The sequence below is a fragment of the Pseudomonas sp. LBUM1664 genome (assembly GCF_059695895.1).
The window spans coordinates 4793924-4907726 of the sequence record NZ_CP166791.1 but is presented as its reverse complement, the minus strand read 5'-3'; the positions used below and the strand labels follow the sequence as shown (position 1 = coordinate 4907726).

At 59.4% G+C, this 113803-nt stretch carries 106 protein-coding genes, 4 tRNA genes, 3 pseudogenes and 1 riboswitch (2 of these 114 cut by a window edge); of the genes and pseudogenes, 63 read left to right on the top strand and 50 right to left on the bottom strand.

The window, feature by feature from the left end:
- From rsxB to metG, 3 genes are all read right to left on the bottom strand, one after another.
- A protein-coding gene (gene rsxB, locus ACA047_RS23025; protein WP_497353261.1) for an electron transport complex subunit RsxB crosses the window boundary here: on the bottom strand, nt 1-873 show its 5' portion. The gene continues 135 nt to the left of window position 1, outside the view; the window shows 873 of its 1008 coding nt (coding positions 1-873); the start codon lies at nt 871-873; its stop codon lies beyond the left edge, outside the window.
- Nucleotides 870-1442 carry an Rnf-Nqr domain containing protein gene (locus tag ACA047_RS23020; protein WP_497353259.1) on the bottom strand — a complete coding sequence of 191 codons (573 nt, stop codon included), beginning with the start codon at nt 1440-1442 and terminating at the stop codon, nt 870-872. The genes rsxB and ACA047_RS23020 overlap by 4 nt, the downstream gene beginning before the upstream one ends.
- Nucleotides 1443-1572: 130 nt before the next feature.
- Entirely contained in the window at nt 1573-3618 is a 2046-nt protein-coding gene (gene metG, locus ACA047_RS23015; protein ID WP_497353257.1) for a methionine--tRNA ligase, read from the bottom strand.
- A gap of 297 nt (nt 3619-3915) precedes the next feature.
- On the opposite strand from metG, the gene apbC reads away from it, so the two are divergent.
- Nucleotides 3916-5010, top strand: coding sequence for an iron-sulfur cluster carrier protein ApbC (apbC, locus tag ACA047_RS23010; protein ID WP_497353255.1), 1095 nt, complete (start codon nt 3916-3918; stop codon nt 5008-5010).
- Nucleotides 5011-5076: 66 nt separating this feature from the next.
- Here apbC and ACA047_RS23005 read toward each other — a convergent pair whose 3' ends face one another.
- Nucleotides 5077-5835, bottom strand: a complete 759-nt coding sequence (locus ACA047_RS23005) for an SDR family oxidoreductase (protein ID WP_497353253.1) — start codon at nt 5833-5835, stop codon at nt 5077-5079.
- A 162-nt stretch (nt 5836-5997) separates the two neighbouring features.
- On the opposite strand from ACA047_RS23005, the gene ACA047_RS23000 reads away from it, so the two are divergent.
- The 4 genes from ACA047_RS23000 (at nt 5998) to groL (ending at nt 9499) form a co-directional block, all read left to right on the top strand.
- On the top strand, nt 5998-6729 hold the full coding sequence (locus ACA047_RS23000; protein ID WP_497353251.1) for a HugZ family pyridoxamine 5'-phosphate oxidase: 732 nt from the start codon (nt 5998-6000) through the stop codon (nt 6727-6729).
- Nucleotides 6730-6795: 66 nt separating this feature from the next.
- Nucleotides 6796-7272 (top strand): FxsA family protein, encoded by a 477-nt coding sequence (locus ACA047_RS22995; RefSeq protein ID WP_497353249.1) that lies wholly within the window; start codon nt 6796-6798, stop codon nt 7270-7272.
- Nucleotides 7273-7514: 242 nt separating this feature from the next.
- Nucleotides 7515-7808: a co-chaperone GroES gene (locus tag ACA047_RS22990; RefSeq protein WP_497353247.1), complete on the top strand. Its 294-nt coding sequence runs from the start codon at nt 7515-7517 to the stop codon at nt 7806-7808.
- 50 nt (nt 7809-7858) lie between these two features.
- Nucleotides 7859-9499: a chaperonin GroEL gene (groL, locus tag ACA047_RS22985; protein WP_497353245.1), complete on the top strand. Its 1641-nt coding sequence runs from the start codon at nt 7859-7861 to the stop codon at nt 9497-9499.
- Between the two features lie 123 nt (nt 9500-9622).
- Here groL and ACA047_RS22980 read toward each other — a convergent pair whose 3' ends face one another.
- On the bottom strand, nt 9623-10366 hold the full coding sequence (locus ACA047_RS22980; RefSeq protein ID WP_497353243.1) for a phosphatase PAP2 family protein: 744 nt from the start codon (nt 10364-10366) through the stop codon (nt 9623-9625).
- A gap of 238 nt (nt 10367-10604) precedes the next feature.
- On the opposite strand from ACA047_RS22980, the gene colR reads away from it, so the two are divergent.
- From colR to ACA047_RS22955, 5 genes are all read left to right on the top strand, one after another.
- Entirely contained in the window at nt 10605-11288 is a 684-nt protein-coding gene (gene colR / locus ACA047_RS22975) for a two-component system response regulator ColR (RefSeq protein WP_497353241.1), read from the top strand.
- Nucleotides 11278-12555 carry a sensor histidine kinase gene (locus ACA047_RS22970; protein WP_497353239.1) on the top strand — a complete coding sequence of 426 codons (1278 nt, stop codon included), beginning with the start codon at nt 11278-11280 and terminating at the stop codon, nt 12553-12555. The genes colR and ACA047_RS22970 overlap by 11 nt, the downstream gene beginning before the upstream one ends.
- Nucleotides 12556-12680: 125 nt before the next feature.
- On the top strand, nt 12681-13349 hold the full coding sequence (locus tag ACA047_RS22965; protein ID WP_497353237.1) for a class I SAM-dependent methyltransferase: 669 nt from the start codon (nt 12681-12683) through the stop codon (nt 13347-13349).
- A 4-nt stretch (nt 13350-13353) separates the two neighbouring features.
- Complete coding sequence (locus ACA047_RS22960) at nt 13354-14064, top strand: lipopolysaccharide kinase InaA family protein (RefSeq protein WP_497353235.1); 711 nt, start codon at nt 13354-13356, stop codon at nt 14062-14064.
- Nucleotides 14065-14066: 2 nt separating this feature from the next.
- Nucleotides 14067-14294 (top strand): hypothetical protein, encoded by a 228-nt coding sequence (locus ACA047_RS22955; protein ID WP_497353233.1) that lies wholly within the window; start codon nt 14067-14069, stop codon nt 14292-14294.
- 109 nt (nt 14295-14403) lie between these two features.
- Here the strand turns inward: ACA047_RS22955 and ACA047_RS22950 are convergent, their stop codons facing one another.
- From ACA047_RS22950 to ACA047_RS22900, 11 genes are all read right to left on the bottom strand, one after another.
- Nucleotides 14404-17430, bottom strand: a complete 3027-nt coding sequence (locus ACA047_RS22950) for a multidrug efflux RND transporter permease subunit (protein WP_497353231.1) — start codon at nt 17428-17430, stop codon at nt 14404-14406.
- 13 nt (nt 17431-17443) lie between these two features.
- Complete coding sequence (locus ACA047_RS22945; RefSeq protein ID WP_497353229.1) at nt 17444-18592, bottom strand: efflux RND transporter periplasmic adaptor subunit; 1149 nt, start codon at nt 18590-18592, stop codon at nt 17444-17446.
- A gap of 129 nt (nt 18593-18721) precedes the next feature.
- Nucleotides 18722-19819: a DUF1513 domain-containing protein gene (locus ACA047_RS22940; protein WP_497353227.1), complete on the bottom strand. Its 1098-nt coding sequence runs from the start codon at nt 19817-19819 to the stop codon at nt 18722-18724.
- A gap of 1 nt (nt 19820) precedes the next feature.
- On the bottom strand, nt 19821-20885 hold the full coding sequence (locus tag ACA047_RS22935) for an imelysin family protein (RefSeq protein ID WP_497353225.1): 1065 nt from the start codon (nt 20883-20885) through the stop codon (nt 19821-19823).
- A gap of 28 nt (nt 20886-20913) precedes the next feature.
- Nucleotides 20914-22341, bottom strand: a complete 1428-nt coding sequence (locus ACA047_RS22930) for a di-heme oxidoreductase family protein (protein ID WP_497353223.1) — start codon at nt 22339-22341, stop codon at nt 20914-20916.
- A 192-nt stretch (nt 22342-22533) separates the two neighbouring features.
- The gene (locus ACA047_RS22925) at nt 22534-23874 is read right to left on the bottom strand and encodes a sensor histidine kinase (protein WP_497353221.1); all 1341 of its coding nucleotides are present in this window, start codon (nt 23872-23874) and stop codon (nt 22534-22536) included.
- Nucleotides 23875-23941: 67 nt separating this feature from the next.
- A complete protein-coding gene (locus ACA047_RS22920) occupies nt 23942-24382 on the bottom strand; it encodes a Spy/CpxP family protein refolding chaperone (protein ID WP_497353219.1) in 441 nt (146 codons plus the stop codon).
- Nucleotides 24383-24634: 252 nt separating this feature from the next.
- Nucleotides 24635-25312, bottom strand: coding sequence for a response regulator transcription factor (locus ACA047_RS22915; RefSeq protein WP_497353217.1), 678 nt, complete (start codon nt 25310-25312; stop codon nt 24635-24637).
- A gap of 7 nt (nt 25313-25319) precedes the next feature.
- Nucleotides 25320-25730 carry an SH3 domain-containing protein gene (locus ACA047_RS22910; RefSeq protein WP_497353215.1) on the bottom strand — a complete coding sequence of 137 codons (411 nt, stop codon included), beginning with the start codon at nt 25728-25730 and terminating at the stop codon, nt 25320-25322.
- A gap of 106 nt (nt 25731-25836) precedes the next feature.
- A complete protein-coding gene (locus ACA047_RS22905; protein ID WP_497353213.1) occupies nt 25837-26136 on the bottom strand; it encodes a YciI family protein in 300 nt (99 codons plus the stop codon).
- A gap of 1 nt (nt 26137) precedes the next feature.
- Nucleotides 26138-26734, bottom strand: a complete 597-nt coding sequence (locus ACA047_RS22900; protein WP_497353211.1) for a septation protein A — start codon at nt 26732-26734, stop codon at nt 26138-26140.
- Nucleotides 26735-26821: 87 nt separating this feature from the next.
- Here ACA047_RS22900 and ACA047_RS22895 point away from each other — a divergent pair, with 87 nt between their 5' ends.
- The 5 genes from ACA047_RS22895 (at nt 26822) to rluB (ending at nt 31628) form a co-directional block, all read left to right on the top strand.
- Nucleotides 26822-27685 carry a PHP domain-containing protein gene (locus ACA047_RS22895; RefSeq protein WP_497353209.1) on the top strand — a complete coding sequence of 288 codons (864 nt, stop codon included), beginning with the start codon at nt 26822-26824 and terminating at the stop codon, nt 27683-27685.
- Nucleotides 27686-27698: 13 nt separating this feature from the next.
- Nucleotides 27699-28328 carry an L-threonylcarbamoyladenylate synthase gene (locus tag ACA047_RS22890; RefSeq protein WP_497353207.1) on the top strand — a complete coding sequence of 210 codons (630 nt, stop codon included), beginning with the start codon at nt 27699-27701 and terminating at the stop codon, nt 28326-28328.
- Nucleotides 28329-29159: a segregation and condensation protein A gene (locus ACA047_RS22885; protein ID WP_497353205.1), complete on the top strand. Its 831-nt coding sequence runs from the start codon at nt 28329-28331 to the stop codon at nt 29157-29159.
- 11 nt (nt 29160-29170) lie between these two features.
- Nucleotides 29171-30130, top strand: coding sequence for an SMC-Scp complex subunit ScpB (gene scpB / locus ACA047_RS22880; protein ID WP_497353203.1), 960 nt, complete (start codon nt 29171-29173; stop codon nt 30128-30130).
- 262 nt (nt 30131-30392) lie between these two features.
- On the top strand, nt 30393-31628 hold the full coding sequence (rluB, locus tag ACA047_RS22875) for a 23S rRNA pseudouridine(2605) synthase RluB (protein WP_210640244.1): 1236 nt from the start codon (nt 30393-30395) through the stop codon (nt 31626-31628).
- A gap of 209 nt (nt 31629-31837) precedes the next feature.
- Here rluB and ACA047_RS22870 read toward each other — a convergent pair whose 3' ends face one another.
- Complete coding sequence (locus ACA047_RS22870) at nt 31838-32803, bottom strand: M29 family metallopeptidase (RefSeq protein ID WP_497353201.1); 966 nt, start codon at nt 32801-32803, stop codon at nt 31838-31840.
- Between the two features lie 91 nt (nt 32804-32894).
- The gene (locus tag ACA047_RS22865) at nt 32895-33032 is read right to left on the bottom strand and encodes a hypothetical protein (RefSeq protein ID WP_003178782.1); all 138 of its coding nucleotides are present in this window, start codon (nt 33030-33032) and stop codon (nt 32895-32897) included.
- A 936-nt stretch (nt 33033-33968) separates the two neighbouring features.
- Here ACA047_RS22865 and ACA047_RS22860 point away from each other — a divergent pair.
- Nucleotides 33969-35384: an amino acid permease gene (locus tag ACA047_RS22860; protein WP_497353198.1), complete on the top strand. Its 1416-nt coding sequence runs from the start codon at nt 33969-33971 to the stop codon at nt 35382-35384.
- Between the two features lie 220 nt (nt 35385-35604).
- Nucleotides 35605-36018, top strand: coding sequence for an alternative ribosome rescue aminoacyl-tRNA hydrolase ArfB (arfB, locus tag ACA047_RS22855; RefSeq protein ID WP_497353196.1), 414 nt, complete (start codon nt 35605-35607; stop codon nt 36016-36018).
- Here the strand turns inward: arfB and ACA047_RS22850 are convergent.
- The 4 genes from ACA047_RS22850 to ACA047_RS22835 all read right to left on the bottom strand — a co-directional run bounded on the left by ACA047_RS22850 (nt 36015) and on the right by ACA047_RS22835 (nt 38894).
- The gene (locus ACA047_RS22850; protein WP_497353194.1) at nt 36015-37214 is read right to left on the bottom strand and encodes an MFS transporter; all 1200 of its coding nucleotides are present in this window, start codon (nt 37212-37214) and stop codon (nt 36015-36017) included. The genes arfB and ACA047_RS22850 overlap by 4 nt on opposite strands.
- A 101-nt stretch (nt 37215-37315) precedes the next feature.
- Complete coding sequence (locus tag ACA047_RS22845; protein WP_497353192.1) at nt 37316-37510, bottom strand: hypothetical protein; 195 nt, start codon at nt 37508-37510, stop codon at nt 37316-37318.
- Between the two features lie 75 nt (nt 37511-37585).
- The gene (locus ACA047_RS22840) at nt 37586-37729 is read right to left on the bottom strand and encodes a hypothetical protein (RefSeq protein ID WP_497353190.1); all 144 of its coding nucleotides are present in this window, start codon (nt 37727-37729) and stop codon (nt 37586-37588) included.
- 142 nt (nt 37730-37871) lie between these two features.
- Complete coding sequence (locus ACA047_RS22835; RefSeq protein ID WP_497353188.1) at nt 37872-38894, bottom strand: transporter; 1023 nt, start codon at nt 38892-38894, stop codon at nt 37872-37874.
- A gap of 374 nt (nt 38895-39268) precedes the next feature.
- Between ACA047_RS22835 and ACA047_RS22830 the strand changes: the two are divergent.
- Both ACA047_RS22830 and ACA047_RS22825 read left to right on the top strand, forming a co-directional pair.
- Nucleotides 39269-39964: pseudogene (locus ACA047_RS22830) on the top strand (methyl-accepting chemotaxis protein); the annotation flags it as partial.
- A gap of 165 nt (nt 39965-40129) precedes the next feature.
- Nucleotides 40130-40897: a methyl-accepting chemotaxis protein gene (locus ACA047_RS22825; protein ID WP_497360502.1), complete on the top strand. Its 768-nt coding sequence runs from the start codon at nt 40130-40132 to the stop codon at nt 40895-40897.
- 75 nt (nt 40898-40972) lie between these two features.
- Here the strand turns inward: ACA047_RS22825 and ACA047_RS22820 are convergent, their stop codons facing one another.
- Nucleotides 40973-41278, bottom strand: coding sequence for a PepSY domain-containing protein (locus ACA047_RS22820; RefSeq protein WP_497353186.1), 306 nt, complete (start codon nt 41276-41278; stop codon nt 40973-40975).
- A gap of 151 nt (nt 41279-41429) precedes the next feature.
- Nucleotides 41430-42557 carry a glycerophosphodiester phosphodiesterase gene (locus ACA047_RS22815; protein ID WP_497353184.1) on the bottom strand — a complete coding sequence of 376 codons (1128 nt, stop codon included), beginning with the start codon at nt 42555-42557 and terminating at the stop codon, nt 41430-41432.
- A gap of 245 nt (nt 42558-42802) precedes the next feature.
- On the opposite strand from ACA047_RS22815, the gene ACA047_RS22810 reads away from it, so the two are divergent.
- Nucleotides 42803-43129: a DUF2025 family protein gene (locus ACA047_RS22810; protein WP_497353182.1), complete on the top strand. Its 327-nt coding sequence runs from the start codon at nt 42803-42805 to the stop codon at nt 43127-43129.
- Nucleotides 43130-43278: 149 nt separating this feature from the next.
- On the opposite strand, the gene ACA047_RS22805 is transcribed toward ACA047_RS22810, so the two are convergent.
- On the bottom strand, nt 43279-43593 hold the full coding sequence (locus ACA047_RS22805) for an antibiotic biosynthesis monooxygenase family protein (RefSeq protein ID WP_497353180.1): 315 nt from the start codon (nt 43591-43593) through the stop codon (nt 43279-43281).
- On the bottom strand, nt 43590-44300 hold the full coding sequence (locus tag ACA047_RS22800) for a CTP synthase C-terminal region-related (seleno)protein (RefSeq protein ID WP_497353178.1): 711 nt from the start codon (nt 44298-44300) through the stop codon (nt 43590-43592). The genes ACA047_RS22805 and ACA047_RS22800 overlap by 4 nt, the downstream gene beginning before the upstream one ends.
- A 14-nt stretch (nt 44301-44314) precedes the next feature.
- On the opposite strand from ACA047_RS22800, the gene ACA047_RS22795 reads away from it, so the two are divergent.
- Both ACA047_RS22795 and ACA047_RS22790 read left to right on the top strand, forming a co-directional pair.
- Complete coding sequence (locus tag ACA047_RS22795) at nt 44315-45262, top strand: LysR family transcriptional regulator (RefSeq protein ID WP_497353176.1); 948 nt, start codon at nt 44315-44317, stop codon at nt 45260-45262.
- A gap of 94 nt (nt 45263-45356) precedes the next feature.
- Complete coding sequence (locus ACA047_RS22790; protein ID WP_497353174.1) at nt 45357-45887, top strand: DUF1003 domain-containing protein; 531 nt, start codon at nt 45357-45359, stop codon at nt 45885-45887.
- Between the two features lie 6 nt (nt 45888-45893).
- Here the strand turns inward: ACA047_RS22790 and ACA047_RS22785 are convergent, their stop codons facing one another.
- Nucleotides 45894-46526, bottom strand: a complete 633-nt coding sequence (locus tag ACA047_RS22785) for a TetR/AcrR family transcriptional regulator (RefSeq protein WP_497353172.1) — start codon at nt 46524-46526, stop codon at nt 45894-45896.
- A 194-nt stretch (nt 46527-46720) separates the two neighbouring features.
- On the opposite strand from ACA047_RS22785, the gene ACA047_RS22780 reads away from it, so the two are divergent.
- Complete coding sequence (locus ACA047_RS22780) at nt 46721-47776, top strand: MBL fold metallo-hydrolase (protein ID WP_497353170.1); 1056 nt, start codon at nt 46721-46723, stop codon at nt 47774-47776.
- 15 nt (nt 47777-47791) lie between these two features.
- Here ACA047_RS22780 and ACA047_RS22775 read toward each other — a convergent pair whose 3' ends face one another.
- A complete protein-coding gene (locus ACA047_RS22775) occupies nt 47792-48109 on the bottom strand; it encodes a helix-turn-helix domain-containing protein (protein ID WP_497353168.1) in 318 nt (105 codons plus the stop codon).
- 84 nt (nt 48110-48193) lie between these two features.
- Nucleotides 48194-48970 (bottom strand): AraC family transcriptional regulator, encoded by a 777-nt coding sequence (locus tag ACA047_RS22770; RefSeq protein ID WP_497353166.1) that lies wholly within the window; start codon nt 48968-48970, stop codon nt 48194-48196.
- Between the two features lie 109 nt (nt 48971-49079).
- Here ACA047_RS22770 and ACA047_RS22765 point away from each other — a divergent pair, with 109 nt between their 5' ends.
- Nucleotides 49080-49892: a sulfite exporter TauE/SafE family protein gene (locus ACA047_RS22765; protein WP_497353164.1), complete on the top strand. Its 813-nt coding sequence runs from the start codon at nt 49080-49082 to the stop codon at nt 49890-49892.
- Nucleotides 49893-49897: 5 nt separating this feature from the next.
- Here the strand turns inward: ACA047_RS22765 and ACA047_RS22760 are convergent, their stop codons facing one another.
- Nucleotides 49898-50884 carry a hypothetical protein gene (locus ACA047_RS22760; RefSeq protein WP_497353162.1) on the bottom strand — a complete coding sequence of 329 codons (987 nt, stop codon included), beginning with the start codon at nt 50882-50884 and terminating at the stop codon, nt 49898-49900.
- Nucleotides 50885-51003: 119 nt separating this feature from the next.
- Between ACA047_RS22760 and ACA047_RS22755 the strand changes: the two genes are divergently transcribed.
- Nucleotides 51004-51201 (top strand): PIN domain-containing protein, encoded by a 198-nt coding sequence (locus tag ACA047_RS22755; RefSeq protein ID WP_497353160.1) that lies wholly within the window; start codon nt 51004-51006, stop codon nt 51199-51201.
- A gap of 52 nt (nt 51202-51253) precedes the next feature.
- Here ACA047_RS22755 and ACA047_RS22750 read toward each other — a convergent pair whose 3' ends face one another.
- The 6 genes and pseudogenes from ACA047_RS22750 to ACA047_RS22725 all read right to left on the bottom strand — a co-directional run bounded on the left by ACA047_RS22750 (nt 51254) and on the right by ACA047_RS22725 (nt 55126).
- On the bottom strand, nt 51254-51445 hold the full coding sequence (locus ACA047_RS22750; protein WP_497353158.1) for a DNA-binding protein: 192 nt from the start codon (nt 51443-51445) through the stop codon (nt 51254-51256).
- A 252-nt stretch (nt 51446-51697) separates the two neighbouring features.
- Nucleotides 51698-51871, bottom strand: a pseudogene (locus ACA047_RS22745) (BRO-N domain-containing protein); the annotation flags it as partial.
- Between the two features lie 163 nt (nt 51872-52034).
- Nucleotides 52035-52202 (bottom strand): hypothetical protein, encoded by a 168-nt coding sequence (locus ACA047_RS22740; protein WP_497360610.1) that lies wholly within the window; start codon nt 52200-52202, stop codon nt 52035-52037.
- A gap of 81 nt (nt 52203-52283) precedes the next feature.
- A complete protein-coding gene (locus tag ACA047_RS22735; RefSeq protein ID WP_497353156.1) occupies nt 52284-53489 on the bottom strand; it encodes a methylaspartate mutase in 1206 nt (401 codons plus the stop codon).
- Between the two features lie 42 nt (nt 53490-53531).
- Nucleotides 53532-53987 carry a cobalamin B12-binding domain-containing protein gene (locus ACA047_RS22730; protein ID WP_497353154.1) on the bottom strand — a complete coding sequence of 152 codons (456 nt, stop codon included), beginning with the start codon at nt 53985-53987 and terminating at the stop codon, nt 53532-53534.
- Between the two features lie 14 nt (nt 53988-54001).
- On the bottom strand, nt 54002-55126 hold the full coding sequence (locus tag ACA047_RS22725; RefSeq protein WP_497353152.1) for a fatty acid desaturase: 1125 nt from the start codon (nt 55124-55126) through the stop codon (nt 54002-54004).
- Between the two features lie 110 nt (nt 55127-55236).
- Between ACA047_RS22725 and ACA047_RS22720 the strand changes: the two genes are divergently transcribed.
- Nucleotides 55237-56118 carry a LysR family transcriptional regulator gene (locus ACA047_RS22720; RefSeq protein ID WP_497353150.1) on the top strand — a complete coding sequence of 294 codons (882 nt, stop codon included), beginning with the start codon at nt 55237-55239 and terminating at the stop codon, nt 56116-56118.
- 19 nt (nt 56119-56137) lie between these two features.
- Here the strand turns inward: ACA047_RS22720 and ACA047_RS22715 are convergent, their stop codons facing one another.
- The 5 genes from ACA047_RS22715 to ACA047_RS22695 form a co-directional block, all read right to left on the bottom strand.
- Entirely contained in the window at nt 56138-57124 is a 987-nt protein-coding gene (locus ACA047_RS22715) for a quinone oxidoreductase family protein (protein WP_497353148.1), read from the bottom strand.
- 10 nt (nt 57125-57134) lie between these two features.
- A complete protein-coding gene (locus ACA047_RS22710) occupies nt 57135-57755 on the bottom strand; it encodes a LysE family translocator (protein ID WP_497353146.1) in 621 nt (206 codons plus the stop codon).
- Between the two features lie 350 nt (nt 57756-58105).
- The gene (locus tag ACA047_RS22705) at nt 58106-59353 is read right to left on the bottom strand and encodes a ribonucleotide-diphosphate reductase subunit beta (protein ID WP_212799319.1); all 1248 of its coding nucleotides are present in this window, start codon (nt 59351-59353) and stop codon (nt 58106-58108) included.
- Nucleotides 59354-59840: 487 nt separating this feature from the next.
- Complete coding sequence (locus ACA047_RS22700; protein WP_497353144.1) at nt 59841-60011, bottom strand: hypothetical protein; 171 nt, start codon at nt 60009-60011, stop codon at nt 59841-59843.
- A gap of 31 nt (nt 60012-60042) precedes the next feature.
- Entirely contained in the window at nt 60043-60306 is a 264-nt protein-coding gene (locus tag ACA047_RS22695; protein WP_497353142.1) for a DUF2790 domain-containing protein, read from the bottom strand.
- Between the two features lie 410 nt (nt 60307-60716).
- On the opposite strand from ACA047_RS22695, the gene acs reads away from it, so the two are divergent.
- From acs to astE, 13 genes are all read left to right on the top strand, one after another.
- On the top strand, nt 60717-62672 hold the full coding sequence (gene acs / locus ACA047_RS22690) for an acetate--CoA ligase (protein ID WP_497353140.1): 1956 nt from the start codon (nt 60717-60719) through the stop codon (nt 62670-62672).
- 622 nt (nt 62673-63294) lie between these two features.
- Nucleotides 63295-64068 carry an ABC transporter substrate-binding protein gene (locus ACA047_RS22685; protein ID WP_497353138.1) on the top strand — a complete coding sequence of 258 codons (774 nt, stop codon included), beginning with the start codon at nt 63295-63297 and terminating at the stop codon, nt 64066-64068.
- Between the two features lie 90 nt (nt 64069-64158).
- The gene (locus ACA047_RS22680) at nt 64159-64848 is read left to right on the top strand and encodes an ABC transporter permease (protein WP_215008046.1); all 690 of its coding nucleotides are present in this window, start codon (nt 64159-64161) and stop codon (nt 64846-64848) included.
- The gene (locus ACA047_RS22675; protein WP_497353135.1) at nt 64845-65543 is read left to right on the top strand and encodes an ABC transporter permease; all 699 of its coding nucleotides are present in this window, start codon (nt 64845-64847) and stop codon (nt 65541-65543) included. The genes ACA047_RS22680 and ACA047_RS22675 overlap by 4 nt, the downstream gene beginning before the upstream one ends.
- Before the next feature lie 56 nt (nt 65544-65599).
- On the top strand, nt 65600-66364 hold the full coding sequence (locus ACA047_RS22670) for an ABC transporter ATP-binding protein (RefSeq protein ID WP_497353133.1): 765 nt from the start codon (nt 65600-65602) through the stop codon (nt 66362-66364).
- A 112-nt stretch (nt 66365-66476) separates the two neighbouring features.
- Complete coding sequence (locus ACA047_RS22665) at nt 66477-67457, top strand: GlxA family transcriptional regulator (RefSeq protein ID WP_497353131.1); 981 nt, start codon at nt 66477-66479, stop codon at nt 67455-67457.
- 333 nt (nt 67458-67790) lie between these two features.
- Nucleotides 67791-69011, top strand: coding sequence for an aspartate aminotransferase family protein (locus ACA047_RS22660; protein WP_497353129.1), 1221 nt, complete (start codon nt 67791-67793; stop codon nt 69009-69011).
- Nucleotides 69012-69127: 116 nt separating this feature from the next.
- Nucleotides 69128-70147 (top strand): arginine/ornithine succinyltransferase subunit alpha, encoded by a 1020-nt coding sequence (aruF, locus tag ACA047_RS22655; protein WP_497353127.1) that lies wholly within the window; start codon nt 69128-69130, stop codon nt 70145-70147.
- A gap of 54 nt (nt 70148-70201) precedes the next feature.
- A complete protein-coding gene (astA, locus tag ACA047_RS22650; protein ID WP_497353125.1) occupies nt 70202-71227 on the top strand; it encodes an arginine N-succinyltransferase in 1026 nt (341 codons plus the stop codon).
- Complete coding sequence (astD, locus tag ACA047_RS22645; RefSeq protein WP_497360500.1) at nt 71224-72693, top strand: succinylglutamate-semialdehyde dehydrogenase; 1470 nt, start codon at nt 71224-71226, stop codon at nt 72691-72693. Before astA ends, astD begins: the two co-directional genes overlap by 4 nt.
- A gap of 133 nt (nt 72694-72826) precedes the next feature.
- Nucleotides 72827-74173, top strand: coding sequence for an N-succinylarginine dihydrolase (gene astB, locus ACA047_RS22640; RefSeq protein ID WP_497353123.1), 1347 nt, complete (start codon nt 72827-72829; stop codon nt 74171-74173).
- Nucleotides 74174-74243: 70 nt separating this feature from the next.
- Nucleotides 74244-74531, top strand: a complete 288-nt coding sequence (locus tag ACA047_RS22635) for a hypothetical protein (protein WP_003178862.1) — start codon at nt 74244-74246, stop codon at nt 74529-74531.
- A gap of 11 nt (nt 74532-74542) precedes the next feature.
- Nucleotides 74543-75550 carry a succinylglutamate desuccinylase gene (gene astE / locus ACA047_RS22630; protein WP_497353121.1) on the top strand — a complete coding sequence of 336 codons (1008 nt, stop codon included), beginning with the start codon at nt 74543-74545 and terminating at the stop codon, nt 75548-75550.
- A 109-nt stretch (nt 75551-75659) separates the two neighbouring features.
- On the opposite strand, the gene ACA047_RS22625 is transcribed toward astE, so the two are convergent.
- Nucleotides 75660-76178 carry a 6,7-dimethyl-8-ribityllumazine synthase gene (locus ACA047_RS22625; protein WP_497353119.1) on the bottom strand — a complete coding sequence of 173 codons (519 nt, stop codon included), beginning with the start codon at nt 76176-76178 and terminating at the stop codon, nt 75660-75662.
- 100 nt (nt 76179-76278) lie between these two features.
- Nucleotides 76279-76446, bottom strand: a riboswitch (FMN riboswitch).
- A gap of 199 nt (nt 76447-76645) precedes the next feature.
- On the opposite strand from ACA047_RS22625, the gene ltaE reads away from it, so the two are divergent.
- The 7 genes from ltaE (at nt 76646) to ACA047_RS22590 (ending at nt 82585) form a co-directional block, all read left to right on the top strand.
- Nucleotides 76646-77650: a low-specificity L-threonine aldolase gene (ltaE, locus tag ACA047_RS22620; protein WP_497353117.1), complete on the top strand. Its 1005-nt coding sequence runs from the start codon at nt 76646-76648 to the stop codon at nt 77648-77650.
- A gap of 146 nt (nt 77651-77796) precedes the next feature.
- Nucleotides 77797-80421, top strand: coding sequence for an alanine--tRNA ligase (gene alaS / locus ACA047_RS22615; RefSeq protein ID WP_497353115.1), 2625 nt, complete (start codon nt 77797-77799; stop codon nt 80419-80421).
- A 62-nt stretch (nt 80422-80483) separates the two neighbouring features.
- Nucleotides 80484-81725, top strand: coding sequence for an aspartate kinase (locus tag ACA047_RS22610; RefSeq protein ID WP_497353113.1), 1242 nt, complete (start codon nt 80484-80486; stop codon nt 81723-81725).
- Nucleotides 81726-81910: 185 nt separating this feature from the next.
- Nucleotides 81911-82099 (top strand): carbon storage regulator CsrA, encoded by a 189-nt coding sequence (csrA, locus tag ACA047_RS22605; RefSeq protein WP_003178872.1) that lies wholly within the window; start codon nt 81911-81913, stop codon nt 82097-82099.
- A 62-nt stretch (nt 82100-82161) separates the two neighbouring features.
- Nucleotides 82162-82252: transfer RNA gene (locus tag ACA047_RS22600), tRNA-Ser, on the top strand.
- 107 nt (nt 82253-82359) lie between these two features.
- Nucleotides 82360-82436: transfer RNA gene (locus ACA047_RS22595), tRNA-Arg, on the top strand.
- A 72-nt stretch (nt 82437-82508) separates the two neighbouring features.
- Nucleotides 82509-82585: transfer RNA gene (locus ACA047_RS22590), tRNA-Arg, on the top strand.
- An 18-nt stretch (nt 82586-82603) separates the two neighbouring features.
- Here ACA047_RS22590 and ACA047_RS22585 read toward each other — a convergent pair.
- Nucleotides 82604-83116 (bottom strand): cell envelope protein SmpA, encoded by a 513-nt coding sequence (locus ACA047_RS22585; RefSeq protein WP_497353111.1) that lies wholly within the window; start codon nt 83114-83116, stop codon nt 82604-82606.
- 318 nt (nt 83117-83434) lie between these two features.
- Between ACA047_RS22585 and mgtE the strand changes: the two genes are divergently transcribed.
- Nucleotides 83435-84877, top strand: a complete 1443-nt coding sequence (mgtE, locus tag ACA047_RS22580) for a magnesium transporter (RefSeq protein WP_497353109.1) — start codon at nt 83435-83437, stop codon at nt 84875-84877.
- Between the two features lie 123 nt (nt 84878-85000).
- On the opposite strand, the gene ACA047_RS22575 is transcribed toward mgtE, so the two are convergent.
- Entirely contained in the window at nt 85001-85327 is a 327-nt protein-coding gene (locus ACA047_RS22575) for an Arc family DNA-binding protein (RefSeq protein WP_003178899.1), read from the bottom strand.
- A gap of 528 nt (nt 85328-85855) precedes the next feature.
- Between ACA047_RS22575 and ACA047_RS22570 the strand changes: the two genes are divergently transcribed.
- From ACA047_RS22570 to ACA047_RS22560, 3 genes are all read left to right on the top strand, one after another.
- Nucleotides 85856-85932 (top strand) — tRNA-Arg (locus ACA047_RS22570).
- 476 nt (nt 85933-86408) lie between these two features.
- Nucleotides 86409-86549: a hypothetical protein gene (locus tag ACA047_RS22565; RefSeq protein ID WP_497353107.1), complete on the top strand. Its 141-nt coding sequence runs from the start codon at nt 86409-86411 to the stop codon at nt 86547-86549.
- A 10-nt stretch (nt 86550-86559) separates the two neighbouring features.
- A complete protein-coding gene (locus tag ACA047_RS22560; protein ID WP_497353105.1) occupies nt 86560-87477 on the top strand; it encodes a DMT family transporter in 918 nt (305 codons plus the stop codon).
- Between the two features lie 170 nt (nt 87478-87647).
- On the opposite strand, the gene ACA047_RS22555 is transcribed toward ACA047_RS22560, so the two are convergent.
- Complete coding sequence (locus ACA047_RS22555; RefSeq protein WP_497353103.1) at nt 87648-88574, bottom strand: LysR family transcriptional regulator; 927 nt, start codon at nt 88572-88574, stop codon at nt 87648-87650.
- A gap of 252 nt (nt 88575-88826) precedes the next feature.
- Nucleotides 88827-90695, bottom strand: coding sequence for an ATP-binding protein (locus ACA047_RS22550; RefSeq protein WP_497353101.1), 1869 nt, complete (start codon nt 90693-90695; stop codon nt 88827-88829).
- Between the two features lie 637 nt (nt 90696-91332).
- Here ACA047_RS22550 and ACA047_RS22545 point away from each other — a divergent pair.
- The 12 genes and pseudogenes from ACA047_RS22545 (at nt 91333) to ACA047_RS22490 (ending at nt 110929) form a co-directional block, all read left to right on the top strand.
- Nucleotides 91333-92994, top strand: a complete 1662-nt coding sequence (locus tag ACA047_RS22545) for a ShlB/FhaC/HecB family hemolysin secretion/activation protein (protein ID WP_497360498.1) — start codon at nt 91333-91335, stop codon at nt 92992-92994.
- A gap of 9 nt (nt 92995-93003) precedes the next feature.
- The gene (locus ACA047_RS22540; RefSeq protein WP_497353099.1) at nt 93004-93522 is read left to right on the top strand and encodes a toxin-activating lysine-acyltransferase; all 519 of its coding nucleotides are present in this window, start codon (nt 93004-93006) and stop codon (nt 93520-93522) included.
- A 44-nt stretch (nt 93523-93566) separates the two neighbouring features.
- Nucleotides 93567-102644 carry a two-partner secretion domain-containing protein gene (locus tag ACA047_RS22535; RefSeq protein WP_497353097.1) on the top strand — a complete coding sequence of 3026 codons (9078 nt, stop codon included), beginning with the start codon at nt 93567-93569 and terminating at the stop codon, nt 102642-102644.
- Complete coding sequence (locus tag ACA047_RS22530; protein ID WP_497353095.1) at nt 102641-103540, top strand: PoNi-like cognate immunity protein; 900 nt, start codon at nt 102641-102643, stop codon at nt 103538-103540. Before ACA047_RS22535 ends, ACA047_RS22530 begins: the two co-directional genes overlap by 4 nt.
- Nucleotides 103541-103823: 283 nt before the next feature.
- Nucleotides 103824-103973: pseudogene (locus ACA047_RS22525) on the top strand (transposase); the annotation flags it as partial.
- A gap of 60 nt (nt 103974-104033) precedes the next feature.
- Complete coding sequence (locus tag ACA047_RS22520; protein ID WP_497360496.1) at nt 104034-104252, top strand: DNA/RNA non-specific endonuclease; 219 nt, start codon at nt 104034-104036, stop codon at nt 104250-104252.
- Nucleotides 104252-104581 (top strand): antitoxin YezG family protein, encoded by a 330-nt coding sequence (locus ACA047_RS22515; RefSeq protein WP_497353093.1) that lies wholly within the window; start codon nt 104252-104254, stop codon nt 104579-104581. The genes ACA047_RS22520 and ACA047_RS22515 overlap by 1 nt, the downstream gene beginning before the upstream one ends.
- Nucleotides 104582-104747: 166 nt before the next feature.
- On the top strand, nt 104748-105449 hold the full coding sequence (locus ACA047_RS22510) for a transposase (RefSeq protein WP_497353091.1): 702 nt from the start codon (nt 104748-104750) through the stop codon (nt 105447-105449).
- 253 nt (nt 105450-105702) lie between these two features.
- Nucleotides 105703-107310 (top strand): response regulator, encoded by a 1608-nt coding sequence (locus ACA047_RS22505; RefSeq protein WP_497353089.1) that lies wholly within the window; start codon nt 105703-105705, stop codon nt 107308-107310.
- A complete protein-coding gene (locus ACA047_RS22500) occupies nt 107303-107995 on the top strand; it encodes a sensor histidine kinase (RefSeq protein WP_497353087.1) in 693 nt (230 codons plus the stop codon). The genes ACA047_RS22505 and ACA047_RS22500 overlap by 8 nt, the downstream gene beginning before the upstream one ends.
- A gap of 255 nt (nt 107996-108250) precedes the next feature.
- A complete protein-coding gene (locus ACA047_RS22495; protein WP_497360494.1) occupies nt 108251-109492 on the top strand; it encodes a glutamine synthetase family protein in 1242 nt (413 codons plus the stop codon).
- Between the two features lie 69 nt (nt 109493-109561).
- Nucleotides 109562-110929 (top strand): MFS transporter, encoded by a 1368-nt coding sequence (locus ACA047_RS22490; RefSeq protein WP_497353085.1) that lies wholly within the window; start codon nt 109562-109564, stop codon nt 110927-110929.
- A 99-nt stretch (nt 110930-111028) separates the two neighbouring features.
- Here ACA047_RS22490 and ACA047_RS22485 read toward each other — a convergent pair whose 3' ends face one another.
- The 4 genes from ACA047_RS22485 to flgA form a co-directional block, all read right to left on the bottom strand.
- A complete protein-coding gene (locus ACA047_RS22485; protein WP_497353083.1) occupies nt 111029-111775 on the bottom strand; it encodes a flagellar brake protein in 747 nt (248 codons plus the stop codon).
- A 92-nt stretch (nt 111776-111867) separates the two neighbouring features.
- Nucleotides 111868-112335, bottom strand: a complete 468-nt coding sequence (locus ACA047_RS22480; protein WP_497353081.1) for a flagella synthesis protein FlgN — start codon at nt 112333-112335, stop codon at nt 111868-111870.
- Nucleotides 112336-112383: 48 nt separating this feature from the next.
- Nucleotides 112384-112701 carry a flagellar biosynthesis anti-sigma factor FlgM gene (flgM, locus tag ACA047_RS22475; RefSeq protein WP_497353079.1) on the bottom strand — a complete coding sequence of 106 codons (318 nt, stop codon included), beginning with the start codon at nt 112699-112701 and terminating at the stop codon, nt 112384-112386.
- Nucleotides 112702-112874: 173 nt separating this feature from the next.
- Nucleotides 112875-113639, bottom strand: a complete 765-nt coding sequence (gene flgA / locus ACA047_RS22470) for a flagellar basal body P-ring formation chaperone FlgA (RefSeq protein WP_497353077.1) — start codon at nt 113637-113639, stop codon at nt 112875-112877.
- Between the two features lie 78 nt (nt 113640-113717).
- On the opposite strand from flgA, the gene ACA047_RS22465 reads away from it, so the two are divergent.
- Nucleotides 113718-113803 carry the beginning of a chemotaxis protein CheV gene (locus tag ACA047_RS22465; RefSeq protein ID WP_497353075.1) on the top strand. Its footprint extends 841 nt past the window's final position, so 86 of the gene's 927 nt are visible here — the first part of the coding sequence; the start codon lies at nt 113718-113720; the stop codon falls past the right edge of the window.

Here is a 113803-nt window from a genome sequence, read left to right as displayed (position 1 = left end):
TGCCCGCTTCAACTCGGCACTTTGAGCCGGTGCAGTGATTGGCGCGGTGGGCGGCGCGACGCTTTCCAACTGCGCCAGGGCGTGCTGCGCCGCTTCGAACTGGCGCTGTAGCACGATCAATTGTGACTGTTGCTCAAAGGTCGGTGGATGACCGAACGCCTTCAGGGACTTGTTCAACTGTGCCCGACTCATGGCCAAGTCCACCTTGGCTTTTTTCAGGGCCGCATCGGCGTTGTCGGCTTTTTGCGCGCGCACTCGCTCCAGGGCAGCTTGCACTGGATCGAGGGTTTGGGTCTGGGCCTGGGCAGCGCGCTGGGTTCGGGCCAGACGCTCGGCCAGACGCTGCTCTTCTTCGCGACGCAGACGCGTATTGCGCTGTTCGAAACGCCGACGGGCATGATTGCGCTTGGCGGTTCGTGCGTGCTGTTCCTCAAGGCTGAAGGCCAGGCCACCGACGATGGGCAGTACGGTCGCCACTGGCAATGGTCGCATTTCGATGCAATCGACCGGACAGGGCGCTACGCAAAGATCGCAGCCCGTGCATTCGTCGACGAGGACGGTGTGCATCAGCTTCGCCGCGCCGACGATCGCGTCCACCGGGCAGGCCTGGATGCACTTGGTACAACCGATGCATTCGGCTTCCCGGATAAAGGCAATTTGCGCCGGGGCGGCGCCGCGGCTGGTGTCCAGTTCCAGCACCGGCACGTTCATCAGGTCAGCCAGGGCCGCAATGGTCTCGCGCCCGCCGGGCGGGCATTTGTTGATCGGCTCGCCTTGGGCGATGCCTTCGGCGTAGGGCTTGCACCCGGGATGGCCGCACTTGCCGCACTGGGTCTGCGGCAGCAGGGCGTCGATACGTTGAATCAGACTCATGTTTTAACCAGCCCGCGCAATCCGAGAAATGCCACCGCCATCAGTCCGGCGCCGATCAACTGAATCGGCAGGCCACGAAAGGGCAGGGGAATATCGTTATTGAAGGTGCGCTGGCGCAAATCGTTGAACAGGCTCAACACCCACCAGAACCCCAACCCGGCGCCCAGACTTGAGGCGATGGCGTGGCCCAGGCCCTGATCATCCCGGCTGTTGAGCAGCGTAATGCCCAGTATGCCGGCATTGCCGAGCAACAGTGGCCACAAACCCTCGAACGGCAGTGTCGGCAGCCAGCGCGGCAGCAGGCGCAGCAATGGCCCGATCAGCAGCACGCTCAAGGGCAGCCACACGAACAGGCGCAGCGATGTCAGGTTTGCCGGGGCCAGCAGCCAATGGTCGATCAGGTAACCCAGGGTGCCGACAATCAGCATCAGGCACGCCGTCGCCAGGCCAAGAGCATGTACTTGCCTTCTACCCTTGGCCGCCAGCAGCGGATCAACGCCCAGCGGCCAGTGCAACACGAGGTTGTTGATCAGGGCAGCGCTGAACAGTGTGAGGACGATTTCGGTCATGGGCGTGTCGGCGACAAAGGGCCTGTTACAAGATTAGGCATTATCCGGCACGCGGGGAGGGTGGGCCAGATATGAAAATCCCACAGTCGCCTGCAAAGCGACTGTGGGATCGGTACAGCGCGCAGTCGCTCTACTTGATCCGCTGACCCGGCTTGGCGCCGCTGTCGGGGCTCAGCAGATAGATTTCCTCGCCGCCGGGGCCAGCCGCCATCACCATGCCTTCGGAAATACCGAAGCGCATTTTGCGTGGCTTGAGGTTGGCGATCATCATCGTCAACCGGCCTTCAAGCTTGGCCGGGTCCGGATAAGCACTCTTGATGCCGGAGAACACGTTGCGTTGCTCATCACCGATGTCCAGGGTCAGGCGCAACAGCTTGTCGGCGCCTTCCACGGCTTGCGCCTTGACGATCAACGCCACGCGCAGATCGATGGCCGCGAAGGCGTCGAAATCGATCTCCGGCGACAGCGGGTCCTTGGCCAGTTCGCCGTTGCCGGCAGGGCCGCCGGTGTCGGTCTGGCTGGCGGCCAGGTCTTCCTTGGACGCGTCGGTCATGGCTTGCACCTTGGCCGCGTCGATGCGAGTCATCAACGGCTTGAACTCGTTCAGTTGATGGTTGCTCAGCAAGCTCTGGTGATCGTTCCAAGTCAGCGGTGCGACGTTCAGGAATGCCTCGGCATCGGCGGCCAGCAGCGGCAGCACCGGCTTGAGGAATATCACCAACTGGCGGAACAGGTTGATGCCCAAGGCGCAGATCGCCTGGACTTCGTCCTGCTTGCCTTCCTGCTTGGCCAGCGACCAGGGCGCCTTGTCGGCGATCCAGGCATTGGCGCGGTCGGCCAGGGCCATGATCTCGCGCATTGCCCGGGCAAAGTCGCGGGCCTCGTAGGCCTCGGCGATGCTCGGGGCCGCAGCCAGGAAGGCGTCGGTCAGTTCCGGTGCGGCGTTGCCGGCCACCAGTACACCGGCGTTGCCTTTGTGGATGAAGCCGGCGCAGCGGCTGGCGATGTTGACGACTTTACCCACCAGGTCGGAGTTGACCTTCTGCACGAAGTCTTCGAGGTTCAGGTCCAGGTCGTCGACGCCACGGCCGAGCTTGGCCGCGTAGTAGTAGCGCAGGTATTCCGGCGACAGGTGGTCCAGGTAGGTCCGGGCCTTGATGAAGGTGCCGCGGGACTTGGACATCTTCTGGCCGTTGACGGTCAGGTAGCCATGGACATTGATGCCGGTCGGTTTACGGAAACCGGCGCCTTCGAGCATGGCGGGCCAGAACAGGGCGTGGAAGTTCACGATGTCCTTGCCGATGAAGTGATACAGCTCGGCAGTGGAGTCCTTGGCCCAGAACGCGTCGAAGTCCAGCTCCGGACGACGGGCGCAGAGGTTCTTGAAGCTGGCCATGTAGCCGATTGGCGCGTCCAGCCACACGTAGAAATACTTGCCGGGCTCGTCGGGGATCTCGAAGCCGAAGTACGGCGCATCACGGGAGATGTCCCACTGTTGCAGGCCGGCGTCGAGCCATTCGGCGATCTTGTTGGCAACGGCGTCCTGCAGGGTGCCACTGCGGGTCCAGGTTTGCAGCATTTGCTGGAAGTCCGGCAGCTTGAAGAAGAAATGCTGGGAATCCTTGAGCACCGGCGTCGCACCGGAAATTGCCGATTTCGGGTCTTTCAGGTCGGTCGGCGCGTAGGTGGCGCCGCATTTTTCGCAGTTGTCGCCGTACTGGTCTTCGGTACCGCATTTGGGGCAGGTGCCCTTGATGAAGCGGTCGGCCAGGAACATTTTCTTTTCCGGGTCGAAATACTGGGTGATCGACCGAGTGGCGATGTGCCCGGCGTCACGCAGCTTCAGGTAGATCTGGCTCGACAGCTCACGGTTTTCTTCGGAGTGAGTGGAGTGGAAGTTGTCGAAGTCCACCAGGAACTCGGCAAAGTCGGCGCTGTGTTCAGCCTGGACGTTGGCGATCAGTTGTTCCGGGGTGATGCCTTCCTTTTCTGCACGCAGCATGATGGCCGAACCGTGGGCGTCGTCGGCGCAGACATAAATACATGGGTTGCCACGATGCTTCTGGAAGCGCACCCACATATCGGTCTGGATGTATTCCAGCATATGGCCGAGGTGAATCGAACCATTGGCATAGGGCAGGGCGCTGGTGACGAGGATCTTGCGTGGCTCGGACATGGGGCTCGGCTACTTGATGAAACGGAGGTCGGCCACTATAAAGCGCCGGCGGCTTTTTTTCACCCTTCAGGCCTGTTTCGGGACACATCGGTTGGGGACGGCGAAAGGTTTGAGTCTGGTTGGACTGTGGGAGCAAAGCTTGCTCGCGAAACAGGCGCCTCGATTTCTGAAAGACCGCATCGCTTCCATCGCGGGCAAGTCTTGCTCCCACCCAGCGGGCGCAAGCTCCCTCGCCACACAAGCATGCGGGGCGTAGGATAGCGGCCTGTTTTTCAAGTCTTGTTATCGGAGTTGCCCATGAGCGCCGTCAATCGCGCAGCGGTGGAAGCCGTCCTTCGCCAGTACACCGACCCCTACCTGAATCAGGATCCGGTCAGCGCCGGCTGCGTTCGCGCCATCGACATCCAAGGCGATCGTGTCAGCGTCCAGCTGGAAATCGGCTACGCCGCCGATCTGTTCAAGAGCGGTTGGGCGCAAATGCTGCAGATGGCGATCGAGTCCCTGGACGGTGTGGCAACCGCCAAAGTCGACGTTACCAGCGTGATCGCCGCCCACAAGGCCCAGGCGCAAGTCCCGGGGTTGGCGAACGTCAAGAACGTGATTGCCGTGGCCTCGGGCAAGGGCGGCGTGGGCAAGTCCACCACCGCGGCCAACCTGGCCCTGGCCCTGGCTCGTGAAGGGGCGAAGGTCGGGATTCTCGACGCGGACATCTACGGTCCGAGCCAAGGCATCATGTTCGGCGTCGCCGAGGGCACCCGGCCGCAGATCAAGGATCAGAAGTGGTTCGTGCCGATCCAGTCCCATGGCGTGGAAGTCATGTCCATGGCCTTCCTGACCGATGACAACACGCCGATGGTCTGGCGCGGACCGATGGTCTCCGGCGCCTTGCTGCAACTGGTGACGCAAACCGCGTGGGGCGACCTGGATTACCTGGTGATCGACATGCCGCCTGGCACGGGGGATATCCAGCTGACCCTGGCCCAGAAAGTCCCGGTGGCCGGCGCGGTGATTGTCACTACCCCCCAGGACCTGGCCCTGCTGGACGCGCGCAAGGGTGTGGAAATGTTCCGCAAGGTGAACATTCCCGTGCTGGGCGTGGTGGAGAACATGGCCGTGCACATTTGTTCGAACTGTGGCCATGCCGAGCATCTGTTCGGCGAAGGCGGCGGGGAGAAACTGGCGACCCAGTACGGCGTCGAACTGCTGGCCTCGCTGCCGCTGTCGATGCTGATTCGCGAACAGGCCGACGGCGGCAAACCAACGGTCATTGCCGAACCGGACAGCCAGATCGCCATGGTCTATCAGGAGCTGGCCCGCCACGTGGGCGCGCGGATCGTGTTGCAGGAAGCCGCCATGCCGGCGATGCCGAACATTACCGTCAGCGACGATTGATAGGTTGAAATGCGATTCAATGTGGGAGCGAGCAGGCTCGCTCCCACATTGAATGTGTGCAGGTTTTTAGATCCGCAACCCGCCATCCATCTCCAGGATCCGCCCGGTGTAATAGTCATTCTCGAAGATATAGGCCGCCGAGTGGGCGATCTCTTCGGGTTTGCCCATGCGCTTGAGCGGTATCCCGGAGGTCATTTTTTCCAAGGCTTCGGGCTTCATGCCCAAGGTCATTTCGGTTTCGATGAAGCCCGGTGCGATACCGGCGACACGAATGCCGTAGCGCGCCAGTTCCTTGGCCCAGGTCACGGTCGCGGCCGCCACACCGGCCTTGGCGGCCGAGTAGTTGGTCTGGCCGACGTTGCCGGCCCGGGAGATCGACGAAATATTGATGATCGCGCCGCTGTTCTTCAGCTCGACCATTTTAGCCGCCACTTCACGGGTGCACAGGAATACACCGGTGAGGTTGACGTCGATCACCGCCTGCCACTGGGCCAGGCTCATCTTGGTCATTTCGCCATCCTTGACCTTGAGCAGCAAACCGTCACGCAGGATCCCGGCGTTGTTGATCAACCCGTGGATCGCGCCGAAATCCTCGGCCACCCGGGCGACCATGTCGCTCACTTGCTCTTCATTGGCGACGTTGCACAGATACGCCCGGGCTTCGACGCCCTTGGCCGCACAGGCGGCGACTGTTTGATCGAGTTTTTCCTGGTTGAGGTCCACCAAGGCAAGCTTCGCGCCTTTACCGGCAAAAAACTCGGCCATGGAGCGGCCCAAACCCTGGCAACCGCCGGTGATAATGATTACTTTGTCAGTGAGTTGCATTCTCATGTCCAGGTGGCAGAGCGGTGGAGGATGTCCTTTTTGAAGGCCTCTCGATCTGCGACGGTGTAGCCGGCTGCACACGAGAACTGCCCGACGGCGCACTGGAACAGAGTCCAGCTGCCTGACCGTTTTTTAGACGGATTTCATCAAAGGAGTCATAAATTGAGCGTTGACGCTGCCAAGCATGCCCGAGAATTGCTGCTCAAGGAATACCGTGGAATGCTCTCCACCCATTCCAAATCCATGCCAGGTTTTCCGTTCGGCTCCGTGGTGCCGTATTGCCTGGACGAGCAGGGCCGGCCACTGATCCTGATCAGCCGCATCGCTCAGCACACCCACAACCTGCAAAAGGACCCCAAGTGCTCGATGCTGGTGGGGGAGCGGGGCGCCGAAGATGTGCAGGCCGTCGGGCGCCTGACTTACCTGGCCGAGGCGCAGAAACTGCAAGACAGCGCCGCCATCGACGCCGCGGCTGAACGTTACTACCGCTATTTCCCCGACTCGCAGAACTACCACAAGGCCCATGATTTCGATTTCTGGGTGCTCAATCCGGTGCGTCACCGTTACATCGGTGGCTTCGGCGCCATTCACTGGATCGATCAGATCACCTTGGCCAACCCCTTCGCCGGCAAGGCCGAGGTCAGCATGGTTGACCACATGAACGCCGACCATGCCAAGGCCATCGCCCATTACGTGGAACTGGCCGGCCTGCCGAAAACCGAGCCGGCGCAACTGGTGGGCCTCGACAGCGAAGGGATGCATCTGCGTATTGGCCAGGGCCTGCACTGGCTGGCATTTCAAGCGCCTTGCAACACGCCGACACAAGTGCGCGAAGCCTTGGTTTATCTGGCTCACGCTGAGCAATGGCCGAAAAATGCAGAGGCTGACGCTTGAATTCACGAAAGGGCGACGTCATTTAAGGTTTCATAGCAAGGCATTCTTGCGTTGAGGAACCATTTGATGCGCCCTTTTTTGTTGCTCTTTCTGCTGTTCCCGGTGTTGGAGCTGTTCTTATTCGTCAAGGTCAGCGGTGCGATCGGGTTTTTCCCGGCCCTGCTGCTGGTCATTCTCGGCTCGATGCTCGGCGTGTTCGTGCTGCGCATCGCCGGCCTCGCCACGGCGTTGCGTGCCCGTGAAAGCCTGAACCGTGGCGAGCTGCCTGCCCAGACCATGCTCGAAGGCCTGATGCTGGCCCTGGGTGGCGGTCTGTTGATCCTGCCGGGCTTCATCAGCGACGTGCTGGGCCTGGTCCTGTTGTTGCCGTTCACCCGTCGGTTGCTGGCCAATAAAATGCGCCAGCGTGCCGAAGAGCAGGCGATCCGGCAGCGGGCCTTTGCCGATGACCTGCAGCCCCGTGGCGGTCCGGCTCCGCGAGAGCCTGTGGGCCGCGAGCCCAATGTGATCGAAGGCGAATTCGAGCACCGCGATCCCAAGTAAAACAGCGTCACGGCACCTTCGGGTGCCGTGTTCGTTTTTGGCTGCGTGAAGCAAAATTTTTTATACCTCCCCCTTGTAATCGGCTTGTACGCCCTTATGTAACGGTCACCGCAAGGTTTCCGGTGGCAATACCGGACAGACTTCCGCGGTTCGTTTGACGAACCGCACCCGGCTCTGCCGGCTTTGTTAAACCCGCCGGGACTACACCGGCCGATGAAAACCAAAATTAGGAGAGATCGACAATGAAGCTTCGTCCTCTGCATGACCGCGTCGTAATCCGTCGCAGCGAAGAAGAGAAAAAAACCGCTGGCGGTATCGTCCTGCCAGGCTCGGCTGCCGAGAAAGCCAACCACGGTGAAGTTCTCGCTGTAGGTACCGGCCGCGTGCTGGACAACGGTGAAGTACGTGCGCTGGCCGTGAAAGTGGGTGACAAGGTTGTGTTCGGCCCTTACTCCGGCAGCAACACAGTGAAAGTCGACGGCGAAGACCTGCTGGTAATGAGCGAGAACGAAATTCTCGCCGTTCTCGAAGGCTGATTCCCCCGCTCATTTTCCCGTTACTACAAAGTATTTAAGGAATATCGATCATGGCTGCTAAAGAAGTTAAATTCGGCGATTCCGCCCGCAAGAAAATGCTCGCCGGTGTCAACGTCCTGGCTGACGCAGTAAAAGCGACCCTGGGCCCGAAAGGCCGTAACGTGATCATCGAGAAGAGCTTCGGCGCTCCGACCATCACCAAGGACGGCGTTTCCGTAGCTAAGGAAATCGAGCTCAAAGATCGTTTCGAAAACATGGGCGCGCAGCTGGTCAAGGACGTTGCCTCCCGTGCCAACGACGACGCCGGTGACGGCACCACCACCGCTACCGTTCTGGCTCAATCGATCGTCAACGAAGGCCTGAAAGCCGTCGCTGCCGGCATGAACCCGATGGACCTCAAGCGCGGCATCGACAAGGCGACCATCGCCATCGTCAAAGAGCTCAAAGCCCTGTCCAAGCCTTGCGCTGACACCAAGGCCATTGCTCAGGTCGGTACCATCTCGGCCAACTCCGACAGCTCCATCGGCGACATCATTGCCGAAGCCATGGAAAAAGTCGGTAAAGAAGGCGTGATCACCGTTGAAGAAGGCTCGGGCCTGGAAAACGAACTGTCGGTTGTAGAAGGCATGCAGTTCGACCGTGGCTACCTGTCCCCGTACTTCGTCAACAAGCCAGAGACCATGACTGCCGAGCTCGACGGTCCGCTGATCCTGCTGGTCGACAAAAAGATCTCCAACATCCGCGAAATGCTGCCAGTGCTGGAAGCCGTTGCCAAAGCCGGCCGCCCACTGCTGATCGTGGCTGAAGACGTTGAAGGCGAAGCCCTGGCGACTCTGGTTGTGAACAACATGCGCGGTATCGTCAAGGTTGCTGCCGTCAAGGCACCAGGCTTCGGCGACCGTCGCAAGGCCATGCTGCAGGACATCGCCGTACTGACCGGCGGTACCGTTATCTCCGAAGAGATCGGCCTGAGCCTGGAAAGCACCACCCTGGAGCACCTGGGTAACGCCAAGCGCGTGATCCTGTCCAAAGAAAACACCACCGTGATCGACGGTGCCGGCGTTGAGGCTGACATCCAGGCTCGCGTTACTCAGATCCGTGCACAAGTAGCCGACACTTCGTCCGACTACGACCGTGAAAAACTGCAAGAGCGTCTGGCCAAACTGTCCGGCGGCGTTGCAGTGATCAAGGTTGGCGCCGGTTCCGAAGTTGAAATGAAAGAGAAGAAAGCCCGCGTTGAAGACGCCCTGCACGCAACCCGCGCAGCCGTCGAAGAAGGCGTGGTACCTGGCGGCGGCGTGGCACTGGTTCGTGCCCTGCAAGCCATCAGCGAGCTCAAAGGCGACAACGATGACCAGAACGTGGGCATCCAGTTGCTGCGTCGCGCTGTAGAAGCTCCTCTGCGCCAGATCGTTGCCAACTCCGGCGACGAGCCAAGCGTTGTGGTCGACAAGGTCAAGCAGGGTTCGGGTAACTACGGTTACAACGCTGCTACCGGCGAATACGGCGACATGATCGAAATGGGTATCCTGGACCCGGCCAAAGTGACTCGTTCGGCTCTGCAAGCGGCTTCGTCGATTGCCAGCCTGATGATCACCACTGAGGCGATGATCGCTGAAATCAAGGAAGACGCTCCAGCTGGCGGCATGCCAGACATGGGCGGCATGGGTGGCATGGGCGGCATGATGTAAGCCAGCCTTACCCCTGTAACGAAAAACCCCGCCTGCGAAAGCAGGCGGGGTTTTTTATTGCCTTGGGTTTATGTCAGGCGTTGAGCTGGGCCCAACTGTCCCACAGGGTTTGTGTGGAGTCTGTCAGGCGTTGACAGGATGCGACTGTGCCGCACGCTCGGCTGTCGAGGCCGGCCGGTACAGGATGTAGTAATAACACCCCAGGCAAATCAGCCAACAGAACACCGCGGTCCACACGTTGTGGGAAAAGAAGTGCGCCCCTTGCATCATCCGGCCCACAGAGAACACCGTGCCCAGGGTGAAGGCAAATATGAAGGCCTGGCGGGCCAGGCGCGGACGGCGGTCGCGCAGTACGAAGAACAGCGCAAACAGCGTGAAGCCTGTGGCCGCATGACCGCCGGGCCAGCAGCGGCCGGGTTTGTCGGTGGCCGGGCGCGGGCTCAGCAATTCACTGTAGGTTTCCTGGCCACCGAATTCCTTCAGGCTCCAGGGGCATTGCACTGCCGTCACTGCTTTCATCGGGGTGACGAAGGACGTCGCCAGCGCCAGGGATAGCACCAGGCAACCCAGTTCACGTTTGAACGGTTTGAGCCGGGTGATGAAAAACGCGCTTATGAAACCGAGGATCGCCAACACGGAAAACGCGATGACCACCTGTTTGGCTCGGTCGTGCAGGATGTCTTCCAGAAAAAAACTGTGCCGGCCGATGAATCCCCCACCGGCCGGGTTGTAAAACAGCTTGGCCAAGTCCATGTCCAGTGCGGTCAGTTCCAGCAGCACCAGAATCACCGCGACAACGGCGGGCAGGCCCAGGGCAATCCGGAAATTCAACGGCCTGGAAGCGGGGCGGATGGCAATGGAGACCATGACAATACCTTTGGTGGGAATTTTCGTGAGCAGCGGGTTGCGCGCAGTGTGCTCTGCGCTGCGTTGGATCGGTGTGAATGCTGGGTGAAAAACTCGTCAATATCTGCAGGACTCTGTGTATGGGAGTGTTCCACCTGCTCGCCACGACACGAGCAGATACAACTCTAGCCGTGAGCCACACTTGGCCGTAAGCTGCGCGGGCCAAGACGGCCGTTAAACGTGTACGCAGGAGGTGCCCATGCGAATTCTATTGGTTGAAGACAACCGCGATATCCTGGCCAATCTGGCCGATTACCTGGGACTCAAAGGCTACACCGTCGATTGTGCCCAGGACGGTTTGTCGGGGTTGCACCTGGCCGCTACGGAACACTACGACCTGATCGTCCTCGACATCATGCTGCCCGGTATTGACGGCTACACCCTGTGCAAGCGTCTGCGCGAAGACGCCCGGCGCGATACGCCGGTGATCATGCTCACCGCTCGGGATCAGTTGGACGATCGTTTGCAGGGCTTCAAGTCCGGCGCCGATGATTACCTGATCAAGCCCTTTGCCCTATCGGAATTGGCGGCGCGGATCGAAGCCGTCATGCGTCGGGCCCAAGGTGGAGGCCGGCGCGCCTTGCAGGTCGGTGACCTGAGTTACGACCTCGACACCCTGGAAGTGACCCGTGAAGGCCGGCTGCTCAAGCTCAACCCGGTAGGCCTGAAGCTGCTGGCAGTACTGATGCAGAAAAGCCCCCACGTGCTGCGTCGGGAAATCCTCGAAGACGCCCTGTGGGGCGATGATTGCCCGGACAGCGACAGTCTGCGCAGCCACGTCCATCAACTGCGTCAGGTGATCGACAAACCGTTCGACAAGCCGCTGTTGCACACTGTGCATGGCGTTGGCTATCGCTTGGCCGAGGGCCGAGATGGAGTTTAAGCAGAGCCTTGCCCAACGGATCATCATCGCTTTTGCACTGATGAGCGCGTTGGTGGCCGGGGCATTCGCCCTGGGCATCGTGGCGACGGTCCACCTGGTGGAAGAAAAGCTGATTTCCGCCGGGCTTGGGGGCGATCTGCAACGCCTGCTGTTGATGGACAGCGTCTCGGACTGGAGCCATCGTCCGGAACCCGATCAGTTGTTTTATTTCAGCGGCGGTCCGGGTGACTTCGAGTTGCCCAAGGATCTGCGTCACCTGGAGCCTGGCTTCCACGAGGTGTTTCGCGAACAACTGTCGTATCACGCCATGGTTGAGATCGTTGATGGCCGGCACTACGTGCTGCTGCAAGACCAGAGCGATTTCGAAGAGCGCGAACGGGTGCTGTTTGCCGTGGTGCTGGTGGGCTTCGTACTCAGCCTGGCGCTGGCAGTATTTCTGGGCTGGGTCCTGGCACGCAGGGTGATGGCGCCGGTGGTGCGTCTGGCCCGGCAAGTGCGCCATCGAGACCAGCTCCTGGGGCTTGCCCCACCGTTGGCTCCGGATTATGCCGCCGATGAGGTAGGGGAGCTGGCCGTTGCGTTCGACGCAACATTGGGGCGCTTACGCCAGGCCTTGACTCGTGAGCGGTTGTTTACCAGTGACGTGAGTCACGAGTTGCGTACACCGTTGATGGTCCTGGCCAGCTCCTGCGAGCTGCTGCTGGAAAACCCGGCCCTGGATCAGCGCGGCCGTACCCAGGTCGAGCGTATTAACCGGGCCAGTGAAGAAATGCGCGAACTGGTGCAGACCTTCTTGATGCTCGCCAGGGCCCAGCGCGAAGACAACGGCATGTCGCCTCGGTTGACCCTTGGGCAGGTAGCTGAAAACCTTCTAGGGGTGTGGCGCGGCCCAATCGAATCCAAAGGTCTGACGCTGATCTTCGAACCGGGGCAAACCGTCGACACACCGTATAACGCCACGTTCCTGACAGCCGTCATGGGCAACCTGTTGCGAAACGCCTTGCACTACACCGATCAGGGGTTCATCCGCCTCTCGCTGACCGCCACTGGATTTGTGGTCGAGGACAGTGGTGTGGGCATCCCCGAGGAGAAGCGCGAGGCGATGTTCGAGCCGTTCGTACGCGGCAACGAAAAGCGCGGCGAGGGGCTGGGACTGGGGTTGTCGCTGGTGCAACGCATTTGCGAAAACCAGGGCTGGATGGTGAGTCTCAGTACGATGGAACCCAGCGGTTGCCATTTTGAGGTGGAGTTGAATCCGAAGGGATGAGTGCTTGGCTTGGAAAAGTCTTGAAAACATTCAGTCGTTTACATGACAAAGTTTTCACAAAGGGATGACCTGACCCTGACATGCCGATTCATAAGGTGGGGCATTCAGTTATGGAGGCTCCATCAATGTCCAACCCCATCAAGCTCGATTTTTCCGAAAAGTATGACGAGCAACATGCTCACGAATACTTGCATAAACATCGGAGTGGCTGGGGCCGGCGCCTTTCCCACCAGCGAGACGAACAACTGGCCCGGCGTGCATTGGCACTTGCGGGTGACCCAGGCTTGGTCTTGGACCTGCCGTGCGGTGCCGGGCGTTTCTGGCCCTTGTTGGCCGAAAAACCGAATCGGGTCATCGTCGGTGCGGACAATTCGGAGGCCATGCTCAAGATCGCATTGAAGGCTCAGCCGGCCGATATCGTAAAACGGGTACAACCCTTGCACATTTCTGCGTTCGACATCGCATTACCGGATAACGCCGTCGACAGCATTTTTTGCATGCGCCTGTTGCACCACATCGGTGAAGCCGCGCATCGACTGGCGATTCTGAGGGAATTCGAGCGTGTCAGCCGTGACAGTGTGATCGTTTCATTGTGGGTTGATGGCAATTTCAAGGCCTGGAAACGCAAGCGTCTGGAGCGCACGCGTGGGCAGAAAGACTACCAGAATCGATTTGTGTTACCGGCCGCTACAGTAGAAGAAGAATTTCGGCAGGCCGGGTTTCGCATTCAGGAACGACTGGATTTTCTACCGCTCTATGCCATGTGGCGAGTTTATGTATTACGCAAGAGGTAACAGCATGGTTGTGCAGGCAGCAGAAACATCAACGTTTTCCCGCAGTAGCTTTGAACATTTCTGGAGCCAGCAGGGTGAGTGGGTGGAAGAGCCCAATGTGCGTCGTGGCGGTGAAAGCGGTGTGCAGCGGATCCACAGCAGGGACGGGGAGGTGCTCTATGCCAAGCGTCAGACCGGGCACATTTACCGTAGCTGGCTGCACCCGTTCGGTCGCCCGACCGTACTGCGCGAGCAAGATGCACTCCTGGCGTTGAACCAACTTGATGTCCGCGTCCCCCAACTCATTTTCTGCGGTGCCCAGCGGGACCCGGTTCACAAGTGGCGTGCGCTGCTGGTGACCCAAGCGCTGGAAGGCTTCGAGGAGATCGAGCACTGGTATGCCGGAGGCGGCCGCGAACGTCATGGCGAAGCGGTGCATGAGCAAATCCTCCTGGCCCTGGCCGAAAACCTGGCTCGCATGCACAAGGGTCGTTGGCAACACGGCTGCCTGTATATCAAGCATGTGTTTGTGCGCGTGACCGGAGAGGGCGAGGGGGCTAAGGCCGAAGTGGCGCTGCTGGATCTGGAGAAGAGCCGCCAGCGCCTGACCGCTCGGCGCGCTGCGTCCCATGACATGAAGCAGCTACGTCGCCATTCGTCGTTCAGCGACGCTGACTGGACAAAACTCGTCTACTTTTACAGTGCGGCGTTTGGCAGCGCTATCAAGGGTTTATAACGATGAAATTAGAAATTGCTAGAGGTTTGTTTTTACTCGGGGCCCTGGCAGTTGCTTCCACGGCGGTGGCTGTATGGGAACAGCCACGCTCGCAGATCCTCAGTGCTTCCAGTACTGGCGCGCATTGCCCTTTACCTCGGGTGGCCAAGGCCAGCGAGGTAATTCGACCGGACGATGATCTGTTGCTGTTCATGTTCGGTCTGTCCCAAGGGATGAGGCCGCAAAGTTGAGAGTCATGAAGCCAAAATAAAGGCCTCGCATGTGCGAGGCCTTTATTTTTTGGACGCGGGAATGCCGACCACAAGTCTTCAGTCACACACTAAACCTGTGGCGAGGGGCTCAGGTTTTATCCGGCTTGGCCAGCAGCGTGTAGACGCAGGGCAATACGAACAGTGTGAACAAGGTGCCAATCGACATGCCGGTGGCGATCACTGTGCCAATGTCGAAGCGGCTCACCGCCCCGGCTCCAGTGGCCAGGATCAGCGGCACCATGCCAAACACCATTGCCGCGGTGGTCATCAGCACCGGTCGCAATCGAATCGACGCGGCTTGCTCCACGGCTTCCCGTGGCGTGAGGCCCTGTTCCTTGCGCAACTGGTTGGCGAACTCGACGATCAGGATCCCGTGCTTGCTGATCAGGCCGATCAGCGTCACCAACCCCACCTGGGTATAGATGTTCATGCTCGACCAGCCAAGGAACAGTGGAATCAACGCTCCGCAAATGGACAGCGGTACCGTCACCAGAATCACCAGCGGGTCGCGGAAGCTTTCGAACTGGGCGGCCAACACCAGGAAAATGATCGCCAGGGCCAGGGTAAAGGTGACCCACAGCGCGCTGCCTTCCTGTACGAACTGACGCGAAGCCCCGGCGTAATCGAAGGCGAACCCTGCCGGTGCTTCTTCCTGGGCGATTTGGCGGACAGTCTCGATGGCCTCGCCCATGCTCACGATGGGAAAGCCCGAAATCGTGACCGCATTGAGCTGCTGGAACTGATTCAATTGTCGTGGTCGCGCCTGGTCGCTGACCTTGATCAGGGTCGACAGCGGTAGTTGTTCACCCTGGGTATTTTTCACGTAGTAATTGTTCAGCCAGCCCGGGTTGTCCCGAAACGGCCGTTCGACCTGGGCAATGACCTTGTAGCTGCGCCCTTCGATGGTGAAGCGGTTGATTTCCGCCTCGCCCAGCAGGGTGGCCAGGGTGCCGCCCAAGTCCTGCATCGAAACCCCCATCTGGGCGGCCTTGGCGCGATCGATGTCGACCACCACCTCGGGTTTGTCAAATGCCAGGTCAATGTCCATGAAGGCGAACTTGCCGGACTCCAATGCGCGTTTTTTAACGCGGTCGGCGATTTGCAGCAGGGTGGCGTAGTCCTTCGGCGAGTTGATGACGAATTCGAACGGCAGGCCTTCGCCGGTGCCCGGCAGCGAGGGCAGGTTGAAGCCGAAAATCTGCAAGCCAGGAATGCTCTCCAGCTTGGCCTGAACCTCTGGCAGGATTTCCATCTGGGTGCGGCTGCGTTCGTTCCAGGGCTTGAGCAGGAAGCCGCCGATGCCGGACTGCACGCCGTTGTAGCCGTTGATCTGGAACGAGGAATAATACTCGGGGAATTCTTTGAAGATCGTGATGAAGTGATCGGTGTAGGCGTTCAGGTAGTCGAGGTTGGTCGTCTTCGGGGCATTGGCCATCATGAAAATGATGCCCTGATCCTCGTCGGGTGCCAGTTCGGACTTGGTGAACATGACCAGCACTGGAATCAGGAGCAGTATGATCCCGGCGAACACCAGCACCACCGGCCGGGCATTGAGCGTACCGTGAAGCAGGCGCTGGTAACGGCTCTTCAAACGTTCGAAGACCATGTCCAGCCGATGGGCCAGCCCCGAGGGATTCTCGTCGTGGCGCAGCAGCAAGGCGCACATCATGGGCGACAGGGTCAGGGCGACGATCCCGGAAATCACCACCGCCCCTGCCAGCGTCAACGCGAATTCCTTGAACAAGGCTCCCGTCAGCCCTTCGAGCAGGCCGATCGGTGCGTACACCGCTGCCAGAGTGATGGTCATCGAAACCACCGGCATGGCGATTTCCCGAGCACCTTCAATCGCGGCGTCGAACGGGCTCTTGCCTTCCTCGATGTGCCGGTGAATGTTCTCCACCACTACGATGGCGTCGTCCACCACCAGACCGATGGCCAGCACCATGGCCAGCAGCGTCAGGAGGTTCAGCGAGTAGCCCATCAATTGCATGAAGAACATCACGCCGATCATCGACAGCGGGATGGTCACCACCGGGATGACCACTGAGCGCAGGGCGCCGAGGAACAAGAAGACTACGACGATAACGATCAGCACCGCCTCGAACAGGGTTTTCACCACCTCGTCGATGGAGGCCTGGATAAACAGCGTCGCGTCGTAGGCGATCTCGGCCTTGAGGTTCGTCGGCAGCTGGGCCTCCAGCTCCGGCATGATCTTGCGCACTTCCTTGATGACATCCAGCGGGTTCGCGCCGGGCGTGGCCTTGATCCCGATGTACACCGAGGGCGTGCCACCAAAGGAACTGATGGTGTCGTAGTTTTCGGCGCCCATTTCCACACGGGCAACGTCGCGTAGCAATACTCGGCTGTCGCCGTCGGTCTTGAGCGGGATCGTGGCGAAGGCCTCGGCGGACTTGAGTTCGGTGTTGGCGTTGATGCTGGTGACAACGTATTCGCCTTTTACCTCACCGGCGGCCGAGAGGAAGTTGTATTGACGCACGGCGTTGGTCACGTCGGCAGCGGTCAAGCCGAAACCCGCAAGCTTGACGGGGTCCAGCCACAGGCGCATGGCGAAGACCTGGTTGCCGAGAATCTCCGCCTCAGCCATGCCCGGCAGTGTCGCCAGTTTGGGTTGGATGACCCGCGACAGGTAGTCGGTGATCTGCGGGTTGTTCAGTTCCTTGCTGAAAAAGCTGATGTACATCAGCGCCGAGGCATCGGCGGCCTCGCGGCTGAGCACCGGGTCTTCAGCGTCCTGGGGCAGCTGGTTCGTGACCTCGTTGGCTTTGGCCAACAGTTCGGTAAAGAGCCGATCACTGTTGGCACCGATGCGGGCATAGACCGATATCACCGAGAAATTCTGACGGCTGACCGAGGTCATGTAGTCGATGCCTTCGGCGCTGGCCAGGCTCTGTTGCATCGGTTGGGTGATGTAGCCCTGAATGGTCTCGGCGTTGGCCCCGGGGTAAGCGGTGGTCACCGTGATCAGGGCGTTCTCCATCTGTGGGTACTGGCGCAGGGGCAACTTGCTCCAGGCCTGGAAGCCCAGCAGGACGATCAACAGGCTGACCACGGTGGCGAGCACCGGACGGCGGATGAACGGATCGGTAAAAGCCATGAGGATTCCTTGATCAGTCCGCGCGCGGCGGGCTGTTCTGTTCGGTCAGGGTCTTGTCGTCGCTGATCGCGATGGGGGTACCGTTATCGAGTTTGATCTGGCCAGCGATCACGACCTGTTCGCCGCTCTGCACGCCCTTGGAAACCAGCACTTTCCCGTCACGGCGCTCACCGGTTTCGACGAAGCGTCGCTCGGCGATCAGGGTCGGCTGGCCCTTGTCGTCTTTCTCGACGCTGCCGTCGGCGGCTTTTTTCTGCGTGACCACGTACATGGAGTTGCCGTAGAGGGTGTAGGTCACGGCGCTTTCCGGCACGACGACTGCGGTAGCCACGTCCGGCAGGATTACCTGCAGGTTGGCGAACATGCCGGGCAACAGTTTGCCGTCGGGATTGGCCAGGGTGGCGCGTACCAGCACGTTGCGAGTGCTGTCCTCGACCTTGGGGTTGATCGCGCTGATGGTGCCGACGAAATGCTGCCCGGGATAGGCCGAGACGCTGACGTTGACCGACTGGGCCACGGCGAGCTTGGGCACCGTTTGCTCGGGGACGTAGAAGTCCACATAAAGGCTGCTGAGGTCTTGCAGGGTGGCGATCACCGTGCCGCTGGCCAGGTAGTCGCCGACATCCACCTGGCGAATGCCGATGGTGCCGCTGAACGGCGCGACGATCTGCTTCTTGGCCAGCGAAGCCTTGAGCTGATTGACCGTGGCCTGGTTCTTTTTCATCTCCGCCGAGAGCCGGTCGTACTCGCCTTTGGAGATCGCCTGGCTGCCTATCAGTTGTCGGCCGCGACCGAAATCCAGTTGTGACAGGCCAAAGTCGGCCTGGGCGGTTTCCAGTTGGGCGCTTTCGACGTCACTGTCCAGTTGCAGGAGCGGCTGGCCGGCCTTGACCTTCTGCCCGGACTGGAACTGCACCTTCTGCACTGTCCCGGCAATTTCCAGGCTCAGGTCGACGCCCTGCAGGGCCTTGAGGCTGCCGACGGTCGGCAGGCGGGACTGCCAGGGCTGCTCGGCGGCTGTGGCCACAGCGACGCTGACCGGTGGTTTGGGTGCAGAAAACATCTGGATCTGCTGGTAAACGGTGAAGGCCTTGTAGCCGGCCAGTAACAGCACCACCAACAGGACAACACCCAACATGATCAGCATGCGGCGTCGCAGCATGTTCCACTTCCTTGGAAAATAGGCCGAGAGAAAAGACAGGCGGGCACATTACTCCGTGTGCGCCGACGATTCCAAATGTTGTTTGTCGGTAATGTGTAAGGACTTTTCTTAGGGCTCGCCGCTCGCTTGTCAGACCAAATGCAGATGGTTGTCCCAGAGCCCTGCTGGCAGATCCAGGGCTTTTGCGACCAGTTGTGTCTGCCGACAATCGTAATAGCGGCAACGCCCCTGACCCGACGTCACGACGAAACCGTCGGCCACCGCACCCACCCCGGCACAGTCGGGCAGAGGTGCATCCAGGCGTACTTCGCCGCTGTCCAGGTCCCAGATGAAAAAGCGATTGCCACGGGGGGCGGTCAAGGCCACCAAACGTAGGTCACTGTGCACGGCGACACTGGCTGTGTAGTGCCCCATGGCCTGCAGTTGCTGCTCGGGTACCGGGAACGCCTTGAACGGCTGGCCCGGACGCTTGATCGCCAACAGCTCTGACGATTCGTGGGCATCGCCCATGAACTGCTGGCCGGAAACGATGGTGCCGTCGCTGACAATGCCCAGGTGGCGCACGCTGTTCATCGACTGGGCGAGGGTTTCCTTGCTCAGCAGTGTGCCATCGCGTTGCATCAGCACCAGGCTCGGCTCCATGGCGTTGAGGTTCATCTCGACCCGGCTCTCGGCCTCGGTGCGAATGCCGCCGTTGGCGACCACCAAGGTCTCGCCGTCGGGCATCCACGACACTTGGTGGGGACCGATACCGTGGGTGGAGATTTCGCTACTGTGCACCAGCCGCTCGCCTTCGAAACGATAAACACCCAGCAGGCCGCGTCCCGGATCGGTGGTGTCGTTCTCGGTGGCATAGAGCCATTCGCCGCTGTTATGGATCACCGCGTGGCCGTAGAAATGCCGGTTGGGCAACGAGGTGATGGTTTGCAGCAGCGCACCGTCGCGCAGGTCGATCAGGTAGCTTTCGGTGCCTGGGCGACGAGCGACGAACAACGCAATCGGCAGTGCCGGATGATTGATAATGTCATGGCAACGCTGGCCGACCTGGGTCGCGAACACCCGGGTGCCGTCCAGTCGATAGCCAACGGCGTAGTGCCTGCCGTCGCCATCGTCCCGTGCCGAAAGCAGTAGCGGACTCTTGTCCTTTTGCTTGAACAGCGTCCAGCCGCCCAGGGTAACGGCGCCGAGCAGCAAGCTGCCTAGTGCCAGAGCCTGACGTCGAAACATATCAGTCACCGTCGTTGGCATTGAAGCCCAGTTGAACGCCCAAAGCCTTGGCCAGTTCGCCTTCGTGCAGGCGATGGACGACGTTGAGGCTGTCGTACAAATCGTTGAGTTGCTGGCGCCCGGCGTCGTCGTTGAGCATCTCGGTCAGCGAGCGTTGGCTGCTGGCGAACAGTTTCAGCGAAGCGTCGTAAGCCGCATCGATCTTGTCGGCCAAGGGTTTCTGGTCGCTCGGCAACAGGCCGCGCAAACCCTTGTTGTCGACACCTGCCCAGACGGTCCTGGCCGCGCTCAGGCTGGCCTCCAGGCCTTGTAGCGACGACTGGCTACGCCAGGCATCGGCCTGGAAAGGTTGTGGCACGCCCTTGCTCTGGCGGCCCATCGGCGTGCCGAGTTTTTTCTTCAAGGTGTCCAGGGCAGTGACCTGGACACGCAGCAGATCGGCGATCGCTTCGTGGGAGTCGGCGTAACGCTGGTTGGGAAACTTGCTCATCTGGGCGAGCATGCCGTCGTTGGTGTTCCAGCGCGACAGGATCTCTTCGGCCAGTTGTTTCTGACGTTCGCCGATGGCGCTCAGCAGCGGGCAGTACTTGGCTTTTTGCGCACTGTCGGCCATGTCGATCTTGGCGTCGAACAGCAGGTACTCATAGGCCGAGAGACCCTGGACCACGACGCTGGACTTGGCCAGGCCGGCGGCGTCGATCTGCGGCTGGCTGTTGACCAGCTGCTCGACCTGACGGCCCACCAGGTTTTTCTTGTCCGGCCAGAACTGTACCTGCCAGGCGCGGTTGCCTTCGGCCAGAGGACCGATCAGCAGCGGTTGCAACTCGGCCCAGGCTTTTTGCGCCTTGAGGAAATCCGCGCGGGCGGTTTCCAGGTTTTCCTTGCCCTGGCAGAACGCCAGGGCGCTGGTCGCCAGTTGCCGGTCGGCATCGACCCAGCGGCTGTAGGTCGGCAGGATCACTTGCTTGGCGATGGCTGCCGAGGTGACCGCTTGCGGGTCCTGAGGCGAGCAGGCGCCGAGGGCGAGGGCGGCGAGGCTGGTGAACAACAGCTTGGGACGGAACATGTCGGGCTCCCGATTCTGGAAAATGCGTTTAAAGGGAATTCAGGAACGCCAGCAACGCAGCGCGCTGCTCGGCATTGAACGATAAAACCTGTCGCTGCGCCGCTTGCGCTTCGCCGCCATGCCACAGCACGGCTTCGAGCAGATTGCGGGCGCGACCGTCATGCAAAAACTGGGTGTGGCCGTTGACGGTTTCGGTCAGGCCGATGCCCCACAACGGTGGGGTTCGCCAGTCACGACCGCTGGCCTTGAATTCGCTACGGTTGTCGGTCAGGCCTTCGCCCATGTCGTGCAACAGCAGGTCGGTGTAAGGGCGGATGACTTGGTTCGCCAACTCAGGTTCGGCAGCGTTGGCGGACGTGGTGTATTTCGGTGTGTGGCAGGACTGGCACCCGGCCTGGAAAAACAGATTCTTGCCGGCCAGCACCTGGGGCGCGTTCACCTCGCGACGGGCCGGTACGGCGAGGTTGCGGCTGTAGAACAGCACCAGCCGCAGGATGTTGTCGCTGACTTCCGGCTCGCCGTCCGGGCCTTTGCCGCTGGGCGCGCGCTTGCAATCGACCTGAGCCTCGGTGCAATCGTCGAAGGGCCGCAGGCTCGTGGTGAGGCCCATGTCGCCAGAGAACGCGTGAACGTTCTGTTGGTTGAGGTTCGGCTGTCCGGCTTTCCAGCCGAAACGCCCCATCACGGTTTTCTGCTGCGCATCGTCCCAGACCTGATTGGGGCGGCCGGCTATGCCGTTTTTCTCCCGCGCCTGGGCCTCGGCGTTCGCCAGTATGGCTTCGTCAGGGATGGCCTCCAGCAGTCCCAGGCCGATCATCGGCGGTGCGACGCGGGCCGAAAAACGTGTGTCGGGATGCATTGGGCCGTAGTTCAACTGGGTGATCTGCAGGGCCGGCTTGCGCAGTTCCACGACGGTGCCGTCCTTGAACCGCACCGGGACAGGCGTGTAATCGACCCGCACTTTGCCCTCGGGGGCGACGCCGGGCACGGACATATCCTGCAATTGCCCGCCGTAAACCGGCTCCGGCACTACCCCCAGTTGTTCGATGACCTTGGCATAGGCCGGCGTATCGGGGATTGACAGGCGCACCAGCATCGACACCGCGTTGGTCGCGTCCGGTTCCGGCGGGTGGCCGCGACCGTCCTTGATGTGGCAGTTCTGGCAGGCATTGGTGTTGAACAAGGGCCCGAGGCCGTCCCGGGCAGTGGTGGTCGATGGTGCGATCACCCAGGGGCTGCGGAAGAAACTGTTGCCGACGCTGAAGTCCACGCGCCGCGAGGGCGGCAGGTTCGCCGAGGGCAGGGAGAAGGCGTTCTGATCGGTCTTGCGTACCGTCGCACTGCCGCCGGACCGGGCTTCGCCGGGTTCGGCCTGGGTAAAGCGTGGGGCATCATCGCAGGCACTCAGGCCCAGGGCCATGAACAGCGCGCATAAACGAAGAGGCAACGACGGCATTGGGGATCCTGGAAGACGAGTGAAACGAGGGCGCAAAGTCTAACAGGGCATGGCAGTTTGAATAAGAGGAATTATCGTTTGGTTCGATGAGATCGCTCTTGCCGTTGGCTTCGGCAACGCCGCTTACTTAGGCTTGTTTGATTCACTGTGGCGAGGGAACAAGCTCCCTCGCCACAGGTTCATCTAAGTCCCTCAGGGCTGGACCACAGCCCCTGGCACCAACGGCAGTTCCAGGCTCGCGATGAACCCGCCGCCGGGATGGTTGGCCAGCACCAGCGTGCCACCGTGGCGTTCGGCAGCGCGGCGCGCGATTGCCAGGCCCAGGCCATGGCCGGCGGCGGTCTGCCCGGGCGCGCGGAAGAACGGCTCGCTCAACTGACCCAGGTGTTCGGCTTCCGCCCCCGGCCCGTGGTCGCGCACGCTTACCGTGATCCGTTCTCCCTGGCGCACCGCCCGCATCTCGATCGGTTGCCCAGCTGGATTGAAGCGCTGGGCGTTGCGCAGCAGATTGTCCAGCGCCCGCTCGATCATGGTCGGCCAGCCCTTGAGGGTCAGGTTTGGCTCCGTCTCCAGTCGCACGCTTTGCTCCGGTGAAGCCAGTTGTGCATCTTTTTGCAGGGTGATCAGCAAACCGTTGAGTTCCACGTCTTCGGCGCTGGCATTGTCGGCATCGACCCGGGCCAATACCAGGATTTCGCTGATCAGCGCTTCCAGGCGATCGCATTCGCGGGTCAGGCGCGGCCAGAGCCTTTCACGCTCCTGGGGGCTGGCCCGCTCCGCCAGCGCCAGGGCAATGCGCAGCCGGGCCAGGGGTGAGCGCAGTTCGTGGGACACGTCCCGCAGCAATTGTCGCTGGCTGGCGATCAAGCTTTGCAGGCGCGCGCCCATGCGGTTGAAGTCGGTGGCCAGTACGCCAAATTCGTCCCGCCGATTGGCCAGTTTGGCCAGGCTGTTCTGCTGATACGTGGCTTGCCCCAAATCATGCACTGCACCGCGCAGACGGCTCAGTGGGCGGGTAATGGAGAGGGTCACCAGCAGGCTGAACAAGGTCAGTACCACCAGCGCGATGCCCAGCGCACTGAGGGGCCAAATCAGGCTATCGCGGTGCCAGGCGCTCAGTTCGGGGTGGGGAATGCGGTAGATGAACAGGTAAGTGTCGCCATTTTTGGTACTGGTGAACTCGTCGGTCAGTTGCCGCCAGGGCAGGCGCTGCTCGTCGTTGTTCTGCCGAGCCTCGAAGGCTGCGGCGCGACGTGGGAAAGTGCCGCGCACCACCGGGTCGCCGCTCTCGTTGAACACTTGAACGTCGATGTGATACTGACGTTTTCGCTGTTCAAGGATTTTCTGGGCCGCGTCTTCGCCTTGGGTTTCGTAGGCTTGCGTCCACTGTTCGGGCAGGGTGTTAAGGCCCGGATGGCGGCTCAGGATCCAGGCGTCCTGGTTCAGCATGTGGGCCAGTAGAATCGAAAGCCCTGCAACCAGAGCGATGGCCAGCCAGAAACTGGCCAGGATGCGCCAGAACAATGAACGCACGATAAATCCTCGAAAACAAAGAAAGCCCAACGGCGGTCTGCCGTTGGGCTGGGGGAGCATCAATGTATTATTGCGCTTTTTGCGGCTGTTGCGCTTTCCAGGCTTTGAACTCGGCCCATTCGGCGCGACGCTCGGCTTCTTTCTTCTGGATCGCGTCGAACTCTTTTTGCTGTTCAGGCTTGAGCAAACCGCGGATCTGGGCATCGACCTTCTGATGCCGGGCTTGCATTTCGTCTTTCATGGCCTTCTGGTCGGCAGGCGACAGCTTGGCCAGGTATTTATCGACCAGCTCCCGTTTCTCGAGGCGCTGTTCGCCCATGATCTTGCGGATCTGCTGGCGCTGTTCGCGGCTCAGGTCCAGTTCGCTGAGCGGACCTTTGTCGCGCATCATGCCGCCGTGACGCGGGCCATCCATCGGACCGCCCATCGGGCCGGTATCTCCAGGCATGGCCATGGCGACGGTGGGCAGGGCAGCAGCGAACATCAGGGCGATAAGTGTCTTACGCATGGGGGTATCTCCTTGTCTCATTCCCGGTCAGTTCCGGATGTGTGTAGATTACGGAGATCAAGGTCAGCGGCGGTCAGCGCTGCGTAAAGCTTAAGTAAAGACGATTTGGTGCGGATCTGACAAAACGAGTGTGGGAGCAAGGCTTGCCCGCGATGAAGACAACACGGTCTTGGAGGGAACCGAGGCGCCTGCATCGCGAGCAAGCTTTGCTCCCACAGCCCAGCCGCCACAAAGGGATAATAAGGGGCCTGTTCAGAGGCTGTAGTAGTAACCACGGCTGCGCAGGGCCACGATGCGTGGGCGGCCGTCGGGGTGGGGGCCGATCTTTTTGCGCAGGTTGCTGACGTGCATGTCCAGGCTGCGGTCGTACAGGGTCAGCTTGCGACCCAGGGCAATTTGCGCCAGCTCCTGCTTGTCCAACGGCTCACCCGGCTGCTTGAGCAGCGCTTCGAGCAAGCGGCTTTCGGAAACGGTGAGGGTCTGCTCCTGTTCATCGATACTGACCACGCCCCGCACCGGACTGAAACACAGGTCACCCAATTCGATCTGGCTGGACACTGCGGCCGGGTGGCTGCGGCGTAGCACGGCGCGCAGGCGGGCGGTCAGTTCCCGCGGATCGCAAGGTTTGGCCAGGTAATCGTCGGCCCCCAGTTCCAGCCCAAGGATGCGGTCCAGTGGTTCGCCGCGGGCCGAGAGCATCAGCACCGGCAGCTCCGGGTGATCGTTGCGCAGTTGCTTGAGCAGTTCCAGGCCACTGCCGTCGGGCAGCATTACATCCAGCACCACCGCCGCCGGGGCGGATTCGGCAAGGGCCTTGCGGGCACTCTGGCCGTCGTGGCAGGCCCGGACCTGGAAACCTTCCTGGCCCAGCCAACTGCCGAGGAGCTCACACAGCTCCTGGTCATCATCAATCAGTAACAGCTCGCTCATGACTCACTCAATTTAGCCATTGCCGACGTTGTCTACGGCCACCGCTGGCAAAGATACCGCAGAGCAGGGCCAATAGCGCTACCCCAGCACCAATGACGAACCATTGCTGCTGATCGGTCAACAGACGTGGCAGCGGACTGGCCTGGGCTTCCTTGAGTTGCAGCTTCAGGCGCTGGTTCTCTTGGCGCAACCGGGCCAGCAAGGCGCTCTCGCGTTCGCTGTCGGCGTTTTGCAGTTGTTTGCTCAATTCCGCACGCAGGCGCTCGCTGTCTTTCAAGCGTTGTTGCAGTTCGGTGATCTGGCTGCCTGCGCTCAGGGACAAGGGCGTCGAATGACTGCCCTCGGTGCTCTCTTCGCCATGGGCGGGTGCCCCGATCGCCAACGTGACCAATAACAGGCACAACGGACCTTTGCGCATTGCAGCTCCTGAATTCCAATCGAGATTAGACAGGTTATCGGCAGGCGAGCGGGAACAATGAGCAACAGAGCGCGATGAGCCACGAAGGCTCATCGCATCTCGGGGTTTACGGCAGGACTTGCTTGAACGGTTTGACCACGACATTGGCGTAGACGCCCGCCGCCACGAACGGATCGGCCTCGGCCCAGGCCTGGGCGGCGGCCAGGGACTCGAACTCGGCCACGGTCAGGCTGCCGCTGAAACCCGCGGCGCCCGGGTCATTGCTGTCCACTGCCGGGTGCGGGCCGGCCAGCACGACGCGACCTTCGGCCTTGAGCTGTTGCAGGCGCTTAAGGTGCTCGGGGCGGGCGGCCAGGCGTTTTTCCAGGGAGTTGGCGACGTCGGTGGCAATGATTGCGTAGAGCATGTCAGTCCTCGGTTTTTGGCGTAGTGGTGTCGGCATCGTGCAGATGACGGGCCAGGTAGATGCCCTGGCCAATCAGGAACAACAGCGTCATGCCCAGGCTGCCGAAGACCTTGAAGTCGACCCAGTAGCTCTGGAACGTGAACGCGACGAACAGGTTGGCGGCACCGCAGAACAGGAAGAAAGCGATCCAGGCGATGTTCAGCCGGGTCCAGACCGCGTCCGGCAGGCTCACGGCGTGGCCCATGATGCGCTTGATCAGCAGGCGATCGCCAACGAAGTGGCTGCCGATGAAGGCCAGGGCGAACAGCCAGTTGACCACGGGGGCTTTCCATTTAAGGAAGGTTTCGCTGTGGAAGGCCAGTGTCAGGCTGCCGAACACCAGGCAGGCGATCAGGGTCAGCCACTGGCTTTTCTCCAGCTTGCGTTGGGACACGAACAGCGCGCCATAGACCACCAGGGAGCTGATGATCAGCACCGCGGTGGCGCTGTAGATGCCGCCTACGGTCAGCGAGTGACCGGCAATGTCGACGGCCCGTGGGTCAATTTTGTAGACGATGAAAAACAGCAGGAGCGGGATGAAATCGATGAATTGTTTCACAGTGGCAGCCAGAAGCAGGATGTGACGGCATAATAACAAACATCCTTGGCCGCGATAGGGCCAGCTGATTTGAGGTAACAAACTCTCGTGAATGTTGATTTGCACTGCCATAGCACGGCCTCCGATGGCGCCCTGGCGCCTGCGGTTCTGGTGGCGCGGGCGTTCGAGCACGGCGTGCGAGTCCTGGCCCTGACCGATCACGACACCCTCGAAGGCCTCGACGAGGCCCGCAGCGCTGCCACGGCGCTGGGCATGCAGTTGGTCAATGGGGTCGAGTTGTCCTGCACCTGGGGCGGGGCAACCATCCACGTGCTGGGCTACGGCTTTGACGTGAATGCGCCGTCGCTGGTCCAGGCCGTTGCACAATTGCATGACGGGCGCTGGCTGCGTTCCGAAGAGATCAGCCGCAAGCTTGCCCTCAAGGGCATGCCCGGTGCGTTGGAAGGCGCCCGGCAGATCCAGCAGGAACTGGGCGACAGCGGCAACGCACCGGCCCGGCCACACTTCGCCGACTGGATGGTGCGCGAAGGTTTCGTCAAGGACCGCGCCGAAGCGTTCCGCAAATGGCTGGGGGCGGGCAAGCTGGGGGACGTCAAGCAACACTGGCCGACGCTGGAGGAGACAGTCGAAACCCTGCGGGCTGCCGGGGCCTGGGTCAGCCTGGCGCATCCGTGGCACTATGATTTCACCCGCAGCAAGCGTCGCCGTCTGGTCGCCGACTATATTCAAGCCGGGGGCCATGCCATCGAGGTGGTCAATGGTCATCAGCCGGCCGAGCAGGTTGGCAGCCTGGCGATTCTGGCCCGCGAATTTGGGTTGCTGGTCACCGCCGGCAGTGATTTTCATGGCCCTGGAGGCTGGTCCGAGATTGGCGAATACCGCCCGTTGCCGGAAGATCTGCCACCACTTTGGTGTAGATTCAAACATGATCCCGTTACCGCCGCCGTCTGAACAGGTAGAACACGTGAGTCAATTTTTCCAGATTCATCCGGAAAACCCGCAAGCGCGCCTGATCAAACAGGCGGTGGAAATCATCCGTGGCGGTGGCGTAGTGGTCTATCCCACCGATTCGTCCTACGCCATTGGGTGCCAGATCGGCGACAAAAATGCCGTGGAGCGAGTAAGACGCCTGCGTCAGCTGGATGACAAGCACAACTTCGCACTGATCTGCAGCGACCTGTCGCAGCTGGGCCTGTTCGCCAAGATCGACACCGGCACTTTCCGGCTGCTCAAGGCCCATTTGCCGGGGCCGTACACGTTTATCCTCAACGCCACCCGGGAAGTCCCGCGGCTGTTGCTGCACCCGAAAAAACGCACCATCGGCTTGCGGGTGCCGAGCCACCCCATTGCCCTGGCGCTGTTGGCGGAGCTGGGTGAACCACTGATGAGTGTGACGCTGATCATGCCCGGCGAGACCGAGCCGCTGAACGACCCTTACGAGATGCGCCAATTGCTCGAGCATCAGGTCGACCTGATCATCGACGGCGGCTTCGGCGGCATGAAGGCGTCCACGGTGATCAATCTGGCCGACGGCGAGCCACAAGTGGTGCGCGTTGGGTGCGGCGATCCGGCCCCGTTCATGGTCGAGGCCTGAATGTCTGCTGTGCAAACCGCTGTGGAAAGCACAGACAGCCAGGCCGGCGCTCAACAAGAGCTGCCGTTTGCCATGGTTTATGGCCAGGCGGTCATGGAAATGCCTCTGGACCTGTACATTCCGCCGGATGCACTGGAAGTTTTCCTCGAAGCCTTCGAAGGCCCGCTCGACCTGCTGCTGTACCTGATCCGCAAACAGAACATCAACATCCTCGACATCCCCGTGGCGGAAATCACCCGCCAGTACATGGGCTACGTCGAACTGATGCAGTCGGTGCGCCTGGAGCTGGCGGCCGAATACCTGGTGATGGCGGCCATGCTGGCGGAGATCAAGTCGCGGATGCTGCTGCCGCGCTCGGCGGAGGTTGAAGAGGAAGAGGACGACCCGCGCGCCGAACTGATCCGCCGCTTGCAGGAATATGAGCGTTTCAAGGTTGCGGCAGAAGGGATCGACGGCTTGAGCCGGGTTGGCCGCGATGTGGTGGTGCCCAAGCTCGATGCGCCTGAGGCACGGGCCCGCAAGTTGCTGCCGGATGTGAGCCTGGAGGAGTTGCTGATGTCCATGGCCGAGGTCCTGCGCCGGGGCGATATGTTTGAAAGTCACCAGGTCAGCCGCGAAGCGCTGTCCACCCGCGAGCGCATGAGCGATGTGCTGGAGCGGCTCAAGGGCGGCGGCTTTGTGCCATTCGTCGAGCTGTTCACCGCCGAGGAAGGGCGGCTGGGGGTGGTGGTGACGTTTATGGCGGTCCTGGAATTGGTCAAGGAATCCTTGGTCGAGCTGGTGCAGAATGAGCCGTTCGCAGCGATTCACGTGCGGGCACGAGCCGAATAACGAGCAAATCAATGAATCTGACTGAACCCCGCGAGCTGGCGCCCTTGCTTGAAGCTTTCCTGTTGGCCTCGGGAAAGCCGCAATCGATGGAGCGGCTGTTCGAACTCTTCGAAGAAGGCGAGCGGCCTGAGCCGGCCGTGTTCAAGAAAGCCCTGACGCTCTTGGGTAAATCCTGCGAGGGGCGGGCTTTCGAGCTCAAGGAAGTGGCTTCCGGTTATCGCTTGCAGATCCGCGAGAAGTTCGCGCCTTGGGTCGGGCGGCTGTGGGAGGAACGGCCTCAGCGCTATTCCCGCGCCATGCTCGAAACCATGGCATTGATTGCCTATCGCCAGCCGATCACTCGGGGCGAAATCGAGGACGTGCGGGGCGTGGCGGTCAACAGCCATATCGTCAAGACGCTGCTGGAGCGTGAGTGGATCCGTGTCGTCGGCTATCGCGACGTGCCAGGCAAACCGGCGATGTTCGCCACCACCAAGGCCTTCCTCGATCACTTCAACTTGAAGAACCTGGACGACTTGCCGCCGCTGGCCGAACTTCGAGAGCTGGAACCCGAACCGATGCTGGAGTTCGACGACGCTCCGGTGCCCCAAGGCTTGCAAGAGCTGGCCGACGCCAGCGCCGAACCCGAGGAGCCCAAGGAAGAGACCAGTTTCCACTCGCTGTTGCTGGAGCTGGACACCATGGAGGAGGGGCTCAAGACGGATTTCGACGACCTTCTGCGTGAGGGGCCGGGGTCCGAAGGCGAGGCAGGTGAACTGCCGGAGCCCGACAGTGAAGATGAACTTACGGCCGAGCCTGAGCCCGAATCCGAAGAAGACTTCCTCGGCGTTGCCGAGGCCCGGGAAAAACTGCTGGTCGCCGTCGCCGCCCTCGAGCCGCGCGAACCCGAGCCCGAACTGAGTGACGAAGAAGCCGACGCCCGCGCCCTGGCCGAAGCGATCGAAAACGAACGGCGCCAGTTCGAGGACTAGTTACGGCTGACACCGCGCCGGCGCCTGTGGGAGCGAGCAGGCTCGCTCCCACATTAAGTCGTGCGGTGCATCATGAGTTCCACCAAACGAGGTGCCACCGGCCAGCGGAAAAAGCGCTGAGGGTGCGTTGATCAGCTAGTCTCTGATGCGCAAACGCCTCAACGGGCGTATGATTCGCGACCCTTTGGCGATCCCTTCGTCAAAGACCCGTTTTCAAAGCGTCAGGCCAAGCCTGACTCGACCACACCGGGAGGTGCCCAGAATGAAAGACCAAGACCAGAATGACAGCCAGGAAATCGGCCCAGCAGGCGAGAAACTGCAAAAAGTCCTCGCCCGTATCGGCGTCGGCTCGCGCCGCGACGTGGAAGCCTGGATCACCCAGGGCCGAATCAAGGTCAACGGCAAAGATGCCACCTTGGGCCTGCGTGTCGACATGCACGACGCCATCACCATTGATGGCAAGGTGATCAAGCGCGAAGAGGCCGCCGAAACGGTGCGCCGCGTGATCATGTACAACAAACCCGACGGCGAGATCTGCACCCGTGACGACCCGGAAGGCCGTCCGACCGTGTTCGACAAAATGCCGCGTCCCAAGGAAGGCCGTTGGATCAACATCGGTCGCCTGGACATCAACACCACCGGTTTGCTGATGTTCACCACCGACGGTGAGTTGGCCAACCGCCTGATGCACCCTTCCTACGAGATGGACCGCGAATACGCGGTACGTGTGCGTGGCGAAGTCGACGACGAAATGATCGAGCGCCTGAAGGCCGGCGTCGTGCTGGAAGACGGCCCGGCGCGTTTCACCGACATCAAGCAGGCGCCGGGCGGTGAAGGCTTCAACCATTGGTACCACTGCGTGGTGATGGAAGGCCGTAACCGTGAAGTGCGTCGCCTTTGGGAGTCCCAGGGGCTGGTGGTCAGCCGCCTGAAGCGCGTGCGTTTCGGCCCGGTGTTCCTCAATTCCGACCTGCCGATGGGCCGCTGGCGCGAAATGAGCCAGTACGAAGTCGACATCCTGGCGGCCGAGGTTGGCCTCAAGCCTGTGGCGATGCCGCAGATGACCGCCAAGAGCAAGGACAAGCTGGAGCGGATGCAGCGTAAATCCTCGCGTCCAATGGGCAAGACCGAGCGTGTACGTACGCTGCGTCCTGCTGCCGAGGGCGCGCCGACCGGCCCGCGTCCTTCCCGCGAGCCGCAGATCGAAGGCGAACGCCCGGCCCGCAAGCCTGCCCCACGTCAGGACGGCGAGCGTGGTCCACGCACGCCTCGTCCGGCCAACGGTCGGACTGAACGCGGCGAAGGTCGCGGTGCTCCAGCGGGCCGCGGTACGCCAGTAGCCGATCGTCCTGCCGACACCAAGCGCCCGGCCAAGCCAGCTCCGAAGAAGCGCCCGGGCATTGTCTTGGTTGACCGCGACACGCCATCGGGTAAACGCCGTGGCGCACCCGCCGGTTCCGGTCAGCGTCCTGGGTTTGGGCGTCGTAAGCCGGAGTGATCGGTAACTGCCCATAAAAAACGCCAACCTTTGGGTTGGCGTTTTTTTTTTGCCTGGCTTTATTGATGTGGTGTCGGTGAGTCCGCTATCGCGAGCAGGCTCGCTCCCACATTGGGTCTTCAGTGAATGGAAAATTTGTGTTCGACGCCGTCACCTGTGGGAGCGAGCCTGCTCGCGATGGCGCCAGTAGACCCACAGCCAATTCCAGCCTAAAACACAAACCGCCCATCAAACATCGGCTCATTATCCAGCGCCAGCACACCGCTCTCGAAAATCAGGTCCAGATGATGGCTGCCCTTGGCCCCGCCACCGAGGCCCAGGTGCAGGCCGCAATGGCGCTCCTCGAAACCGGCATTTCGGGCGTAAAGGCTCTTGACCCCTTCGTTGGTGCCGATCCCCAGTTCCTCGATGCGTCGGTTGGACGGGTTGGCGTCCAGGTACTTGTTGAAGTCGTGCTCCAGGCCCGGCACATCGGTGGCGATTTTCTGGATGGTGGAGTCTTCTATCCACAACTCCAACGGCGATTGCAGCACCCCATATTTGCGAGCGAACGGGATGGTACTCAGGAACGTGCCGACGAATTTCACCCGGCCATTGATGGTATCGCTGTGGGTGGCGATTTCGCCGGGAGCCAGGTCGTAGTTGCCGACGCCGTTGATGTCGGTCCACTTCTTGACGCTGCTGAGGTCGGTATCGAAATACGAGCCGTGGCCGTCCTGGAAACTCAACGTCGTTGCCTGGGACATGCGCCGGATCAGGTGGCTGTTGAGCCCCGCGATGCGCTGTGGAATAACGCTGAAGGTGTCGTAAAAATAATCGCCGTAGTCTTTGAACAGCAGCGATTTCTTCCAGCTGTCTGCCATTACACCTTGCAGCGCGCGGACAAAATCCGGGCCGTCGGGACGCGGGTTGGGCAGGGTGGACGAGTCGTAGAAAAAAATATAGAGATCGTTGTCGGCAATGGCCTGGGACAATCGCTGCGGGGTTTCAAGGTCCAGGCGCATGGCGCTGAACCGCCAGGGCGAGCCGCTGCCAGCCTGTTCGGCAATGGCGCCGGTCAGTGCTTCGTAATCGGCAGTATGGCCGAGCAACACCTTGGCACACTGGATGCCGGCCAGCGCAGGATGGTGTTCGAGGTAGTAAAGGAAATGTGAGATGGCGCGTTGTGTGTCCATGCTTATTCTTCCCTGAAGTGGTATGAGCTTCCCTGGAAAACCCGCAAAAGTGGCGGAGCCGACCGGCCGGATCGTCTCCACCGGGCAATGTCTACAGAGGCCACATCGCCGTGCCGAACGGAACGACGGCGTCGGCTTGCATCATTTCAACGGCGGCTTCATGGGTAGGTGCTTCAAACCATTCGTCCAGTTGCAGTTCGGTTTCCAAGTCTTTGTCCAGTGCTTGCATAGTGAATCTCCTAGATAACTTTTACCAAAGTTGCGGAGTGATTCGGCGAGGGAAAACCGACCAGAAGCAGCACCGCAGAACTTGCAGGCACGATGCCTTGGCAAGTCGCTGAAACCTAGTCCAGGGTTTTTTGGAATGCAAAAAATAATTTCATTTTTTTTGTTTGAACTTTTTATTCTGTTTTTAACGAATAAATTAGTTATTCAAAAACAGCCGTCTGGCAGTTTTTTTTAATAGGGAGCTACCTACCGTCAATTTGCAGTCAACCTACAGAAAACTCCTATATGGAAAGTCTGCGTTACGGATCGTAAAGAAATGCTGACGATTTAGGCCTGTCGAGGCGGCTTGAAACGAGGTTTTCAGAGGTTGTAAGAAAAAGCTTCCGCCGGGCCCGTCCCTACGGGTTTTCCATGGCTCTGGCCCGCTTGTTTCAAACCTGCGGGAAGGGTCAGATGTGCTTCATGCCTGTCGTGCAGGTGCATAACAAGAAGGAGGCGCAATGAACGCCGTAGCTCAACTCCATTTCTCCCGTCGTGGCGTTTTTCACGTCGCCCCCCTCATTGGCTCGCAAGGGTCGGAACACCTTTTTGCAGGCGCCCGAGACGTTCGGGGCGTACACATGCAATCCCGGCAAACGGCACGCTGATCCGGTGGTGTCTGGCAGTAGGGGGGCGACGGTGTACAATGCGCCGCGTTTTACTGTGACCCTCCGCGTCCCCACGCACTTTCAAGGTTACCCGCCTTGTTCACTCCGCCATGCCACAAGCGTGTCGGGTTCGATTTCGTCACAGATAAAAACAAACAGGTGACGCATGACCGTTGTAAAAAACGCTGAATTCCTGGTGCCTGCGCTGGGGTTTGATCGGCGCTGCTTGAGATCCGATTCGAGCGGCAACGTCTAACGAACATCATCAAACCTTGCGTGAGACCTTTTTCATGAGTGGACAAAACTCGCATTCAGGCGAGCTGAAGCGCGGCCTGAAAAATCGACACATTCAACTGATCGCCCTGGGCGGCGCGATTGGCACCGGCCTGTTCCTTGGCTCGGCAGGGGTGTTGAAGTCAGCCGGCCCGTCGATGATCCTCGGCTACGCCATTTGCGGCTTCATCGCCTTCATGATCATGCGCCAGTTGGGCGAAATGATCGTCGAAGAGCCGGTGGCCGGTTCCTTCAGTCACTTTGCCCACAAGTACTGGGGCGGTTTCGCCGGGTTCCTGTCGGGCTGGAACTGCTGGATTCTCTACATCCTGGTGGGCATGTCCGAGCTGACAGCGGTCGGCAAGTACATCCACTACTGGGCACCGGATATCCCGACCTGGGTCTCGGCGGCGGTATTTTTCATATTGATCAATGTCATTAACCTGGCCAACGTCAAAGTTTTCGGCGAGGCTGAATTCTGGTTCGCGATCATCAAAGTCGTGGCGATTGTCGGCATGATTGCCCTGGGCAGCTACCTGCTGGTCAGCGGTCACGGCGGCCCGCAGGCTTCGGTGACCAACCTGTGGGCCCACGGTGGATTCTTCCCCAACGGCGTGAGCGGGTTGGTGATGGCCATGGCAATCATCATGTTCTCCTTCGGTGGGCTGGAGATGCTCGGCTTCACCGCCGCAGAGGCTGACAAACCGAAAACCGTGATTCCCAAGGCCATCAACCAGGTGATTTACCGAATCCTGATTTTCTACATCGGTGCCCTCGTGGTGCTGTTGTCCCTGACCCCTTGGGACAGCCTGCTGACCACCCTCAATGCGTCCGGCGATGCCTACAGCGGCAGCCCGTTCGTGCAGGTGTTCTCGATGCTGGGCAGCAACACCGCGGCGCACATCCTCAACTTCGTGGTGTTGACCGCCGCGCTGTCGGTGTACAACAGTGGTACTTACTGCAACAGCCGCATGCTGCTGGGCATGGCCGAGCAGGGCGATGCACCCAAGGCCCTGGCGAAGATCGACAAACGCGGCGTGCCGGTGCGTTCGATCTTTGCTTCGGCTGCCGTGACGTTGGTGGCGGTGTTGCTGAACTACCTGATTCCACAACATGCGCTGGAGCTGCTGATGTCGCTGGTGGTCGCGACCCTGGTGATCAACTGGGCGATGATCAGCTACTCGCACTTCAAGTTCCGCCAGCACATGAACCAGACCCGCCAGACGCCGCTGTTCAAGGCGCTGTGGTATCCGTATGGCAACTACATCTGCCTGGCGTTCGTAGTGTTTATCTTGGGCGTGATGTTGCTGATTCCTGGCATCCAGGTCTCGGTCTACGCGATTCCGGTGTGGGTGGTGTTCATGTGGGTGTGCTACGTGATCAAGAACAAGCGCAGTGCCCGGCATGAAATGGCCGTGACGGCTGCCAAGTAAACATCCTTGAAATACAACAAACCCGGCCAAGTGCCGGGTTTGTTGTTTCAGATTCATGCTAATCCCTGTGGGAGCGAGCCTGCTCGCGATGGCGCCAGCACATCCGACATATGTTTCGCCTGTCACACCGAAATCGCGAGCAGGCTCGCTCCCACAAGGGTTGGTCGCTGTCCTGGGAAATCGCGGTATCCTTGGTGTCCTGACACCGGACCTCTTCCCCATGCTGGCGATTTCCAACACTGTGCACATCCCGGACGCCGAGATCGAGCTGACGGCCATCCGCGCCCAGGGCGCCGGGGGGCAGAACGTCAACAAGGTGTCCAGCGCCATGCACTTGCGCTTCGATATCCCAGCCTCGTCCTTGCCCGAGTTCTACAAGGAACGGCTGCTGGCTTTGCGTGACAGTCGCATCACCAGCGACGGTGTGCTGATCATCAAGGCCCAGCAATACCGTACGCAGGAACAGAACCGGGCCGATGCGCTGGAGCGCCTGACCGAGCTGATCCTCAGCGCCACCAAAGTTGAAAAGAAGCGTCGCCCGACCAAGCCGACCCTGGGCTCGAAAAAGCGTCGCCTGGAATCCAAAACCAAGCGCGGCTCGATCAAGGCCGGACGCGGCAAGGTGGACTTCTAGTTTTTCTCCCGCTCCTGGCGATACCTCGGCGCTTGCCGGTACAGGTAGAGGCTCAGCGTTAATCCGCCCAGGGCTGCCAGTGCGGCGAACAAAAAGATCGAGGCGAAGCCGAAGCCAGCAGCAATCGCCCCGGCCAGTGGCCCGGTGATGCCCAGGGACAAATCAATAAACAGCGAATAAGCGCCCACCGCCGCCCCACGGCTGGAGGCCGGCACCAGATTGACCGCTTCCACGCCCAGCGCCGGGAACACCAGCGAAAAGCCGAAACCGCTCAACGCCGCGCCCGCCAAGGCCCAATGAGCATCCGGTGCCAGCCATAGCAGCAACAGGCCCAGGGTTTCCACCGACAGGCAGGCAATCGCCACCCGGAAACCGCCCAGACGGTTGATCAGGTTGCCGAACAGCAGGCGCGCCCCGATGAAGCTGGCGCCGAACAGACTCAGGCACAGCACCGCATTGTCCCAATGCTGCGTGGCGTAATACAGGGTGATGAACGTGGCGATCGTGCCGAAACCGATGGAGCCCAGGGCCAGGCCACAACCGTGTGGCAGGACGCGCCCCAGCACGTGCATGAACGGCAGGCGTTCGCCAACGACGATGGGCGCGGCGGTTTTCGGCCAGGCCAGTGCCAGCCCCAACGACGCCAGCAAGATAATGCTGACGCCCATGCTCCACAGCCCCAGGGCATTGACCAGCCACACTCCCAACGGCGCGCCAATCGCCAGCGCGCCGTAACTGGCGATACCGTTCCAGGAAATCACCTTGGCGGTGTTCGCCGCGCCGACCCGACCAATGCCCCAACCGATGGAGCCCGAGCCCACGAGGCTTTCCGCGCTGCCCAACACCAGGCGACCGATCAACAGGCTAATCAGACTGAGGGTCGGCAGGCTCGGCGTCCAGGCAGACACCAGCATGAACACACCGCTGAGCCCGCAGCCGGCCAGGCCAAACATGACCGCGCGCTTGCTGCCCAGGTTATCGATGATCCGGCTCGCGTAAGGACGGCTGAGGAGGGTGGCCAAGTACTGGACGCTGATCACCAGCCCGGCGATGACCGCGCCGAAACCCAGGTCGCCATGGACGTACCCAGGCAGTACGGCCAGGGGAATGCCGATATTCAGATAGCCAATGAAAGTAAACAGGACGATGGAAACGACTTGCAGCGTGACCGCCAAGGGGCGCTGGGAATCTGGCATGGGTAGAGGGTCCACGGAGCAGCAGATAGATAGGCTGCTTATGTTAACGGCGACCGCGATGGTTGAGCGTGGAAAAGTAGAATAATTTGCCGAATGGCTATTCAGTTGCCGTTTTGCCCGGCGACCAGATGCGTGGTGACCAATGCCGCGAGGGCGTTTTCTTCGGTGCCGAAACGAGCCAGTAGGGCGGCTTGTTTTTCGAGGGGAAGGCGCGTCCAGATCTCGACCATTTTCTCGGCGGTGCCGATCAGTATGCTGGCCTGGGCTTCGCTGAATGTGGGGGTGTCATCGGTCATGGTACGGGCTCAGGATTCAGGCAGTGTGGAAAGCGCATCTTAGCGCTTTCCACACGGTCTGGTGGTGCGGGTGAATCAGTCTTCGCTGTCGGCCTGGCGGCGTTCAGTGGCTTCTTTGGGGTCGGGTTGCTGGGCTTTTGATTGCCCCCCGGCTTGTAGCGTGGTCGTCTGCTCAGTGTCGTGCAGGCTTGGGAAGGGGAGATTAGGGATCTCGTGCATATCGCGCTCCTCGCAAAGTCTGTTGATAGATCTGGTAGATCCGCGCTTTTACAAAGCCTGCGCAGGATACAGCAGGAGAAATGACAAAAAGACTTTTAAATCCTGCTGTGCCGACAAAAGGGGTTGTCTGGACAGGTCAAGCTCAGTAATCGCCGCGCTTGCGAAACGCCCATCGGCCGGCAATCAGAGTGAAGGTTGCCACCAGCGCCACCAGGATCCAGAAGCCCTCGGGATCACTGGCAAGCGGCACGCCGCCGACGTTCATGCCAAAGAAGCCGGCAATAATGTTGATGGGCAACGCCAACACCGTGACCACCGTCAGGGTGAACAAGGTACGGTTGCTTTGTTCGTTGAGGTTGGCGGCGATTTCTTCCTGCAACAGCTTGATCCGTTCGCCCAGTGCGGTGAGGTCGTTGATGATCAGGGCGAACTCCTCGGTCGATTTACGCAGCTCCTTGACGTCTTCTTTCTGCAACCATTGCGGCGGGCGGTTGAGCAGGCGCAGCAACGACCCCGGCTCCAGTGCCAACAGGCGTTGCAGGCGCACCAGTACCCGGCGGTTGGCGCCCAACTCGGCGCGGTTGGTGGACAGTCGCGAGGACAGCAACTGATCTTCGATCTGGTCGACGCTGAGGCTGGTCTTGCGCACGATTTGGGTCAGCACTTCGCCCTGGTCGCGCAGCAAATGTACGAGTAATTCCAGCGGCGAGCGAAAGTACTCGCCGGCCTTGACCGATGAGCGCAGCTTGTCGACCGAGTGCAGCGGTTGCAACCGCGCGCTGACAATCAATCGACTGTGAACGCACACCCACAATGTGGATACATCCGAAGAAACTATGTTGCTGAGGTTGAACACGACATCGTTCACCACGGCGAGCAACGCCGAGTCCACATGCTCGATGCGGGTCGAGCGCGAGCCTTCATGCAAGGCTTCGAAAAATTCCTCAGGCAAGGCCAGATGACTTTTCATCCAGCGCTCGCACGCTGCATGGGCCAGGTTCAGGTGCAGCCAGAGAAACTCATCTTCGTCTTGGGGTTGTTGCAGGCTTAGCAAGGCCTGGGCCGAATCTATCTCCTGCCCGCGCTCACCGGGGCGGAAGCGAAATCCGTAAAGCAGGCCGAACAGGTCCGGATCGCGGTGGCTTTGATCGATGCTGTGGTTCATGAAGTCTCGCTGGCGGGAAGTGCCTGTGGCGACTACAGGTTCACTTGAGTGGCATCATCGCAAGCTTTCTTGAAGGTTTTGTGACAGCTGTGTAGCGCCGCCAAACCGGCATTAACCGCCGTCGCGAGGGCTTCAGAATAACCATCGCCGGTTGATGGGCGGGTTTATATATCTCTGAGTTCTGGCTGTGCGTTACGCGAGGTCTGACAACTGACCACTAGCGTCCGTTACCGATGGTCGCGAAGGCTCAAGAACGCCTCACACAAGCCGATGGTGTGTACATATCCCCCCGCATTTGGGGTGCGACACTGTGTGTTGCGGACATGGAGGTCGGGACGTCGTTTCTGTTCTTTATTTCCTAGAGATTTCACTCCATGTTTCTACAAAAATCCCTGAGAGCTCAGATTCTCGCTCTGCTGATCGGCAGTCTACTGGCAATGCTGCTGATCGCTCTGGCGTCCTTTCATTTCCTTTCCGACGGGGTCCAGAATTATCGCAACTTGATTGATGGCCCGTTGCGTGCCTCGCAGTTGATCGACGAGGCCAACCTGCAATTCAAGGTGCAGGTACAGGAATGGAAGAACGTTCTGCTGCGTGGCAAGCAACCGGCAGATCTGGATAAATACTGGAAGCAGTTCGAAGATCGCCAGCGCGATGTCCAGAGCATTCTTGGCGAGTTGATCGGGCGCGAAGAAGGTGTTCCAGCACAAATCAAGACGCGCATCGAACGTTTGCGCGACGAGCACCGTCAATTGGGCGCGGCCTACCAAAAAGGGCGTGACGCATTTTTGGCCGCAGGTGGCGACGCAGCGGCGGGCGATGCGGCGGTCAAGGGCGTGGACCGAGCGGCCAGTGAACAAATGAGCGAACTGGTGGTGGAACTGCGCAAACTGGGCAGCGAGCAATCGCTGCTGATCAGTGTCGGTGCCGATCGTACGATTATGCTGGGCACGGCTGTCATGCTGATTTCGGGCGTGCTGATCGGGCTGTTCAGCCTGTGGCTGGTCAATCGCAACCTGGTGCAGCCGATCCGTAACCTGATCGAATACGTCACGCAACTGAGTCATGGACGTTTCGCCCAGCGGGTGGTCAGCAACCGTCAGGACGAATTGGGTGACCTGGCCCTGGCCGCCAATACCTTGCGCGATTTCCTCGCCGAAACCTTCACGAGGCTGCAACGCAGTGCCACGGAATTGGACAGTGCCAGCGGTGAGCTCAATGCCATCGCCGGCCTGATGAGCCAGGGCACCAATGAGCAATTCGAGCGCACTGATCAAGTGGCGACGGCGATGAACGAAATGTCCGCCACGGCCCAGGAAGTCGCCCGCCATGCCGCCGACGCGGCGCGAGCGGCCGACGATGCCGATCAATCGGCGCAGCAGGGCGAGAAGGTCATGCAAGGGACTATCCACACCATCACCCGGATGCGTGGCGAAATCGCCAACACGGCCACGGTTATTCGTCAGCTGGAAACCGACAGTGGGCGTATCGGTAAGGTGCTGGAGGTGATCCGCGGGATCGCCGAGCAGACCAACCTGCTGGCCCTCAACGCCGCCATCGAAGCGGCCCGGGCCGGTGAGGCAGGACGCGGTTTCGCGGTGGTCGCCGATGAAGTGCGCAGCCTGGCCCAGCGCACGGCCTCGTCTATCATCGAGATCAACCAGATCATCCAGACCGTACAAACCGGTGCGGTGGACGCGGCCCAGGCCATCGAAAGCGGGCAGTCACGCAGCGAGGAAAGCGTGGAGCAGGTCACCCAAGCCGGTGAAATGCTCGAACGCATTACTCAGGCCGTCGAAGCGATTCGCGACATGAACCGCCAGATCGCCACGGCTGCGGAGGAGCAGACGTCCGTGGCCGAAGACATTTCGCGTAATCTCACCGAAATCACCGGCATTGCCAGCACCAACCTGGACAATGTGCAGCGTACCGAAGCAGCCAGTCGGGATCTGCATGGTTTGTCGGGGCAGTTGAATGAAGTGACGGCGCGGTTGAGTGCCTGACGATAGTTAGCGGTAGTTGTCGATAAACAAAAGCCGCGCATCCCTAAAGTTGCGCGGCTCTTTTTTGCTGATCAATTAACGGTCTTGCTTATCGCTCAAGACTTTGCCAGTGGTGGCGTCGAAATCTACATCCCACTCTGTGCCATCGGCCATTTTCAATTCAACTTCGTATTCATAGCCGTTGAAGTGGTTATCCAGGTCGGTGTCGGTGATGGTGGCGCCCGGGTGTAACTTCAGGGCTGCTTGGTTCATCTCTTCCAGCGGCTTGATTTTTCCGCTCTTGACCAACTCAGGAATCTGGTCGACTCGAACATCAGCTTGGGCCAGGCCAGCGGTGAGGGTCAGGGCAGCGGCGGTGAACAAGGCAGTTAAAGTTTTCATAAAGTCTTTCCTTGGGTGCGTCGTTTAAGTGGGTTCAGATTAACGCTGGCAACTTAATTCACCCTTAATTTGAAAAGCTTTCCGAACAAGCTGGAAACGGTGTGGGCGTCATGCTTTGCGCCCACAGGTTTTCTTACAGCCTTGCCTGGGTTCAGTAACCGTTCTTCTCCAACAACTGCACCACGCTGCCCGTCTCGGGACGCTTGAAGTACTTGAGCAGTTCACTGGCGCGGTTGGTGAAGATACCGTCCACGCCGGCGTCCATCACTTTTTTGAAGTCCACAGCTTCATCCACTGTGTAGACGTGCACCAGCAAACCCTGGTCATGGGTGTACTGGTTCATCCAGGGCTGCACCAGGTCGGAATAACTCTGGCTGCCGCCATGGGTCAGCGCGGCGGACGGTCCGGTACCGATGGCACCCTGGGCCTTGGCGTACTGAACCCATTGTTCGAATTCAGCCTTGTCCTTGGGTTCTTGTTTGGCGTAGTAGGCCGCTTTGTCCGTTTCGCCGGACTCGGCAAAAGTCACCTTGGACTTGGGCTCAATGTTGCCTTCACCCACCCACAACAGCAGCACCTTCGGCACTTTCGGCATCTCTTTGTGCAGCAGTTCGAGGCTGCTTTTTTCGAAGGTCTGCAAGACTACTTTACCCTTGCCCTGGCCGACCCCCGTGGCGCGCTTGGCCAGCTTGGACCCGGCCGGGCTCAGCCAACCGCGGTCCTGCAATTTATCCTTCAGATCGCGCTCTATGCCGGGGAACAGCTTCGGCTCCTTGGTTTCGATGTACAGCCCCGGTTTATGCTGCGGGTTGCCTTCGGCAATGTTGATGACCTCATCGAGGGTCAGAATTTTCAGGCCCGCGAACGAAGGGCGAGCGCGGTCCGGGTAGGCGGTGTTGAACCAGCTGCCGGCATCGAGGGTTTTAAGTTCCGCCATGGTGAATTCGTTGGCGCTGCTGTCCTTGCGCTCGGGAAACTTGACCGCGACATCCGTGGTGCGCAGCAGGCTATTGTCGTGCAGAACGAACAACACCCCGTCCTTGCTGCGTTGCAGGTCCAGTTCCAGGTAATCGGCGCCCAGGTCTCGGGCCAGTTTGTAGGCCGCGGCGGTGGATTCCGGTGCATCGAACGAGGCGCCGCGGTGGGCGATCACCGCCGGGTGAGGAATGCCCTGAAGGGCCGCCAGGGCCTTGGGGCTCGGGTTCTCGGAGGCCTGTGTCTGACCGAAGCCGAGCAACAGGCTCAGCATCAAGGCGCTGCGGGTGAGGGTAACGGGCATGGTCGAGATCCTTTCGTAGGTTTGTGCAAAAACCTATCTTTTAACAACTGAGCGCTGTCGGCGCTATCGCCATACCGACATAAACCTGTGCAAAGCAGATTTTTCCCACGCTTTTTAAGGCTGCTTTGCAGTACCCTTGGCCGCACCAGTTTCCCCGGCAGAGGGAAACCTGAATCCAGCATTCGCTTGCCCTGCGTGTAAACCATCGATCAGCCGTCCTGCGGGACGCATCCATGAGGTTTACCATGCGCACCACTTCGACATTCATCTGCCAGGCCGCCGACCAGCTCAAGGGTTTTGTCGGCCTGAACCGCAAAACCGGCCAATACATCGTACGGTTCAGCGAAGACTCCTTCGGCATGGACGTGGCCGACGACGGCATCATCCCCACCAGCGAATTTGTCTGGGCCCCCGTGACGGACGGCACCATGGCCCTCAAGCGCGAGCGGATCCAGTTGTTGCTGGACCAGAACATCGATGACCGGATCAACCTCACCGAACCTTTGCGGGTGTACATGGCACGCAACGACCTGCCGGAGATCGTGGCGGTGCGGCAGTTGGTGGAAGGCTGAAGCCTGCGGCGAACGCCGGATCTATGAGCGCTCGAGAACCAGTGTGGGAGCGAGCCTGCTCGCGATGACTGTCTTTCAGTCAACATCAATGTTGACTGATCCACCGCAATCGCGAGCAAGCTTGCTCCCTCAGGTTTTGTGCCTTGGCGTCAGGCTTGGCGTCGGAACGCATAATCGCGTTCGACCTTACACACCCGCGTGTGGCAATGGGCGTACCAGGTCGAACGGCCGCGCTCGCGGATCTCGCTGTGCTCGGGATGTTGCTTCCACGCTAGGATCGCTGCCTCGCTGCTCCAGTAAGACACGGTGATGCCCAAGCCATCTTCGCCACGGGCCGATTCGACGCCCAGAAACCCGGGTTGCTCTCGAGCCAGGGTCAGCATTCGCTCGGCAGCTTCTGCATACCCTTGGTCTCCCTCCGTGCGCAGTGAGGTGAAAATCACCGCGTAATACTGGGCGCTCATGGAACTGCCTTTGTGCAGGCTTCGACAAACGCACTGACTAGCGGCGGTATACGACCCTCCAACGCCGCGCGCTCAGGCTGGAACAGCGTTGCGACAAAGAAAGGATGGTCGCGCAGTTCAACGGCGCGCAAGTCGCCGGCCGAATCCCGGGCGACGGCGTGCAAGCGTTCGCTCAGCAAATCCTGTTCAAACTGTGGATTGACCCCGAAGCGGCAATGGTAGCCCTCGAAAACCGTCTGGCGTCCATAGGCCTTGGCAATCAATGAACCCGCGTCGAGTTGGAGGCTATCGATGGTGTCGACCAGGGAACAGCTGAGCAGCGTCAGCAGCGCCCGTTCAGCCTCGGGAGAGGTTTCACCGTGGGCGGCATCGGCCCAGCCCATCACGTTGCGGGCGTATTCCAGTACGGCATGTTGAAAACCGCCGCAGGTGCCAAGGAAAGGGCGACGCTGTTCGCGGGCAAAACGAATGGCGTGCAAGGCGCCGTTTTCGTTTCGGTAAGGGCTGCCGGGCACGCACCAGACGCCATCGAAATCATCCAGGACGGTGCTGTCGACGATGAGGTCCGTTGCCAGCCATTGGTAACGAATGTCATGGCCGGCTTGCCTGCCGACCTGTTCAAGTGCAATGGAGATCGCCTGATGGGCCGTTATTTGTGGGTCATAGTCGCCAACCAGGGCGATGTGCAAAGGACGCTGGATTTCCATGAGAGGCCCGCCGCTTGTTGATTGTTGGTCGCCACTATAGATTGGCGCTCACGCAATCAATATTGGCGTTTACCCAAGTGTTCAATGCATCGACGCACTATCGTCTGGAGTATCCCGATCTATCCCTGGTCCTGGCGCTGGTTCGTGGCGGCTCGCTGGCTAGGGCGGCGCGCCTGCTTGAAGTGGATGTGTCTACGGTATTTCGTTCGGTACGCCGACTTGAGGCGGCCCTTGGCCAGCCTCTGTTCGAAAAAAACCGTTCCGGGTATTTGCCCACGAGCCTGGCCCAAGCGCTGGCCGAACAGGCTGAGCGCGCCGAGCAGGCGTTGGAGGCGGCGCGTATAGGTGTGGAGCAGGGCGGTGAGGTCGTCAGTGGCACGGTGCGCTTGACGTGTACTGACTCGGTTCTGCAAGCGTTGTTGTTGCCTGCACTGGCGCGGTTCATGCCGGCCTACCCGGCGTTGACCCTTGAGCTAAGCACCTCGAACGACTTCGCCAACCTGAGCCGCCGCGATGCCGACATCGCACTGCGATTGACCCGTACGCCGCCGGAACATCTGGTCGGTCGGCATCTGGGCAATGTGGCCTACCGGGTCTGTGCCGGCGCCACTTACTTGCGTTCGACGAATACGGATGATCTGGCCTCCATGACCTGGATCGCGCCGGACGATTTCCTCCCGGATCACCCGACCGTGACTTGGCGCCGCCAGCATCTGCCGGGTGTGATGCCTGCTTATCGCTGTAACAGCATGCTCTCGGTCACCGAACTGGTGCGGGCCGGTTTGGGGGTTGCGGCATTGCCGGACTTTTTGATCGACGAAAACCAGGGCCTGATGCCCCTTGGCGAGCCGCTGGCAGGTTATGACACGGTACTTTGGCTTCTGACACGGCCGGACTGCCGCGCCTTGCGCTCGGTGGTGACATTGTTCGATGAGTTGGGGCGCAATCTGCGGTTGCGCTGACTTTTAAACCAGCAGCAAGTGTATGACTCAATGGGTGATGATCTCCCAGCGGTTATAGTGCCTTAAGCCCCAGCCCCAGGCAGAGAACATCACGATGACGAAATCCGCCCAACCCACGCCGACTGCTCCAGTTGACCACCTGCGTTTTCATCGTCCCCACGCGCATTTAGCGCCGACCTTTGGCAATGACCGCTTTGCGTTGCGCGCGGAGGCGTTCGCGCGTTTTTTCGGGACGCCGACGTTCCTCGGCGCGCAAACTTTTATCGTGCTGCTATGGGTAAGCCTGAACCTGATGGGGGTCTTTCATTTCGATGCTTACCCATTCATTTTGCTTAATCTGGCGTTCAGCCTGCAGTCGGCTTATGCCGCCCCGCTGATCTTGTTGGCGCAGACGCGCCAGGCCGCTCGGGACAAAGCCCAGTCCGAAGCCGATGCTCAACATCGCGAAGCCTTGGCCATCGCCAACAGCGAGCGCCAGGTCCAGGCAGCGCAGAACACGGCGCAGTTGCTCGAATTGTTGGAGCAGAACACCCGCCTGACGGAAATGACCAAGGCATTGACCGAGCGTATCGACAGCCTGACCACCGAAATGCACCAGAAATTCGTGAGCACGCCATCGGTGTAGTAGTCCCTATTCTGCGGTGGCGCTGATACTCAGGGCCTGATAGCGGGCCAGAAACATGTCCAGAGCCGATTCGATCACCTGTGTCTGCTCTTTCTGGGTCAGGCTTGGCTGGCCCATGGAGATCTGTGGCCAAAAGGCGAACGTCTTGATCAGCCCGTGAATTTGCTGAGCAGCAAACGCCGGTTCCACGGGTTTCAACTGGCCATCGGCCAGGGCAGCACGAATCCAGACGGTCAAGCCCTCTTCGCGCTGGCCCATGCGCGCAATCATGTCCTGAGCCCGGTCGGGGGAATGAATCGTTGCAGCGATGGCGATGCGCGCCAGGTCGAGGAAGTTATCATCCGCCAGCATGTGCAATTTGGCTTGCAGCAATTGCCAAAGCTGCTCGCGCAAAGGCTTCTCCGGGTTGTAGGAGGTGTCTTGTTCTGCCGTAACGCTGTTCCATAACCGATTCAGAATTTCGGCAAACAGTTCTTCCTTGCTCGGGAAGTGGTTATACACCGTGCGCTTCGACACACCGGCAGTCGCCGCGATCTTGTCCATGCTGGTGATCTCGAAACCGCGGCTACGAAATTCGGCAATCGCGGCCTGGAGGATAGCTTCGCGTTTTCGCTCGGTAAGGCGCTGCGGCACGGTCATGGGCATTCGTCGGTCGAGAAGAGGGAACTTACACTCGGTAGTTTACTTGCTCCCGGGATTCATGCAATCTACAAACTACACCGAGTAGTGTAGTTCTAGACCTAAAGCGTACGGCTGAGCGTGCATGCAACGGCCATTCAGCGTCCCACAACGGCGAAGCGCAATGGCGCCGACGTCCTTGGAGTTATCGCACCATGACCATTTCTTCGTCGAGTGACAGCCCTGCGGGACCTCATTCATCCCGGCATGAACAAGGCAAGTATCGCAACCACGCCTTTACACCGCGGGAAGGGTTCGGCAAGACCCTGCGTATCATCTGGAACATGATCTTCCACAAGCCACGCACCACTCGGCCTGCGGGCGCCATCGAAGTTCTCCCGCTGACTCGCGCCGCCCTGCTGGCTGCACCGAACAACAGCGTCTTTCGCCTCGGCCATTCCACCGTGTTGCTTAAGCTGCGGGATAAATTCTGGTTGACCGACCCGGTTTTCTCCGAGCGCGCCTCCCCCGTGCAATGGGCCGGTCCCAAGCGTTTTCATCAGCCGCCCATCAGCCTGGAAGAACTGCCGCCGATCGAGGCAGTGATCCTGTCCCATGATCATTACGACCATCTCGATTATCAGGCCATCCTCAAACTTGCCGCTAAAACCAGCCACTTCCTGACTCCCCTTGGCGTGGGTGACACCCTGATCAAGTGGGGCGTCGAGGCCAGCAAGGTGCGTCAACTGGACTGGTGGCAAGGCACCGAGGTGGACGGTATCGAGTTCATCGCCACGCCATCCCAACACTTTTCCGGACGTGGCCTGTTCGACAGCAACAGCACGTTATGGGCCTCGTGGGTGATGATTGACGGCGGCACCCGGATTTTCTTCAGCGGCGACACCGGATATTTCGACGGTTTCAAACGCATCGGCGAGCAATACGGCCCCTTTGACCTGACGCTGATGGAAACCGGCGCCTATAACGTCGATTGGCCGCATGTCCACATGCAGCCGGAACAAACGCTGCAGGCTCATATCGACCTCAAGGGCCGCTGGCTGCTGCCGATCCACAACGGCACGTTCGACCTGGCGATGCATGCCTGGTACGAACCGTTTGATCGCATCCTGGCCCTGGCCTGGGAGCGCAACGTTTACATCACCACGCCGCAAATGGGCCAAGCCTTCACCCTGACGCAACCGCAACGTGGCCGAGCCTGGTGGCTGGACATGGAGCCCTCGGTCTATCACGACCAGCCCGACGTGGCCTGACCCTCGATGCATCGACTATTCGATCATTGAGTAATCTGCCCGCTCCATCGGATCCGGCGTGGCGCCTTTGATATTCATGCCGCGCCCCGGTGCGAAGCCGGGGAAGAACACCAAGCCTTCGGCTTCCAGGCAAAAGGCCAGGGCCAGGCGGGTTACGTCGAGCAACTCGCCCCCGGCCTCGAAGCGCCGGATAGCTTGGACCGAGACGCCGGACTGCCGGGACAATTGCTCAACACTCCAGCCCAGCATGGCTCGTGCCTGTGCGCTATGGGCAGGGGTGAATTGATAGACAGCAATGCGTTGCAGGGTGGTTTTGATTGCGAGAGAGGCCATGGGAGTTCTCCAAAGCTGTTGGATTCAAAAAATACTGTGTTTTTGTACAGTTGTTTTGAGTTCGAATCAATCTCATTTTTTTGATCAATGCCCAGTGGTCTTTTCCAGCCAGGCGCTCGGGGCGTTCCCCAGCACCCGGCGGAACATGGTGGAGAACGCTGCGGGGCTGTCGTAGCCCAGATCAAGGGCAATGCGGGTGATCGAATTGCCCTCAGCCAGGCGTGGCAGCGCCGCCATCACACACGCTTGTTGCCGCCACTGGCTGAAGCTCAGCGTGGTTTGCCGGCTGAACAGACGATTGAACGAGCGCAAGCTGACAGGCAACTGTGCCGCCCATTGCACGGGCGAGGCGTGGGCGTTGGGGTGTTTCAGAAACGCCAGGCACAGGCCGAGTAGGCGTGGGTCCTTGGGCAGTGGAAGGTGCAGCGGTAAATGTGCGCTGCGGGCCAGTTCGTGTAACAGCAGATTGATCAGCGCACCATCGCGGCCGGCCTCGTCGTAGTCCGGCGCAAGTTCCACGGCTTCCATCAGCAACTGGCGCATCAAGGGCGACACGTTGATGACTTGGCAACGAGCATCCATGGCCGTCACGGCCGCCGGTTCGATGTACAAACTGCGGGTGCTGACCCCCAGCATCAGCACCTCATGGGCAACCCCTGGAGGAATCCACACCGCCCGTTGCGGCGGCACCACCCAATTGCCGTCCGCGGTGCTGACCTGCATCACACCGGTGGCGCCGTAAAGCAACTGTGCCCTGCGATGACAGTGCGACGGCAGCAAATGCCCATGGGGATAATCGGTGCCAATGGCGACGATTGCCCTGGGGGTCGCATCCAATAAATCAATCGAACTGTTGCGCATCGGAGCACTCGCATTGGCGTAAACGCAAACATTATTGGCCTGTTTGCTACAGCAGGCCAAGCCGTGCGTGCCTATCGTGGACTCCCTTTCATTCCACGGATTCGCTCCGATGTTCTATGTATTGCTTGCGTGTTTCGGCTGCCTGAGTGGCGTGACGGCCGTGCTGTTCGGGTTCGGCGGCGGCTTTGTCGTGGTGCCCTTGATGTACTGCCTGCTGATGGCTCGCCACGCGGGGGACGTCATCGGCGAATCGGCGATGCACATTGCCGTCGCCACCTCCACCTGCGTCATGATCGTCAACGCCCTGGCCGCCACCCGAAAACACCATCGCGCCGGTCAGTTGATTCGTCGTTACCTGTGGCCGTTTGGCGGTTTCATCGCCCTGGGCGCAATCCTCGGTGCCGCGGTTGCTACTTGGATGAATGGCGAGATTATCCGTTACGCCTTCGTTGCCTATCTAGGCCTGACCATCCTGGATTGCCTGCTGCGACGAGGTTTTCTGACACACACCAGTGATGCCGTCCCACGGCCATTAGCGAAAATGGAGACCGCGTTGGGTGGCACAACCATCGGAGTCATCGCCACGTTCCTGGGGGTTGGCGGCAGCGTCATGACCGTGCCGTTGCTGCGCCGATGTGGCCTAAGCATGTCCCAGGCCACATCGATGGCAAACCCGCTGAGCTTGCCTGTTGCCCTGGCTGGCTCCGTCACCTACATGACCTTGGCTGGCTTTACCGGAATAGACTTCGGCCCGTGGTTTGTCGGTTACGTCGACCTGCTGGCCTTTGTTGTGCTCACACTCGGCGCGTTACTCGGCATCCGCCTGGCGACACCCTGGATTGGCCGGATACCGGATCGGTTGCATGCGTGGGTGTATATAGGGTTGTTGATGGTGGTGATGGTCGGAATGTGGCAGGAGTAGGGCCGTTACTGATCGGCCAATCCCGGCGCTTCACGAATGATGAAGTGATCCAGATTCTCAATATTGGCGCTGAACACCCCGAACGTCTGCTCGGGGTTTTTCTTGCTCGGCACCTGCTTCAACTCCGGCGTCACGCCATAAAAGAAGCAATACAACGGCGCTTCACTGTTGGCAGCGTGCTTGATCTCTTCCAGGAATGCTTTGCGCTTGCGGTAGGTATCGATCAATTTCTTGCTCAGGTAAACGTTGACTGAGTAAGGCTTCTTCTTCGTCTCGTCCGGTTGCTTGACCCAGACCTTTTGTTCGAAATCGATGCGAAAGCTCTGCGTGTAATCTTTGATTTCCTTGATCTTGCCCCAGTAGATCAACCCTTTGTTGTCCAGCAAGTACTCGACCTTCTTGAAGAACGATCCATAGGGCGCCATGTGCTCGCCAATCTTCAGCGGCATGCGCTTGAGCAGATCCTTGTCCTCGAAGTTCGACACAAAACACTCCACCGGATGGGCGAAGACACTGGTCTTGTCCGGCGCCGAATCACGGCTCGGGTGCTCGACATGGCTGGTGGCTGAAGGCACTCGCTCATCGCGCATAACGTCCGTCGCCACCGTCGGGCTGAAAGGCTTACGCACATACTCACGCCGAGTCAGCAACAACTCCGAAGGGAAATGCTCCTCCCGACTGTCATCGGTTTGCGCACCATCCGCCTCCAGGCCCGTGGCCGGTGTCTTCAGGCTGACATAAGGGCAACCCTCGATATGCCGCGTGCTGGGGATGTTCTTGAAGTGCGGTGTGCGCACGTAATTCACATTCTTGGCGTTGAACGTCCCCACCACATTCGCCGCATCAAACGCCGCCCGGCAGGCGTCGTTGGGGCACTGGAAATGTTCCTTCGCGGAATCGAACGCCATCGTCTCGTCGAAATTCAAATCGCGTACGTCATAGATCGACAGCTTGTCGTCGAGGCTGAGGCAGTAGGCGAGGTCGAATTTCATGACGGGCTCGGGTCCTTGAGTGGGGAAGGGTATTAATAGCGGGAGGTGGGTCGGGCTGCACTGAATGTTTTCAACGCGGCGCAAAAATCGCGACAATACAGCGGTCAGTGGACAGGGGCTTGAAACGCTATTTTGACAGACGGTCAGTTCCATATCTTGCCTATCGAAAATCTTCGGCTTTCAAGTTACCGGAGATTCACCGCGATCCGTTTGATCGGATGTTGATTGCCCAGGCTCAGGCGGAGGGGCTGGAGTTAGTCACGGCGGATGGGATTATTCCGCAGTACGGGGTACGTGTGGTTTCGGCACGGTTGTGAGGGGGATGCTGATGTTCAGAACCGGCGGGTTTTGACAGCACCCCCGAGGGCATCATCGAGGGCTTTGAGGGCCGGCGATGAGTACAGACGAATCTTCCTGATCTGAGATTTCAGCAGGCACCTCAGCAATGCAGGCCTCGTCGAACTCCCGCATAGTGGCCTGGTCGATAGCGCCGATTTTCAGCAGTGCTTCGGCCGAGCTGTGAATCGACTCGAAGGCCTCACTTTTGAACTTTTGGGTCATTGCCTATCTCCATAGATTTTTTCCGTCCAACAGAAGCTAGACGTTCCCCGAAACCACTATTCGACATCGCAAAAAACGTGGAAACCTACCTGCGATTCTCAAAAGCAACGCGGCAATCAAGCCCAGCACCCACCTGTAGCCTAAACACCCGTGGCGAGGGGGCTTGCTCCCGCTGGGCTGCGAAGCAGCCCCAAATTCCATCACCAACAAAAAACCGCCGCCCGAACACGGACGACGGCATCCCATCAACAGTCAAAACCCTCGCAAAACCCGCGACGCTTTCCGCCACCAAGATTCGTGCTGGCTAAATGGATCATCCACCAATACCGCCGGCATATCCCGCAAGCGAATCCATGGCTCATCCTGCCAGTGCAGCATGCAGAGCGACATCTTCGGCCAATCCAGCACGCTCAACGTAGGACGCTCCCAAAATGCGTAGGTCTAAGCGCCTGGAGCGAGTGTTTTCTGGATTTCGATACGTAGGACTTCTCTGTTTTTTGTTTGGCATTCCCAGATAACAGCTACACGCCATCCAAACGTTTCGAGCGCCTGCTGTGCATGGAGATCTTGTCCCACGTTTTTTGCCAATTTAGGCAGCCAAAATCCCGGCCTGCTTTTGGGCGTGTCGTTGTTGCCAGGCAGTGACTTCTTCCAAAACAGCATCCATCGGGCCACTGACGAACTGGTCGATCAGCTCTTTTGGAATGGAGGGAAGGTCTCGCTGGGCCTCACGGGCCGGTTTCTTTTTGGTCGGCATGCATGCACCTCTTCAACATGTTATGCCCGTACACAAAATTTATGACAGTCCCGTGCTGGTACTGACGGCCTCGATCCAGCGTCAAAGCACGCAGTCATAGGTGCGGATGTTCTGCCTCAGCGCCGCCAGAAACGAGAAGGCATTTTCCACCCGCTCGCCCTGGAACCCGTGGTAATAGTTTTCCGGCGTCAGCACGGTGCCGGCGCCGCGTTTGTTGTCGGGGTGCAGGCAGTAGGGGATCGACAGAAAACTACTGTCGAAGGCACCGAGCAGGGCTTCGGACAGGTTGCTGTCGTGGGCCAGCGCGCCTTCGATCAGGCGTTTCGCGCTGCGCAGGACGCGCCCGTATTCCTGGGAATCGAACGGAATCTGCGGTAAAACGCCGTCGGTGTTCAGGCAGTAGTCGCAGTACTCCAGCGCCGCGATATTTTCCTCTACCCGGGGAATGCGCCTTGATTCCACCGGTGTCTTGATGATCACGCGCTGCACACCCGTGGCGCGGATCATGGCCAGCGCATCGCTGGTGATTCGGCAAAAACCGCCAAGCGAGCGCGGGAAGAACCCCATGAACACATAACCGACAAAGTGATAGCTGCCTGGCGCAAAATATTCGGCCGCGAGTTGTTGGAGGGCCGTCACCGCCGCGCGATCCTGCACCGGCGAGGTGCCTTGGGCGTAGGAGAACGACAGCGTCTTGATGCCATGGGCGCGCAAGAACAACCCTTCAAGAATATTTAGCGCCACCAGAATCACCGGGTCGCACATCTGCCCCATCATGCAACCGGCGAAGCTTTCGATGTGACTGTTGTCGACGCCGCTGGACAGCACCTGACAGGCTTTCTCCCAGTGGCCGAACGCCTCGCGCAACGGCGTGCGACTGTACGGCAGGCAATAGGAAATCGGCCCGCCCTCGGTGGTGGGCAGACCGACTTCGACCATGCGCTCGAAAATGTGCAACGGGTCGGGCGAACCATGACGAACCTGCACCGGCAGGCGGTAGCGCGCATCGATCTGATCGATCATGGCACGGGTCTGCGCCGGCGGATGGTTGACGATCGGATAACCGTTGAGCATCGATTCGCTGTCGATGGCCCGTTGCGCTGCCTCAAGATTGTTTACCCGGGTGAACGCATCAAGAGTGATGGTGCACACAGTGTTCGCCCGGCTCGCGGCTGTGGCTTCCAGGCCGGCTTGCATCCGGGCCGGGTCACTGAAGCCCATTCGCGGCTGGAGCACCGGGCCATGCGCGTCGAAGCGTTCAAGAACATGGGTGTTGAAATCGATCATCCTGACCTGCCTTTTTCTGCGAATCGGTAGGGGTGCAACGGCTCAGCGAGCGACCCGTTTCTCCAGGTAATGCCCTGGATACAACTGAGCAGACACCAGTTCCTGAAAGGCATCGAAGCTGTTGGCCACGCTGTCGTCGAACACCTCATCGAAACCTGCGGCGCGCAGTGCGTCGCTATGTCGGGCAATGGTCTGGGGATCGTTTTCGGTGCAGATCTTGCCGCCGATATACACCCCGTCGGTGTGTTTGGTTTCGCTACGAATACGCTGCGCGAGTTCAGCGCCTTCGATGTAGCCATGGCCATTGACCGTGCTGACGACAACCATGGCGCTGGCGTGGCGGTTGAGCCGCGTGATCACCTCATCCATGGGCGTGTTCGGTCCCAGATTCTCGACGTTGTAGCCAAGGTCAGTGAGCAGGAACTCCATGAACACCAGATTCCAGCTATGGGAGTCCGAAGGTACGGTGGTGAGCAGAGCGGTTTTGCTGAAAGTCATCGTTAAAATCCCTTTTAAGTTGCTGTCCTGGTTGTGTAGTACGGGAGCGCCCGCTGAAAGTTGCGAAAGTTGGTCGTCACCGAGTTGATGTAGCCCCAGTTGTCGGCGTAGTTTGTGGGAAAGGGTTTGGAACCTTCGATCCTGTCGCGTTCGCGGGCAGTAATGTAGTTCGGCCAGTCTTTGGATCGTGGGCGCCGGTGATGAAAGTCGTGGCACGGTGTATCGCCGACCATCACAAACACCCGGACAAACAAGTGGAACGCCAGCATCTTGATCAGCCACACGCTGATATGGGCGAAGCGTCGAACCGTACCCGCCCCTTCGGGTATGCGCAGTTCTTCGCCGATAAAAACGCCGGTGGTGCTCTCGCAAATGAAGTCGATGCCGCGCCGTTCCAGCACTTCCACGCTGGGCCAGGTGTGCTCGGCCGCCAGGCGAAATGTGGTGCTGATGTGGTAGCCGGCGAAGATCGGAATCACCCACGCCACGATGAACAGATCGAAATGGCCCAAGGCTGCCGACAGCAGTGCAAGGCCCGCCCAGAAGACCAACGTCAATACTGCGACGCGGCGGTTTGCAGCCGTGGCGGTGCCTTTCAATCGGCCCCAGGACGAACGCAGCACGGCCAGTGGCGACAGCGCGGTCGAGACCAGTTTGGTCCACAGGGTGGCGATGCTGTCGGACGGTTTTAACCCCACCACACTTTGCAGGTAGGAGAGGGTGTCATCATCGTCGGTCAGCAGCGTTTTCGAACTGTGATGCAGCGCGTGTTCGCTCTTGTAGGTATCGAAGGGTTTGAGCATCAGGATGCCGGAAATGATCCGGCCGACGGTCATATTGGTCTCGCGCGATTCGAAGACCATGTCATGGGCGCAGTTGTGGCAGATCATCACTTGCATTTGCTTGATGCCACCGGTGGCCAGGACAAAGCCCAGCAGCCACAGCGCAATGCTGGCCTGCGAATAACCGATACCGGCCAACAGCGCGCCGCCGGCTATTAATCCCGCTGACACAACGATATGGTGGAACGGCTTCAGAGGACGGACTTTATCGAGATCTTCGGGGAGAGGCTTGGCTGTCAGCCAACTCAGCAACGGCTGCATGAACCCCGGAAGGGCGCGCATTGAGTTACGTATCATCCATGTTTCCTCTAGGGTTTTGCTCCACGCAAAAACTGTAACGTGGCCTCTAAATATTTCGAATAGAAATAGATGGAGATCGATTTTCCATTTTTGGGTATGTCATCAACATGGATTGGGATGATCTGAAGGTTTTTATCTTCGTCGCTAAATCTAACAACGTGACCGAGGCCGGAATCTCGCTCAAGGTTTCGGCCTCGACGGTGTCGCGCAAGATCGCGGCGCTTGAGGAATCGCTCGGTACGGTATTGTTTTCGAAGAAGACTAACGGCTACTTCCTGACTGAAGCGGGAAGGGCGTTGCTGCCATTGGCACTGGAAACGGAGGAGCGTTTCAAACTGATCGAGCGGCAGATGTCGCAACCGGGTGATCGGATGGCGGGACAGGTGCGCATTGATTGTCCGGAACTAATGGGCACGCACTTGATCATTCCGCAACTCGCGGCATTTCATGATCAGCACCCCGAGATCAACTTCGACTTCATTAACTCGGCGGTGTCGTCGAAACTCACGCAGAGCCACAGCGACATCATTATCCGCTTGCGCAGACCGGAGAACGGTAACTTCACCATGCGCCGGGTCGGGACACTGATGCAGGGGCTTTTCTGCTCCCAGGCTTATGCCGATGCCAACGGTCTGCCGGTCGAACCCGCCGACCTCAAGCACCACAGCCTGATCGGCTGGACCGAAGAAATGTCGTATATGCCGCTCGCCCAATGGTTGAGCGAAATGACCGGAGACCAGAAGCTGTGGATGCGCGTTTCAAACCTGAATGCGCAGCTCAAGGCAGTCGAAGCCGATCTGGGGATTGCCGCGCTACCTGCCTATGTTGGACACCAGTCCGGTCTGTGCCAGGTGTTGGCCAATCGCCCTGCTCGCCGCTCGGAAATCTGGTTGCTGCGCAATCAGGCTACCCAGGGTGTGAGCCGCGTTGATCGAGTGGTGGAGTATCTGACGGAGCTGTTTCACGGCAAAACGGCCGGCATGCACTGACGGCCGTCTTACCGCGAGGTCATGGCACCAGAATCAGTGAACCCTGGGTTTGGCGGTATTGCATGACGCAGTGAGTCTGGGCAGCCAGCGCGAGGGGAAAGTGTGCTATTGGCGGCAAACGAATCGCGCCGCTGGACACTGCTTGCAGCACCCGCTCGGCCGCGAGGGTCAATTCAGCGTCGTCGCCGATGTAGTGCTTCAACGACGGCCGCGTCACATGCAGCGAGCCCATTTGCCCGAGCCGGGACAGGTTGAAATCCGTCACGTCGCCCGAAGCATTGCCAAACAGCACGAGGTGACCGCGCGGGCGCAAACTCGCCAATGACAGCTCTACGGTATCTTTGCCGACAGAATCGAACACGACATGGGCGCCTTTGCCATCGGTCAATTCACGGATCAACCCAAGTGTGTCTGGTGCTTCAGCGTCGAGGGCCGCTATGCACCCCGCATCCAGAACCTGGCGGCGTTTGGCTTCGGTCGAAGCGAGACCTATGACGCGCATACCGCGAGCGACCAGCCAGCTTGTGGCAATGCTGCCCACGCCGCCCGCCGCCGCGTGCCATACCACAAAGTCACCAGGTGCCAGAGGCACGCAGCGATGCGTCAGGTATTCGGCCGTCAGCCCTTTGAACATTACGCCTGCCGCGACTTCGCTCGGCACGTCATCGGGCAGGCGTATCGCCCGCGAAGCGCGAACGACCGCGTGACCGGCGTAGCTGCCGGTCGAGCTGTCGACGAAGGCCACTCGATCGCCAATGGCCAAGCTTTGCACCTGCGATCCACATTCGACGACACGCCCTGCACCTTCCGTGCCCAAGCCTCTGGGGAAGGCTGAGCCATCGTCCAGCGCGCCGGAGCGCCGGTGCAGGTCGATGAAATTCACGCCGGCGGCTTCGATGGCAACAGTGATTTCTTCAGGGCCGGCGGCACGCAGCGGGTATTTGCGCAATTCCATGACGTTGGGTGTTCCGGCGGCGTCGAAGACAATTCCGTGGGTCTGGATCATGGGAGCCTCCTTAAAACGGGCCGATGCGCAGGAAAATCCATACAGCAACCGCTATCAGCATCAGGCCGAACGCAGCGTTCTGAAACATCAGCAATTTGGGGCGGGACTGGATCAGTTTCTGCACGGTCGAACCCATCGACACCCAGATGACGTGCGAGAAGAAGTTCAGCGAAATCAGCGCCGCACTGAGGATCAACACGACCGTGCTGCTAGTCTCGCCGGAAGGCATGAACGTGGAAAACATCACCAGCAACATCACGATCCCTTGCACGTTGCCCAGTTGTACAACAATGCCGTCCCGAAATTGCAGGTGCATGGCCTTGTCGGTGGGTGCCTTCAGTGGACGACGCAGCATGCGCACACCCAGCCACAAGATGTAGAAACTGCCCGCCACTTGCAGCGCCCATACCAGTGTCGGACTGTTCATCAGCGTGTGATAAAGGCCTAAGCCGACCAGCACGGCGATCAGGAAGTAAGTAATGTCGAGCCCAACGATAAACCGCACCGAACGACGCACACCGCTTTGCGCGCCCGACGTCGCCACCATCAAGTTGCCAGGGCCTGCACTCAGGGTCAGCGGAACCATGGTCGATAGCCAAAGCAACCAGTTGATGCTGAAAATTTCTTGCATGTTGTCTTCCTTAATCACAACGCGGACTTAACTCCGGCAAGTCTAATTCGCAGTTGCTTCTAAGGTTATAGCGAAGAGCGCAAGGCGGTTTCCCAGAAATGGGGGAAGCGTGGCATGGAGGAGGGTGGTCCCCGTTACCTTTGGGTGAACCGACGTTTCGGGAAGGCCAGGGTGAGGGCCAATCGAGGCGATACGGCGTCAATGCGAAATTCTGAGTTTTTCGTAGGGTAAAGGTAGCGCTTGTCCTCGAGTTAAACGCGGTTTTGGTTCTGTAGAATACAAAAAACCCCGTTTTCACGGGGTCTTTAGTTAAGTCGCTGGCGGTTCAGCTCAGGATGTTTCTCTCTAAATCAATCCCAGCTCAACGCCCCACCCGTCTGATACTCAATCACCCGAGTCTCAAAGAAATTCTTCTCTTTCTTCAAGTCCATGATCTCGCTCATCCAAGGGAACGGATTCGTCGTTCCTGGATACTCTTCCTTCAAACCGATCTGCGACAGGCGACGGTTAGCAATGAACTTGAGGTAGTCCTCCATCATCGCCGCGTTCATGCCCAACACGCCGCGAGGCATGGTGTCACGGGCGTATTCGATCTCCAGCTGAGTCCCTTGCAGGATCATCTGGGTCGCTTCTTCTTTCATTTCAGCATCCCACAAGTGTGGGTTTTCGATTTTGATCTGGTTGATCACGTCGATGCCGAAGTTCAGGTGCATGGACTCGTCGCGCAGGATGTACTGGAACTGCTCGGCGACGCCGGTCATTTTGTTGCGGCGGCCCATGGAGAGGATCTGGGTGAAGCCGCAGTAGAAGAAGATGCCTTCCAGAACGCAGTAGTAGGCGATCAGGTTGCGCAGCAGCTCTTTGTCGGTGTCCGGGGTGCCGGTTTCGAACTTCGGATCGGAGATCGAACGGGTGTATTTCAGGCCCCAGGCGGCTTTTTTCGCGACCGATGGGATCTCGTGGTACATGTTGAAGATTTCGCCTTCATCCATGGCCAGCGATTCGATGCAGTACTGGTAGGCGTGGGTGTGGATCGCCTCTTCGAACGCCTGGCGCAGGATGTACTGGCGGCATTCCGGGTTGGTGATCAGGCGGTACACGGCCAGGACCAGGTTGTTGGCAACCAGGGAGTCGGCGGTGGAGAAGAAGCCCAGGTTGCGCATCACGATGCGGCGCTCGTCGTCGGTCAGGCCTTCCGGGTCTTTCCAGAGGGCGATGTCGGCGGTCATGTTGACTTCTTGCGGCATCCAGTGGTTTGCGCAGCCGTCCAGGTACTTCTGCCAGGCCCAGTCGTATTTGAAGGGCACGAGCTGGTTGAGGTCGGCGCGGCAGTTGATCATGCGCTTTTCATCGACGGCGACACGGGCGGAGGCGCCTTCGAGTTCGGCGAGGCCTTCGGCGACGTCGAGTTTGTCGAGGGCGGCCTTGGCGCGAATGATCGCGGCCGAGTCGCTGGCCGTCACGGCCCGGGCTTCCAGAGCGGCGGCACCGCCGGCGCTGTCGAGGCGGTCCATGTTGGCTTCAGAAGCGTGGCCGGCATTGGCGCCTTTTACAGCGACTTCGCCGTCTTCTTTGTCGAATTCGTCCCAGCTCAGCATGACGTGTCGTCTCCTGCGTGAGGGCCAGATGCCCGTTAAAGGCCTACTGGCCGCGTTGGATCTTGGAAATCGTTTGTTGCAGCAGCTAACGCAGGCAATAAACAGAAAATGTACGGGTCGTTCTGAAGCGGCTGTGAACGCGAAGAGGCGATTGGGCCTTTGCGTGGGCTTCAGGCTGGTTTGATCCCTGTAAGGGAATATTGCAGGCCCGTTTAAGGCGGCATTATAAGGACTTTTTTGCCTACGTGCTGCGGCGAAATAGCCCACGGAGGTGGTGGTGGGCGGTAGATCCGCGTGGGAGCGAGGGTTTACAAGGCTTTGGCCGTCGAAGATTTTTTTTGCATGGATTGGATGGTGGTTGTTTTTGATCAAAAAACGAACGTTTTTTGAGGTTTTGCACTACATGTTGTGTTTGTGGAGGCTTTTCGGCGGCTCCAGACACAACCAGGCCCAATCGAAATCGGGCCATGGAAAATGCCAGTAATGATCAGCCGATGCGCTCTGAACCGGTGCGATCGTAACCGTCAGCGGCGACAGCTGAGCCCGTACGGTCGTAACCATCGGCAGCCACAGCGGAGCCGGTGCGATCAAAACCGTCGGCGGCGAAAGTATTGGCAGCCAGTACGGAGAGGGTCAGGGCGAGGATCAGTTTTTTCATGGTGGTTGCTCCAGGTCCGTTTAACAGTCAATCAGCCGTTGGAGCAGCCGTTGCCCATGACGCTGTAGCGCAGGATGTGGCGCTGGCCTTTGGAATCGTCGTATTCCATCTTCGCCGGGACCACTTCGCAGACATCCGGGATCTCGCTCATGGAGATGACTTTGGCGATGTCCAGGTGGGTGGAATAGGTGTACTCCTCAATGGCCGGTTTTTGCTGTGCGACATCGGTCGGGGCCTCGTCTGCCATCGCGCTGGCGCAAAGGCTGCCGAGGACCAGAACCCATAAAGCTTTCATCTAATTCACCTTTTTTGAGGTCGAGTGGGGTCACGCAACCTTTTTGGGGTTGCGTGTGGAGCAAGTTTTGGAGGTTTGATTAACGGCCTTCGTGGGGGCTGTAATGCGTTAATCGTGTTTGCCGGTTGGCGAGGTGGATTTTAGGGAGCAAGGCGGGTCGCAAAAAGCCGTGGTTTTGATAAACACTATTGGTTGATCTGGTAATAATCGCCTGGAGAGTGAGTGGCTGTCTGGTCGATCAATGTTGGATGAGCGGCCGCCATTGCGAGCAAGCCCGCTCCCACAGGGGTTTTGGGTTAGTACCGACATTTTGTAGGGACTTGTTACTACCATCGTCGAATGGTTCTATAGGCCCGCCCCGGGCTACAACGGGACCATACAAAAACAACTATGTCTCCGAGGTAAGAAAGATGAGTGCGGCTTCTCTGTATCCCGTTCGCCCCGAGGTTGCGGCCAGTACGTTGACTGACGAGGCAACCTACAAGGCGATGTACCAGCAGTCGGTCGTCAACCCGGATGGCTTCTGGCGCGAGCAGGCCAAGCGCCTCGACTGGATCAAGCCTTTCACCACGGTGAAACAGACTTCTTTCGACGATCACCACGTCGACATCAAGTGGTTTGCCGACGGCACCTTGAACGTTTCCTACAACTGCCTCGACCGTCATCTGGCCGAGCGTGGCGATCAGGTTGCGATTATCTGGGAGGGCGATGACCCTGCCGAGAGCCGCAACATCACCTATCGCGAGCTGCATGAACAAGTCTGCAAGTTCGCCAACGCCCTGCGCGGTCAGGATGTGCATCGCGGCGACGTGGTGACGATTTATATGCCGATGATCCCCGAGGCCGTGGTCGCCATGCTGGCCTGTGCCCGGATCGGCGCGATTCACTCGGTGGTGTTCGGCGGTTTCTCGCCGGAGGCACTGGCCGGCCGGATCATCGACTGCAAATCCAAAGTGGTGATCACCGCCGACGAAGGTCTTCGCGCCGGCAAGAAGATCCCGCTCAAGGCCAACGTCGACGACGCGCTGACCAACCCGGAAACCAGCAGCATCCAGAAAGTCATCGTGTGCAAGCGCACCGGTGGCAGCATCAAGTGGAACCAGCACCGTGACATCTGGTACGAAGACCTGATGAAAGTGGCTGGTACGGTCTGCGCGCCGAAGGAAATGGGCGCTGAAGAAGCACTGTTCATCCTCTACACCTCCGGTTCTACCGGCAAGCCCAAGGGCGTGCAGCACACCACGGCCGGCTATCTGTTGTATGCGGCGCTGACCCATGAGCGGGTGTTCGATTACAAGCCAGGTGACGTCTACTGGTGCACCGCCGACGTTGGCTGGGTCACCGGCCACAGCTATATCGTCTACGGCCCGCTGGCCAATGGCGCGACCACGCTGTTGTTCGAAGGCGTGCCGAACTACCCGGACATCACCCGGGTGGCCAAGGTCATCGACAAGCACAAGGTCAACATCCTCTACACCGCGCCGACCGCCATCCGCGCGATGATGGCTTCGGGCACCGCCGCAGTCGAAGGCGCCGATGGCAGCAGCCTGCGCCTGTTGGGTTCGGTGGGCGAGCCGATCAACCCGGAAGCCTGGGACTGGTACTACAAGAATGTCGGCAAGGAACGTTGCCCGATCGTCGACACCTGGTGGCAGACCGAAACCGGTGGCGTGCTGATCAGCCCGTTGCCGGGCGCCACGGCGTTGAAACCGGGTTCGGCCACTCGTCCGTTCTTTGGTGTGGTGCCGGCGCTGGTGGACAACCTCGGCAACCTGATCGAAGGCGCGGCCGAAGGCAACCTGGTAATCCTCGACTCGTGGCCGGGCCAGGCGCGTACGCTGTACGGCGACCACGACCGTTTTGTCGACACCTATTTCAAGACCTTCAGCGGCATGTACTTCACCGGGGACGGTGCTCGTCGCGACGAGGACGGCTACTACTGGATCACCGGTCGGGTGGATGACGTGCTCAACGTGTCGGGTCACCGGATGGGCACGGCCGAGATTGAAAGCGCCATGGTCGCTCACCCGAAAGTCGCCGAAGCGGCGGTGGTGGGTGTGCCGCACGACATCAAGGGGCAGGGCATTTATGTCTACGTCACCCTCAATGCCGGCGAAGAAACCAGCGAGGCCCTGCGCCTGGAACTGAAAAACTGGGTGCGCAAGGAGATCGGTCCGATCGCATCGCCGGATGTTATCCAGTGGGCCCCGGGCCTGCCGAAAACCCGCTCTGGCAAGATCATGCGCCGCATCCTGCGCAAGATCGCCACGGCGGAGTACGACGGGTTGGGTGATATCTCCACGCTGGCCGACCCAGGTGTGGTGGCGCATTTGATCGAGACGCACAAGACCATGAACGCCGCCTGACGACGGTTTGTGGCGCATGAAAGCCTCGCCCGGCATTTGCCGGGCGGGGCTTTTTTACGCGTCCGGCGCGGATCTTTGTGGAGAGGGGATTTATCCCTGAGTTGTGGGAGCAAGCTTTGCTCCCACAACTCAGCGTGGCTAGAGCAGTCTGCGAATAAATATCGACCTTCAAAGTAGGACGCTTCTGAACGTTACCGACGTTTGGAAATGTGTAACCAAAGGCGCCATAACGGGGCGATGGGAAACGCGATGCCCTGTTCCAGGGCCTCTCATACGGCTTGTAAAATAAGGCGACACGCTGTGCTTGCCGGATTAGAAGGGTTTGCGAATAATGGGCCCGCTAATTGCAATATAGATCGGTTACCTTTCTTTTGCTCTTGCATGAATTTGCGGGGCTGTCAATGTGCTCGAACAGCTTTCTCGGTGCTTCTGTAATTTGTTGTCGCATTGAAGAAATATCGGCTTCGGGCCTGTCGTTAGAATGCCGATCACTCGCTCGTCGTGGCCCGCGTTGAATTAACGTGCGCTTCCTAGGACGCAGCACCAAAGTTCGTTCCACCCATTCGCATATTGGGCTGTTGCTCACTCTGCCGTTTTCGCCCTTTACCGATGGAGTCCCAAGATGAAGAAACTTGTGCTGCTTGGCGCCCTGGCACTGTCCGTGCTGTCCCTGCCGACATTCGCCGATGAAAAGCCTCTGAAAATCGGTATCGAAGCGGCTTACCCTCCGTTTGCCTCCAAAGCCCCGGATGGCAGCATCGTCGGTTTTGACTACGACATCGGCAATGCGCTGTGCGAAGAGATGAAGGTCAAGTGCGTGTGGGTCGAGCAGGAATTCGACGGTCTGATCCCGGCCCTCAAGGTCCGCAAGATCGACGCGATCCTGTCCTCCATGTCGATCACTGAAGATCGCAAGAAATCCGTTGATTTCACCAACAAGTACTACAACACCCCGGCCCGCCTGGTGATGAAGGCCGGCACCCAGGTCAGCGAGAGCCTGGCCGAGCTCAAGGGCAAGAACATCGGCGTGCAGCGTGGTTCGATCCATGAGCGTTTCGCCCGTGAAGTCCTGGCCCCGCTGGGTGCCGAGATCAAGCCATACGGCTCGCAGAACGAAATCTACCTGGACGTCTCCGCCGGCCGTCTCGACGGCACCCTGGCAGACGCCACCCTGTTGGATGACGGCTTCCTGAAGACCGACGCCGGCAAGGGCTTTGCGTTCGTGGGCCCGGCCTTTACCGACGTCAAATACTTCGGCGACGGTGTAGGCATTGCGGTTCGCAAGGGCGATGCGCTGAAAGACAAGATCAACAGCGCGATCACCGCCATTCGCCAGAACGGCAAGTACAAGCAAATCCAGGACAAATACTTCGCCTTCGATATCTACGGCCAGTAACGACGTCCCGTCACTCGTGCGAGATGGCGCAAGCAACAGGATTTCTGCGGTTTGCGCCATTTTTTCATCCCACTTTCGAGGACCTGAATCATGTTGAAAGGCTACGGGGCTGTCATCCTCGATGGCGCATGGTTGACGCTTCAGCTCGCCTTGTCGTCCATGGCCCTGGCCATCGTCCTGGGGCTGATCGGCGTCGCATTGCGCCTTTCGCCGGTGCGCTGGCTGGCGTGGCTGGGCGACCTGTATTCCACGGTCATTCGCGGCATTCCCGACCTGGTGTTGATCTTGCTGATTTTTTACGGTGGCCAGGACCTGCTCAACCGCGTGGCGCCGATGCTCGGTTATGACGATTACATCGACCTGAACCCGTTGGCGGCCGGTATCGGCACCCTGGGTTTCATCTTCGGTGCTTATCTGTCGGAAACCTTTCGCGGCGCGTTCATGGCGATCCCCAAGGGGCAGGCCGAGGCGGGCATGGCGTACGGCATGAACGGGTTCCAGGTGTTTTTCCGGGTGATGGTGCCGCAGATGATTCGCCTGGCGATTCCGGGCTTCACCAACAACTGGCTGGTGTTGACCAAGGCTACGGCGCTGATTTCGGTGGTGGGCCTGCAAGACATGATGTTCAAGGCCAAGCAGGCGGCGGATGCCACCCGTGAGCCTTTCACCTTCTTCCTGGCAGTGGCGGCGATGTACCTGGTGATCACCAGTGTCTCGTTGCTGGCATTGCGTCACCTTGAGAAGCGCTACTCGGTAGGCGTAAGGGCGGCTGATCTATGATCTTCGACTACAACGTCATCTATGAAGCCTTGCCGCTGTACTTCGGTGGCCTGCTGACCACCTTGAAGCTGCTGGCCTTGTCGCTGTTCTTCGGTCTGCTGGCGGCGCTGCCCCTGGGGCTGATGCGGGTATCCAAGCAGCCGGTCGTCAACATGACCGCCTGGCTCTACACCTATGTGATTCGCGGCACGCCGATGCTGGTGCAACTGTTCCTGATCTACTACGGGCTGGCGCAGTTCCAAGCCGTGCGTGAGAGCTTCCTCTGGCCGTGGCTGTCCAGCGCAACTTTCTGTGCGTGCCTGGCGTTCGCCATCAACACCAGCGCCTACACCGCCGAAATCATCGCCGGCAGCCTGCGGGCCACGCCCAACGGTGAGATCGAAGCGGCCAAGGCCATGGGCATGTCACGCTACAAGTTGTATCGCCGGATCCTGCTGCCGTCGGCCCTGCGCCGGGCGCTGCCGCAATACAGCAACGAAGTGATCATGATGCTGCAAACCACCAGTCTGGCGTCCATCGTGACCCTGATCGACATCACCGGAGCCGCCCGCACGGTGAATGCGCAGTATTACTTGCCGTTCGAGGCTTACATCACGGCCGGCGTTTTCTACTTGTGCCTGACCTTCATCCTGGTGCGCCTGTTCAAACTGGCCGAGCGCCGCTGGCTGGGTTACCTGGCCCCGCGCAAGCACTGATAACGCATCGATCCGATCGACTGCTCAACGACTGACGTTTTGTGAGAACCGACCGCATGTACAAGCTTGAAGTCCAAGACCTGCATAAACGCTATGGCAGTCACGAAGTGCTCAAGGGCGTGTCCCTGAAAGCCGCCGCCGGCGATGTGATCAGCATCATCGGCTCCAGTGGCTCCGGCAAAAGTACCTTCCTGCGTTGCATCAACCTGCTTGAGCAACCCCATGCCGGCAAGATTCTGCTCAACAATGAAGAGCTGAAACTGGTCGCCGGCAAGGACGGCGCATTGAAGGCTGCGGACCCCAAGCAACTGCAGCGCATGCGCTCGCGGCTGTCGATGGTGTTCCAGCATTTCAACCTGTGGTCGCACATGACCGCGCTGGAAAACATCATGGAAGCGCCGGTGCATGTGCTGGGCGTGCCCAAGGCCGAGGCTCGCGAAAAGGCTGAGCATTACCTGAACAAGGTCGGCGTGGCCCACCGCAAGGACGCCTATCCGGGCCACATGTCCGGCGGCGAACAGCAGCGCGTGGCGATTGCCCGTGCGCTGGCGATGGAGCCTGAGGTCATGCTGTTCGACGAGCCGACTTCGGCACTCGACCCGGAGTTGGTGGGCGATGTGCTCAAGGTGATGCAGGCCCTGGCCCTGGAAGGCCGGACCATGGTGGTGGTGACTCACGAAATGGGTTTTGCCCGCGAAGTGTCGAACCAGCTGGTATTCCTGCATAAAGGCATCGTCGAAGAAAGCGGCAACCCGCGCGAAGTGCTGGTCAATCCGCAATCGGAGCGCCTGCAACAATTTCTTTCGGGCAGCCTCAAGTAATCGCTCCCGTTACGCACCTGATTCAGGTCATGCTGCGCACCGCGCGCCAGATGGTCTAATTTGGTTGCAGCCGCTTTCGGCTTTAACACTGTTTTGCTTCGGATTGCCCGCCATGACTGCCCATCGAATAGGTTTCCTGATTTGGCCCAGCACTAAAGCCTTGACGCTGGCGCTGGCTGAGGAGGCCTTGCGTGTCGCTCAGCGGGTGCATCCGGACGTGGTCTATGAACTGTCGTTTTTGCAGGCCGAACCGCCGGCCGAAGGCGCCTGGCAGTTACCCGGCGAGCCCTGGGCCGGCAAGCTCGAAGGCTTCCAGAAGCTTTTCCTGTTGGCCGATGAGCCGCCGACCACCCTGGCCTCGCCCCTGAGCAGCGCACTCAAGCAACTGGTGCGTGCCGGTTGCGTGATCGGTGGCTTGTCCGCCGGCGTCTACCCCTTGGCCCAGTTGGGTTTGCTCGACGGTTACCGCGCCGCCGTGCACTGGCGCTGGCAGGATGACTTCTCCGAGCGTTTCCCCAAGGTCATCGCCACCAGCCACCTGTTCGATTGGGATCGCGATCGCCTGAGCGCTTGCGGCGGCATGTCGGTGCTCGACTTGCTGCTGGCGGTGCTGGCCCGGGATCACGGCGCGGAACTGGCCGGTGCGGTGTCGGAAGAACTGGTGGTCGAGCGTATCCGTGAGGGCGGCGAGCGTCAGCGCATCCCGTTGCAGAACCGTCTCGGCTCCAGCCATCCGAAGCTCACCCAGGCGGTGTTGTTGATGGAGGCCAACATCGAAGAGCCGCTGACCACCGATGAAATCGCCCAGCATGTGTGCGTGTCCCGTCGGCAACTGGAACGGATCTTCAAGCAATACCTCAACCGCGTGCCGAGCCAGTACTACTTGGAGCTGCGCCTGAACAAGGCCCGGCAGATGCTGATGCAAACCAGCAAATCCATCATCCAGATCGGCCTGTCCTGCGGTTTTTCCTCGGGGCCGCATTTCTCCAGCGCCTATCGCAACTTCTTTGGCGCCACGCCTCGGGAAGATCGTAACCAGCGGCGCAGCAGCAGCCCGTTCGAATTGTCCTCGGTGCCGTCCGAGCGGGGCTAGGCTGGCACAACTTCCCCGTGGCGAGGGGAGCTGTGGGAGCAAGGCCTGTGGGAGCAAGCTTTGCTCCCACAGATAAATCCCCTCGCCACAAGTGTTGTGCCTGGCAAGGGAAAGCGTCTGAATCAAATCTCGAGGCGGGCGCCTCAAATCCGCTGCCAACGTTTAAACTGCGCCTTTGCGACGCTATTTGTCGCATTGCCATAAACCCGCTAAAAACGGGGGTTGGCGCTATAAGAAGTTGTCGCTTGGCGGCAAGGCCGGGCTGAAAACTGTCCTTACAATCCTCACCAAGCTCGCCAGTTTCAGGCGGGTGTTCCTCTTCAGGAGACTCCGATGTCCGTTGAGCAAGCCGCGGTACAACGCGCCGATTTCGACCAGGTTATGGTTCCCAACTATGCACCTGCTGCCTTCATACCTGTGCGTGGTGCCGGTTCCCGCGTATGGGACCAGTCCGGTCGTGAGTTGATCGACTTCGCTGGCGGTATCGCAGTCAACGTACTGGGCCACGCCCACCCGGCGCTGGTCGGCGCCCTGACTGAGCAGGCCAATAAGCTGTGGCACGTGTCCAACGTCTTCACCAATGAGCCGGCCCTGCGCCTGGCCCATAAGCTGATTGACGCAACCTTTGCCGAGCGCGCGTTCTTCTGCAACTCCGGCGCCGAAGCCAACGAGGCCGCCTTCAAGCTGGCCCGTCGCGTCGCTTTCGATCGTTTCGGCAGCGAAAAGTACGAAATCATCGCTGCGCTCAACAGCTTCCACGGTCGTACTCTGTTCACCGTCAACGTTGGCGGGCAGTCGAAGTACTCCGACGGTTTCGGTCCTAAAATTACCGGCATCACCCACGTTCCATACAACGACCTGGCGGCTTTGAAAGCGGCTGTTTCGGACAAGACCTGTGCCGTGGTGTTGGAGCCGATCCAGGGTGAGGGCGGTGTACTGCCGGCCGATCTGGCTTACCTGCAAGGCGCCCGCGACCTGTGCGATGCGCACAACGCGCTGCTGGTGTTCGACGAAGTGCAGACCGGCATGGGCCGCAGCGGCGAGCTGTTCGCGTACATGCACTACGGCGTGGTCCCGGACATCCTCACCAGCGCCAAGAGCCTGGGCGGTGGTTTCCCGATTGCGGCGATGCTCACTACCGAAGCGCTGGCCAAGCATTTGGTCGTCGGCACCCACGGCACCACTTACGGCGGCAACCCGCTGGCATGTGCGGTGGCCGAAGCGGTGATCGATGTGGTCAATACGCCTGAGGTGCTCAGCGGTGTCAAAGCCAAGCATGACAAGTTCAAGGCTCGCCTGGAACAGATCGGCGAGAAATACGGCCTGTTCACCCAGGTGCGTGGCCTGGGGCTGCTGATTGGCTGCGTGCTGAACGACGCCTGGAAAGGCAAGGCCAAGGACATTTTCAACGCCGCCGAACAGGAAGGCCTGATGATTCTGCAAGCCGGCCCGGACGTGATTCGTTTCGCCCCGAGCCTGGTGGTGGAAGACGCCGACATCGATGCCGGCCTGGACCGTTTCGAACGGGCGGCGGCGAAACTGACTCAGGCCTGATTGTTTACAGCCTGGACCGGCTCCCACGCTTGAGTCAGTGGGGTCGCCGGTCCGGTATTTTTTCTCTGCGTCGACCCAATGGTCGAACCCTTTATTTCAAGTTAAGGAGTGACACCATGCTGGTGATGCGCCCCGCGCAAATGGCTGATCTGGGCGAGGTACAGCGTCTGGCTGCGGACAGTCCGATCGGTGTCACTTCCTTGCCGGATGACGTGGAACGCCTGAGCGACAAGATCGCCGCAAGCGAAGCCTCGTTCGCCGCCGAAGTCAGCTTCAACGGTGAAGAAAGCTATTTCTTCGTCCTTGAAGACACCGCCACCGGCAAATTGGCGGGCTGTTCGGCCATCGTCGCTTCGGCCGGTTATTCCGAACCGTTCTATAGTTTTCGCAACGAGACCTTCGTTCACGCCTCCCGTGAATTGAAGATCCATAACAAGATCCACGTGCTCTCCCAGTGCCACGACTTGACCGGTAACAGCCTGTTGACCAGTTTCTATGTGGTGCCGGAGCTGGTGGGGTCGCCGTGGTCGGAGCTCAATTCCCGCGGGCGCCTGCTGTTCGTCGCCAGCCATCCGGAACGGTTTGCCGATTCGGTGGTGACCGAGATCGTCGGTTACAGCGATGAAAATGGCGACTCGCCGTTCTGGGACGCCATCGGTCGCAACTTCTTCGACCTCAACTACGCCGCCGCCGAGCGTCTGTGCGGGCTGAAAAGCCGCACCTTCCTCGCCGAGCTGATGCCCCATTACCCGATCTACGTGCCGCTGTTGCCGGACGCCGCCCAGGAAGCCATGGGTCAGGTCCATCCGCGTGCGCAGATCACCTTCGACATCCTGATGCGCGAAGGTTTCGAGACCGATCATTACATCGACATCTTTGACGGTGGTCCGACCCTGCATGCCCGTGTCTCGGGGATCCGCTCGATTGCCCAGAGCCGAGTGGTGCCGGTCAAGATCGGCGAACCCGTCAAGGGCGCCGGTCGGCAATACCTGGTGGCCAATGCCCAGTTACAGGATTACCGCGCCGTGCTGCTCGAGCTCGATTACGCGCCGGGCAAGCCTGTGACGTTGGACATGGGCGCCGCCGAAGCCTTGGGTGTTGGCGAAGGTGCTAGCGTGCGCCTGGTAGCGGTTTAACGCCTTACAGCGAAGTTTCGCGGGTGGCGCAAGCGGCCCGTTTGAGGAGATAGCATGATCGTTCGTCCCGTACGCAGCAGCGATTTACCCGCTCTGATCGCCCTGGCCCGCAGCACTGGCACCGGCCTGACCACCCTGCCGGCCAACGAAGAGCGCCTGGCCCATCGGGTCGGCTGGGCCGAGAAGACCTTTCGCGGCGAAGCCGGGCGTGGCGATGCGGACTACCTGTTCGTGCTCGAAGACGACGACGGCCGCGTGGTGGGTATTTCCGCCATCGCCGGTGCCGTGGGGCTGCGTGAGCCCTGGTACAACTTCCGGGTCGGCCTGACGGTCAGCGCCTCCCAGGAACTGAACATCTACCGGGAAATTCCGACGCTGTTCCTGGCCAACGACCTGACCGGCAATTCCGAGCTGTGTTCGCTGTTCCTGCACGCCGATTACCGCAATGGCCTCAACGGCCGGATGCTGGCCAAGGCGCGGTTGCTGTTCATTGCCGAATTCCCGAACTTGTTTGGCAACAAAATCATCGCCGAGATGCGCGGCATGTCCGACGACAACGGTCGTTCGCCATTTTGGGAAAGCCTGGGCCGGCATTTCTTCAAGATGGAGTTCAGCCAGGCCGATTACCTGACCGGTGTGGGCAACAAGGCATTTATTGCTGAACTGATGCCCAAGTTTCCGCTGTACACCTGCTTCCTGTCCGAGGATGCGCGGGCCGTGATCGGCCAGGTTCATCCCGACACCGAGCCTGCGCTGTCGATGCTCAAGAGTGAAGGTTTCAGTTATCAGGGCTACGTCGACATCTTCGACGCCGGCCCGGCCGTGGAATGCGAGACCGGCAAGATCCGCGCGATTCGCGACAGCCAGGCGCTGGTATTGGCCATCGGCACGCCGGGCGATGACGCCACGCCGTTCCTCATTCATAACCGCAAGCGCGAAGACTGCCGCATCACGGCGGCACCGGCGCGCTTTGCCGCGGGCACTCTGGTGGTCGATCCACTGACCGCCAAACGTCTTCAACTCAACGCCGGCGATCAGGTGCGTGCCGTTGCGTTGTCCGCTGCTCGGGAGTCGAAATAATGAAGTCGCTGTACATCGCAGGAAGTTGGTTGGAAGGCCAGGGCGACGTCTTTGAGTCGTTGAACCCGGTGACCCAGCAAGTGCTGTGGTCTGGAAAGGGCGCCACGGCGGCGCAAGTGGAGTCAGCGGTGCAGGCGGCGCGCCAAGCGTTCCCGGATTGGGCCCGGCGCTCTCTGGATGAGCGTATTCAGGTGCTGGAAGCTTTTGCCGCAACCCTGAAAAACCACGCTGACGAACTGGCCCATTGCATCGGTGAAGAAACCGGTAAGCCATTGTGGGAAGCGGCCACCGAAGTCACCACCATGATCAACAAGGTTGCGATTTCGGTTCAGAGCTACCGCGAGCGGACCGGCGAAAAGAGCGGCCCCCTGGGTGATGCCACCGCCGTACTGCGCCACAAACCTCACGGTGTGGTGGCGGTGTTCGGCCCTTACAACTTCCCTGGCCACTTGCCCAACGGTCACATTGTGCCGGCCCTGCTGGCTGGCAACAGCGTGCTGTTCAAGCCGAGCGAGCTGACCCCGAAAGTCGCCGAGCTGACGGTCAAGTGCTGGGCCTGGGCCGGTCTGCCGGCGGGCGTGCTGAACCTGCTGCAAGGTGCGCGGGAAACCGGTATCGCCCTGGCGGCGAACCCGGGAATCGACGGGCTGTTCTTCACCGGGTCCAGCCGTACCGGCAATCTGTTGCATCAACAATTCTCCGGTCGCCCGGACAGGATCCTGGCACTGGAAATGGGCGGTAACAATCCACTGGTGGTGGATGAGGTGGCGAACGTCGACGCGGCGGTCTACACCATTATCCAGTCGGCTTTCATTTCTGCCGGCCAGCGCTGCACCTGCGCGCGCCGTCTGTTGGTGCCGGAAGGGGCGTGGGGCGATGCGTTGCTGGCGCGTCTGGTGGCGGTCAGCTCGACCCTTGAAGTCGGTGCTTTCGACCAGCAACCCGCACCGTTCATGGGCTCGGTGGTTTCCCTGGGCGCGGCGAAGGCGCTGATGGACGCTCAAAACCATTTGCTGGGCAAAGGTGCTGTGCCACTGCTGGCCATGACCCAACCCCAGGCCCAGGCTGCATTGCTGACGCCGGGTATCCTGGATGTGACGGCTGTGGCCGAGCGTCCTGACGAAGAGCTGTTCGGGCCGTTGCTGCAGGTGATTCGTTACAAGGATTTCGCAGCGGCTATCACCGAGGCCAACAATACTCAATATGGCCTGGCCGCCGGGTTGCTGTCGGATTCGCAAGAGCGTTACCAGCAGTTCTGGCTGCAAAGCCGTGCCGGCATCGTCAACTGGAACAAACAGCTGACGGGGGCTGCCAGCAGCGCACCGTTCGGCGGTGTCGGCGCCTCGGGCAACCATCGCGCCAGCGCTTATTACGCGGCTGATTACTGCGCGTACCCGGTGGCTTCCCTGGAAACCCCAAGCCTTGTCATGCCGGCTGCCCTGACCCCCGGCGTGCGGATGTCTTGAGACCACCATCGCGGGCAAGCCTTGTTCCCACAGGCACGATGCACAGCCTGTGGGAGCAAGGCTTGCCCGCGATAGCCGCGACGCGGTTGTTACTTGATGCCTATAAAAAACAGATTCTCGTGGAGCCTCGCTGATGAAATCCTATGAAGTCAACTTTGACGGTCTAGTGGGGCCGACCCATAACTACGGCGGGCTTTCGTACGGCAACGTCGCGTCCCAGAGCAACAGCCAGCAATCCTCGAACCCCAAGGAAGCGGCGTTGCAGGGCCTGGCGAAAATGAAAGCGCTGATGGACATGGGCTTTCAGCAAGGTGTGCTGGCGCCCCAAGAGCGCCCGGACGTGGCCGCTCTGCGCCGGTTGGGTTTTGCTGGCAGCGATGCCCAGGTCATCCAGCAGGCCGCGAAAGAAGCGATGCCGCTGTTGGTCGCCAGTTGCTCGGCCTCCAGCATGTGGGTGGCCAACGCCGCCACGGTCAGCCCAAGCGCCGACACCGCCGACGGCCGCGTGCATTTCACCGCCGCCAACTTGAACTGCAAATACCATCGCAGCATTGAACACCCGACCACCAGTCGCGTATTGGGGGCGATGTTTGCCAATCAGCAGCACTTTGCCCATCACGCTGCGTTGCCGGCGGTGGCGCAGTTCGGTGACGAAGGTGCGGCCAACCACACCCGTTTCTGCCGGGCATACGGCGAAGCCGGTGTGGAATTCTTTGTGTTCGGTCGCAGCGCCTTCGATACCCGTTACCCGGCGCCCCAGAAGTACCCGGCACGCCAGACCCTGGAAGCGTCCCAGGCCGTCGCCCGCTTGCATGGTCTGAGCGAAGAGGGCGTGGTGTACGCCCAACAGAACCCATCGGTTATCGACCAAGGTGTGTTCCACAACGATGTGATCGCAGTGGGCAACGGCGAAGTACTGTTCTACCACGAGGATGCGTTTCTCGAGACCGACAAGATGCTGGCCGAGCTGAGCAGCAAACTGGCAAAAGTCGGTGGGAAATTTCAGGCTGTGTGTGTACCGCGTTCCGCGGTTACCGTTGATGACGCGGTGCGTTCCTACCTGTTCAACAGCCAGCTGCTGTCGCGTCCCGACGGTTCGATGCTATTGATCGTGCCGGAAGAATGCCGCAGCAACGAACGCGTCTGGCAATACCTGCAGGGTCTGACGGGGTTTGGCGGGGTTATTCGCGAAGTGAAGGTCTTCGACCTCAAGCAGAGTATGCAGAACGGTGGTGGCCCGGCTTGCCTGAGGCTGCGTGTGGCCCTCAATGAAACCGAACTGGCGGCCGTCAACCCAGGCGTTATCATGACCGCGCCGTTGTACGATTCGCTGACCCACTGGGTCGAGCGGCACTACCGCGACCGCATGACCGAAAACGATCTGGCGGACCCGCAGTTGCTGCTTGAATGCCGTGCGGCACTGGATGAGCTGACACAAATCCTTAAACTTGGCGCGGTTTATCCTTTCCAGATCAATTGAAAGCGCGCGCGACCTGACTACAGTCAAAGTAGGGCGCGTTGCCTTTATCTTCCGATGAGAACGTAAAAACATGAGCGATACTTTGCAGCTGATCCTTGAAGACACCGACGGCACCCAACTGGAAACCTCCTGCACCCGCGTTGCAGTGATGTGGCAGGGCAAGGAGTTGTGGATCCAGCAGGACGGCCGCGGTCAGTTGCTGATCGGCGTCGACGTCGAGGAAGGGGATGAGGAATACGCCAACCTGCTGCTGCGCCCATTGGCGACCAACCTGGTGAGCCTGCAACTGGAAATGGAACCGGCGGACGTCGGTGACGATGACCATGTCCATGGCCCGGATTGCGGCCACGACCATTAAGGAACCGCGCTATGCTCGCCCTCGGCAAACTGCTTGAACTGACCCTCGCCGGCCGTGAACCGGCGGAGAAGACTCAACTGACTGTCGAAGGCGTACGGATGCGCTGGCTGAGCGAGGGTGCGCTGGAGGTCAAGCCGCCCGAAGCCTGGGATAACGGCCTGGACCTATTGTTGTCGGCCGGTATCCACGGCAACGAAACCGCACCGATCGAGTTGCTCGACCGGCTGCTGCATGACATTGCCCGTGGGAATTTGAAGCCACGGGCGCGCATTCTGTTTCTGTTCGGCAACCCCGAGGCTATCCGTCGCGGGGAGCGTTTCGTCGAGCAGGACGTCAACCGACTGTTCAATGGTCGCCATGAACTGAGTGGCGGCGCCGAGGCGCTGCGGGCCTGTGAGCTGGAGCGACTGGCCGCCAGTTTCTTCAGCCGACCAGATCGCAGCCGCCTGCATTACGACTTGCACACCGCCATCCGCGGCTCAAAAATCGAGCAATTCGCGCTGTATCCATGGAAAGAAGGTCGTCAGCATTCACGTCGTGAGCTGGCGCGGCTGCGCGCCGCGGGCATGGAAGCGGTGCTGCTGCAGAACAAACCGTCCATTGTGTTCAGCGCTTTCACCTACGACCAGCTCGGTGCCGAGTCCTTTACCCTGGAACTGGGCAAGGCCCGGCCGTTCGGGCAGAACGATGGCGTCAACGTCAGTCTGCTGGAAACCCGCCTGCAGCAGATCATCGAAGGCAACGAACCTGCGCTGGGCGAAGGGTTGGATGGCCTTAAGCTGTTCAGCGTGGCGCGGGAGATCATCAAGCACAGTGATAGCTTCCGCCTGAACTTGCCGGCGGACATCGAGAATTTTTCGGAGCTTGGGAAAGGTTACGTGCTGGCCGAAGACATCGCCCAAACCCGCTGGGTGATCGAAGAAGAGGGTGCCCGGATCATCTTCCCGAACCCCAAGGTCAAGAATGGCTTGCGGGCAGGTATCCTGATCGTGCCGGCTACCGAAGAAAACCTGGCCTAAGACCAGCATCGATCAATGTGGGAGCGAGCGTGCTCGCGATGGCGGTATTTCAGTCGACATCACTAGCGACTGATACTCCGCTTCGCGAGCAAGCCCGCTCCTACAGGGTTTAGTGGCTCATACCAGCCATCGTACGCGGTTCGCTACGACGCAACGCCCGGGTCTTGTGCAGCGTATCAGCGCAGGTCTTCGCCGCTTCCTGACCCTTATGCACGAAGTGTTCGAAGAAGAACTTCTGATGCTCTTCCCCGGCATGGAAGTGATGCGGCGTGAGCACGACCGAGAACACCGGCACTTCGGTTTCCAGTTGAACCTGCATCAGGCCGCTGATCACCGATTGGGCGACGAATTCGTGACGGTAGATGCCTCCATCCACCACCAGGCCAGCGGCGACGATGCCGGAATAACGGCCCGACTTGGCCAGCAGCTTGGCGTGCAGCGGGATTTCGAAGGCGCCGCCGACTTCGAAGAAATCGATATCGCTTTCCTGATAACCCTGGCTGATCATTTCAGCGACGAAGCCTTTACGGCTCTGATCGACGATTTCCTTGTGCCAGCAGGCCTGGATGAACGCAACACGCTCGCCCGAATGATTTTTGGTTTTGCTGTCGATTGCAGTGGGTTGCATGTTCTGGTTCCTGTTTGTGTGAAAAACAGGGCGTCATGAATCGAAGGGGATTCGAGGGTACGCTGCGTACAGACGGTAGCAAGCGGCCCTTGGGTGCCAATCCCGTTCTCTCTTCATCCGGACTATGACCGTCGGCCCCGGAATCACACCGGGTCTGCTGACCTTGCCGTTACACCGAAAAAGCCGTGTACCGCCAAGCGCTCGCGGGCTATGCACGTTGCGTGCAATTACCGCCGGTGGGGAATTGCACCCCGCCCTGAGAACGTTTTGTCGCCACTGGTTTGTGGCAGCGCAAGATTATTAACACATATTTCCAAACCGCGCATGGCGCGTTTACGATGATTAATATCGAATAATCTGCTGGTTCGCGGCGTCTTTTCCTTTGGCCGGTCTTGATTATTCATCACCATGACCGCAGTAATTGCGCTTCGAAAGATATTTCCTTACCAGAGCCCGAGGCCAGACTCATGAGTGTTATCGATCTTCGCAGCGACACGGTCACCCAACCTTCAGCCGCCATGCTGGATGCGATGGCCAGCGCGCCTACCGGTGACGATGTGTATGGCGAAGACCCGACCGTCAATCGCCTCGAAGCCGAACTGGCCGGGCGCCTGGGGTTCGCTGCGGCGCTGTTTGTGCCCACGGGCACCATGAGTAACCTGCTGGGATTGATGGCCCACTGCGAGCGCGGCGATGAATACATCGTCGGCCAGCAGGCCCACACCTACAAATACGAAGGCGGTGGGGCGGCCGTGCTCGGTTCGATCCAGCCTCAGCCTCTTGAGGTGCAAGCGGACGGCTCCCTGGACCTGGCGCAAGTCGCCGCAGCGATCAAACCCGATGACTTCCACTTTGCCCGCACCCGCCTGCTGGCCCTGGAAAACACCATGCAGGGCAAGGTCCTGCCGCTGGACTACCTGGCCCGGGCTCGGCGGTTTACCCAGGAGAACGGCCTGGCCCTGCACCTGGACGGCGCGCGGTTGTACAACGCCGCCGTCAAGCTGAATGTCGATGCCCGGCAAATCACGCAGCATTTCGATTCGGTTTCGGTGTGCCTGTCCAAGGGCCTTGGCGCTCCTGTTGGCTCGGTCCTTTGCGGCAGTGTCGAGCTGATCGACAAGGCGCGCCGGCTGCGCAAGATGGTGGGCGGTGGCATGCGCCAGGCCGGAATTTTGGCGGCGGCGGGGCTGTACGCCCTGGAACATCAGGTCCAGCGCCTGACCGATGACCACGCCAATGCCCAGCGGCTCGCCGAGGGCTTGCGCGCGGCGGGTTACGAGGTCGAGCCGGTGCAGACCAACATGGTTTACGTGCAAATGGGCGAGCGGGCCGAGGCGATCAAGGCGTTTGCCGCTGAACGTGGCGTCAAGCTCAGCGCTGCGCCACGCCTGCGCATGGTGACCCACCTGGATGTGAGTGCTGCGCAAATCGACCAAGTGATCGCTACTTTCGTCGACTTTTCTCGCCACTGACCTGCCAGGCGGGCCAATTGACAGTTTCTATCGCATAAACACGCTGTACCCCACGCGAAGGGCCGATATAATGCGGCCCTTTGCCGTTGCTTCGTCTGTTGACGTTTTGCACAGGCCTTTGGCCGCAGCCTCCGTGGAAGAACCTAATGAAAAGCGCAGAAATCCGTGAAGCCTTCCTTCGCTTCTTCGAAGAGCAAGGCCACACCCGAGTAGCCTCCAGCTCTTTGATTCCGGGCAACGACCCGACCCTGCTGTTCACCAACGCGGGGATGAACCAGTTCAAGGATTGCTTCCTGGGCCAGGAAAAACGTGCCTACACCCGTGCGGTGAGCAGCCAGAAATGCGTGCGTGCCGGCGGCAAGCACAACGACCTGGAAAACGTCGGCTATACCGCTCGTCACCACACCTTCTTCGAAATGCTGGGTAACTTCAGCTTCGGTGATTATTTCAAGCGCGACGCCATCACCTTCGCCTGGACCTTCCTGACCTCCGACAAGTGGCTGAACCTGCCCAAGGAGAAGCTCTGGGTAACGGTCTACGCCAGCGATGACGAGGCTTATGACATCTGGACCAAAGAAGTCGGTGTCCCGGCAGAGCGCATGGTGCGCATTGGCGACAACAAAGGCGCGCCTTACGCCTCCGATAACTTCTGGACCATGGGCGACACCGGCCCGTGCGGCCCTTGCACCGAGATCTTCTACGATCACGGTGCCGACATCTGGGGCGGCCCACCCGGTTCGCCGGAAGAAGACGGCGACCGCTATATCGAAATCTGGAACAACGTCTTCATGCAGTTCAACCGCACCGCCGACGGCGTGTTGCATCCGCTGCCAGCGCCTTCGGTCGACACCGGCATGGGCCTGGAGCGGATCAGTGCGGTGTTGCAGCACGTTCACTCCAACTACGAAATCGATCTGTTCCAGAGCCTGCTGAGCGCTTCGGCCAAGGCCATCGGTTGCTCCAACGACAACCAGGCTTCGCTGAAAGTAGTGGCCGACCATATCCGCTCCTGCGGCTTCCTGATTGCCGACGGTGTATTGCCGTCCAACGAAGGCCGTGGCTATGTGCTGCGCCGGATCATCCGTCGCGCCTGCCGTCACGGCAACAAGCTGGGCGCCAAGGGCAGCTTCTTCTATCAGATCGTCGGGGCGCTGGTGGCCGAGATGGGCGAAGCCTTCGTGGAGCTCAAATCCCAGCAGGCTCACATCGAGCGCGTGCTCAAGGCTGAAGAAGAGCAATTTGCCAAGACCCTGGAGCAGGGCCTGAAGATCCTCGAGCAGGACCTGGCTGAGCTCAAAGGCAACGTGGTTCCTGGCGACGTGGTGTTCAAGTTGTACGACACCTACGGTTTCCCGATGGACCTGACCGGTGACATCGCCCGCGAACGCAGCCTGACCCTCGACGAGGAAGGTTTCGAGCGCGAGATGGAAGCCCAGCGGGTACGTGCGCGCTCCGCCAGCTCCTTCGGCATGGACTACAACAGCCTGGTCAAGGTTGACGTGGCCACCGAATTCACTGGTTACGCCGCGACTACCGGCTCGGCCAAGATTGTTGCTATCTATAAGGACGGACAGTCGGTCGACATCCTGAGCGAAGGCCAGGAAGGTGTGATCGTGCTGAACACCACCCCGTTCTATGCCGAATCCGGCGGCCAGATCGGCGACAGCGGTTACCTGCAGGCCGGCAACTCGCGCTTCGATGTGCGCGACACCACCAAGACCGGCGGCGCGTTCCTGCACCACGGTGTGCTGGCCTCGGGCAGCCTGATGGTCGCGGCACCGGTGGCCGCCCATGTCGACGCTGAAGTGCGTCACGCCACGTCGCTGAACCATTCCGCCACACACTTGCTGCACGCTGCGTTGCGCCAGGTACTGGGCGAGCATGTCCAGCAGAAAGGCTCCTTGGTGGACAGTCAGCGCCTGCGCTTTGACTTCAGCCATTTCGAAGCCATCAAGCCTGAGCAGCTCAAGGCGCTGGAAGACATCGTCAACGCCGAGATCCGCAAGAACTCCCCGGTAGAGACCGAAGAAACCGACATCGAGACCGCCAAGCAGAAAGGTGCGATGGCGTTGTTCGGTGAAAAGTACGGCGACAACGTGCGTGTGCTGAGCATGGGTGGTGATTTCTCCGTGGAACTGTGCGGTGGTATCCACGCCAATCGGACCGGCGACATCGGCCTGCTGAAAATCATCAGTGAAGGCGGTGTGGCGTCCGGCGTGCGACGCATCGAAGCGGTCACCGGCGCTGCGGCGCTGGCGTACCTCAACGCTGCCGAAGAACAACTCAAGGAAGCGGCGAGCCTGATCAAGGGCAGCCGCGACAACCTGATCGACAAGCTGTCGGCTGTGCTGGAGCGTAACCGTCTGCTGGAAAAGCAACTGGAACAGTTGCAGGCCAAGGCCGCCAGCGCTGCGGGCGACGATCTGTCGGCCGAGGCCGTGGACGTCAAGGGCGTGAAAGTGCTGGCCGTGCGTCTGGATGGTCAGGACGGCAAGGCGCTGCTGGCGCTGGTCGATCAACTGAAAAACAAACTCGGTCGCGCAGTGATCCTGCTCGGCAGTGTCCATGAGGAAAAGGTCGTTCTCGTCGCAGGCGTGACCAAAGACCTGACTGGCCAACTCAAAGCCGGTGATTTGATGAAGCAGGCCGCTGCGGCAGTGGGCGGTAAGGGCGGTGGTCGTCCGGACATGGCGCAAGGCGGCGGTACCGACGTTGGCGCACTGGACGCGGCACTGGCCCAGACCGTTGCATTTGTAGAGCAGGGTATTTAAGGCAGCGCTGGCCGCTGTTGATTGATTATTGGGCGCCCTTCATGGGCAGAGGCGGCTTTGAAATGGCTTTGATCGTACAGAAATTTGGAGGCACCTCGGTCGGCACTGTCGAGAGAATCGAACAAGTCGCCGACAAGGTTAAGAAATTCCGTGATGCGGGCGATGACCTGGTGGTTGTGCTGTCGGCAATGAGCGGCGAGACCAACCGTCTGATCGATCTGGCCAAGCAAATCAGCGGCGATCAGCAGCCGGTTCCCCGTGAACTGGATGTGATTGTTTCCACTGGCGAGCAGGTGACCATTGCCTTGCTGGCCATGGCACTGATCAAGCGTGGCGTGCCGGCGGTGTCCTACACCGGCAATCAGGTTCGTATCCTGACGGACAGTGCGCACAACAAAGCGCGTATCTTGCAGATCGACGATCAGAAAATTCGCGGCGACCTGAAGGCTGGTCGCGTGGTGGTTGTCGCCGGTTTCCAGGGCGTGGACGAGCACGGCAACATCACCACCCTCGGCCGTGGCGGTTCCGACACCACGGGCGTAGCGCTGGCAGCGGCTCTCAAGGCTGACGAATGCCAGATCTACACCGATGTGGATGGTGTCTACACCACCGACCCACGGGTGGTGCCTGTGGCTCAGCGCCTGGACAAGATCACCTTTGAAGAGATGCTGGAAATGGCCAGTCTCGGCTCGAAGGTGCTGCAGATCCGGGCGGTCGAATTCGCCGGCAAGTACAACGTTCCGCTGCGCGTTCTGCACAGCTTCAAAGAGGGTCCGGGCACCCTCATTACTATTGATGAAGAGGAATCCATGGAACAGCCGATCATTTCCGGCATCGCTTTCAACCGCGATGAAGCCAAGCTGACCATCCGTGGCGTGCCAGACACCCCCGGCGTGGCGTTCAAGATTCTCGGCCCGATCAGTGCCGCGAACATCGAAGTCGACATGATTGTGCAGAACGTCGCGCACGATAACACCACCGACTTCACCTTCACCGTGCACCGCAACGACTATCAGGCCGCTGAAGCCGTGCTGAAAAAGACGGCTGGCGAGATCGGTGCCCGGGAAGTGGTGGGCGACACCAAGATCGCCAAGGTTTCGATCGTCGGTGTCGGCATGCGCTCCCACGCAGGCGTGGCCAGCCGCATGTTTGAATCCCTGGCCAAGGAAAGCATCAACATCCAGATGATCTCTACGTCGGAAATCAAGGTTTCCGTGGTGATTGAAGAGAAGTACCTGGAACTGGCCGTGCGTGCCCTGCACACGGCTTTCGAACTCGACGCTGCAGCCCGACAGGGCGAGTAAGACGTTGTCCTAAGGGCGCGGCTAGACCGCGCCCTGTGTTTTTTTGAATGGCGCGTTCCAAAACTGTTCTTTTGCTCGTGCTGGTCAATACTTAGGCCTGTAGGCTGCGACCGTTTCGGTTGTCGGTCCAATGCCTTTTTTTTGCAGACTGTTGTCCCTGAACTGAATTGCGTGAGGAGAGAGGTATGCTGATTCTGACTCGTCGGTGTGCAGAAAGCCTGATTATTGGCGATGGCGAAATCACCGTGACCGTGCTCGGCGTCAAAGGAAACCAAGTGCGTATCGGCGTCAACGCCCCGAAAGAGGTCGCTGTGCACCGAGAGGAAATTTACCTGCGTATCAAGAAAGAGAAGGACGACGAACCAAGCCATTAATTTTTATCAATTTTTATGTTTGCAAACGGGGATGAAGGTGGTTAATATACGCCCCGTGTTGCGGAGAGCTGGCCGAGTGGCCGAAGGCGCTCCCCTGCTAAGGGAGTACACCTCAAAAGGGTGTCGGGGGTTCGAATCCCCCGTTCTCCGCCATTATTTATTTAGTGCGACGTAATCTGGCTTCTTCGGTAAGTTGTTGTAATTACTAGAAAAAGTGCTTTACAAAAAGATTCGGCGACCTATAATGCGCGGCAACAAATGCACTCGTAGCTCAGCTGGATAGAGTACTCGGCTACGAACCGAGCGGTCACAGGTTCGAATCCTGTCGAGTGCACCATTTAAGAGTTGTTTGCAGCAATGCAAATAACTTCGCTTCAACCAGTTGTGATCTGGTATAAAACCACAACCTGCACTCGTAGCTCAGCTGGATAGAGTACTCGGCTACGAACCGAGCGGTCACAGGTTCGAATCCTGTCGAGTGCACCAAACACCAAAAAGCCCGCGTTATCGCGGGCTTTTTGCTGTCTGCGATTTGCCTGTTACGCATCCTTTCTCATCGAACACGATCTCTGCGTTGCGGCCTTTCTTCGCTTTGTAGGTAAACCGTGTGCTCGAATTCCGAATGTTGATTGAATCGGGTTTGCCCAAGGCGCTCTCTACGTCCTGCTGGCTCATGCCGGTAATGATTCGCCGGGTGATGATCGCTTCGCGGCGTTGCCTGGCGTTGATCCGATTCCCACAGCGGTCTTCGAACTGGCCGACAACCGTCGGTTCCTTGTGCTTGGTTTTGTTGCTGGATGTTTGCCGCGACTCTGCTTCGGGCATCAGCGGTTCGGCCGTACCCGGGCTGAACGAATGGATCTGCTGTAACGAAAGCTCTTCTCCTGGGCCGCAGCTCAAGGTCGTGAATGTAACGTGCCCAGCGACACTTTCGCAGCGATGCACGGTTTGCCCGGCGGCTCCCAAGGGCAGGCAGGGCAGGGTGGTTAGCAATAGCAGGTAGTGGCTGACAGGCATCCGGGCGTCCTCCTTGACGATGAAGAAATAAGGGTAGCCGCTACATTTCTGAAAGGGCGTGTGTTTTCTTTTCGGGATAAGTCGTCGTACAGATAGAGGTTCACCCTGTGTTCAGGTTTGTCTCGCAAGCGCTTGTTCTTGCCATGATTTTTTAACGTCTTAAAGCGCCAAGCGGTGTATGATTGCGCCCGTCAGCCCCGCCGGGGCTTTGGAATATCTCCATGGACTTACCCAGTAGTTACTCAATACGTTTTGCCAATCATGAATTAACTGATTGATCCTTCCGGCGTGCTCCACTGCTGGGAGTGGAGTTCGCCTATGACCGAAGTAGAAGTAAAGAAAACGCAGGAAAGCCTTCAGGATCGTCTCGCTCAAGTCGTTGAGCTGCTGCATCGCCAGCGTGTCGTAGAAGACCTGACGCATCGCCAGGAAGGCCCTCATCATGACCGGGTCGAGAACCTGGTCCACCGGCAGAACCTCGTCGAGTTGCAACGCAAGCTCGATGATCTGCACTCCGCCGACGTTGCCTACATCCTTGAAGCCTTGCCACTGGAAGAGCGTCTGACGGTCTGGCAGTTGGTTCAGGCTGATCGCGACGGTGACATCCTGCTCGAAGTGTCCGACTCGGTTCGTGAAACCCTGATCGCCGACATGGATGATCACGAGCTGTTGGCAGCGGCCAAGGAAATGGACGCCGACGAGCTCGCCGACCTTGCGCCCGAGCTGCCACGGGACGTTGTCCACGAACTGATGGAAACCCTCGACGGTCAGCAACGTGAGCGTGTGCGCTCGGCGTTGTCTTACGACGAGGAGCAGGTCGGTGCGCTGATGGACTTCGAGATGGTGACGATCCGCGAGGATGTCAGCCTTGAAGTGGTATTGCGTTACCTGCGGCGCCTCAAGGAGCTGCCGGGGCATACCGACAAGCTCTTTGTAGTCGATTACGACGGCGTGCTCAAAGGCGTGCTGCCGATCAAGCGGTTGCTCGTCAACGATCCGGATAAGCAAGTGGCCGAGGTCATGGCCAGCGACCCGGTGAGCTTCCACCCGGACGAAAATGCCTACGATGCGGCCCAGGCGTTCGAACGTTATGACTTGATTTCTGCACCGGTGGTCGACAAGAACGGCAAGCTGATCGGCCGTCTGACCATCGATGAAATGGTTGACCTGATTCGTGAGGAGAGCGAAAGCGAAGTCCTCAACATGGCCGGTTTGCGTGAAGAAGAAGACATCTTCGCCTCGGTCTGGAAATCCCTGCGTAACCGCTGGGCCTGGCTGGCGATCAATCTGATCACGGCGTTTATCGCATCGCGGGTCATTGGCCTGTTCGAAGGCTCCATCGAGAAGCTGGTGGCGCTCGCAGCGTTGATGCCCATCGTCGCCGGTATTGGTGGCAACTCCGGCAATCAGACCATCACCATGATCGTGCGCGCCATGGCGCTGGATCAGGTCAGTACCGGCAATACGTCGCGACTGATGCGCAAGGAATTGGTTGTGGCCTTGATCAACGGCGTGGTGTGGGGCGGTGTGATCGGTGTGGTGGCGTATCTGCTCTATGGCAGCTGGTCGCTGGGTGTGGTCATGACCGCTGCGATGACGCTCAACTTACTGTTGGCGGCATTGATGGGGGTATTGATTCCTATGACTCTGGCCCGAATGGGGCGTGACCCTGCCATGGGCGCCAGCGTAATGATCACCGCCATGACCGACAGCGGTGGATTCTTTATCTTCCTGGGCTTGGCGACGATTTTCCTGCTCTGAATCGCTCGTCGAGAAGGCCCGCCAATTTGGCGGGCTTTTTTATGGGCGCTCGTCATGCAGTCCGAGCCAAACGCCAGGCAAAAAAAAGCCAGCACACGGCTGGCTTTAATATCTGGGGTGCGATCAGGACGCGTCTGCGGCCATTTCTGCATCATGGGCAATCAGCGAAACGAGGGCGTTCTGCTGGCGATGGGAGAGTTGTCGGAATCGTTGAAGCAACTCGCGCTCATGCAGTGACAGCTCCGGGCTGTCCAGGCGCATGCTCAGTTCTTCACCCAACGCGCCTTCCTGAATAAGGCTTTGCTCAAGGCGCGCGATGATTTCAGAGTTCATGCTGCGGTGATGATTGCGAGCCACCTCGGCAATGCGTTCCCGCATTCCGTCTGGCAGACGTACGACGAACTTGTCAGCCGTACGGCTGGAATAAATTGCCTGTTTCAATGGGCGCATATATTTAACCGGTTAGTTCAGGGGAGCGGTTCTCGGGATCGGCCGCAGGATGTCGAATAGGACAAGGCCTGTGGCCAAATGTTCAACCTGAATTGTTAAGAGGCCCGCATCATGCCTCAAAATTGCCAGATCATTGGCGCCAATTCTGTGACAAATATTGATCCGGGTAAAGGCGTTATGCCAGCACCCTCATCAAAAAATGCGGACTGGTTGGAAAAATCAACAGGTCCGCATCTGTGACCACCGCATCGTGTCTATGTGCCATACCGTCTGGCGGATAACCGAGGCGCAGGCACGGGCGCATGGTTTTCCTTGTCTTGCATAGGATAGTGGCAATTTGCCGATTTACTAGGATGAACAATCCAGGAGCAGATGAGCGGTGGCCAGATTTTCCGAGTCTTCGGCCTGCGGGCCTGGGCGCCGTACCATTTGCCTACACTTAAAAAACCATGGACGACATGACAAACGCGGGGCTGGCCGTTAACATGCACGCCGTCCTTCGCACTGCGTCTCTCGTGGTCGACTTGTGTCTCAGTAGCTCAATTGGATAGAGCATCCCCCTCCTAAGGGGAAGGTTGGCAGTTCGAACCTGCCCTGGGACACCATATAATTCAGTACCTCCACCGATTTATCACTCATCAGCTACGGGCCTATGGGGTCCGGGTGGGTGCAATCGTTGACATTCAGCCAAAGAAAAGCCCTTCTCAGATCTGACTTCTGTCGGTTCGGGTCACACCTCACGCGCCAATTTCGTTACCTACTTGTCTTGTCGTGTATGAATTTTCCGGCAGTAGAGGATTTAAAGGGGCGTGGGGCACTCAGTCCTTCCTTCCACCTATTCGTATTTATCGATGGGTGCCAGATATAAAACTCGTTATTCAGCGGGTTTTATCCGACCTACGATCATGTGGCGTGCAGTGTTCACCGTTGGGGTGAGCATCCAGTCAGTACTCATTGGGAAAAAGGGGCCACGTGATGAAGCCTTCAAAGTCGCAGGACGGGCAATACCTCAATTTTGAAAACAGTACGTATTTCAGCCCCCCTCCATACCTATCATTAACTCGAACACTCGGCGGATGAGTTGCCTTCGATTGGTGTCTGGCTGTTAGTGCCGATCACCGATGTGTTCCCGGCGCAATTGTCCGTGTATCAGAACTTGTTCCATCTGCAAGGGGAAGTCGAGTTCGACGGCGCCGCTTTCATGTTAATGAAGAAAATCTAACGGAGGCGTTATGCCGTACTTATTGCTTTCACTCGCTGCCGTTTTTTGGGGCGGTAACTATGTCGTCGGAAAATTGATGGTGGTGGATGTTGATCCCGTGCTGCTGTCGCAACTTCGATGGCTGGTTACCAGTGCTTTACTGCTGTTGATTAATTATAAGGCGGCGATCGCCAGTTGGCCGGCCGCGCGCAAGTCATGGTTAACCCTGGTGATGCTGGCGGTGTGTGGGCAAGTTATATTTCCACTGACTTTGTATATCGGTTTGCAGTACACCAGTTCGTTGAATGCGGCGATTTATCTGTCGGCCACGCCATGTTTGGTATTGGCCATCAATCGTTTCGTTTTCGGTGATTTCATCTCCAGATCGAACATGCTCGGGGTGGTCATCAGTACGTTAGGTGTGTTCTGGCTGGTGACCATGGGGCATCTTTCCGATTTGAGTTTCCTGGAGGGCTTCAACAAAGGTGATTTCTGGACCATGGCCTCCGCCGCCAGTTGGGCTGTTTATTGTTCCTTTTTGCGGACCAAGCCAAAAACTATCGCTGGCAACGCGTTCGTGACGTATTGCGCGATAGTGGGGGCTCTGTGCCTGATTCCGTTCAGCCTGGGGGTTTGGGCCTTGCACCCTGATCTGATGTTCAACCTGGGGCAGGGCGCTGCACCGTGGCTGGGCCTGGCGTATCTGGTGATCTTCCCATCCTGGCTGTCGTACTTGTTCTGGAGCAAAGGGATTGGTGAAATTGGTGCCACCCGTGGCGAGATCTTCACTCACCTGGTGCCACTGTCCGGCGGGTTGTTCAGCATCGTATTTCTGGATGTGCAGCTGCACGCCTACCATCTGGTCAGTCTGGTACTAATCGTGTTTGGGGTGATCCTCTGTTCCATTAAACGGCGGGCTCCGGTGGTATTACGCGTGGAGGCAGCTTAATGGACAGAATTATTGGCAACGCTGCGTTGTGTCACGAAGTGGTGGTCGCAGACCCACCGTGTAAGCACCGACAAGGATGCCTTCGAGTTGCAGCACGGTGACCTCATTCGGGCGAGTAGCCAAGAGGATGAACTGCAATTGTCCAACCTCTTCGAGGATGAGCTGGTACGTCAATCGTGCAATTGCTGACGAGGGCCCTGACCGCTTGCTGCCGTTACCATCAGTGGTAAGCGAGCCGGTTTATCGAAGTCGAGCACCCATTGCGCCAGTGCTCTTGGCGCAGGTATGCCAGGGTGGTCGAAAAATACGAATTCGGTGGTCAATGAGGCATATGAACCGCTCAGGAAATACGTTTGTACCTGTTCACTGCGACAGCAAGAATTGACCAGTGACAAGGGCACCAAGGCTACGCCCACGCCATTGATCACGTTTGAAAACAGCAACGGATAAGAGCCACACTCGATGATCTTTTCCGGGGTGATGTTACCCATCTGAAACAGTTCGTCGAGATTACGTTGTGAAGCGCTGCGCCGGCTGTTGACCAGAAACACTTGCCCGCTGAACGCTTCCAGGTCTTGGATGGCGGGCTGTGTCGCGCTGTAGATCAGGGCCAGCGGCTCGTTGAACAGTGTCACCCGGCGATAATGCGCAGGTGCAAGGCCCGCTCCGACAATTACCGCGTCGAGCTTGCCGGCCTCAAGATCCTTGAGCAGCGACTGTGTGTTACCAATGCTGACATCCACTGCCAGACCGTCGGGATTGGCAACGATGCTTTGCAACAGGTTCTGGCGAGTAATAGTGAGGTTTTCGATGACACCCAGACGCACCCGTGTTTCGGTTTTTTCCGGGCTTAGGCTTGCTTGAGCGCGGGCAACCAGTTCGAGGATTTGTGAGGCGTATGCATAGAGCTCCTTGCCTTGCGCCGTCATCGTAATGCCACGGCCGGAGCGTTCGAACAACTTGGTATCAAGCCGTGACTCGAGGGTCTTGATGCGGAAGGAAATACTGGATTGAGCGCGGTTTAACCTGATCGCGGCCTGCGTGACGCTGCCATAGTCAACAATCGCTTTGAAAGCGTCCAGTTCAGCAATTTCCATACTCATCTGCTCCTTTGCTCCATAACGGGCGGGAGGCTTTCGGGCTGTGCTTGGGCCTGCTTTGAGCCCTGTAACCGCTCTATGCTGCATATTACATCGGTCTTGCGTGATGCTTACTTACAAAATATTTAACGAGGTGTTTAGGCGAAAGGAGCAGATAGCAAGGTCATCTCCAGCAGCCGAGACAGCTGCCGCGCGCAAAGTACTCGCGCCAACCTGTCACGGGTGAACGAGGGGAGAGGTCCTCCCATTTCAACTTGAAATTGCATCCACTACCAGCGTGCTGGCCTGGCGTTGCTGTCGGACGTTGGCTGCACGCTGAAGCACTCGGGTCAGGGCCTGGAAATTTGCCGGTTTGGTTAAAATGTCATCGGCACCGGCGGCCCTGAAACGTTCTATCTCGCTCGAAAAAGCGCTCGCGGTGAAAGCAACGATGTAGCAAGTAGTGGCCAGTGGTAGTTCGCGGATTTTGCGGATGGCCGCTAGCCCATCCATAACAGGCATGTTGATATCCATAAAAATGACTTCTGGAGCCGAAGTCATGCACGTGTTGACCGCCTCCAGGCCATTTGACGCAAGGTCGGGTGCATAACCCAACTCTCGAAACATCGCCATGGCGACTTTCTGACTGATGGGATGGTTCTCCACCAGCAGGATATCGAGCGGGTAAGCCCTGGCAAAAGATGAGTCGAAACTAACCGATGCATGATCGTCGACGAAGGGAATTTCCGAGGCTGAAAAAAGCGCTATGGGGAGTGAGAAAGAGAACGTCGATCCGACCCCAGGCTGACTGGTAAAGGATAAAGTTCCTTGTTGCGCCTCGACCAGGCTTTTGCAAATTGAAAGACCGAGTCCGCTCCCGGTAAAGCGTTGACTGACCGGCCCTTTAAACTGAGCAAAGGGCTTGAACAGACTGCTTTGCAGCTCCTTGGGGATGCCTATGCCGGTATCGCGTATGGAGAAGTCGAGTCGAGCTTTAAGGCCAAAGCCGCTGGTCGTGACCACGAGCGATACTTTTCCGGTTTCAGTGAATTTGACTGCGTTGCTCAATAAGTTGATCAATATTTGACGAAGGCAATCGCTATCGGTTTTGACCAGGGACGGTACGTCCGGTGAGACGTGGGCCTCAAGTACTATTGGTTTGTCCTGAATGTTTTGCCGGATCATTTCAATGCTGGATGAAACCAGTGTTCGTACGTCGAACACGTGAGGCTTCAATTCAAGTTTGCCCGCTTCGATTTTTGCAAGGTCAAGGATATTGTCGATAAGAGACAGTAGCGTCCGTCCGCTGGCATGAATCGTTTTTAACAGGCTGCTTTGCTCAAGCGTCAGCGTCGACCGCGCCAGCAACTCGGTTGCGCCAATGACACCGTACATGGGGGTACGAATTTCATGGCTCATGGTGGCCAAAAATCTGGTTTTTGAACGATCCGCATCCTCGGCGGCATTTTTTGCCTGATGCAATGCTTGTTCGTTTACTTGCAACTGCTTGAGATGAACACGCATGCGTAAAAGACTGAAGGCGAGAAATACCAGGATGGCCAGGATGATATGGTGCATCGAGTCTTGATTAAGTTGTTGGTAGTAGTCCGCCAACGTCATCTCCGCCCCCGCAATATACAGCGTACCGTCTTGCGATTTTAGTGGGACGAAGACGGCGCGAAAATCTCCCCAATGGTCCGAGTAGTCGGTCCAGGTTGGCTCGGTGCGCTCAAAACTGTCGAGCAAAGCCTGGCTGGCATCTGGGTACGGATCGAAAAAGCGCACGAAATTCTGCTCTTGAATTTCTTTTTCCGATGCGCTGGAGCTGACCAGATAAGCTTCTCCGGAGCGTTTGATCACGCTGTAGACAAAGGCGGTGCCCATTGACTCGTTAAATCGGGAGAGCCGCTGAATGGTATCCCAGTCTTGCGCCTGCGATTTGGACTGTTTGTCGATCAGATTGTCATGGTAGCGATCACCGAGGATGGCTGAAACACCCAATGCGGCATGCAGCAGTTTGTTATTGATATTGTCAGTGAGAATGCCTTGAGTCTCGACGTAGAGGTAGTAGATATAACCACTGACACCTACGATGTAGACAAAAAGTAACACCCATGTTTTCTGTTTGAGGTTGAACATATCACAGCCTCCCTACTGTAAGTCCAAGCATGAATTGAAGACTGCCTGAAACCATTGTTTTATCGTGCTGTTTCCAAGTGATGATGAGGAACTGTTTGACCTGGCAGCCAGTTTTGCTCGCGACAGTGTTACAGGTTTGAGGGAAAGTTGCAGTTCCAAACTGCCCAGCGACGTCACTGTCCGCAGTAGTTGGCGAAGTCATGGCCGACTTTCTGCTCGCTTTGTATTCACTTCTCCTACAAATGATCAGTCCACACCTGTCTTGAACTCAACGTTTGCACCGCGAGCATCCTCCTCAATGGTGTGATCGACCGCTCATTTCTACGGATTTGTATCGAAAATGTTTCATAAAGCGAAACTTTATCCTCCCCTTGCCCTCTGACCGTCTCGGTACGTCGTAGGACTTTTCCTTCGCTACGGGCGGAACACGTACCTCTATTTATTTCGTGTCAGTGCTACTGCCGTTTCCGGCGAGCCTGGCTCAACGTGTTTTTGATTCAAGCCACAAGGATGTGACATGCACCCAGCAGCACCCTGCCGAACGCGTAATCCGAGCACCGCTCGCCGTCTTGTTGACGTGACCCGTTCCTCTCCACAAAACGCCAAGCGTCTCGCGCTGTTCTTAATGGCTGCATGGATGATGGGGGCGGGGAGTGCTGCGCAGGCGGCTGGGCCTGAGGAAGAGCTGTTGCGCCAGCGTGAGCGTGAGCGGGTGCTGCGTGATCAGTTGGAGTCTCGGCCGGACGTGCGCCTTCAGTCGGCGCCAGTGGCCGAAGGCGTCGATCGCTTGCCCGTCAAGGAAAGCCCTTGCTTTGCCATCAACGACATCCGCCTGATTGGCGAGGCATCGGAGAAATTTCAGTGGGCCCTGCGCGCCGCCAACCCCAAGCATGATCCTGCCATAGGCCGTTGCCTGGGCGGTGGAGGGATCAACTTGACGATGAAACGCATGCAGAACGCGATCATCGAAGCGGGTTACGTCACCACCCGCGTCCTCGCTGAAGCCCAGGACCTGAACAGCACAGTTCTGGTACTGACGCTGGTGCCGGGGCGTATCCGCGAGATTCGTTTCGACGAGGGCACCAGCCCCCGTGCCAATGTCTGGAATGCGATGCCCGCCAATCCTGGCGACCTGCTTAACCTGCGCGACATCGAGCAAGCACTGGAAAACTTCAAGCGGGTGCCGACCGCCGAAGCCGATATCCAGATCGCGCCCGCCCGCGCGCCCGACGCCAAACCCGGTGAAAGCGATGTGGTGATTGCCTGGCGCCAGCGATTCCCGGCCCGCGTAAGCCTGTCTGTGGATAACTCGGGCAGCAAGACCACCGGTAAATATCAGGGCAACGTGTCGCTGTCCTTGGACAACCTGCTGTCGCTCAACGACTTGTTCTACGCCAGCGTCAACCATGACCTGGGTGGCGGCGAGTCCGGTCATCGCGGCTCCGATGGCAACACCCTTCATTATTCGCTGCCGTTCGGCTACTGGCAGCTGGGTTTCACCAGCAGTCAATACAACTACGAACAGGCCGTCGCGGGCGCCACCCAGACTTATCAATACCGTGGTGAGAGTCGCAACAACGAGTTGCGCCTGTCGCGCCTGCTGTACCGCGACGCCGTTCGCAAGACCACCGCTTGGGGCAGTCTCTGGACGCGCTCGTCGGAGAACTTCATCGACGACACCGAAATCGGCAACCAGAAACGACGCATGGCCGGCTGGCAGTTCGGGCTGAACCATCGCGAGTTCATCGGCGCTTCAATTCTTGACCTGGGTGCCGCTTATCGTCGCGGCACCGGGGCCCATGACTCGCTTCAAGCACCTGAAGAGTCTTATGGCGCAGGCACTTCACGCGCGCAGGTCATCACCGCCGACGCTCAATTGCAGGTGCCGTTTCGGGTGGGCAACCAGCGCCTGCGCTACATCGGCGGCTGGCGCGCGCAATGGAACCGTACCCCTCTGGTGCCTCAGGACCGCTTCTCCATTGGCGGGCGCTACAGCGTGCGGGGCTTTGATGGTGAAAACATTCTTTCCGCCGACCGCGGCTGGACGTTGCGCAACGAAGTCGGCCTGTCTTTGGGGCAGACCGGCCAGGAGCTTTACACCGGTATCGACTACGGCGAAGTCAGCGGCCAATCCAGTGAATTCCTGATCGGGCAGCGCCTGGCGGGGGCCGTGGTGGGTATACGCGGTGGTTACAAAGGCCTGTCTTATGACTGGTCGCTGGGCACCCCGTTGAAGAAGCCCGATGGCTTCGAGACGGCAAACGTGACCAGCGCCTTTTCCGTCATCTGGTCATTCTGAGGTGATCCCATGCAGTTCGAGACGCTAGACATTACCGCCCCCGGCCTGATCGACGAACCCTGGAACGAAGCTGCCGTGTTCGGCTCGGCCACTTGGCTATGGATGCACTCCAAAGCCCATCGCGATGCACCGCTGCACAGCCTGCCGACGCTGTTGTTGCCTGCCCTCAAGCATCGCCAGTTCGTGCTCGGTGCTGAACATGGCAAACCCGTGTTCTACCTGTCCTGGCTCAACTTCGACGAGGCCGCGGAACAGCGCTATTTGCAGCAATCGCCCCTGTCGCTGACTGAAGCCGACTGGAACAGCGGCGAGCGCCTCTGGCTCAACGACTGGGTTGCCCCCTTTGGTCACACCGCTGCATTGACCCGACTGCTGCAGCGTCACCTGTTCGCCAATCGCTGTGCGCGTGCGCTCTATCACCGAGGCGAGGAGCGCGGCCTACGGGTCAAGACATTCCAAGGGATCGGTGTCATCCCTGAACAGGCCAAGGCCTGGTTTGCCGCCCACCCGCTGGCAATCGCACCGTAACCCCAACCTTTGTATCGCGGGCTGGCACCGCAAATGGAATTGCTATGAACAAGCATCTGTACCGAATCGTTTTCAACAAAGCCCGCGGACTGCTGATGGTCGTGGCGGAGAATGTCACGAGTCAGGTCAAGGCGCCGGGAACCCGTTCCGGCCCGTTGGCGGGTGCACCGGCCTGTACGGCGACGCTCGGGGCATTGCGCTTTGCGCTGATGACGGCGATTGGGTTGGTGTCCTTGAGCGTGCTGCCTGCCTGGGCGGGCACCATCGTAGCCGACCCCGGTGCTGCGGCCGGTCAGCGGCCAATGGTGATCGACAGCGCCAACGGCACCCCACAGGTGAATATCCAGGCCCCCAGTGCTGCCGGTGTTTCGCGTAACACCTACAACCAGTTCGATGTCGACAGCCGTGGCGCGATCCTCAACAACGGCGCGGCCAATAGCCAGACGAAACTGGGTGGCTGGATTGAGGGCAACCCCTTATTGAGCAATGGCAGCGCGCGGGTCATTCTCAACGAAGTCAACGCCAGTAATCCCAGCCAACTGCGCGGTTACGTCGAAGTCGCCGGTCAGCGCGCCGAAGTGGTGATTGCCAATCCGTCTGGCATTACCTGCAACGGTTGCGGCTTCATCAACGCTGACCGTGCGACCCTCAGCACGGGCCGGGTTCAGATGGAGAATGGCAGTATCACCGGCTACACCGTGCAGGGCGGCGCCATCAACATCGAAGGCAATGGCCTGGATGCCCGTGAGGCCGACTACACGGATCTGATTGCTCGCACCGTGCAGGTCAACGCCGGCGTCTGGGCCAACGACCTTAAGGTCACGGCGGGACGCAATCAGGTCAACGCTGATAACACTCAGGCCACGCCGTTGCCGGCTGCTGACGGGGAAAAACCGACCGTCGCCATCGACGTTGCCAAGCTGGGCGGTATGTACGCCGGGAAAATCATGCTCGTGGGCACCGAGTCCGGCGTCGGTGTGCGCAACGCCGGGCAGATAGGCGCCATGGCCGGTGAGGTGGTGATCAGCGCCGACGGCAAACTACAAAACCAAGGCGCTATCAGCAGCGCCGCAGCGACCCGAATCACCGCCGCCAGTGTTGAAAACAGCGGCACGCTTTACGCCAAGGGTGACCTGAGCCTCGACAGCGCCAGTGACATCGACAACAGCGGCACCGTTGCCAGCCAGAATCACACCACGCTGACCGCCAAAACCGTTCGCAGCACCACCGCCTCCAGTCTGGCAGCGGGTGTGGGTGAAGACGGTAAGCTGGGCAGCAGTGGCAACCTCGCGCTACGGGCAACCACGGTCAAGGCGCAAGGCCAGAACCTCGCCGCCGGCGATGTGAGCGTCGAGGCTGCTGATCTGGACCTGAGCAGCAGTCAGACCCAAGGACGCAACGTCACCCTGACCGCCCGCAGCGGCGACGCCAACCTCAGTGGCAGTCAGGTCGACGCCACCCAGGTATTGACGGCAACGGCCGCCAAAATCCTGCGCACCGACACGGCCAAGGTCAACGCCGGCAACCTGCAACTGAGCGCCCGCGACCTCTCCAATGTCGGGGGTGAACTGGTGCAGACCGGCATCGCAGACGCCTCGATCAAAGCCAGTGCCACCCTCGATAACAGCAGCGGGCGCATCGCCTCTAACGCCAACAACCTGAAGCTTGGCGTCACTCGCCTCGACAACAGCAAAGGCAAGGTCGAACACGCAGGCAAAGGCGCTCTGGACATCCAGGCCACCCAGTTGGCCGGCAGCAAAGGCAGCGTGGCGAGTAACGGCAAGTTGACGATCAAAGCCACCGACGTGGTGGTCGATGACGGCCTGACCCAAGGCCAACAGATCACCCTCGACACCAAGACCTTGTCCAACCAGGGCGGGCGTATTCTCCAGACCGGCGTTCAGCCGTTGCAGATCACCGCCACCCAGCGTTTCGACAACCAGGACGGGCAAGTCAGCAACCCCGGTGCGCTGATCGTCGATGTCGGTACGTTGAACAACCAGGGCGGTAAAATCCTGGCCACTGACAGCGGGGCGCTGACAGTCACCGCCAGCCAGTTGATCGACAACAGCGCTGGCACTCTCGCCGCCAGCGGTACGACGCAGGTGAGCGGCGAGCGCCTGGACAACCTTCAAGGCACCGTTAGCGCAGGCGGTGAGCTGCACGCGAATTTCGATCAGTTGAACAACATCGGCGGCACGCTTGCGGCCACTCAGCGCATGGTGATCATCGCCGGGCAGTTGAACAACACTAACGGTGTGCTGGGCTCGGTGCAGTCCGGGTTGCTGGTCACCGTGTCTGATGGCGTGCTGAATAACAGCAGCGGACACCTGGAAGCCTTGGGCGATATCAAGCTGTCGGCCCTGGGCCTGAATAACCAAAGCGGTGTGATCAGTGGTAAGGCCCTGGATCTGGACAGCCACGGCAACCTGATGGACAACAGCCAGGGCACGCTGAATGCCGGTGCGACCCTCGACCTGCACAGTGGTGAACTGCGCAACGCCGCAGGGCTGATCCAGGCCAAAGGGAAATTGTTCATCGACACCGGCAGCCAGGCGCTGAACAACATTCAGTCCGGGACCACCCAAGGCATCAGCGGCCAGGACGCGGTCGAGATCCACAGTGCCAACTTCAATAACAGCGCGGGTTTCCTGGGTGCCAAGGGCGCCCTGGTGCTCAAGACCACCGACGTGGGCAACGGCAGCGGCGGCCAGATCATTGGCGAGAAAACTGTAAACGTCGAAGGCGCCCGGGTGGATAACCGCGGCGGCCAGTTGCAAGGCCTCGGCGATGTCCAACTGGTGCTGGGTGAGACGCTCAACAATCAGGGCGGGCTGATTCGCAGTGCGGGGACGTTGGACGTGAGCGCCGATGTGCTCGACAACAGCGCCACCCAAGGCACCAATCAGGGCCTTGAAGGCCGCGCCATGACCCTGGCGGTCAACACCTTCGGCAACCAGGTCGGTGCCGTGCGCGCCGATGAAGGGTTGTCGATTGGCGTCAGCCAGATGCTGAACAACCAGGGCGGGCTGATTTCCTCAGGCGCCGGCCTGACCATCAGTGACCGCGACCCGGCGCAGCGTCGCCAGTCGGTGCACAACCTCGACGGTACGTTGCTCGCGGGTAGCCTGCTGTCGCTCAACGCGGCGTATTACGGCGGCTCCGGTCGGGCCCTGAGCCTGGGCGACCTGACCTTCAGGTTGCAAAGTGGCCTGGACCTGAGCGGGCAGATTCAGGCCAACAACAAGGTTGACCTGAGCACCGAAGGGGCTTTCAACAACACTGGGCGACTGCTGGCGGGCAACATGCTGCTGGTTCACTCGCAGACACTGGACAACGCCACCGGCGCAGAAATCAGCGCCGGCCAGATGCGCCTCAGCGTAAACGACAGCCTGACCAACCGTGGCCTGATCGATGGCCAGCAAGTGCGTGTGCAGTCCCTCTCGCTCAACAACCTGGGCACGGGGCGTCTTTACGGTGACCAATTGGCCATCGCCACCTCGACACTGACCAACCGCGATGAAAATGGTACCGCCGCGACCATCGCCGCCCGCGAATCCCTGGACATTGGCGCCGGCACCCTGGACAACCGCGAGCAGGCGCTGATTTTCAGCGCCGGGGACCTCGCCATTGGCGGTACGCTGAGCGCCACTGACAAGGCTCAGGGCCGCGCCCAGCTGTTGACCAATGCCAGCGCGACCATCGAAGCCCTCGGCAACCTGTCGCTGAACGTGCAAAGCGTGCGCAACACCAACGAACACTTCAGCACCCAAGAGGTGGAAGTCAGCCGCACCGCCTTGCAAGAGTTCCAGCTCACTGGTTCGTCGAACCGTTATCAGGGCGATCAGATTTCCCTGAGCAACGACGAGGTCCTTTACCTGGCCACCCCTGAGGGCCGGCAGGACAACTGGAACCGTTACGACTACACCCGCGTGGTGCAGCAAACCCAGATCGCCACCTCGGCACCGGCACAAATTTTGTCCGGCGGGGCGATGCAGATCAGCGCCGGCGATGTCCTCAACGACAAGAGCCGTATCATTGCCGGTGGGCTGTTGCAGGCCGACATCGCCAGCCTGACCAACACCGAAGTGGCCGGCCAGCGCACCACCACCGACAGCGGCACCGCCACCCACTTTTATCGCATCCAGCGCAAGGGCCGCGACCGTCAGGGAACGGCCGCCACAGCCTACACGCCGGCACCCTTGATTCAGGACATCTCCCTGCAGCCGACCGTGTACGCACAAAATGCTGCGGGTAACGGTACCGGCACCCAGATCAGCGCGCGCGACACCCAGAACGTCAGCCAACAGATCGCCGCCACGGGCACTGTCAGTGCCCCCGTCGGCAGAACTTACCAAGTAGCGCCCCTCGTTCAGGTCGCCGCCCAAACCACGCTGAACAGCAAGGGCGTTGCCGAGCAGATCCGCAGCGGTGGGCCGTCCCTTGAGTTGCCGAACAATAGCCTGTTCAGCACCACCGCTCAGAACACCAGCAATTACCTGATCGAAACCGATCCGCGCTTTGCCAGCTACCGTACGTGGCTGTCTTCGGACTACATGTTGCAACGCCTGCAAGTCGACCCCGCGCTGACCCAACAACGTCTGGGCGACGGGTTCTATGAGCAGAAGCTCATTCGCGAACAGGTGGCGCAACTCACCGGCCGACGCTTCCTCGATGGCTACGCCAATGACGAGGCGCAGTACCGTGCCCTGATCGACAACGCCGTCACCGTCGCCAGCCAATGGCAATTGGTGCCCGGCGTGGCCCTGACCTCCGAGCAGATGGCCCAGTTGACCAGCGACATCGTTTGGCTGGTGCAAAAACAGGTCACCCTCGCCAACGGTGAAACCCGTAACGTGCTGGTGCCGCAAGTGTATGTGCGGGTTCAGGAGGGCGACCTCAACGGCTCTGGCGCCCTGATTGCCGGGCAGCAACTGAACCTGAACATCGCCGGCGACTTGATCAACAGCGGCAGCCTGGCGGGGCGCAGCGTCATGGCGATCACTGCGCAGAACATCGAGAACCTCGGCGGGCGCATCCAGGCCGATAAGGCCTCGATCACCGCGCGGGACAACCTCAACAACCTCGGCGGCCTGATCGGCGCTGTGGACAGCCTGTCAGTCAAGGCCGGGCAAGACATCAACGTCATCTCCAGCAGCCGAGACAGCAGCAGCGCCCAAGGTACCCGCACCAACCTGTCACGGGTGGCGGGGCTGTTCGTCAGCGGCGCCCAGGGCACGATGGGCGTCAGCGCCGGCAAGGACCTCAACCTCACCGGCGCCCAGGTCGTCAACGCAGGCAGCGGCGGCACATCGCTGGAGGCCGGCAATAACGTCAACCTGGCCACCGTCGGCGAAGCGCATCAGCAAGCCTTGACCTGGAACAGTAGCAACTGGCGCAAGGACGCCAGCCAGACCGAAACGGGCTCTCTGGTTCAGGGGCAGGGCGACGTTCGCCTGAGCGCGGGCCAGGACCTCAACGCACGCGCCGCACAGGTGACCAGCGAGCAAGGCGCCGTGTTTGCCGAGGCCAAACGCGACATCAACCTGACCACCAGCCAGAACTACCAATTCGCCGACGAGGCACACAAGGTCAAAGGCAGCAACGGGCTGTTCTCCAGCAAGACCACCACGACGCGCGACACCGTCAGCCAGACCCAGGCCGAAGGCTCCACCCTGAGCGGCGAGCAAACCTACGTGCAGGCCGGGCGCGACATAAACCTGAGCGGCAGCAATGTGGTGTCCACCACCCAGACCGTTCTGGTGGCGGACAACAACATCAACATTGAAGCGGCCAGCGACAGCAGCAGCGAACGCCACGACAAGTCCGTCAAGAAAAGCGGCCTGTTCAGCGGCGGTGGCATCGCTGTCACCCTGGGCAGCCAGCAGCAGAGCGTCAAGGACCTCACCACGAAACACACAGCAGTGGCCAGCACCGTCGGCTCGACCACGGGCGATGTGCTGATCGAGGCGGGCAAGGGCTACCGTCAGGTGGGCAGCCAGGTGTCGGCTCCGCAAGGCAACATCGACGTCACGGCGCAAACCATCGACATCGTTGAAGCGCGTAACACCAGCCAACGCGAGCGTGAAACCCTGTTCAAGCAAACCGGGTTCACCCTCACGGTCACCAACCCGGTGATCAGTGCGATTCAAACCAACCAGCAAATGAAACAGGCGTCGGAGAAGACCGACGACGGGCGCATGAAGGTGCTGGCCGCTGCCACCGCTGTGTTGGCAACCAACAACGCCGCCACCGCCGTGGCGATGGATCCGGGCGCGGCGGGTGGTATCAACATCAGCCTGTCACTGGGCACCAAAAAGAACGAAAGCACCACCACCTATACCAGCGACAGCGCCGCCAGCTCGACCATGACCGCCGGCAATGACATCCGCCTGCGTGCCACGGGGGCCGGTGCCTCCAGCGACATCACCGTACAAGGCAGCGATATCAAGGCCGGTCGCAATGCCAGCCTGTTGGCGGACGGCGACATCAACCTGCTCGCGGCCCGCAACACCGACAAACAGAACACCGACAGCAAAGGCAGCAGTGCCAGCATCGGCATCGGTTTTTCCCTGGGTGCCCGCAACGGTTTCACCCTGGACCTGGGCGCGTCCGGTAGCCGTGGCCAGGCGGATGGCGATGGACTCACCCACGCCAACACCCACGTCGAGGCAGGCAACCAATTGCTGCTGTCCTCGGGGGGCGACACTCACCTCAAAGGTGCGGTGGCGAGCGGCAAACAGGTGTTGGCCGATGTCGGCGGCGACCTGAACATCGAAAGCCTGCAAGACACCAACACGTATGAGGTTGATGAGCAGAGCCTGGGCGTGGGCATCAGCCTGTGCATTCCGCCGTTCTGCTACGGCATGAGCTCGGTCAGCGGTGCCAGCGGCAGCTTCGGTGCCACTAACATCGATTCCAACTACGCCAGTGTGACCGAGCAATCGGGCATCAAGGCCGGGGACGATGGTTTTGATATCCGCGTGGGTGGCAACACCGACCTGGTCGGCGGCGTCATCGCCAGCAGCGACAAGGCCGTGCAGGACGGCAAAAATCGCCTGGTCACCGCCAGTCTCACCAGTCGCGACATCAAAAACAAAGCCGAGTACGACGCCAGCACGGTCAGCGTCGGCGGCGGTTATCGCGAAGTTGGCAAGGACCAGCAGGGCAACGCCACGAGCGGCGGCAAGCAAACCCCTGGCACCGACCTGCCGAAGAACGACAACGACCTCAGCGCCACCATGCCGATTGCCATCAGTGCCAGCGACGATGCCAGCAGCGTTACGCGCAGCGGCATCAGTGGCGGCACCATCGTCATTAGCAACGACGCCGAGCAACAGAAGCGCACCGGCAAGAATGGCGAACAAACCGTTGCCAGCCTGAACCGCGACGTGTCCAGCGACCGCGACACCAGCGGTGCGCTCAAGCCGATCTTTGACGAAGACGAGATCCGTGCCGGTTTCGAGATCGTGGGGGCGTTCGCCAACGAAGCCAGTACCTTGCTCGCCAACAAGGCCAAGGAGGTCGATCTCAAGCGCCAACAGGCCGAAGCTGCCCAGGCCAAGGCTCTGGACCCCAATGCCCAACTCACCGACACCGAGCGCCTGGCGTTACTTGGCAGCGCTCAGCGACTGAACGCAGAAGCCCGCGGCATCGCCGACAAGTGGGGCGCGGGCGGCACCTACCGGCAGATCACCACCGCCCTGGTAGGCGCGGCCAGCGGCAACATCAGTGGCAGCAATGGCGCCTTCGTTCAGGGGCTGGTAGTCAATTACGTGCAACAGCGGGGCGCCGGCTACATCGGCGACCTGGTGGCGGAGGGCAAACTCACCGAAGGCTCGCCGCTGCACGCCGCCCTGCACGGCATCGTCGCCTGCGCGGGCGCCGCCGCCAGCAGCCAGAGCTGTGGCAGCGGCGCAGCGGGTGCGGCGGCGTCGAGCCTGCTCACGGGCTTGTTCTCCGAGGCCAGCCCCGATGAAAGCGAAGCCCAGCGCGAAGCCAAGCGTAACCTGATTGTCAGCATCGTCACTGGGCTGGCCGCCACCAGCGCTTCAGTGGACGCCACTACCGCCAACACTGCGGCGGGCGCAGCCGTGGACAACAACTGGCTGGCGACCCAGCAAGTGGTCCAGGCCGAGAAAGAGTACAGCGCGGCTGACGGTCTTGGGGCCAAAGCGCAGGTGATCGCCAAGTGGGCGTACATCAACCAAAAACAAGACGTACTGACCCGCTTTGGCGTGGGCAAAGGCCTGGTGCAGGCGGGTTGGAGCGATGTCGAAGGCTTGGCGCAATTCCTCCTCCATCCGGTTGACGGGATCAATGGCCTCAAGGCCCTGGTCAACGACCCCGAGGCCCGCAAGCAATTCGGCGACGGCGTGGTCAATGAACTCAACGCCAAACTCGATCGTGTTAAAGATGCCCTAGAAAACGGTGGGGATGATCGCGCCGTGCAACTGGGGCAGGACATTGGCGAACTGGTTTGGCAGGTTGGCAGTATTGCCACGGGGGTTGGTGGGGCGGCCAAGGGTGGGGTTGCCTTGGCGAAGGCCGGGATCAGGGTGGGGGCGGAAGGGCTTGAGGCGATGGCCGGCCTGGCCAAGTTCGATAAGCTGGTGGCCCGTGGCGGGCAGTTCAACCCCAACGGCACCCCTCTGATGGATTTCCGGGCGCTCACCAATGCACAGAAGAGCATCATCGGCGATGTCATGGGCGGCGAGCGGATCAAGTCACTGGTGCCGGGCGCCGAGAAAATTGGCCGGGCCCCGGATATTGGCCAAACCGGTATTGATGACTTGTACAAGGTCGACAAGCCGGGTGTCGACTACTTGATTGTGGAGTACAAGTTTGGTTCGTCTGCGTTGAAGCCGACCAAGGATGGTTTGCAGATGAGTGATAACTGGCTACAGGGGACTACCACAAATTATGATCGCATTCGGGAGTCGGTCAATGGCAACCGGAAGATGGCTGACAGCATCAACGATGCATTACGGACCGGCCGGGTTGAAAAGTGGTTGGTTCATACGGATCCCTTCGGAAACGTCACTGTAGGTATTCTGGATAAAGGTGGGAAGTTTATGGCCGATCCGGTTGCAGCATCCAAGTTGTTGGGGGGGATTAAATGATTCGAGCACCACTGGGAGATTCCCGCTATTGGTCGGAATGGGTGGAGTATGGTGATGAACGTATCGTCCAAGCGTTCGAGACCGCGCGTACACCTGCGGGCGATCCCGACTACGCACCACAATACGTCTTTATCATCGCCCAGAACCACTGGCACCAGATGCTAAGTCGCTACTCTGCCGGATGCCCTATTGCCGACCTGCCGCGTTATTTCCCTGGGCTACTCGATGCTTGGGAGGAGGCTGAGCGTCTCGGCGCGTCAGTCTGGACTCTGGAGCAGCAACTCACCCGTCACAGCTGGCGCGTCAACTATGATCATTACATCGTCTGCTTCTGGTTGGTCGGTTTGGGGTTGGCACTGGAAATACCAGATGATCAATGGCAAAGGCTGCTAGTCCTTATCGGCAACGAAGGAGAGGATGTGCTGCTCGACCGGATCATCGCGACCCGCAGTCCAGCGCGCGCAGTAGGGTCCGTTCTCCTTTACCCTAAACCTTATGGGCGATTGCTGGCGGCAGTGGATGCGCCGGTGGATGCGCAAGCCTCAAAGCTGGAGGCTTTTGTCAGTCACTGGTATCAGGAAATACGTACGGGGGCGAAAACCGGTTCTGATCCACAGGCGGTCAATTATAAACATCCATACTGGTACGCCTACGGTGATGAAAACTTCGACGGCGGCGCCTATTTCGGTCGTTGGTGCGTAGAGGCCGTGGCGGCGGTCAAGGCTTTCGATATGGACGACTCACAGTGCTTGGGGCTTGAGCATTACCCAGGGGACTTATTGAGGCCCAATGGTCCGAGTACGCATTCGACGAGGCAGGAAGTTGAACCGCCTGCTGCGGTGGCTGTGGAGAATAAGGTTGGATTTTGGTCGAAGTTGTTGGGGCGTCGTGGGTGAACGCGCTTCGTATTGATCAGTCGAGGGGATGAAGCCCGACACATCCTTTGTGGCGAGGGGATTTATCCCCGCTGGGCTGCGAAGCAGCCCAAAACAGGGACGGAGAAGGGGACGGATTTATTTAGCTGCTCGGTTCTTAAATAAATCTGTCCCCTTTTTCCTTTTTCATTTTTCATTTGTCCCCTTTTTCATTTTGTTCTGAAACATGCGTAAACCTGTTTAGGGACTGGCCATCTTTGCACCTTTGCTACGCTGAAAGCTTCCATGGAAGGAGGTGTCAGATATGCCCAGAATGGGACGTATTGTTTTACCAAACTACCCGCACCATGTGGTGCAGCGCGGCCATAACCGTCAGGTGGTGTTTGCTGTTGCGCAGGATTATCAGCGCTATCTCGCGGATCTGCGCGAACTCAAGGATGCATTTGGCGTGAAGACGGAGAAGGGGACGACGGAGAAGGGGACGGATTTATTTAGCTGCTCGGTTCTTAAATAAATCTGCCCCCGTTTTTGGAATTTAAACAAAGGTGAGTGGAAGGTGATGGAGAATACGTGGGCTTCCGCACTCAAGGAGGGTAAGAGTGTCAGCGTGAAGATCGAGCCTGTCTATTCAGATACTAGCCTCAGACCAGATAGGTTCAATGTTAGGTACTCGATTGATGGGGGGCGTCCTGTGATTGTTGACTTTAAGAATGCTCCTAAAGGTGGAAACTAATGAGTGAGCAGATTTTGTATCAGAAAATCGGCCAGCTTTTGTTGGATGCTGGCCCCTCGGATGCTCAAAAAATAGTCGTTAGAGCTAGGCTTTTTGCTGAGGGCGATGGAGGTAGTTATGAATTTGACTATTTTGATAAGGCAAGCCGCTCAAACTGGTTTGATCCAGACAGCAGAGCTGTGGGGGATTTGACAGAGTTATTGGTTGAGCTTAGGGACTATTATGTTAAAAATAACCTGTGCCCAAATGGAAAAGCTTGGTCCTCATGTACAGTTACTTTGGATGCTGAGCTAATGAAAATTAGCATTGAATATAATTATGATGTTTAGAAAAAGGGGACGGATTTATTTGTTGGGCTTGTTATAAATAAATCTGTCCCCTTTTTCATTTGTCCCCTTTTTCATTTTGTCCTGAAACATGCGTAAACCTGTTTAGGGACTGGCCATCTTTGCACCTTTGCTACGCTGAAAGCTTCCATGGAAGGAGGTGTCAGATATGCCCAGAATGGGACGTATTGTTTTACCAAACTACCCGCACCATGTGGTGCAGCGCGGCCATAACCGTCAGGTGGTGTTTGCTGTTGCGCAGGATTATCAGCGCTATCTCGCGGATCTGCGCGAACTCAAGGATGCATTTGGCGTGAAGGTCTACGCTTATTGTCTGATGACCAATCATGTTCATCTGTTGCTGGCCCCGGGTGAGTCGGTCGCAGGGTTGGGGCAGTTGATGAAGGCTTTGGCGGCACGCGCGACGCGCTATCGCAATCGGCTGGAAGGGCGTTCGGGCACCCTATGGGAAAGCCGTTATAAATCCAGTGTGGTGCAGTCGGACTCCTACTTGCTTGCCTGTTGTCGCTACATCGAATTGAACCCTGTGCGCGCTCGTATGGTGGCCGATGCTGCGGATTACCCGTGGTCGAGCTATCGAGCCCGGGTAGGTGATGTGCCAGATAGCCATTGGCTGGATGCTGACCCTTGCTTTGTTGCTCTGGGTGATACGGCTATGGAACGGCATCATCGATACGAGGCGTTTATACGCCAAGCCATCCCTGCTGATGAGGTCAGATTGATCCGCGATGCTTTGCAGCGTGGCCAGTTGACGGGTTCGAGGCGTTTCGTGGACGAGGTAGAGCGGATTGTTGGGCTACGAATAGAACAGCGGGGTCGGGGCCGCCCAAGGGTTGATTCGGAAAAATAAATCTGTCCCCTTTTGCTTCTCTCCCACATGTTCCCCTTAACGGAACGCCATATCCTGCCGATACCCTGATGAGCCCTGTTTTCTCCAGCGTTTCGGCTCGCAATGTGCGTCACGACACAGCCAGGCCAAGCGGTTGCTAAAATCCCTTGAACGTTGCTGGCTGGTGGCTATCATCTGCGCGCCGCACCGGGCTGTGACACGGCGTTCGTTGTTATGCCATTGGGTTATCTTCTTACTTGCCTGGACATCCTCGATGCTGGCGTACCATCAAAAAAGTTTTCTGATCGTCGATGATTTCTCGGATTTCCGCAGTTCGATCCGGTCCATGTTGCGTGAACTGGGCGTCAAGGACGTGGACACCGCCGACACCGGTGAAGTGGCGCTGCGCATGTGCTCGCAGAAGCGCTATGACTTTATTTTGCAGGATTATCACCTGGGCGACGGGCGCAAGAACGGCCAGCAGGTGCTTGAAGACCTGATGGTCGAGAAGCTGATCAGCCATGAAAGTGTGTTTCTCATGGTGACCGCTGAAAGCAGTCAGGCGATGGTGCTCAGTGCCTTGGAGCATGAGCCCGATGCGTACCTGACCAAACCGTTCAATCGCTCCGGCCTGGCTCAGCGGCTGGAGCGGCTGGAGCAGCGCAAGACCCTGCTCAAGCCGATCCTGCAAGCCCTTGATCGTGACAAACCGATGGAAGTGCTCAATGCCTGCATCGCCCTGTGCAAGCAGGATCCGCGCTACGGGCCGTTGTGTTTGCGGTACCGGGCCGATGCGTTGCGCGACCTGAATCAGAACGAAGCCCTGGAGCGGCTGTACAACACCATCCTGGCTGATCGTCCGTTGCCGTGGGCTTATGCGGGCCTGGGTAAGTTGCTGTTCAAGCGCGGTCAGGTCCGCCAGGCCAAGGACGTTTATGAGAAGGCCCTGAAAGTATTCCCGATGATGCCGGCGTTGTACGACGGCATGGCCGAAGTGCTGGTGGCCGAAGGCGACACGAAACAGGCGCAGCACGTGCTGGAAGAAGCGGTGCGCCTGTCGCCTTTGGCGGTGCGTCGGCAGTCGCTGTTGGGCAAGTTGGCGATGACCAACGAAGACTTCGAGACCGCGTCCAAGGCTTACCGCCAGGCGGTCGGGCAGGGCGCGCAGTCGCGCTTCAAGGATCCGGAAAGCAACCTGGGCCTGGCCCATGCGTTGATCAGCAAGGGCAGCGAGAAAGGCCTGGACACCCGAGCCCGGTTGGAGATCAACACGACCCTCAGTGCAGTGGCCAAGGAAAACCTCAACGACCCGGGCCTGCAGGTTCGGGCGCGGCTGATGAAGGCCACGAGCATGCTGCTCAACGATGCTGAAACCGCCGAAAAGCTCACTGAGCAGGCCTTGCAGCGCCTCGACGGCATGGAACAGTTCATGAGCGCCGAAGCGGCGTTGCTGGTGGCCAAACAGCTGCAAATGCTCGGTAAAGCCAGTGCCGGTGAGTCGATGCTCAAGAACTGCGCGGAAATCTACGGTGATGACCCGACGGTGATGCAAGGCATCGCCAAGCTGACCGACGACCCGAACATCCTCAACTCCGGCAACGCCGCCGCCGAGCTGAACCGTGAAGGTGTGCGCGTCTACAAGACCGGCGCGTTGCCTGAGGCGCGAGAGCTGTTCCGTCGTGCCCTGAAGATGCAACCGAAGAACATCAGTATTGCCCTGAACATGGCGCAGTCCCTGCTGCATGGCACCGATACCAGCGTGGAATCGGAGCTGCTGCTGGAATGCCGCGCCTGCCTGAAACTGGTGGGCATGATGCCCGACACCGATGCGCGTTTTGCGCGTTATCAGAAACTGCGAAGCAAGGCATTTGGCGATGAATGACAGCGAACAGGCACTCGATTTTTCCACGGTGATCGCGTCTACCGTGCACGACATGAAGAACTCCCTGACCTTGCTCATGCAGGCTCATACGCAATGGCTCGAGCGTTTGCCCGATCCCGAGCGGCAGACCTCGGAGCAGGGCGTCATCGAGTTCGAATTCGCTCACCTCAATGGTCTGTTGGTGCAGTTGCTGGGGCTGTACAAACTGGGGGTCAACCAGTTGCCGCTGCACCCGGCTTATCATGAGCTGGATGACTTTATCGAGGCGCAACTGGCCGGTCATCAGGAGGTGTTTTGCAGCCGCGGGATCATGGCCACCTACGAAGTCGACCCGTTGAGCCCCCTGGGCTTTTTCGATCGCGAGCTGATTGCTTCGGTACTCGATAACAGCATCACCAATGCCATTCGCCATGCCCGCCAGGCACTGTTGATCAGTGTCAGCGACGAGGCCGGGCAACTGGTGCTGACTATCAATGATGATGGCGACGGTTACCCACCCGAGATGATCGAGCGTCAGGCCGAGTATGTGCAGGGCATCAACCACAGCAGCGGCAGCACCGGGCTGGGCTTGTACTTCGCCGCGCGCATCGCCGGCCTGCATCAGCGCGGCGGCCTGTGCGGTCGCACCGAGATTGCCAATGGTGGGGTGTTGGGCGGGGGCGTGTTCCGGCTTTATCTGCCCTAGCCTGTCTTCACAGATATCCCTGGGCAATACAAAACTCCCACAATGTATTCCAAGGTTTGTCGTTTATTTTTGCAGGTGCTTGATATTCCGAACAGGCGAAGCCTATTTTGTACGGGTTGCCGTTCGCGGCTCGTACATAACAAGGATTGCGTCATGACGACCGATGGCCAGGGTTCACTCGCGCAGCGACTGACGGGCATTGATGAGATTGAATGCGTCACGCCGGATTTGAATGGCGTGCCGCGGGGCAAGGTGATGACCGCCGAGGGTTTCCTCGAAGGCCGGCGGTTGCAGATGGCGCGGGGCGTGCTGCTGCAATGCATCATGGGCGGTTATCCGCCGTCGCGTTTTTACGGCAGCGACGACGGTGATCTGGCACTGGTGGCCGACCCGAAACAGATCCACCGCTTGCCCTGGAGCCAACAACCGCGTGCCCTGGCGATTTGCGACGCCGATGAGCTGAGCGGTGAAAGCTCCCGGCTCTCCACGCGCGGCCAGCTCAAGGCCGTTATCGCCCGGTATGCTGCCCTTGGCCTGGCGCCGGTGGTGGCGACCGAACTGGAGTTTTTCGTGTTTGCGCCCAACCCCGATCCGACCCGGCCGTTCCAGCCGCCGGTGGGCCTGGATGGACGTCGCGAAGAGGGCCACTCGGCATTCAGTATCAGCTCCAACAACGGCCTGCGACCGTTCTTCAGTGAAGTCTATGAATGCATGGCGGCGCTGGGTTTGCCTCGCGACACCTTCATGCATGAAATGGGCGTGAGCCAGTTCGAGATCAATCTGCTCCACGGCGACCCTTTGTTGCTGGCCGACCAGACGTTCCTGTTCAAGCACCTGCTCAAGGAAGTGGCCCTCAAGCACGGCCTGACCGTGGTTTGCATGGCCAAGCCCCTGGCCCACACGCCGGGCAGCTCGATGCATATCCACCAGAGCGTCGTCGAACGGGACAGCGGTCGCAACGTGTTCAGCGACGCGGCGGGCGAACCGACGGCAGCCTTCCGGCATTTCATCGGTGGGCAACAGGCCGGCATGGCGGATTTCACTGCGCTGTTCGCGCCGAACGTGAATTCCTACCAGCGCCTGTGTCATCCGTTCGCATCGCCGAACAATGCCTGTTGGTCCTACGACAATCGATCGGCCGGGTTGCGGATTCCCGCCAGTTCGCCGGTGGCTCGTCGGGTCGAGAACCGCCTGCCGGGGGCTGATGCCAACCCTTACCTGGCGATTGCCGCTAGCCTGGCCGCCGGGCTTTATGGCATCGAAAATCGCCTGGAACCGAGCGCCGCGATCCAGGGCGAATTTGAAGTGCCGGATAATCTCTCGTTGCCATGTACCTTGCATGCAGCCCTGGAGCGTCTGAAGCGTAGTCATCTGGCGAAGGAACTGTTCGGGGCGGAGTTCATCGAAGGCTACGTCGCTTCGAAGTCCATGGAACTGACCAGCTTTTTTGATGAAATCACTCCCTGGGAGCGGCGTGTTCTCGCGGCCCAGGCATAACGAAACGTCGCATTCGGGCTATCGTCAAAGATAGCCCTTACTTATCTCAAGGAGCCGCTCGGAACGCCGATGCGCCAAATCTGGAAACCTTTTCGAGCGCTTTATTTCGCCTCGCTGATGATGTTGATCGGCTCGGGCCTCTTGAGTACCTACCTGGCCTTGCGTCTGGCCGCCGACCATGTAGACAGCCTGTGGGTCGGTGCGCTGATGGCCGCCAACTATTTCGGCCTGGTGCTGGGCGGCAAGATCGGCCACCGGCTGATCGCCCGCGTCGGGCATATTCGCGCCTATTCGGCCTGCGCCGGGATTGTCGGCGCGGCGGTATTGGGTCACGGCCTGGTGGATTGGCTACCGGCCTGGATCGTGCTGCGGATGATTGTCGGCCTGGGCATGATGTGCCAGTACATGGTCATCGAGAGCTGGCTCAATGAGCAGGCCGATGCCAAGCAGCGCGGGGTGGTGTTCAGCGGCTATATGATCGCTTCGTACCTGGGGCTGGTGCTGGGTCAACTGATTCTGGTGATGCACCCGGCCCTTGGGCTGGAGCTGCTGATGCTGGTGGCGCTGTGCTTCGCCCTGTGCCTGGTGCCAGTGGCGCTGACCCGGCGGATTCACCCGGCGGCGCTGCATCCGGCGCCGATGGAGCCGCGTTTTTTCATCAAGCGCGTGCCGCAGTCGTTGAGCACGGTGCTGGGCTCCGGGCTGATCGTTGGCTCGTTCTATGGTCTGGCGCCGCTGTATGCCTCTCAGCAGGGCCTGTCGACCGAGCAGGTCGGTCTGTTCATGGGTAGCTGCATTTTCGCCGGGCTGCTGGTGCAGTGGCCGCTGGGCTGGCTGTCCGACCGTTATGATCGGGCGATGCTGATCCGCTGCTTTGCGCTGTTCCTGGCGGTCTGTGCGCTGCCGCTGGCGATCTTGCCCAAGGTCCCGCTGGAAGTGTTGTTCGTCGCGGGGTTCTTCTGCTCACTGGTTCAGTTCTGCCTGTACCCGCTGGCGGTGGCGTTTTCCAACGACCACGTTGAAGGTGATCGTCGGGTGTCGCTGACCGCGATGCTGTTGGTGACCTATGGCGTGGGTGCCAGTATCGGACCGCTGGTGGCCGGGGTGCTGATGAAGTTGTTTGGCAGCCAGATGCTGTATGGCTTTTTCGCCTTCTTCGCCTTGGTGCTGGTGTGGCGGATCCGACCGAAAGCGGTGACTAACCTGCATCAGGTCGACGACGCACCGCTGCATCACGTGGCAATGCCGGACAGCATGTCGAGTTCGCCCCTGGTGGCGTGCCTCGATCCTCGGGTGGATGAGCAGGTGGTGCAGGAGCAAATGCAGACGCCGGCCAATCCGGACGTTGAGCCGGCACCGGTTGCAGAGCCGGACACTGAAGCTGAAACGGCCGCCGATGAGCCACAAACGCCCAGTTTTACCCAAGCCAGGCCTTGAGTTGGTCAGTGAAGGCTTGAGCGAGTGAAGGCGTTCAGTCGGGCATAAAAAAACGGGCAGTCACCGCAAGGGACTGCCCGTTTTTTCATGGCTTGAAGATCAGAGGTCGTCTTTATCGAAACGCCGGGCTTCACGCTGGAGCTGGTAGACGAAACGCTCGACCTGGCGTTGCACCAACCCACTGATATTGTGGAAGCGCACACCCGCGAAGGTGGTGTTGATCTTTTCTTCGAAATGCAGGTAGCGCAGCTCGACCGGCGCGGTCATGTTGCCAAAAGGCAGGGCTGCGATAAAGCGCTCGTAGACTTGGCCCAATTGCAGGCGTGCGGTGATGTCGCCATCGAAGCGCAGCTTGCAGCCGGTTGCGGAAAGATCCAGCAGCTTGCCGGTTGCCGGTGTCTTGAGCTTTTCGCCGCCCAGTTCGACGTCCACCAGCTGCGCCAGTTTCAGGGCGGCGCGAAAGGCGTTACGGCGTTGGTGATAAACCACTTCGTTGGGCAAGGCACCGCGATAGCAGCGACCGTCTTTGGATTCATCGATGGTCAAAGGGCCGTTGCCTTCCCACGCGATGCGCACGCCTTCATGGAAACCTTCGACCCGAAACGACTCGCCCGCCAGCAGGAAACGTTCACCGTTGCGGGGGATCATTTCGTCGAAGGCGATGCAATGGTTCTCGCGATCAACATCGACCAGGTAGCTCTGGAAGCGCTGGGGGCGTTCGTGGAAGGTAATGATCAGTGGGTCGTGGCTATCTTGCAGCATCCGCAGGTTGCCGGAGATTTCCAGGGGCGTGGTAAGGACCTTGGGTGGCTGCGGAGCATCATCCGCGTTTGAGGCATTGAACACGGTGGGTCAATCTCCAGGCAAAATACGACTACAAAGAGCCAGCATTTTGCCAGCATGTATCGCGCGTTGATAGAGCGTCGGCATTGTTCGTTTCATGCCTGGCTGAGCGGGCGGTGCTTGACCATCTTGGCGGTCGAACCGCGAGCGTCATAAAGCGTAGGAATTTCGCCGCCATTGAGGATGCGCAACTGGTTGGCGGTGGCGGCCTGCTGGAGCAGGATCGACTGCCCGTTTTTGACGTTGGTCGCCTGACACTGGGCGAGCAGGTCATTGAGCACTGCGCTTTGGGATAACAGCTGATCGCCGATCGACGACTGGCTGGCCAGCTGCTCAAGGCCGCCGTGGTTGGCGGGCAGGTTGAGGCTGGCGAGGATCTCGCTGCGCTTGCGGCCATGCTGATCGAGCAAAATGATCAATGCCTGTTTCTGCGCCAGAATATTTTCCAGCAAGGGCATGTCGCGACCGTGCAGTGCCAGGGATTCGGCCTGCAATAACTCCAGCAAGTGTTGCGCTGGGGCAAAGTCGTCGGTGATCAGTTGCAATAAATTAGTGTCGTGCATGGCTGGCCTTGGGTCTTAAGCGTCCAAAAGCCTGGCGCAGGCGGCGGCCTAGCGCTGGGCTTCGAAGTTGAGCAGTTTGCTGGCTACGCGGTTGCTGTCGACTTTATAGCTGCCATCGGCGATAGCTGCTTTCAACTCAGCCACGCGGGCGTTGTCGACGACAGGTTGATCGCGCAGCTTGTCAGTGACCTTCTGCAACTGCTGAGCCTCATTACTGAGGTGTACCGACTCTCCGTTGTTGACTTGTTCGGCAGGAGTAGGCAGCGGCGCGGATTTGTCGGCTTCGACGGTTTCCTTGCTGACGCTGGTACGCGTAGTGCCTGTCAACGGTGGAGAGCTGTTTAAACGATTGAAATCGATGACCATGGTAAAAAACCTCTGAGTATTTGGACGCTTGCCATGTTTTCGGCCATCCCCAAAAAAACTTTAGGCTCATTTATTCGATGAGCGTGCGCACGTCTGCGCTTGCCTTTGCGTAAGGCACAGTCTAGGGAACACCGGGATCAAGCGCCAGCTCTCTACCCATTTCTACCCGATCGCTACATTGACACTTCCACTTGGCCGGGGGCCATCACCTGCGCTTTGATGACGCGTTGGGAGTTGAGGTTTTTCACTCGAATCTGTTCACGCATGCCGCCGTTGGACAGGGCCTCGCCCGGCATCCGCACGGCAAGCGAGCCGGTGCGGGCGGTGATGACCACCTGATCGCCCTTGCGGACCACTTCGGCCTGTTCCAGATGCACAAGGGTCACGGTCTGATCGGCGACCATTGGTCGGACAAGTTTCTGCCCGATGGCCTGATCCACGGAGGTCAGGAAGCCCTGGGAGATCTGGCTGACGTCACGTTCACGCAGCACCACGTCCTGAGGCTCGACGATTCCGGCCCGCTTGAGCGGACGGGTGGTGGTGACAATCTCGCGAAACAGACGCACTTGAGCGGGCACAAACACTGTCCAGGGCACATCGCTGTCGCAACGAACCTTCACCGTGACCCGGCCCAGCGGCCTGGCCGGGCTTTCCAGCGAAGCAGTCAATTCCTTGTCGCACATCGGCATGCGCAGACGCGGGTCGAGCTGGTTGACCTCGATCTCATAACGACCTTCGGTTTGACTGGTTGCCAGGTAGTCTTCTACGGTGAATTCAAGAAAGCCCTGAGTGACGCCGATAAGGAGATCAGGCAAGGTAACCTGAACAGCGGCAAGGACAGGGCTGCTCGAAGCGAACAGGCAAGCAGCCAACAGTGCACCGAGCCAGTGGCGGCAGTGAGTGGTCAGGCGTCGAAAAAATGTCGTTTGTGCGTTCATGCCGGTTGAATAGCAAGCCCCGTGCCGTTTAGTGATGAATGCGCGTCGGACACATTAGCGTTAGGTAGGAGTCAGGGCATGGCGGGAGTAATGGATTCGGTAAACCAGCGCACTCAGCTGGTAGGTCAGAATCGCCTCGAGCTGTTGTTGTTTCGTCTCGACGG

Excerpts from the sequence above, each read along its gene's own strand:
- ACA047_RS23020 (WP_497353259.1), bottom strand. The coding sequence starts at position 1,442 with ATGACCGAAATCGTCCTCACACTGTTCAGCGCTGCCCTGATCAACAAC.
- metG (WP_497353257.1), bottom strand. The coding sequence starts at position 3,618 with ATGTCCGAGCCACGCAAGATCCTCGTCACCAGCGCCCTGCCCTATGCC.
- apbC (WP_497353255.1), top strand. The coding sequence starts at position 3,916 with ATGAGCGCCGTCAATCGCGCAGCGGTGGAAGCCGTCCTTCGCCAGTAC.
- ACA047_RS23005 (WP_497353253.1), bottom strand. The coding sequence starts at position 5,835 with ATGCAACTCACTGACAAAGTAATCATTATCACCGGCGGTTGCCAGGGT.
- ACA047_RS22995 (WP_497353249.1), top strand. The coding sequence starts at position 6,796 with ATGCGCCCTTTTTTGTTGCTCTTTCTGCTGTTCCCGGTGTTGGAGCTG.
- ACA047_RS22990 (WP_497353247.1), top strand. The coding sequence starts at position 7,515 with ATGAAGCTTCGTCCTCTGCATGACCGCGTCGTAATCCGTCGCAGCGAA.
- groL (WP_497353245.1), top strand. The coding sequence starts at position 7,859 with ATGGCTGCTAAAGAAGTTAAATTCGGCGATTCCGCCCGCAAGAAAATG.
- ACA047_RS22980 (WP_497353243.1), bottom strand. The coding sequence starts at position 10,366 with ATGGTCTCCATTGCCATCCGCCCCGCTTCCAGGCCGTTGAATTTCCGG.
- colR (WP_497353241.1), top strand. The coding sequence starts at position 10,605 with ATGCGAATTCTATTGGTTGAAGACAACCGCGATATCCTGGCCAATCTG.
- ACA047_RS22970 (WP_497353239.1), top strand. The coding sequence starts at position 11,278 with ATGGAGTTTAAGCAGAGCCTTGCCCAACGGATCATCATCGCTTTTGCA.
- ACA047_RS22965 (WP_497353237.1), top strand. The coding sequence starts at position 12,681 with ATGTCCAACCCCATCAAGCTCGATTTTTCCGAAAAGTATGACGAGCAA.
- ACA047_RS22960 (WP_497353235.1), top strand. The coding sequence starts at position 13,354 with ATGGTTGTGCAGGCAGCAGAAACATCAACGTTTTCCCGCAGTAGCTTT.
- ACA047_RS22955 (WP_497353233.1), top strand. The coding sequence starts at position 14,067 with ATGAAATTAGAAATTGCTAGAGGTTTGTTTTTACTCGGGGCCCTGGCA.
- ACA047_RS22950 (WP_497353231.1), bottom strand. The coding sequence starts at position 17,430 with ATGGCTTTTACCGATCCGTTCATCCGCCGTCCGGTGCTCGCCACCGTG.
- ACA047_RS22945 (WP_497353229.1), bottom strand. The coding sequence starts at position 18,592 with ATGCTGCGACGCCGCATGCTGATCATGTTGGGTGTTGTCCTGTTGGTG.
- ACA047_RS22940 (WP_497353227.1), bottom strand. The coding sequence starts at position 19,819 with ATGTTTCGACGTCAGGCTCTGGCACTAGGCAGCTTGCTGCTCGGCGCC.
- ACA047_RS22935 (WP_497353225.1), bottom strand. The coding sequence starts at position 20,885 with ATGTTCCGTCCCAAGCTGTTGTTCACCAGCCTCGCCGCCCTCGCCCTC.
- ACA047_RS22930 (WP_497353223.1), bottom strand. The coding sequence starts at position 22,341 with ATGCCGTCGTTGCCTCTTCGTTTATGCGCGCTGTTCATGGCCCTGGGC.
- ACA047_RS22920 (WP_497353219.1), bottom strand. The coding sequence starts at position 24,382 with ATGCGTAAGACACTTATCGCCCTGATGTTCGCTGCTGCCCTGCCCACC.
- ACA047_RS22915 (WP_497353217.1), bottom strand. The coding sequence starts at position 25,312 with ATGAGCGAGCTGTTACTGATTGATGATGACCAGGAGCTGTGTGAGCTC.
- ACA047_RS22910 (WP_497353215.1), bottom strand. The coding sequence starts at position 25,730 with ATGCGCAAAGGTCCGTTGTGCCTGTTATTGGTCACGTTGGCGATCGGG.
- ACA047_RS22905 (WP_497353213.1), bottom strand. The coding sequence starts at position 26,136 with ATGCTCTACGCAATCATTGCCACCGACGTCGCCAACTCCCTGGAAAAA.
- ACA047_RS22885 (WP_497353205.1), top strand. The coding sequence starts at position 28,329 with ATGTCTGCTGTGCAAACCGCTGTGGAAAGCACAGACAGCCAGGCCGGC.
- scpB (WP_497353203.1), top strand. The coding sequence starts at position 29,171 with ATGAATCTGACTGAACCCCGCGAGCTGGCGCCCTTGCTTGAAGCTTTC.
- rluB (WP_210640244.1), top strand. The coding sequence starts at position 30,393 with ATGAAAGACCAAGACCAGAATGACAGCCAGGAAATCGGCCCAGCAGGC.
- ACA047_RS22870 (WP_497353201.1), bottom strand. The coding sequence starts at position 32,803 with ATGGACACACAACGCGCCATCTCACATTTCCTTTACTACCTCGAACAC.
- ACA047_RS22865 (WP_003178782.1), bottom strand. The coding sequence starts at position 33,032 with ATGCAAGCACTGGACAAAGACTTGGAAACCGAACTGCAACTGGACGAA.
- ACA047_RS22860 (WP_497353198.1), top strand. The coding sequence starts at position 33,969 with ATGAGTGGACAAAACTCGCATTCAGGCGAGCTGAAGCGCGGCCTGAAA.
- arfB (WP_497353196.1), top strand. The coding sequence starts at position 35,605 with ATGCTGGCGATTTCCAACACTGTGCACATCCCGGACGCCGAGATCGAG.
- ACA047_RS22850 (WP_497353194.1), bottom strand. The coding sequence starts at position 37,214 with ATGCCAGATTCCCAGCGCCCCTTGGCGGTCACGCTGCAAGTCGTTTCC.
- ACA047_RS22845 (WP_497353192.1), bottom strand. The coding sequence starts at position 37,510 with ATGACCGATGACACCCCCACATTCAGCGAAGCCCAGGCCAGCATACTG.
- ACA047_RS22840 (WP_497353190.1), bottom strand. The coding sequence starts at position 37,729 with ATGCACGAGATCCCTAATCTCCCCTTCCCAAGCCTGCACGACACTGAG.
- ACA047_RS22835 (WP_497353188.1), bottom strand. The coding sequence starts at position 38,894 with ATGAACCACAGCATCGATCAAAGCCACCGCGATCCGGACCTGTTCGGC.
- ACA047_RS22825 (WP_497360502.1), top strand. The coding sequence starts at position 40,130 with ATGAGCCAGGGCACCAATGAGCAATTCGAGCGCACTGATCAAGTGGCG.
- ACA047_RS22820 (WP_497353186.1), bottom strand. The coding sequence starts at position 41,278 with ATGAAAACTTTAACTGCCTTGTTCACCGCCGCTGCCCTGACCCTCACC.
- ACA047_RS22815 (WP_497353184.1), bottom strand. The coding sequence starts at position 42,557 with ATGCCCGTTACCCTCACCCGCAGCGCCTTGATGCTGAGCCTGTTGCTC.
- ACA047_RS22810 (WP_497353182.1), top strand. The coding sequence starts at position 42,803 with ATGCGCACCACTTCGACATTCATCTGCCAGGCCGCCGACCAGCTCAAG.
- ACA047_RS22805 (WP_497353180.1), bottom strand. The coding sequence starts at position 43,593 with ATGAGCGCCCAGTATTACGCGGTGATTTTCACCTCACTGCGCACGGAG.
- ACA047_RS22800 (WP_497353178.1), bottom strand. The coding sequence starts at position 44,300 with ATGGAAATCCAGCGTCCTTTGCACATCGCCCTGGTTGGCGACTATGAC.
- ACA047_RS22790 (WP_497353174.1), top strand. The coding sequence starts at position 45,357 with ATGACGAAATCCGCCCAACCCACGCCGACTGCTCCAGTTGACCACCTG.
- ACA047_RS22785 (WP_497353172.1), bottom strand. The coding sequence starts at position 46,526 with ATGACCGTGCCGCAGCGCCTTACCGAGCGAAAACGCGAAGCTATCCTC.
- ACA047_RS22780 (WP_497353170.1), top strand. The coding sequence starts at position 46,721 with ATGACCATTTCTTCGTCGAGTGACAGCCCTGCGGGACCTCATTCATCC.
- ACA047_RS22775 (WP_497353168.1), bottom strand. The coding sequence starts at position 48,109 with ATGGCCTCTCTCGCAATCAAAACCACCCTGCAACGCATTGCTGTCTAT.
- ACA047_RS22770 (WP_497353166.1), bottom strand. The coding sequence starts at position 48,970 with ATGCGCAACAGTTCGATTGATTTATTGGATGCGACCCCCAGGGCAATC.
- ACA047_RS22765 (WP_497353164.1), top strand. The coding sequence starts at position 49,080 with ATGTTCTATGTATTGCTTGCGTGTTTCGGCTGCCTGAGTGGCGTGACG.
- ACA047_RS22760 (WP_497353162.1), bottom strand. The coding sequence starts at position 50,884 with ATGAAATTCGACCTCGCCTACTGCCTCAGCCTCGACGACAAGCTGTCG.
- ACA047_RS22750 (WP_497353158.1), bottom strand. The coding sequence starts at position 51,445 with ATGACCCAAAAGTTCAAAAGTGAGGCCTTCGAGTCGATTCACAGCTCG.
- ACA047_RS22740 (WP_497360610.1), bottom strand. The coding sequence starts at position 52,202 with ATGCCGACCAAAAAGAAACCGGCCCGTGAGGCCCAGCGAGACCTTCCC.
- ACA047_RS22735 (WP_497353156.1), bottom strand. The coding sequence starts at position 53,489 with ATGATCGATTTCAACACCCATGTTCTTGAACGCTTCGACGCGCATGGC.
- ACA047_RS22730 (WP_497353154.1), bottom strand. The coding sequence starts at position 53,987 with ATGACTTTCAGCAAAACCGCTCTGCTCACCACCGTACCTTCGGACTCC.
- ACA047_RS22725 (WP_497353152.1), bottom strand. The coding sequence starts at position 55,126 with ATGATACGTAACTCAATGCGCGCCCTTCCGGGGTTCATGCAGCCGTTG.
- ACA047_RS22720 (WP_497353150.1), top strand. The coding sequence starts at position 55,237 with ATGGATTGGGATGATCTGAAGGTTTTTATCTTCGTCGCTAAATCTAAC.
- ACA047_RS22715 (WP_497353148.1), bottom strand. The coding sequence starts at position 57,124 with ATGATCCAGACCCACGGAATTGTCTTCGACGCCGCCGGAACACCCAAC.
- ACA047_RS22710 (WP_497353146.1), bottom strand. The coding sequence starts at position 57,755 with ATGCAAGAAATTTTCAGCATCAACTGGTTGCTTTGGCTATCGACCATG.
- ACA047_RS22705 (WP_212799319.1), bottom strand. The coding sequence starts at position 59,353 with ATGCTGAGCTGGGACGAATTCGACAAAGAAGACGGCGAAGTCGCTGTA.
- ACA047_RS22700 (WP_497353144.1), bottom strand. The coding sequence starts at position 60,011 with ATGAAAAAACTGATCCTCGCCCTGACCCTCTCCGTACTGGCTGCCAAT.
- ACA047_RS22695 (WP_497353142.1), bottom strand. The coding sequence starts at position 60,306 with ATGAAAGCTTTATGGGTTCTGGTCCTCGGCAGCCTTTGCGCCAGCGCG.
- acs (WP_497353140.1), top strand. The coding sequence starts at position 60,717 with ATGAGTGCGGCTTCTCTGTATCCCGTTCGCCCCGAGGTTGCGGCCAGT.
- ACA047_RS22685 (WP_497353138.1), top strand. The coding sequence starts at position 63,295 with ATGAAGAAACTTGTGCTGCTTGGCGCCCTGGCACTGTCCGTGCTGTCC.
- ACA047_RS22680 (WP_215008046.1), top strand. The coding sequence starts at position 64,159 with ATGTTGAAAGGCTACGGGGCTGTCATCCTCGATGGCGCATGGTTGACG.
- ACA047_RS22675 (WP_497353135.1), top strand. The coding sequence starts at position 64,845 with ATGATCTTCGACTACAACGTCATCTATGAAGCCTTGCCGCTGTACTTC.
- ACA047_RS22670 (WP_497353133.1), top strand. The coding sequence starts at position 65,600 with ATGTACAAGCTTGAAGTCCAAGACCTGCATAAACGCTATGGCAGTCAC.
- ACA047_RS22665 (WP_497353131.1), top strand. The coding sequence starts at position 66,477 with ATGACTGCCCATCGAATAGGTTTCCTGATTTGGCCCAGCACTAAAGCC.
- ACA047_RS22660 (WP_497353129.1), top strand. The coding sequence starts at position 67,791 with ATGTCCGTTGAGCAAGCCGCGGTACAACGCGCCGATTTCGACCAGGTT.
- aruF (WP_497353127.1), top strand. The coding sequence starts at position 69,128 with ATGCTGGTGATGCGCCCCGCGCAAATGGCTGATCTGGGCGAGGTACAG.
- astA (WP_497353125.1), top strand. The coding sequence starts at position 70,202 with ATGATCGTTCGTCCCGTACGCAGCAGCGATTTACCCGCTCTGATCGCC.
- astB (WP_497353123.1), top strand. The coding sequence starts at position 72,827 with ATGAAATCCTATGAAGTCAACTTTGACGGTCTAGTGGGGCCGACCCAT.
- ACA047_RS22635 (WP_003178862.1), top strand. The coding sequence starts at position 74,244 with ATGAGCGATACTTTGCAGCTGATCCTTGAAGACACCGACGGCACCCAA.
- astE (WP_497353121.1), top strand. The coding sequence starts at position 74,543 with ATGCTCGCCCTCGGCAAACTGCTTGAACTGACCCTCGCCGGCCGTGAA.
- ACA047_RS22625 (WP_497353119.1), bottom strand. The coding sequence starts at position 76,178 with ATGCAACCCACTGCAATCGACAGCAAAACCAAAAATCATTCGGGCGAG.
- ltaE (WP_497353117.1), top strand. The coding sequence starts at position 76,646 with ATGAGTGTTATCGATCTTCGCAGCGACACGGTCACCCAACCTTCAGCC.
- alaS (WP_497353115.1), top strand. The coding sequence starts at position 77,797 with ATGAAAAGCGCAGAAATCCGTGAAGCCTTCCTTCGCTTCTTCGAAGAG.
- ACA047_RS22610 (WP_497353113.1), top strand. The coding sequence starts at position 80,484 with ATGGCTTTGATCGTACAGAAATTTGGAGGCACCTCGGTCGGCACTGTC.
- csrA (WP_003178872.1), top strand. The coding sequence starts at position 81,911 with ATGCTGATTCTGACTCGTCGGTGTGCAGAAAGCCTGATTATTGGCGAT.
- ACA047_RS22585 (WP_497353111.1), bottom strand. The coding sequence starts at position 83,116 with ATGCCTGTCAGCCACTACCTGCTATTGCTAACCACCCTGCCCTGCCTG.
- mgtE (WP_497353109.1), top strand. The coding sequence starts at position 83,435 with ATGACCGAAGTAGAAGTAAAGAAAACGCAGGAAAGCCTTCAGGATCGT.
- ACA047_RS22575 (WP_003178899.1), bottom strand. The coding sequence starts at position 85,327 with ATGCGCCCATTGAAACAGGCAATTTATTCCAGCCGTACGGCTGACAAG.
- ACA047_RS22560 (WP_497353105.1), top strand. The coding sequence starts at position 86,560 with ATGCCGTACTTATTGCTTTCACTCGCTGCCGTTTTTTGGGGCGGTAAC.
- ACA047_RS22555 (WP_497353103.1), bottom strand. The coding sequence starts at position 88,574 with ATGGAAATTGCTGAACTGGACGCTTTCAAAGCGATTGTTGACTATGGC.
- ACA047_RS22550 (WP_497353101.1), bottom strand. The coding sequence starts at position 90,695 with ATGTTCAACCTCAAACAGAAAACATGGGTGTTACTTTTTGTCTACATC.
- ACA047_RS22545 (WP_497360498.1), top strand. The coding sequence starts at position 91,333 with ATGATGGGGGCGGGGAGTGCTGCGCAGGCGGCTGGGCCTGAGGAAGAG.
- ACA047_RS22540 (WP_497353099.1), top strand. The coding sequence starts at position 93,004 with ATGCAGTTCGAGACGCTAGACATTACCGCCCCCGGCCTGATCGACGAA.
- ACA047_RS22535 (WP_497353097.1), top strand. The coding sequence starts at position 93,567 with ATGAACAAGCATCTGTACCGAATCGTTTTCAACAAAGCCCGCGGACTG.
- ACA047_RS22530 (WP_497353095.1), top strand. The coding sequence starts at position 102,641 with ATGATTCGAGCACCACTGGGAGATTCCCGCTATTGGTCGGAATGGGTG.
- ACA047_RS22515 (WP_497353093.1), top strand. The coding sequence starts at position 104,252 with ATGAGTGAGCAGATTTTGTATCAGAAAATCGGCCAGCTTTTGTTGGAT.
- ACA047_RS22510 (WP_497353091.1), top strand. The coding sequence starts at position 104,748 with ATGCCCAGAATGGGACGTATTGTTTTACCAAACTACCCGCACCATGTG.
- ACA047_RS22505 (WP_497353089.1), top strand. The coding sequence starts at position 105,703 with ATGCTGGCGTACCATCAAAAAAGTTTTCTGATCGTCGATGATTTCTCG.
- ACA047_RS22500 (WP_497353087.1), top strand. The coding sequence starts at position 107,303 with ATGAATGACAGCGAACAGGCACTCGATTTTTCCACGGTGATCGCGTCT.
- ACA047_RS22495 (WP_497360494.1), top strand. The coding sequence starts at position 108,251 with ATGACCGCCGAGGGTTTCCTCGAAGGCCGGCGGTTGCAGATGGCGCGG.
- ACA047_RS22490 (WP_497353085.1), top strand. The coding sequence starts at position 109,562 with ATGCGCCAAATCTGGAAACCTTTTCGAGCGCTTTATTTCGCCTCGCTG.
- ACA047_RS22480 (WP_497353081.1), bottom strand. The coding sequence starts at position 112,335 with ATGCACGACACTAATTTATTGCAACTGATCACCGACGACTTTGCCCCA.
- flgM (WP_497353079.1), bottom strand. The coding sequence starts at position 112,701 with ATGGTCATCGATTTCAATCGTTTAAACAGCTCTCCACCGTTGACAGGC.
- flgA (WP_497353077.1), bottom strand. The coding sequence starts at position 113,639 with ATGAACGCACAAACGACATTTTTTCGACGCCTGACCACTCACTGCCGC.